General features: G+C 72.8%; 106 protein-coding genes (1 of these 106 cut by a window edge). 52 read left to right on the forward strand and 54 right to left on the reverse strand.

Annotated elements, in window-relative coordinates; translation table 11 throughout:
- Positions 1–69: 69 nt before the first annotated feature.
- The 4 genes from ACWGPE_RS06045 to purS all read right to left on the reverse strand — a co-directional run bounded on the left by ACWGPE_RS06045 (position 70) and on the right by purS (position 3,037).
- On the reverse strand, positions 70–585 hold the full coding sequence (locus ACWGPE_RS06045) for a tetratricopeptide repeat protein (RefSeq protein ID WP_275505211.1): 516 nt from the start codon (positions 583–585) through the stop codon (positions 70–72).
- A 171-nt stretch (positions 586–756) separates the two neighbouring features.
- The gene (locus tag ACWGPE_RS06050; RefSeq protein ID WP_452048342.1) at positions 757–1,680 is read right to left on the reverse strand and encodes an endonuclease domain-containing protein; all 924 of its coding nucleotides are present in this window, start codon (positions 1,678–1,680) and stop codon (positions 757–759) included.
- A gap of 311 nt (positions 1,681–1,991) precedes the next feature.
- The gene (gene purQ, locus ACWGPE_RS06055) at positions 1,992–2,690 is read right to left on the reverse strand and encodes a phosphoribosylformylglycinamidine synthase subunit PurQ (protein WP_452048343.1); all 699 of its coding nucleotides are present in this window, start codon (positions 2,688–2,690) and stop codon (positions 1,992–1,994) included.
- A gap of 14 nt (positions 2,691–2,704) precedes the next feature.
- Positions 2,705–3,037 (reverse strand): phosphoribosylformylglycinamidine synthase subunit PurS, encoded by a 333-nt coding sequence (purS, locus tag ACWGPE_RS06060; RefSeq protein ID WP_231429687.1) that lies wholly within the window; start codon positions 3,035–3,037, stop codon positions 2,705–2,707.
- Positions 3,038–3,181: 144 nt separating this feature from the next.
- Between purS and ACWGPE_RS06065 the strand changes: the two genes are divergently transcribed.
- Positions 3,182–3,595, forward strand: a complete 414-nt coding sequence (locus ACWGPE_RS06065) for a DUF1304 family protein (protein WP_231429688.1) — start codon at positions 3,182–3,184, stop codon at positions 3,593–3,595.
- 88 nt (positions 3,596–3,683) lie between these two features.
- On the opposite strand, the gene ACWGPE_RS06070 is transcribed toward ACWGPE_RS06065, so the two are convergent.
- Positions 3,684–4,067: a hypothetical protein gene (locus tag ACWGPE_RS06070; RefSeq protein ID WP_452048344.1), complete on the reverse strand. Its 384-nt coding sequence runs from the start codon at positions 4,065–4,067 to the stop codon at positions 3,684–3,686.
- Between the two features lie 200 nt (positions 4,068–4,267).
- Here ACWGPE_RS06070 and ACWGPE_RS06075 point away from each other — a divergent pair, with 200 nt between their 5' ends.
- From ACWGPE_RS06075 to ACWGPE_RS06085, 3 genes are all read left to right on the forward strand, one after another.
- The gene (locus ACWGPE_RS06075; protein WP_275505213.1) at positions 4,268–4,876 is read left to right on the forward strand and encodes a PadR family transcriptional regulator; all 609 of its coding nucleotides are present in this window, start codon (positions 4,268–4,270) and stop codon (positions 4,874–4,876) included.
- 38 nt (positions 4,877–4,914) lie between these two features.
- Positions 4,915–6,456, forward strand: a complete 1,542-nt coding sequence (locus ACWGPE_RS06080) for a DHA2 family efflux MFS transporter permease subunit (RefSeq protein WP_275505214.1) — start codon at positions 4,915–4,917, stop codon at positions 6,454–6,456.
- Between the two features lie 206 nt (positions 6,457–6,662).
- Entirely contained in the window at positions 6,663–7,178 is a 516-nt protein-coding gene (locus ACWGPE_RS06085; RefSeq protein ID WP_452048345.1) for a hypothetical protein, read from the forward strand.
- On the opposite strand, the gene ACWGPE_RS06090 is transcribed toward ACWGPE_RS06085, so the two are convergent.
- Genes ACWGPE_RS06090 through kynA form a run of 3 tightly spaced genes read right to left on the reverse strand, consistent with a single transcriptional unit; the run spans position 7,153 to position 10,324 of the window.
- Positions 7,153–8,376, reverse strand: coding sequence for a kynureninase (locus ACWGPE_RS06090; protein WP_275505565.1), 1,224 nt, complete (start codon positions 8,374–8,376; stop codon positions 7,153–7,155). The genes ACWGPE_RS06085 and ACWGPE_RS06090 overlap by 26 nt on opposite strands.
- 32 nt (positions 8,377–8,408) lie before the next feature.
- The gene (locus ACWGPE_RS06095; protein WP_452048346.1) at positions 8,409–9,419 is read right to left on the reverse strand and encodes an amidohydrolase family protein; all 1,011 of its coding nucleotides are present in this window, start codon (positions 9,417–9,419) and stop codon (positions 8,409–8,411) included.
- An 11-nt stretch (positions 9,420–9,430) separates the two neighbouring features.
- Complete coding sequence (gene kynA / locus ACWGPE_RS06100) at positions 9,431–10,324, reverse strand: tryptophan 2,3-dioxygenase (protein WP_452048347.1); 894 nt, start codon at positions 10,322–10,324, stop codon at positions 9,431–9,433.
- A 251-nt stretch (positions 10,325–10,575) separates the two neighbouring features.
- Here kynA and ACWGPE_RS06105 point away from each other — a divergent pair, with 251 nt between their 5' ends.
- Positions 10,576–11,232 carry a TetR/AcrR family transcriptional regulator gene (locus ACWGPE_RS06105; RefSeq protein WP_231429694.1) on the forward strand — a complete coding sequence of 219 codons (657 nt, stop codon included), beginning with the start codon at positions 10,576–10,578 and terminating at the stop codon, positions 11,230–11,232.
- A gap of 109 nt (positions 11,233–11,341) precedes the next feature.
- Here ACWGPE_RS06105 and ACWGPE_RS06110 read toward each other — a convergent pair whose 3' ends face one another.
- Together ACWGPE_RS06110 and ACWGPE_RS06115 are read right to left on the reverse strand one after the other, a co-directional pair.
- Positions 11,342–12,037 carry an MOSC domain-containing protein gene (locus ACWGPE_RS06110; protein ID WP_452048348.1) on the reverse strand — a complete coding sequence of 232 codons (696 nt, stop codon included), beginning with the start codon at positions 12,035–12,037 and terminating at the stop codon, positions 11,342–11,344.
- A gap of 26 nt (positions 12,038–12,063) precedes the next feature.
- Positions 12,064–12,906, reverse strand: coding sequence for a VOC family protein (locus tag ACWGPE_RS06115; RefSeq protein ID WP_376930756.1), 843 nt, complete (start codon positions 12,904–12,906; stop codon positions 12,064–12,066).
- A gap of 155 nt (positions 12,907–13,061) precedes the next feature.
- Between ACWGPE_RS06115 and ACWGPE_RS06120 the strand changes: the two genes are divergently transcribed.
- The 6 genes from ACWGPE_RS06120 to ACWGPE_RS06145 all read left to right on the forward strand — a co-directional run bounded on the left by ACWGPE_RS06120 (position 13,062) and on the right by ACWGPE_RS06145 (position 16,478).
- On the forward strand, positions 13,062–13,265 hold the full coding sequence (locus ACWGPE_RS06120) for a ribbon-helix-helix protein, CopG family (RefSeq protein WP_231429696.1): 204 nt from the start codon (positions 13,062–13,064) through the stop codon (positions 13,263–13,265).
- Complete coding sequence (locus tag ACWGPE_RS06125) at positions 13,262–13,633, forward strand: type II toxin-antitoxin system death-on-curing family toxin (protein ID WP_231429697.1); 372 nt, start codon at positions 13,262–13,264, stop codon at positions 13,631–13,633. Before ACWGPE_RS06120 ends, ACWGPE_RS06125 begins: the two co-directional genes overlap by 4 nt.
- A gap of 68 nt (positions 13,634–13,701) precedes the next feature.
- The gene (locus ACWGPE_RS06130; protein ID WP_452048349.1) at positions 13,702–14,307 is read left to right on the forward strand and encodes a helix-turn-helix domain-containing protein; all 606 of its coding nucleotides are present in this window, start codon (positions 13,702–13,704) and stop codon (positions 14,305–14,307) included.
- A 32-nt stretch (positions 14,308–14,339) separates the two neighbouring features.
- On the forward strand, positions 14,340–15,194 hold the full coding sequence (locus tag ACWGPE_RS06135) for an EamA family transporter (protein WP_452048383.1): 855 nt from the start codon (positions 14,340–14,342) through the stop codon (positions 15,192–15,194).
- Positions 15,191–15,532, forward strand: a complete 342-nt coding sequence (locus ACWGPE_RS06140; protein ID WP_231429699.1) for an antibiotic biosynthesis monooxygenase family protein — start codon at positions 15,191–15,193, stop codon at positions 15,530–15,532. The genes ACWGPE_RS06135 and ACWGPE_RS06140 overlap by 4 nt, the downstream gene beginning before the upstream one ends.
- 4 nt (positions 15,533–15,536) lie before the next feature.
- Entirely contained in the window at positions 15,537–16,478 is a 942-nt protein-coding gene (locus ACWGPE_RS06145) for a dihydrodipicolinate synthase family protein (RefSeq protein ID WP_452048350.1), read from the forward strand.
- A gap of 122 nt (positions 16,479–16,600) precedes the next feature.
- Here ACWGPE_RS06145 and ACWGPE_RS06150 read toward each other — a convergent pair whose 3' ends face one another.
- The 4 genes from ACWGPE_RS06150 to purD all read right to left on the reverse strand — a co-directional run bounded on the left by ACWGPE_RS06150 (position 16,601) and on the right by purD (position 19,858).
- Positions 16,601–17,017 (reverse strand): VOC family protein, encoded by a 417-nt coding sequence (locus ACWGPE_RS06150; protein ID WP_231429701.1) that lies wholly within the window; start codon positions 17,015–17,017, stop codon positions 16,601–16,603.
- A gap of 10 nt (positions 17,018–17,027) precedes the next feature.
- On the reverse strand, positions 17,028–17,447 hold the full coding sequence (locus ACWGPE_RS06155; RefSeq protein ID WP_231429702.1) for a helix-turn-helix transcriptional regulator: 420 nt from the start codon (positions 17,445–17,447) through the stop codon (positions 17,028–17,030).
- Positions 17,448–17,531: 84 nt separating this feature from the next.
- Positions 17,532–18,482, reverse strand: a complete 951-nt coding sequence (locus ACWGPE_RS06160; RefSeq protein WP_231429703.1) for a phosphoribosylaminoimidazolesuccinocarboxamide synthase — start codon at positions 18,480–18,482, stop codon at positions 17,532–17,534.
- Positions 18,483–18,514: 32 nt separating this feature from the next.
- Complete coding sequence (purD, locus tag ACWGPE_RS06165; RefSeq protein WP_275505219.1) at positions 18,515–19,858, reverse strand: phosphoribosylamine--glycine ligase; 1,344 nt, start codon at positions 19,856–19,858, stop codon at positions 18,515–18,517.
- Between the two features lie 82 nt (positions 19,859–19,940).
- Between purD and lspA the strand changes: the two genes are divergently transcribed.
- The 3 genes from lspA to ACWGPE_RS06180 are packed head-to-tail and all read left to right on the forward strand — an operon-like array spanning position 19,941 to position 21,345.
- Positions 19,941–20,507, forward strand: a complete 567-nt coding sequence (gene lspA, locus ACWGPE_RS06170) for a signal peptidase II (protein WP_231429705.1) — start codon at positions 19,941–19,943, stop codon at positions 20,505–20,507.
- A 41-nt stretch (positions 20,508–20,548) separates the two neighbouring features.
- The gene (locus tag ACWGPE_RS06175; protein WP_231429706.1) at positions 20,549–20,941 is read left to right on the forward strand and encodes a sterol carrier family protein; all 393 of its coding nucleotides are present in this window, start codon (positions 20,549–20,551) and stop codon (positions 20,939–20,941) included.
- A 44-nt stretch (positions 20,942–20,985) separates the two neighbouring features.
- On the forward strand, positions 20,986–21,345 hold the full coding sequence (locus tag ACWGPE_RS06180; protein ID WP_231429707.1) for a potassium transporter Trk: 360 nt from the start codon (positions 20,986–20,988) through the stop codon (positions 21,343–21,345).
- Positions 21,346–21,539: 194 nt separating this feature from the next.
- On the opposite strand, the gene purF is transcribed toward ACWGPE_RS06180, so the two are convergent.
- Both purF and ACWGPE_RS06190 read right to left on the reverse strand, forming a co-directional pair.
- Entirely contained in the window at positions 21,540–22,997 is a 1,458-nt protein-coding gene (gene purF / locus ACWGPE_RS06185) for an amidophosphoribosyltransferase (protein WP_231429708.1), read from the reverse strand.
- A gap of 100 nt (positions 22,998–23,097) precedes the next feature.
- On the reverse strand, positions 23,098–23,607 hold the full coding sequence (locus ACWGPE_RS06190; RefSeq protein ID WP_452048351.1) for a carboxymuconolactone decarboxylase family protein: 510 nt from the start codon (positions 23,605–23,607) through the stop codon (positions 23,098–23,100).
- A 47-nt stretch (positions 23,608–23,654) separates the two neighbouring features.
- Here ACWGPE_RS06190 and pdxR point away from each other — a divergent pair, with 47 nt between their 5' ends.
- Positions 23,655–25,073, forward strand: a complete 1,419-nt coding sequence (gene pdxR / locus ACWGPE_RS06195) for a MocR-like pyridoxine biosynthesis transcription factor PdxR (RefSeq protein ID WP_452048352.1) — start codon at positions 23,655–23,657, stop codon at positions 25,071–25,073.
- A 55-nt stretch (positions 25,074–25,128) separates the two neighbouring features.
- On the opposite strand, the gene ACWGPE_RS06200 is transcribed toward pdxR, so the two are convergent.
- On the reverse strand, positions 25,129–25,563 hold the full coding sequence (locus ACWGPE_RS06200) for a PaaI family thioesterase (RefSeq protein WP_231429711.1): 435 nt from the start codon (positions 25,561–25,563) through the stop codon (positions 25,129–25,131).
- Positions 25,564–25,586: 23 nt separating this feature from the next.
- Positions 25,587–26,198, reverse strand: a complete 612-nt coding sequence (locus ACWGPE_RS06205; protein WP_231429712.1) for a zinc-binding alcohol dehydrogenase — start codon at positions 26,196–26,198, stop codon at positions 25,587–25,589.
- A 64-nt stretch (positions 26,199–26,262) separates the two neighbouring features.
- Here ACWGPE_RS06205 and purM point away from each other — a divergent pair, with 64 nt between their 5' ends.
- Both purM and ACWGPE_RS06215 read left to right on the forward strand, forming a co-directional pair.
- The gene (purM, locus tag ACWGPE_RS06210; protein WP_376930647.1) at positions 26,263–27,378 is read left to right on the forward strand and encodes a phosphoribosylformylglycinamidine cyclo-ligase; all 1,116 of its coding nucleotides are present in this window, start codon (positions 26,263–26,265) and stop codon (positions 27,376–27,378) included.
- Between the two features lie 20 nt (positions 27,379–27,398).
- Entirely contained in the window at positions 27,399–28,157 is a 759-nt protein-coding gene (locus ACWGPE_RS06215) for an LLM class flavin-dependent oxidoreductase (protein WP_452048353.1), read from the forward strand.
- 31 nt (positions 28,158–28,188) lie between these two features.
- Here the strand turns inward: ACWGPE_RS06215 and ACWGPE_RS06220 are convergent, their stop codons facing one another.
- Together ACWGPE_RS06220 and ACWGPE_RS06225 are read right to left on the reverse strand one after the other, a co-directional pair.
- Positions 28,189–29,127 carry a capsular polysaccharide synthesis protein gene (locus ACWGPE_RS06220; protein WP_376930645.1) on the reverse strand — a complete coding sequence of 313 codons (939 nt, stop codon included), beginning with the start codon at positions 29,125–29,127 and terminating at the stop codon, positions 28,189–28,191.
- Between the two features lie 126 nt (positions 29,128–29,253).
- Complete coding sequence (locus ACWGPE_RS06225; RefSeq protein WP_231429716.1) at positions 29,254–29,481, reverse strand: DUF3073 domain-containing protein; 228 nt, start codon at positions 29,479–29,481, stop codon at positions 29,254–29,256.
- 180 nt (positions 29,482–29,661) lie between these two features.
- Here ACWGPE_RS06225 and ACWGPE_RS06230 point away from each other — a divergent pair, with 180 nt between their 5' ends.
- Positions 29,662–30,837: an FAD-dependent oxidoreductase gene (locus ACWGPE_RS06230; RefSeq protein ID WP_231429717.1), complete on the forward strand. Its 1,176-nt coding sequence runs from the start codon at positions 29,662–29,664 to the stop codon at positions 30,835–30,837.
- Positions 30,838–30,858: 21 nt separating this feature from the next.
- Here the strand turns inward: ACWGPE_RS06230 and ACWGPE_RS06235 are convergent, their stop codons facing one another.
- Positions 30,859–31,266, reverse strand: coding sequence for a DUF1801 domain-containing protein (locus ACWGPE_RS06235; protein WP_376930644.1), 408 nt, complete (start codon positions 31,264–31,266; stop codon positions 30,859–30,861).
- 9 nt (positions 31,267–31,275) lie between these two features.
- Entirely contained in the window at positions 31,276–33,411 is a 2,136-nt protein-coding gene (locus ACWGPE_RS06240) for an APC family permease (protein WP_231429719.1), read from the reverse strand.
- Positions 33,412–33,502: 91 nt separating this feature from the next.
- On the opposite strand from ACWGPE_RS06240, the gene ACWGPE_RS06245 reads away from it, so the two are divergent.
- The 4 genes from ACWGPE_RS06245 (at position 33,503) to ACWGPE_RS06260 (ending at position 36,691) form a co-directional block, all read left to right on the forward strand.
- Positions 33,503–34,117, forward strand: a complete 615-nt coding sequence (locus ACWGPE_RS06245) for a hypothetical protein (protein ID WP_231429720.1) — start codon at positions 33,503–33,505, stop codon at positions 34,115–34,117.
- 108 nt (positions 34,118–34,225) lie between these two features.
- A complete protein-coding gene (locus ACWGPE_RS06250; protein WP_452048354.1) occupies positions 34,226–34,897 on the forward strand; it encodes a copper resistance CopC family protein in 672 nt (223 codons plus the stop codon).
- A gap of 19 nt (positions 34,898–34,916) precedes the next feature.
- Entirely contained in the window at positions 34,917–35,450 is a 534-nt protein-coding gene (locus tag ACWGPE_RS06255; RefSeq protein WP_452048355.1) for a copper chaperone PCu(A)C, read from the forward strand.
- Positions 35,450–36,691 carry a Dyp-type peroxidase gene (locus tag ACWGPE_RS06260; protein ID WP_452048356.1) on the forward strand — a complete coding sequence of 414 codons (1,242 nt, stop codon included), beginning with the start codon at positions 35,450–35,452 and terminating at the stop codon, positions 36,689–36,691. Before ACWGPE_RS06255 ends, ACWGPE_RS06260 begins: the two co-directional genes overlap by 1 nt.
- 49 nt (positions 36,692–36,740) lie before the next feature.
- On the opposite strand, the gene crcB is transcribed toward ACWGPE_RS06260, so the two are convergent.
- Genes crcB through ACWGPE_RS06285 form a run of 5 tightly spaced genes read right to left on the reverse strand, consistent with a single transcriptional unit; the run spans position 36,741 to position 39,653 of the window.
- Complete coding sequence (gene crcB / locus ACWGPE_RS06265) at positions 36,741–37,121, reverse strand: fluoride efflux transporter CrcB (RefSeq protein WP_231429724.1); 381 nt, start codon at positions 37,119–37,121, stop codon at positions 36,741–36,743.
- Positions 37,118–37,537, reverse strand: a complete 420-nt coding sequence (locus ACWGPE_RS06270) for a FluC/FEX family fluoride channel (RefSeq protein WP_231429725.1) — start codon at positions 37,535–37,537, stop codon at positions 37,118–37,120. Before ACWGPE_RS06270 ends, crcB begins: the two co-directional genes overlap by 4 nt.
- Positions 37,538–37,546: 9 nt before the next feature.
- Positions 37,547–38,059 carry a GNAT family N-acetyltransferase gene (locus tag ACWGPE_RS06275; RefSeq protein WP_452048357.1) on the reverse strand — a complete coding sequence of 171 codons (513 nt, stop codon included), beginning with the start codon at positions 38,057–38,059 and terminating at the stop codon, positions 37,547–37,549.
- Positions 38,060–38,109: 50 nt separating this feature from the next.
- The gene (locus tag ACWGPE_RS06280; RefSeq protein ID WP_376930640.1) at positions 38,110–38,745 is read right to left on the reverse strand and encodes a PadR family transcriptional regulator; all 636 of its coding nucleotides are present in this window, start codon (positions 38,743–38,745) and stop codon (positions 38,110–38,112) included.
- Positions 38,742–39,653 (reverse strand): DUF4097 family beta strand repeat-containing protein, encoded by a 912-nt coding sequence (locus ACWGPE_RS06285; RefSeq protein WP_452048358.1) that lies wholly within the window; start codon positions 39,651–39,653, stop codon positions 38,742–38,744. The genes ACWGPE_RS06280 and ACWGPE_RS06285 overlap by 4 nt, the downstream gene beginning before the upstream one ends.
- A 219-nt stretch (positions 39,654–39,872) precedes the next feature.
- On the opposite strand from ACWGPE_RS06285, the gene ACWGPE_RS06290 reads away from it, so the two are divergent.
- Positions 39,873–40,631 (forward strand): MerR family transcriptional regulator, encoded by a 759-nt coding sequence (locus ACWGPE_RS06290; protein ID WP_275505228.1) that lies wholly within the window; start codon positions 39,873–39,875, stop codon positions 40,629–40,631.
- Between the two features lie 130 nt (positions 40,632–40,761).
- Here ACWGPE_RS06290 and yczE read toward each other — a convergent pair whose 3' ends face one another.
- The gene (gene yczE, locus ACWGPE_RS06295) at positions 40,762–41,409 is read right to left on the reverse strand and encodes a membrane protein YczE (RefSeq protein WP_231429730.1); all 648 of its coding nucleotides are present in this window, start codon (positions 41,407–41,409) and stop codon (positions 40,762–40,764) included.
- 62 nt (positions 41,410–41,471) lie between these two features.
- Between yczE and yczR the strand changes: the two genes are divergently transcribed.
- Positions 41,472–42,935, forward strand: a complete 1,464-nt coding sequence (gene yczR, locus ACWGPE_RS06300) for a MocR-like transcription factor YczR (protein ID WP_452048359.1) — start codon at positions 41,472–41,474, stop codon at positions 42,933–42,935.
- A 121-nt stretch (positions 42,936–43,056) separates the two neighbouring features.
- Entirely contained in the window at positions 43,057–45,426 is a 2,370-nt protein-coding gene (locus tag ACWGPE_RS06305; RefSeq protein ID WP_452048360.1) for an esterase-like activity of phytase family protein, read from the forward strand.
- A 266-nt stretch (positions 45,427–45,692) separates the two neighbouring features.
- Here the strand turns inward: ACWGPE_RS06305 and ACWGPE_RS06310 are convergent, their stop codons facing one another.
- Together ACWGPE_RS06310 and ACWGPE_RS06315 are read right to left on the reverse strand one after the other, a co-directional pair.
- A complete protein-coding gene (locus ACWGPE_RS06310) occupies positions 45,693–47,231 on the reverse strand; it encodes a chaplin family protein (protein WP_452048361.1) in 1,539 nt (512 codons plus the stop codon).
- A 101-nt stretch (positions 47,232–47,332) separates the two neighbouring features.
- Positions 47,333–48,466, reverse strand: a complete 1,134-nt coding sequence (locus ACWGPE_RS06315; protein ID WP_452048362.1) for a hypothetical protein — start codon at positions 48,464–48,466, stop codon at positions 47,333–47,335.
- A 143-nt stretch (positions 48,467–48,609) separates the two neighbouring features.
- Here ACWGPE_RS06315 and ACWGPE_RS06320 point away from each other — a divergent pair, with 143 nt between their 5' ends.
- Complete coding sequence (locus tag ACWGPE_RS06320; RefSeq protein WP_452048363.1) at positions 48,610–52,032, forward strand: efflux RND transporter permease subunit; 3,423 nt, start codon at positions 48,610–48,612, stop codon at positions 52,030–52,032.
- A 49-nt stretch (positions 52,033–52,081) separates the two neighbouring features.
- Here the strand turns inward: ACWGPE_RS06320 and ACWGPE_RS06325 are convergent, their stop codons facing one another.
- Together ACWGPE_RS06325 and ACWGPE_RS06330 are read right to left on the reverse strand one after the other, a co-directional pair.
- Complete coding sequence (locus tag ACWGPE_RS06325) at positions 52,082–53,443, reverse strand: RNA polymerase sigma factor (protein WP_231429736.1); 1,362 nt, start codon at positions 53,441–53,443, stop codon at positions 52,082–52,084.
- 7 nt (positions 53,444–53,450) lie between these two features.
- Positions 53,451–53,885 carry a YciI family protein gene (locus ACWGPE_RS06330; protein ID WP_231429737.1) on the reverse strand — a complete coding sequence of 145 codons (435 nt, stop codon included), beginning with the start codon at positions 53,883–53,885 and terminating at the stop codon, positions 53,451–53,453.
- Between the two features lie 201 nt (positions 53,886–54,086).
- Here ACWGPE_RS06330 and ACWGPE_RS06335 point away from each other — a divergent pair, with 201 nt between their 5' ends.
- Complete coding sequence (locus tag ACWGPE_RS06335; protein WP_231429738.1) at positions 54,087–54,455, forward strand: heavy-metal-associated domain-containing protein; 369 nt, start codon at positions 54,087–54,089, stop codon at positions 54,453–54,455.
- Positions 54,456–54,468: 13 nt separating this feature from the next.
- Here ACWGPE_RS06335 and ACWGPE_RS06340 read toward each other — a convergent pair whose 3' ends face one another.
- A complete protein-coding gene (locus ACWGPE_RS06340) occupies positions 54,469–56,796 on the reverse strand; it encodes an FdhF/YdeP family oxidoreductase (protein ID WP_376930631.1) in 2,328 nt (775 codons plus the stop codon).
- On the reverse strand, positions 56,793–57,758 hold the full coding sequence (fdhD, locus tag ACWGPE_RS06345) for a formate dehydrogenase accessory sulfurtransferase FdhD (RefSeq protein ID WP_452048364.1): 966 nt from the start codon (positions 57,756–57,758) through the stop codon (positions 56,793–56,795). Before fdhD ends, ACWGPE_RS06340 begins: the two co-directional genes overlap by 4 nt.
- Positions 57,759–57,896: 138 nt before the next feature.
- Between fdhD and mobA the strand changes: the two genes are divergently transcribed.
- Genes mobA through ACWGPE_RS06360 form a run of 3 tightly spaced genes read left to right on the forward strand, consistent with a single transcriptional unit; the run spans position 57,897 to position 60,027 of the window.
- A complete protein-coding gene (gene mobA, locus ACWGPE_RS06350) occupies positions 57,897–58,580 on the forward strand; it encodes a molybdenum cofactor guanylyltransferase (RefSeq protein WP_452048365.1) in 684 nt (227 codons plus the stop codon).
- Positions 58,577–58,846, forward strand: a complete 270-nt coding sequence (locus ACWGPE_RS06355; RefSeq protein ID WP_231429742.1) for a DUF6457 domain-containing protein — start codon at positions 58,577–58,579, stop codon at positions 58,844–58,846. Before mobA ends, ACWGPE_RS06355 begins: the two co-directional genes overlap by 4 nt.
- Positions 58,843–60,027, forward strand: a complete 1,185-nt coding sequence (locus ACWGPE_RS06360; protein WP_452048366.1) for a molybdopterin molybdotransferase MoeA — start codon at positions 58,843–58,845, stop codon at positions 60,025–60,027. The genes ACWGPE_RS06355 and ACWGPE_RS06360 overlap by 4 nt, the downstream gene beginning before the upstream one ends.
- A 223-nt stretch (positions 60,028–60,250) precedes the next feature.
- On the opposite strand, the gene ACWGPE_RS06365 is transcribed toward ACWGPE_RS06360, so the two are convergent.
- Entirely contained in the window at positions 60,251–62,617 is a 2,367-nt protein-coding gene (locus ACWGPE_RS06365) for a copper-translocating P-type ATPase (protein ID WP_452048367.1), read from the reverse strand.
- Between the two features lie 154 nt (positions 62,618–62,771).
- Here ACWGPE_RS06365 and ACWGPE_RS06370 point away from each other — a divergent pair, with 154 nt between their 5' ends.
- The 7 genes from ACWGPE_RS06370 (at position 62,772) to ACWGPE_RS06400 (ending at position 67,172) form a co-directional block, all read left to right on the forward strand.
- Positions 62,772–63,395, forward strand: coding sequence for an NAD-dependent epimerase/dehydratase family protein (locus ACWGPE_RS06370; protein ID WP_452048368.1), 624 nt, complete (start codon positions 62,772–62,774; stop codon positions 63,393–63,395).
- A complete protein-coding gene (locus ACWGPE_RS06375; protein ID WP_452048384.1) occupies positions 63,302–63,784 on the forward strand; it encodes a hypothetical protein in 483 nt (160 codons plus the stop codon). The genes ACWGPE_RS06370 and ACWGPE_RS06375 overlap by 94 nt, the downstream gene beginning before the upstream one ends.
- A 227-nt stretch (positions 63,785–64,011) precedes the next feature.
- Positions 64,012–64,944, forward strand: coding sequence for an arginase family protein (locus ACWGPE_RS06380; protein ID WP_231429746.1), 933 nt, complete (start codon positions 64,012–64,014; stop codon positions 64,942–64,944).
- 110 nt (positions 64,945–65,054) lie between these two features.
- Complete coding sequence (locus ACWGPE_RS06385; protein WP_452048369.1) at positions 65,055–65,645, forward strand: sulfite oxidase-like oxidoreductase; 591 nt, start codon at positions 65,055–65,057, stop codon at positions 65,643–65,645.
- On the forward strand, positions 65,642–66,409 hold the full coding sequence (locus ACWGPE_RS06390) for a ferredoxin reductase (RefSeq protein ID WP_376930626.1): 768 nt from the start codon (positions 65,642–65,644) through the stop codon (positions 66,407–66,409). The genes ACWGPE_RS06385 and ACWGPE_RS06390 overlap by 4 nt, the downstream gene beginning before the upstream one ends.
- Positions 66,409–66,681, forward strand: coding sequence for a DUF6510 family protein (locus ACWGPE_RS06395; protein WP_231429749.1), 273 nt, complete (start codon positions 66,409–66,411; stop codon positions 66,679–66,681). The genes ACWGPE_RS06390 and ACWGPE_RS06395 overlap by 1 nt, the downstream gene beginning before the upstream one ends.
- Positions 66,678–67,172, forward strand: coding sequence for a SixA phosphatase family protein (locus tag ACWGPE_RS06400; RefSeq protein ID WP_231429750.1), 495 nt, complete (start codon positions 66,678–66,680; stop codon positions 67,170–67,172). The genes ACWGPE_RS06395 and ACWGPE_RS06400 overlap by 4 nt, the downstream gene beginning before the upstream one ends.
- An 80-nt stretch (positions 67,173–67,252) precedes the next feature.
- On the opposite strand, the gene hutI is transcribed toward ACWGPE_RS06400, so the two are convergent.
- The 4 genes from hutI to ACWGPE_RS06420 form a co-directional block, all read right to left on the reverse strand.
- Positions 67,253–68,476 (reverse strand): imidazolonepropionase, encoded by a 1,224-nt coding sequence (gene hutI / locus ACWGPE_RS06405; RefSeq protein WP_231429751.1) that lies wholly within the window; start codon positions 68,474–68,476, stop codon positions 67,253–67,255.
- Between the two features lie 130 nt (positions 68,477–68,606).
- Positions 68,607–70,334: a urocanate hydratase gene (locus tag ACWGPE_RS06410; protein ID WP_452048370.1), complete on the reverse strand. Its 1,728-nt coding sequence runs from the start codon at positions 70,332–70,334 to the stop codon at positions 68,607–68,609.
- 70 nt (positions 70,335–70,404) lie between these two features.
- Complete coding sequence (locus tag ACWGPE_RS06415; RefSeq protein WP_231429753.1) at positions 70,405–71,628, reverse strand: sensor histidine kinase; 1,224 nt, start codon at positions 71,626–71,628, stop codon at positions 70,405–70,407.
- A complete protein-coding gene (locus ACWGPE_RS06420; RefSeq protein ID WP_231429754.1) occupies positions 71,625–72,281 on the reverse strand; it encodes a response regulator transcription factor in 657 nt (218 codons plus the stop codon). Before ACWGPE_RS06420 ends, ACWGPE_RS06415 begins: the two co-directional genes overlap by 4 nt.
- 128 nt (positions 72,282–72,409) lie before the next feature.
- On the opposite strand from ACWGPE_RS06420, the gene ACWGPE_RS06425 reads away from it, so the two are divergent.
- Genes ACWGPE_RS06425 through ACWGPE_RS06445 form a run of 5 tightly spaced genes read left to right on the forward strand, consistent with a single transcriptional unit; the run spans position 72,410 to position 76,537 of the window.
- Complete coding sequence (locus tag ACWGPE_RS06425) at positions 72,410–72,946, forward strand: hypothetical protein (protein WP_231429755.1); 537 nt, start codon at positions 72,410–72,412, stop codon at positions 72,944–72,946.
- 24 nt (positions 72,947–72,970) lie between these two features.
- A complete protein-coding gene (locus ACWGPE_RS06430) occupies positions 72,971–73,561 on the forward strand; it encodes a hypothetical protein (RefSeq protein ID WP_231429756.1) in 591 nt (196 codons plus the stop codon).
- Positions 73,558–74,619 (forward strand): peptidoglycan-binding protein, encoded by a 1,062-nt coding sequence (locus tag ACWGPE_RS06435; RefSeq protein ID WP_275505244.1) that lies wholly within the window; start codon positions 73,558–73,560, stop codon positions 74,617–74,619. The genes ACWGPE_RS06430 and ACWGPE_RS06435 overlap by 4 nt, the downstream gene beginning before the upstream one ends.
- On the forward strand, positions 74,616–75,275 hold the full coding sequence (locus ACWGPE_RS06440) for an ABC transporter ATP-binding protein (RefSeq protein WP_231429758.1): 660 nt from the start codon (positions 74,616–74,618) through the stop codon (positions 75,273–75,275). The genes ACWGPE_RS06435 and ACWGPE_RS06440 overlap by 4 nt, the downstream gene beginning before the upstream one ends.
- On the forward strand, positions 75,272–76,537 hold the full coding sequence (locus ACWGPE_RS06445; protein WP_231429759.1) for an ABC transporter permease: 1,266 nt from the start codon (positions 75,272–75,274) through the stop codon (positions 76,535–76,537). The genes ACWGPE_RS06440 and ACWGPE_RS06445 overlap by 4 nt, the downstream gene beginning before the upstream one ends.
- A gap of 188 nt (positions 76,538–76,725) precedes the next feature.
- On the opposite strand, the gene ACWGPE_RS06450 is transcribed toward ACWGPE_RS06445, so the two are convergent.
- A complete protein-coding gene (locus ACWGPE_RS06450) occupies positions 76,726–78,267 on the reverse strand; it encodes a M23 family metallopeptidase (protein ID WP_452048371.1) in 1,542 nt (513 codons plus the stop codon).
- A gap of 432 nt (positions 78,268–78,699) precedes the next feature.
- Complete coding sequence (gene hutH, locus ACWGPE_RS06455; RefSeq protein WP_452048372.1) at positions 78,700–80,262, reverse strand: histidine ammonia-lyase; 1,563 nt, start codon at positions 80,260–80,262, stop codon at positions 78,700–78,702.
- A gap of 84 nt (positions 80,263–80,346) precedes the next feature.
- Here hutH and ACWGPE_RS06460 point away from each other — a divergent pair, with 84 nt between their 5' ends.
- The gene (locus ACWGPE_RS06460; RefSeq protein ID WP_231429762.1) at positions 80,347–81,123 is read left to right on the forward strand and encodes an IclR family transcriptional regulator; all 777 of its coding nucleotides are present in this window, start codon (positions 80,347–80,349) and stop codon (positions 81,121–81,123) included.
- Positions 81,124–81,230: 107 nt separating this feature from the next.
- Here the strand turns inward: ACWGPE_RS06460 and ACWGPE_RS06465 are convergent, their stop codons facing one another.
- Positions 81,231–83,171, reverse strand: coding sequence for a LuxR C-terminal-related transcriptional regulator (locus tag ACWGPE_RS06465; RefSeq protein WP_452048373.1), 1,941 nt, complete (start codon positions 83,169–83,171; stop codon positions 81,231–81,233).
- A gap of 74 nt (positions 83,172–83,245) precedes the next feature.
- On the opposite strand from ACWGPE_RS06465, the gene ACWGPE_RS06470 reads away from it, so the two are divergent.
- Complete coding sequence (locus ACWGPE_RS06470; RefSeq protein WP_452048374.1) at positions 83,246–87,076, forward strand: putative Ig domain-containing protein; 3,831 nt, start codon at positions 83,246–83,248, stop codon at positions 87,074–87,076.
- A 19-nt stretch (positions 87,077–87,095) separates the two neighbouring features.
- Entirely contained in the window at positions 87,096–87,530 is a 435-nt protein-coding gene (locus ACWGPE_RS06475) for a cupin domain-containing protein (protein ID WP_231429765.1), read from the forward strand.
- 72 nt (positions 87,531–87,602) lie between these two features.
- Here ACWGPE_RS06475 and ACWGPE_RS06480 read toward each other — a convergent pair whose 3' ends face one another.
- Positions 87,603–88,208, reverse strand: a complete 606-nt coding sequence (locus ACWGPE_RS06480) for an antibiotic biosynthesis monooxygenase (RefSeq protein WP_231429766.1) — start codon at positions 88,206–88,208, stop codon at positions 87,603–87,605.
- Between the two features lie 153 nt (positions 88,209–88,361).
- Here ACWGPE_RS06480 and ACWGPE_RS06485 point away from each other — a divergent pair, with 153 nt between their 5' ends.
- Positions 88,362–89,660, forward strand: coding sequence for a hypothetical protein (locus ACWGPE_RS06485; protein ID WP_275505253.1), 1,299 nt, complete (start codon positions 88,362–88,364; stop codon positions 89,658–89,660).
- On the opposite strand, the gene ACWGPE_RS06490 is transcribed toward ACWGPE_RS06485, so the two are convergent.
- On the reverse strand, positions 89,633–90,208 hold the full coding sequence (locus ACWGPE_RS06490; RefSeq protein WP_231429768.1) for a helix-turn-helix domain-containing protein: 576 nt from the start codon (positions 90,206–90,208) through the stop codon (positions 89,633–89,635). The genes ACWGPE_RS06485 and ACWGPE_RS06490 overlap by 28 nt on opposite strands.
- A 94-nt stretch (positions 90,209–90,302) precedes the next feature.
- Here ACWGPE_RS06490 and ACWGPE_RS06495 point away from each other — a divergent pair, with 94 nt between their 5' ends.
- Both ACWGPE_RS06495 and ACWGPE_RS06500 read left to right on the forward strand, forming a co-directional pair.
- Positions 90,303–91,019, forward strand: a complete 717-nt coding sequence (locus tag ACWGPE_RS06495; protein ID WP_231429769.1) for an ABC transporter ATP-binding protein — start codon at positions 90,303–90,305, stop codon at positions 91,017–91,019.
- A complete protein-coding gene (locus tag ACWGPE_RS06500; protein ID WP_231429770.1) occupies positions 91,016–91,813 on the forward strand; it encodes an ABC transporter permease in 798 nt (265 codons plus the stop codon). Before ACWGPE_RS06495 ends, ACWGPE_RS06500 begins: the two co-directional genes overlap by 4 nt.
- Positions 91,814–91,849: 36 nt before the next feature.
- On the opposite strand, the gene ACWGPE_RS06505 is transcribed toward ACWGPE_RS06500, so the two are convergent.
- Positions 91,850–92,761, reverse strand: coding sequence for a LysR family transcriptional regulator (locus tag ACWGPE_RS06505; RefSeq protein ID WP_275505254.1), 912 nt, complete (start codon positions 92,759–92,761; stop codon positions 91,850–91,852).
- Positions 92,762–92,868: 107 nt separating this feature from the next.
- On the opposite strand from ACWGPE_RS06505, the gene ACWGPE_RS06510 reads away from it, so the two are divergent.
- On the forward strand, positions 92,869–93,903 hold the full coding sequence (locus tag ACWGPE_RS06510) for a YeiH family protein (RefSeq protein WP_275505255.1): 1,035 nt from the start codon (positions 92,869–92,871) through the stop codon (positions 93,901–93,903).
- 105 nt (positions 93,904–94,008) lie between these two features.
- Here the strand turns inward: ACWGPE_RS06510 and ACWGPE_RS06515 are convergent, their stop codons facing one another.
- The 8 genes from ACWGPE_RS06515 to ACWGPE_RS06550 all read right to left on the reverse strand — a co-directional run bounded on the left by ACWGPE_RS06515 (position 94,009) and on the right by ACWGPE_RS06550 (position 104,367).
- A complete protein-coding gene (locus ACWGPE_RS06515; protein WP_452048375.1) occupies positions 94,009–95,361 on the reverse strand; it encodes an acyltransferase family protein in 1,353 nt (450 codons plus the stop codon).
- Positions 95,362–95,443: 82 nt separating this feature from the next.
- Complete coding sequence (locus ACWGPE_RS06520) at positions 95,444–96,118, reverse strand: response regulator (RefSeq protein WP_452048376.1); 675 nt, start codon at positions 96,116–96,118, stop codon at positions 95,444–95,446.
- Positions 96,115–97,377, reverse strand: coding sequence for a sensor histidine kinase (locus tag ACWGPE_RS06525; protein ID WP_452048377.1), 1,263 nt, complete (start codon positions 97,375–97,377; stop codon positions 96,115–96,117). Before ACWGPE_RS06525 ends, ACWGPE_RS06520 begins: the two co-directional genes overlap by 4 nt.
- A 148-nt stretch (positions 97,378–97,525) precedes the next feature.
- The gene (locus ACWGPE_RS06530; protein WP_231429776.1) at positions 97,526–98,506 is read right to left on the reverse strand and encodes a YihY/virulence factor BrkB family protein; all 981 of its coding nucleotides are present in this window, start codon (positions 98,504–98,506) and stop codon (positions 97,526–97,528) included.
- A 72-nt stretch (positions 98,507–98,578) separates the two neighbouring features.
- Positions 98,579–99,622, reverse strand: coding sequence for an alpha/beta hydrolase (locus ACWGPE_RS06535; protein ID WP_275505257.1), 1,044 nt, complete (start codon positions 99,620–99,622; stop codon positions 98,579–98,581).
- A gap of 66 nt (positions 99,623–99,688) precedes the next feature.
- Positions 99,689–100,822, reverse strand: a complete 1,134-nt coding sequence (locus tag ACWGPE_RS06540; RefSeq protein WP_275505258.1) for a hypothetical protein — start codon at positions 100,820–100,822, stop codon at positions 99,689–99,691.
- Positions 100,823–100,917: 95 nt separating this feature from the next.
- Positions 100,918–101,427 (reverse strand): GNAT family N-acetyltransferase, encoded by a 510-nt coding sequence (locus ACWGPE_RS06545; protein WP_275505259.1) that lies wholly within the window; start codon positions 101,425–101,427, stop codon positions 100,918–100,920.
- 120 nt (positions 101,428–101,547) lie between these two features.
- Complete coding sequence (locus ACWGPE_RS06550) at positions 101,548–104,367, reverse strand: M14 family zinc carboxypeptidase (protein WP_452048378.1); 2,820 nt, start codon at positions 104,365–104,367, stop codon at positions 101,548–101,550.
- A gap of 360 nt (positions 104,368–104,727) precedes the next feature.
- Here ACWGPE_RS06550 and ACWGPE_RS06555 point away from each other — a divergent pair, with 360 nt between their 5' ends.
- The 3 genes from ACWGPE_RS06555 (at position 104,728) to ACWGPE_RS06565 (ending at position 109,179) form a co-directional block, all read left to right on the forward strand.
- Positions 104,728–107,067: a DEAD/DEAH box helicase gene (locus ACWGPE_RS06555; protein WP_452048379.1), complete on the forward strand. Its 2,340-nt coding sequence runs from the start codon at positions 104,728–104,730 to the stop codon at positions 107,065–107,067.
- 95 nt (positions 107,068–107,162) lie between these two features.
- Complete coding sequence (locus ACWGPE_RS06560; RefSeq protein WP_452048380.1) at positions 107,163–107,948, forward strand: hypothetical protein; 786 nt, start codon at positions 107,163–107,165, stop codon at positions 107,946–107,948.
- 106 nt (positions 107,949–108,054) lie between these two features.
- On the forward strand, positions 108,055–109,179 hold the full coding sequence (locus ACWGPE_RS06565; RefSeq protein WP_452048381.1) for a hypothetical protein: 1,125 nt from the start codon (positions 108,055–108,057) through the stop codon (positions 109,177–109,179).
- 13 nt (positions 109,180–109,192) lie between these two features.
- Here the strand turns inward: ACWGPE_RS06565 and ACWGPE_RS06570 are convergent, their stop codons facing one another.
- Positions 109,193–110,149, reverse strand: the final stretch of a protein-coding gene (locus ACWGPE_RS06570; RefSeq protein WP_452048382.1) for a DEAD/DEAH box helicase. 1,176 nt of this gene lie beyond the right edge of the window; the window shows 957 of its 2,133 coding nt (coding positions 1,177–2,133); its start codon lies off the right edge, out of view — the gene reads right to left on this strand; the stop codon is at positions 109,193–109,195.

Below are 110,149 nucleotides of genomic sequence, written 5' to 3' on the forward strand. Positions count from 1 at the left end.
GCCCGAACCCGGGGCCGGCCGCCGCCGCCGTCGTCAGCCGTCCCGGCGTCGGGCGGCCCGTCGGCCCGCTCAGTGCTGCTCGTCGCGCTCGGCGAGGTAGGCCGCGTTGCCGCGGAGGGAGGCCTCGTAGCGCAGGAGCTCATCGGTGCGCACGCGGTCGGCGACGAGCTCGAGCATGATCGCGAAGGCGGCGTCGTGCCGGCCGGCCGCGTGCAGGCTCGTCGCGTGCCACACCTTCAGCGAGTCGGACTCGGGGAACGCGTCGCGTGCCCGCTCGAGCACTGCGAGTGACTCGTCGAGCCGGCCGAGGTTTCGCAGCGTGCTGCCGTACTGCAGCAGGCAGCGGCGCAGCGCGTCGCCGTCGAGCCCGGCGGCCATCGCCTGCTCGTAGTAGCCGGCCGCGGTCTGCTCTTCGCCGGCCGTGTCGTAGGCGCCGCCCACCTCGTAGAGCACCTCGGGTTCATCGGGATGCTCGACGAGGACGGCGAGGAACGCGTCGATCGTGGGCTGCATGTGGGCCCGGTCGCGCGCCGCGAAGATCTCGGCGAGGCGGGCGTGGAGTTCGGGCGGCGTCGGCTGCGGCATCCGCCCAGTGTGCCGCACCCTTCGCTCGCGCGCGCTCAGGCGACTCGAGCGCGGGTGGGTGCGCCCGGCCCGCTTTGGGGAGGCGAGTCGCCGGAAGATGCTGCTTGCAGCGCGTTCGGGCGCACTTCCTGGCGACTCGCGTGTCTGGGCGTGGCGTCGGATCGGTCGAGTTCAGCGCGAGCGTGCGGCGAGTGCACGCGCGACCCGCGCGACCGTATCGGCCGGGTCGCGGAACAGCCCGTGCGATCGGACGCGCACCACGAGCCATCCCGCCTCGTGCAGTCGGTCGAACCGAGCGATGTCGTGCTCGTACTGCTGGGTGCTGGTGCGATGCTGGTCGCCGTCGTACTCGATGGCGATACGCAGTTCGGGGTACGCGAGGTCCACACGGGCGATGAAGCGACCGTCGACGGCCGTGACGACATGGTTCACGACCGGTTCGGGCAGTCCGGAACGTGCGAGCAGGAGTCGCACCAGTGTCTCGGGCCGCGACTCGGCGCCGACTCTCACGAGCGGTGCGGCTTCGGTCGCGAGGCGGCTCCCGCGCCCGCGGAACTCTCGCGCGGCTTCGACCAGTTCGTCGAGCGACAGGAACGGGCGCAGATCGAGTGGATCGAGGACGGCCGGGTCGAGCACGAGGTGATCGCCGGCGGCGACGAGGTCGTCGAGTGCGAGGACCCCGGCGAGCTGCAGCCAGGTCGAGGCCGCGTCGGTCACGGGAAGGCCACCGCGGACGACGATCGTCGCGCGGTCGGGCCCGAGCTCGTGGCCGATCACGCCGCGCGTACGCGGGGGTCGCCGCGGAGCGAACGTGGAGACGTGCAGCGGCGCGGTCGGGTCGAACCGCGTCGGCAGCGGGACGCCCCAGAGCCGGGCGGCCGTGTCGTGGCTGAAGAACTGCCCTGGCCTCAGCCGGGGCAGGTAGGTGCGGCAGCGAGCCACCGTATCGGATGCCTCGGCGACCGTCCGGACTCCGTGGAAGGGCCGCAGAAGGTCGGGCCCGCGAAGGCGTCCGGTGCCGAGCCCCGAGCGAACGCCTTCCGCCGTCGTGAACGCGCGACGACCCAGCTCGTCGGGGAGCGGCACGCGAGGCATTCCGACACTCTGACGCACCTGGACCACGGACGTCGCCCGTCATCCACAGGGCGAGTCACCGCCTCCGGTCTCAGGGGTCGAGTCGCCGAGAAGTGCCCTTCGCGACTCGCTCAGCCGCATCTTCCGGCGACTCGTCGCACCGGGCGAGCGGGAACCCGGAGCGGCGCGCGCTCGTGCGCCCTGAGGCCGGACGACTCGCCGAAAAGTGCGGTTCGATGCACGCTGAGCAGCACCTTTTGGCGACTCGGCGAGGAGGGAGACGAGGCACGCCGCGCGGAGGCGAGGCGAGGCGAGGCGAGGCGGCGCGGGGCCTACGCCTCGACGAGCGCCCGCTTGACGACGCTCGTGAAGAAGCCGAGCCCGTCGACGCCCGAGCGCATCGCCGCAGCGGTGTCGGGGCCGAAGCCCGGCTCGACGGCGTGCTCGGGGTGCGGCATCAGGCCGACGACGTTGCCGCGCGCGTTCGTGATGCCCGCGATGTCGCGCAGCGACCCGTTCGGGTTCACGTCGACGTAGCGGAAGGCCACGCGGCCCTCGCCCTCGAGCCGGTCGAGCGTCTCGTCGGACGCGATGAAGCCGCCCTCGCCGTTCTTCAGCGGGATGGTGATCTGCTGGCCGGCGTCGAACTCGGCGGTCCACGCGGTCGACGCGTTCTCGACGGTGAGCACCTGGTCGCGGCAGATGAACGAGCCGTGGTCGTTGCGGATGAGCCCGCCCTCGAGCAGGCCCGCCTCGGTCAGCATCTGGAAGCCGTTGCAGATGCCGAGCACGGGCATGCCCGCGTTCGCCGCGGCGACGACCTCGGTCATGATCGGCGAGAGCGAGGCGATCGCGCCGCAGCGCAGGTAGTCGCCGTAGCTGAATCCGCCGGGCAGGATGAGCGCGTCGACGCCCTCGAGGTCGTGCGAGCCGTGCCAGAGCGCGACGGGCTCGCCGCCCGCGAGTCGCACCGCGCGCTGCGCGTCGCGGTCGTCGAGCGAGCCGGGGAAGGTGATGACGCCGATACGCATGCGAACCCCGCCGCTCAGTGGGTCTCGCCCGCGGGGGCGCCGAAGCCGTCGCCCGCGACCGCACCGGCCTCGGCCGCCTCTTCGGCGAGCTCGGCGTTGGTGACCTCGTAGTGGATGCCCACGACGTCCTCGATGACCTGGTTGGAGAGGATCTCCTCCGCGATCTGCTGCACGTTCGCGCGCAGCGCGTCGTCGACCGGACCGTCGACGGTGAGTTCGAAGCGCTTGCCGATGCGCACGCCGCTGAACCCGGTGTGACCGGTGCGGGCGAGGGCGCCGGCGACGGCCTTCCCCTGAGGATCGAGCAGTTCGGCCTTGGGCATCACGTCGACGACGATGGTGGGCACCGCGGTTCTCCGTCCGGTGTCGAGGGTGTGGATGCCTCGATTCTAACCTGCGGTCGACCGCCTCCCGTGGTCGGGCTGTCCGCACCCCTCAGGGCGGGGCAGGCCCCGATGCGGCGGCTGCGGCGGGCGACGAGAATCCATCGCATGAATCCCGTCGCGCAGGTGCTCGCCGCCCTCGAGGCGCTGACGCTCGTCACCGTCGGCGTGCTCGAGTCGTTCTTCTTTCGCAGCCCAGAGCTGTACCCGATCTTCCTCATCGACCCCGACGAGTACGACGCCGTGGCGCTGTGGACCCGCAACGTGGGCGTCTACAACATGCTCATGGGCGCGGCGATCGTCGCGGCGCTCGTGCTCGTGCACCGGGCGAACGAGGTGGCGGGCCGCGCGATCATCCTGACGATCTGCGCGATGCACGTCGTGCTCGGCGTCTCGCTCGTGATCTCGGCCCCCGAGCTGTGGCTCTCGGCCGTGTTCGAGTTCGGGCTCGCGCTCGCGGTCGTCCTCGCGATCGTGATCGGCGACCGACGCCGAGCGCCCGCGCCCGCCGCCGCGATGTGACGGCGGGGCGCGCCTCGCGCTCCCCGACCGAGTCGATCGGGGATGCCTCGGCCGGAGGCAGCCGGACGAGGCATCCGTCGTTCGGTGCTCAGCGCCGCGTGAGCGCCTTGACGACCAGGCAGACGCCGACGACCACGGCCGCTCCGAGCGCGATGACCGCTGCGGGGTGCTCGCGGTACCGTGCCTTGACGTACGCGACGCCGTCGTCGAGCACCTCCCGCGCCTCGCCGGCGACGACGCTCGCCTGGGTGCCGATCGTCTCGACGGCTTCGGTCGCGCTGCGGCGCACGTCGCTCATCACGTCGCCGACGGCGTCGGCGACGTTCTCGACGCGGTCGCCCAGGTCGTCGAGTCGGTCGCCCGCTTCGTCGACCAGGTCTTCGGTCACCTCGCCTGCGCGGTCGGCGGCGCGTTCGGCCGCGTGACGGGCGGCGGCGACGGTCTCGTCGAGGTCTCTCTCGGTGCCGGACATGGGGGGCTCCCTTCACGAGATGATCGGCAATCGTACGCTCGCGAACCCCGAGCGGCCCGATTCGGGCGAGGGGGTTGCCGTGGTGGCCGCACCTTGGTAACGCGGAGGCGGGAGGGCCGCCGGTCGGTTGCGCATCGATTGTTCCGGACGTATTATTCCGTACGGAATAGTTGTGAGCGGATGCCTCGGAGGGGACCGGAATGACCACGCTCTCGCCGCTCGGCGTCACGGTGCTGGCGCTGCTCGCCGAACGCGACATGCACGCCTACGAGATGTACCAGCTCATGCTCGAACGATCCGAGGACAAGGTCGTCAAGGTCTCGCCCGGATCGCTCTACCGGGCCGTCGAGCGCTTCGCCGCCGACGGCCTGATCGCCGAGGTTGCGGTCGAGCGCCAGGGCAACCGCCCCGAGCGCACGGTCTACGCGATCACCGACGAGGGGCGCGAGCGGCTGCGTGCCACGATCGCCGAGATGCTCGGCCGCCACGTCAACGAGTACCCCGAGTTCCCCGTCGCGATCGGCGAGGCGCACCACCTGCCCGCGGCCGAGGTCGCCGAGCTGCTCGGCGTCAGGCTCGCGTCGATCCGCGAGCTGCTCGGGTTCATCGACGCCTCGCTCGCGAGGATCGAAGCCCGCGGGCTGCCGACCGCGTACATCCTCAACGTGCACTACACCCGAACGCTCCTCGTCGCCGAGGCGACGTGGCTCGAACAGACCATCGGCGATCTCGAGTCGGGCGAGCTCGCCTGGCCCGAGGCCGCCGGATCGAGTGGCGCGAAGCGCGTCTCGAGATCATCCGCCCATTGACCGGGGGCGACCGCCCCACCGACCGGAAGGTTCCACGCATGGAACGCACCCTCAAGCCCTGGCCAGCGCTGTGGGCGCTCGTCATCGGGTTCTTCATGATCCTCGTCGACTCGACGATCGTGTCGATCGCGAACCCGGCGATCCTCGAGGACCTCGACACCGACCTCACTGCCGTCATCTGGGTGACGAGCGCCTACCTGCTCGCGTACGCGGTGCCGCTGCTCATCACCGGGCGACTTGGCGACCGCTTCGGGCCGAAGCGCGTCTACATGATCGGCCTCGTCGTGTTCACGTTCGCCTCGCTGTGGTGCGGACTGTCGGGCGACATCACGACGCTCATCGTCGCCCGCGCGGTGCAGGGCCTCGGCGCGGCACTCATGACCCCGCAGACGATGGCCGTGATCACCCGCATCTTCCCGCCCGACCAGCGCGGCAAGGCCATGGGCCTCTGGGGTGCCGTCGCGGGCGTCGCGACGCTCGTCGGGCCGATCCTCGGCGGCGTGCTCGTCGACTCCCTCGGCTGGGAGTGGATCTTCTTCGTCAACGTGCCCGTCGGCATCGTCGCGTTCATCGCGGCCTGGCGGCTCGTGCCGAACCTCGAGACGCATTCGCACCGCTTCGACTGGCTCGGCGTCGTGCTGAGCGCCGTCGGCATGTTCCTCGTCGTCTTCGGCATCCAGGAGGGCGAGACGTACGACTGGGGCACGATCACCGGGCCGATCACGGTGTGGGGCGTCATCATCACGGGCGTCGTGGTGCTCGCCGGGTTCGTCGTCTGGCAGGCGTTCAACCGGGCCGAGCCGCTGCTGCCGCTCGGGCTCTTCCGCGACCGCAACTTCTCGCTCTCGAACGTCGCGATCACCTTCGTGGGCCTCGCGATCGTGTCGATGCCGCTGCCCCTCGCGTTCTACTACCAGGTGGCGCGCGGGCTGACCCCGACGCAGGCGGCGCTCATGCTCATCCCGATGGCGGTCGTCACGGGTGCGATGGCGCCGGTCGTCGGCAGGCTCGTCGACCGTGTCGACCCCAAGTGGATCGCCGTCGCCGGCTTCGCGATCACCGCGGCCGCGCTCGCGTGGACGGCGACGCTGCTCGAGCCCGACACCGAGCTCTGGGTGCTGCTCATCCCCTCGGGGCTGCTCGGCCTCGGGCTCTCGGGCGTCTGGGCACCGCTCGCCTCGTCGGCGACGCGCAACCTGCCGCAGTCGCAGGCCGGCGCCGGATCGGGCGTCTACAACATGACCCGTCAGGTCGGCTCGGTGCTCGGCTCGGCCGCGATCGCGGCCCTCATGAACGCGCGACTGACGGCCGAGCTGCCCGGGTTCGACACGAACGCGGCCGAGCAGGCCGGCGGTGGGGCGGGCGGCATGCCGCCGCAGGTCCTCGACGGCTTCACCGCGGCGATGTCGCAGTCGATGCTCCTGCCGATCCTCGGTTTCGCAGCCGGCGCGATCGTCGTGCTCTTCTTCGCGAAGCCGAAGGTCACGGTCGCGTGGGGGGCGAGCGGCAGCGCCCCGGCCGGGGCGACCGCCGGGCCCGTCGACGCGGATGCCTCGCCGGAGGCCGCTCGCACCGAGTGAGCGTTCGCTCATCGTGAAGGAGAGCAGGCACGGCGCGCGCGGTCACGCAGTAGCGTTGTGCCGCGGCGTGGATGCGCGCTCTCGGCGAAGCGGTGGAGGTGGCGGTGGGATCCGGACGGCGTCGTCGTGAAGGGGGCGCCGACCGTGCATCGCGATCGTGGCGCTGGACGCTGCGCCGCGCAGCACTCGCGCAGCATCGCGCACTGGTGGCGCTGCAGATCATCTCCGTTGCCTGCCTGATCGCCTTCGCGGTCTCGCGGACCCGGCTTCCCGACACGTTCACGGTCTTCGCCGCCGGCAAGCGGGGTGCCGGGATGTTCCCCGTGCCGACCGACTTCGCCCTGGCGGTTTCGGCGACCGCGTGCGCGATCACCGTCGCGGTCGCGGCGACGATGCTCACCTGGCTTCTTCGCTCGCGGCAGCAGCTGGTGCCGCGCGAAGCCGTCAGCTGGGCTGCCGTCCTCGAAATCCTCGGCTCGTGCATGACCATCGGGCTCACGGCGTCCGCGCTGAGCGGATGGCCGTTCGCCGCGGCCACGGTGCTCGTGACCGGAGCGGCGCTCTACATGCTGCTCGAGACGGCGCGCAGGCGTGCCGACGACCGGTGGCTGCTCGATGCGGGGCTCGACGAGATCGCCGCCGCTCGGCGGCAGGCCGGCCTCGCTCCGTGCGCGGCCGAGGCAGCCGACCGGCGCGCTACGCCAGCCCCGCCCGCTCGGTGAGCACCTCGCGGAGCACCTCGCGCGTGAGGTCGAGCCCGCGGTGCACCTCCTCGAAGCTCGTCGACAGCGGCGAGAGGCCGATGCGCAGGCCGCCCGGGTCGCGGTAGTCGGGAATGACGTCGCGCTGCCACAGCCGCGCCGTGACCTCGCGCATCGCATCGTGGTGCAGCGTGACGTGGCCGCCGCGCTCCTCGGCGTCGGCGGGGGAGGCGAGCGTCACGCCGAGCGGCGCGAGCCACTCGTCGGCGAGGGCGATCGCGAACTCGGTGAGCGCGATCGACTTCGCGCGCAGCGCAGGCATCCCCGCCTCTTCGATCATCGCGAGGGTCTCCTCCATGGCGAGCATTCCCACGATCGGGGCGGTGCCGCTCGTGAAGCGTCGGATGTCGGGCACGGGCTCGTACGACGGCCCCATCATGAACATGTCGGTGTTGCCCCACCAGCCCTGGATCGGCTGCTCGAGCACGCCCTGCAGGTCGTCGCGCACGTAGGCGAACGCGGGCGAGCCGGGCCCCCCGTTGAGGTACTTGTACGTGCACCCGACGGCGAGGTCGAAGCCCCACGCATCGGCCTTCACGGGCACCGATCCGGCCGAGTGGCAGAGGTCCCAGAGGATGAGCGCACCCGCGTCGTGCGCGATGCGGGTGAGTTCGGGGGCGTCGGCGAGATAGGCCGAGCGGTACGCGACGTGCGACACGACGACGAGCGCCGTCTCAGGCCCGACGGCCTCGGCGAGCTGCTCGGGGGTGACGCCCGACGACGTGTCGACGTCGATCCAGCGCAGTCGCATGCCACGCTCGCGGGCGATGCCGTCGACGATGTAGCGGTCGGTCGGGAAGTTGTCGGTGTCGATCACGATCTCGCGCCGGTGGGGGTCGCGAGCGAGCTGCGCGTCGACGGCGGCGCGCGCGAGCTTGTAGAGCAGCACCGTCGTCGAGTCGCCGATGACGGTCTGGCCGGCCTTCGCTTCGATGACGGCGCGGCCGATGCGGTCGCCGATCTCGGTCGGCAGCTGCAGCCACGCCTCGTCCCATCCGCGGATGAGGCGTCCGCCCCAGTCCTCGCGGAGGAACCGCTCGACCCGCTCGACCGCCGACACGGGCGGACGGCCGAGCGAGTTGCCGTCGAAGTAGACGAGGTCCGTGTCGGCTCCGACGAACCGCTTGCGGTAGTGGGCGAGCCCGTCGGCGCGGTCCATGCGGCGGGCGAAGGCGAGGTTCGGGTCGAGGGTCACAACAACTCCAGGTCGTCGGCGGGCACGACGCGCGCGGTCGCGAGCCGGTCGGGCAGGGGGGTGGGGGAGGTGCCGGGCACGGCCGGATCGGCGCCCGCGACGAACGTCGCGATGCCGCCGAGGCCCCAGTCGCCGCGTTCGGCGCGCGGCCAGGGGTCGGCGAGCGCCTGCACGAGATCGGATGCCTCGAGCCCGGCCCGCTCGAGCAGTGCGAGCTCGACGGCGTTCACCCCCACGGGCAGCTCGCCGTTGCCGAGATCGGTGCCGTAGAGCACTCGGCCTCCGGCCGCATGGAAGCGGGCCAGGTTGTCGATCGCGCAGTCGAGTTCGGGGGAGTCGCCGAAGTCGCGCGCGTGGATGGCGAGCGTCGAGATCCACGCCTGCCGGGCGGCGGCGCGCGCGATGAGCTCGTCGTCGAGCCGCTCGGTCCACGGCGTGTGCACGAGGGCGTCGACGCCCGCCTCGATCGCGAGGCTCGCAGTTCCGGCGCCCTCGGCGTGCACGGCGACCGGCAGGCTCCGCGCGTGCGCGGCGGTCACGACCGCTTCGAGCGTGGCTCGGTCGAACACCGGGCCCGCATCGGCGTTGAGCACGACCTTGACCACGGATGCCCCGAACGCGCGCTGCTCGTCGACGGCGGCCTCGATCGAGTCGGGCAGTGCCGTGTGGTCGCGGCGGTCGCCGTCGCCGCCCTCGACCGCGGCGAGCTCTCGCACGCTGCCCTCGGGCCGCCACGGCCGATCGGAGGGGTACCCGCCGACGGCGGTCAGGAAGGCGCCGGCGAACGCCACGGCCGGCAGCCCGTCGCGCGCGGCGCGCGCTGCGACGACCGAGGGACTCGCGCCGAGGTCCACGACAGCCGCGATACCGAGGGCGACGATCGGGTCGGGGTCGACGAGCTCGACGTGCACGTGGTGGTCGATGAACGGCGGCAGCACGACGCCGACCTCTCCCGCGTGCGCCCCGTTGAGCGAGCGCCGGGCGGCCCGCCCGAGCGGTTCGTGCACGTCGCCCATCATCAGCCCGGGATCTCGGTTCGCACCGCGTAGAGCTCGGGGAAGAACGTGAGCTCGAGCGCGCGCTTGAGGAACGGGGCGCCGCTCGAACCGCCCGTGCCGGTCTTCGAGCCGATGATGCGCTCGACGGTCTTGAGGTGACGGAACCGCCAGAGCTGGAAGTTGTCCTCAAGGTCGACGAGCTCCTCGCAGGTCTCGTAGGCCGACCAGTGCTCGTCGGTGTCGCCGTAGATCTGCGCGAACACGGGGACGAGCTCGGGGGTGAAGGTCCAGGCGAGGGTCACGTCGCGCTCGAGCACCTCGGTCGGGATCGCGTAGCCGGCCCGGGCGAGCAGGCGGAGGAACTCGTCGTACAGGCTCGGCGACTCGAGCGCATGGCGTAGCAGGGCGGTGGCCGAGGCATCCGACTCGAAGATCTGCAGCATCTTCGCGTTCTTGTTGCCGAGCACGAACTCGACCGCGCGGTACTGGTACGACTGGAACCCGCTCGCGTTGCCGAGCACGCCGCGGAACTGCGCGTACTCGGTCGGGGTGAGCGTCGCGAGCACCGACCACTGCTCGGTGAGGGTCTTCTGGATGTGCTTGACGCGGGCGATGCACTTGAGCGCCCGGCCGAGCTCGTCGGCGCGCAGCAGGTCGCGCGCGGTCTCGAGCTCGTGCAGCACGAGCTTCAGCCACAGCTCTGTGGTCTGGTGCTGGATGATGAACAGCAGCTCGTCGTGGTGCTCGGGACGCGAGATCGGGCGCTGCGCGCTGAGCAGCGTCGGCAGGTCGAGGTAGCCGCCGTAGCTCATGCGGTCGCTGAAGTCGGTGACGACCGTCGCCTCGATGGTTCGGGTGTTCGCCGCGACGCCGTCGCTCACGCCTTCGCCCGCGCTGGCTGACTCAGTACTCACCCGTCAAGCCTAAGCGCGACGGTCGGTCGAGTAGTGCTGAGCCGCCACCAGGTCGGTCGAGTAGCGACGAAGGAGCGTATCGAGTCCACCGCTCCGACCCCGAACCGACGCGACGGGCGCTCGCCGTAATCTCCCGGCTCGCCCGCCGCGCGGTCGTCCTCCACTCCCCCGTGAAGGTCGGTCGTCTCGTTCTTCGGGTAAACGGAGACGGCTCTCCGAATCATACGTGAAGAACCGCGTACAGTGAAGCGATGACCTCCTCGGCTTCGTCGCGCCGGGACGCACGGCGCAATCACGAACGTCTGCTCGCCGAAGCACGGCGGCTCTTCGCCGAGCGGGGCATCGACGCGCCGCTCGACGAGCTCGCGACGCGCGCGGGAGTCGGGGCGGGCACCGTCTACCGACACTTCCCCAATCGCGACGCACTCGTCCGCGAGCTCTACGACAACGCCGTCGCGGAGCTGCACGACCTCGCCCCCGAGATCCTCGGTGCCGAGACCGGCTGGCGATCGGTCGAGCTCTATGTCGAGCGCCTCGGCGCCTGGGTCGCGGACTCGCCGTTCCTGCCCGCCGTCATGCGACGGGTCGCCGAGCTCGACCCGTCGCATCGCCCGGGCATCGAGTTCGAGCCGCTCGTCAACGGCATGATCGAGCGCGCCCAGGCCGAGGGCGCCCTGCGCGCCGACGTCACGGCCGTCGACCTCAGCATCCTCGTCGACATGCTCGGCTCGCTCGGCCAGTACGGCGGCGAGTACCTGCCGTTCTGGCGGCGTCAGCTCACGATCATCCTCGACGGGCTGCGGGCGCGACCGGGCACGACCCCGATGCCCGTGCCGGGCCAGGCGTTCGACGCCTTCCACGACATGTCCCACGCGAAGGGCCCGAAGCCGCGTCCGTCGGTCGAGTAGCGCCCGGCCGGCCCACCGTCGGTCGAGGAGCGCCCGAAGGAGGGCGCGTATCGAGACCACGCCCCGAGCGGCCTGAACCCGACCCCGAGCGACCTCGGCCTCGTCGGCCTCAGCCCGCGAGCCCGACCCCGTCACCCACGCGGATCACCGCGGGCGCCACCACGTCGGCGTACACCGCGAGCGACATCTCGCGCTCCTTCGTGAGCGGCTTCAGCAGTCGCCCCTCCGCCGTCGTGCCGTCCTGCGCGACATCCACGGTTCGGCACCGCTCGATGCGTTCGACGACCCGCAGCCGGGCGTCGCCGACGGTGATCTCCCGCCCGAGCCAGCCCTCCTCGACGAACGGCTCGTCGGTCTCCACGACGAGGTTGACGCGCAGCCGTCGCGGGTCGGAGTCGATGCCGAAGCGCTCGGCGCACCACGCGAGCGAGGCGGTGCCGACGATCGAGATCTGCCCGCCGTCCTGCATGGGGATGTCGCGCTCGGGCAGCGCTCGGACGCTCGCGCCCATGCGCTCGGACAGGTCGGCGTCGAGCTCCTCCTCGCCGACGAGCCACAGGCCGTGGTCGCCCCGCTGCACCTGCACCGAGCCGTCCGCCGTCGTCGAAGCCGCGTACTCGAAGACCGCGTCGCGCCGGCGGAAGCGTCGCGTGTTCTTGCCCGACGCGAACTTGCCGTCGACGTCGACGACGGCGAAACCGCGATCGCCGACGAGTCCGCGCGCGTCGAGCACCACCTGGGTGAGGGCCTCGCCGCCCATCGCCTTGACGGGGTATCGGCGGATCGATCGGAGCGGGTAGGTCATCGGGTCAGCCTATCCGCGGGACCCGATCATCCCGCCGCGCGCACCTCGACGAGGTTGGCCCACGGGTCGTCGAACGCGAGCGTCCGGCCGTCGTCGCGCGTGCCGACCCGGTAGTGGGCCATGCGCTCGCCGAGTTCGCCGAGGTCGTCGGAGGTGGGCACGACGATCTCGACCTTGCCGAGGCCGAGGGCGAGCCCGCGGCGGCCGGCGCCGCGACTGTTCCACGTGTTCATCGCCATGTGGTGGTGGTACCCGCCGGCCGACACGAAGAGCGCCTGGTCGCCCATCTCGGCGGTCGTCTCGAAGCCCAGCCGGTCGACGTAGAACTCGCGTGCGCTCGCGACGTCGCCGACCGAGAGGTGCACGTGGCCGACGACGGCGTCGCCCAGCCGGTCGCCCGAGGCGACGGCGGCCGTGCCGGTCTCGCCGAGGTGGTCGCGCAGGTAGCCGTTCGGGTCGAGGTAGATGGTCGCCATCTCGACGGTGCCGTGCACCCAGCTCCAGGTCGAGCGGTCGCGGTCGAAGTACAGCTCGACGCCGTTGCCCTCGGGGTCTGTGAAGTAGAAGGCCTCGCTCACGAGGTGGTCGGCGCTGCCGGTGAAGGTGCCGGGGTAGCGGGTCGCGACCGAGGCGATCGCCGTCGCGAGCGCTTCACGCGCGTCGAAGAGGATCGCGGTGTGGAAGAGCCCGGCGTCGCGCGGCGACGCGTGCTTCAGCTCGGGCGCGTGCTGCAGGATCACGATCGGCGTCGCGCCGCGGCCGAGCACGGCGACGGGGCCGTCGTGGCTGAGCAGCTCGAGGGTGACGCCGTCGCGGTAGTAGCGGATCATGCCGTCGAGGTCGGCGACGCGCAGCGTCACCGCACCCATGCCGGTGTCGGCCGCGAGGAGTCCGGCGCCTTCGGGCGCCCCTTTGGTTGTAAGCACAACTAATACTAACGGATGTCGCGGCGAATCCATTCCGGATCGGCAGAATCGCGGCATCCCCCGACTGGTATCATCGTGGTATCACCGGAGGTGATCTCATGGCCCTCACGCTGCGCCTCTCCGAAGAGGACGACCGACTGCTCACCGAGCTCGCCGCACGCGAGCACCGCTCGAAGAACGACGTCGTGCTCGCCGCGATCCGCGATCGCGCCGAGCGCGCGGCGAAGGCCGAGCGCACCCGCGCCGCATTCGCCCGCATCGAGGCACGCGACGCCGACGCGCTCGACCTGCTGTCGCAGTGACCGAGTACGTCGAGCCGGCCGACGTCGAGGAGTGGCTCGCATCGCGCGGCTTCCACGTGCGCGATCGCGGGCTGCTGCTGTCGGCGCTCGCCGCGCCGATGCCGGTCTTCGGCGAAGAGGTGCATCCCGGCCTGCATGAGAAGGCCGCGGTGCTGCTCATCGGGCTGAGTCGCAACCATCCGCTGTTCGACGGCAACAAGCGTCTCTCGTGGCTCGTGACTGCCGTCTTCTACGAACTCAACGGGTTCGACCTCGTCGAGCCGGAGCCCCGGGCGATCGACCGTTTCGTGCGCGCGGTGGCGGCCGGCGCGGTCGGGCGCGACGAGGCGATCGCCTGGCTCGAGGCGCGCGCGGCGCCGTTCGACTGAACTGCACCGGCGTTCGGGTCGTCGGTCGCGGGGGCGCCACGCTGCCATCAGTGCACTATCATGCACTCATGGATGCCGAGACGGAGACGCTCGCGCTCGCGATCGGGCGCAGGGTGCGCGACGAGCGACAGGCGCGCGATTGGACCCTCGACCGACTCGCAGCCGAGGCCGGCGTCAGCCGGCGCATGATCGTCAACGTCGAGCAGGGTGCCGTGAACCCGAGCGTCGGCACGCTGCTGCGACTCAGCGACGCCCTGGGCATCGGACTGCCCGCCCTCGTCGAGCCGCGGGCCGCGGCCTCCGACCTCGTCAAGGTGACCCGCCACGGCGCGGGCGCCGCGCTCTGGAGCGGTGAACGCGGCGGCCGCGGCGTGCTCGTCGCGGGCACCGAGACCCCCGACGTCGTCGAGCTCTGGGACTGGACGCTCGAACCCGGCGAACGGCACGCGAGCGAAGCGCACTCGACCGGCACGCGCGAACTCCTGCAGGTGCTCGACGGCGAACTCGTCATCGAGGTGGGCGACGCGACCCACGCGCTCGCCGTCGGCGACGCGCTGACCTTCCCCGGCGACGTCGACCACGCCTACGCCAACCCCGCCGACCGGCCCGCGCGATTCTCGCTCGCGGTGTTCGAACCCGGCGTCGGCACGACCCATCGCGAGGCGGGATCGTGAGCCGCGCGAGCGAGCGGGTGCCGCCGTGGACGATGGCGGTCGCCGCGATGCTCATGATCCAGGCGACGAACGCGCTCTCGGTGCCGCTCATCGAGCAGCTCGGCGCAGCCGGCACCGCGTGGCTGCGGCTCGCGTTCGGCGCGCTCTTCTTCATCGTCATCGCGCGGCCGCCGCTGCGCCGCGTCCGCCGCGTCGACGTGCTGCCCCTCGTCGGCCTCGGCGTCGCGACCGGCGTCATGATGGTCGCGTTCCTGTCGGCGGTCGACCGCATTCCGCTCGGCACGGCCGTGGCCATCGAGTTCCTCGGGCCGCTCACCGTCGCGGCGATCCGCAGCCACAGCCGCCGCATGCTCGTCTGGCCCGTGCTCGCGCTCGCCGGCGTCGTCCTGCTCACCGAGCCCTGGCACGGGCAGGTCGACCTCGTCGGGGTCGGCTTCGCCGCCCTCGCAGGCACCGGCTGGGGCGTCTACATCCTGCTCACGCAGAAGGTCGGCGACCGCTTCTCGGGCGTGAGCGGCCTCTCGATCACGATCCCGATCGCCGCGGTGGTGACGGCCTTCGTCGGCGTACCGCAGGTGGCCGGCCACTTCGAGTGGTGGGTGCTGCTCGTCGCCGCCGGCCTCGCGCTGCTGTCGCCCGTCATCCCGTTCGGGCTCGAGATGCTGGCCCTGCGCCGCATGACGCACACCGCGTTCGGCACGCTCATGGCGCTCGAGCCCGCCTTCGGCGTCGTGCTCGGACTCGTCGTGCTGCACCAGATCCCGTCGTTGGCGCAGGTCGCGGGCATCGTGCTCGTCGTGCTCGCCGGGGCGGGAGCGCAGCGCGGAGGCATCCGCAACCGACCGACCGACGACCCCGATCCCGCACCCCTGGAGGAACGAGTATGAGCACGACACCCGCCTGCAGTTCGACGTTCATCTTCGAGATCGGCGAACTGGATGACGCGTTCCATCGCCTCAACGACGAGATCGCCGAGCGGGCCCGGCGCATTCCGGGCTTCCTCGGCGAGGAGGAGTGGCACAACGAGGCGACCGGGCTGCACGCCGAGGTGTACTACTGGTCGAGCATGGAGGCGCTGCGCGAGCTCGTCGGCATGGACGCCCACCGCATCGCCAAGGGGCGCAACGGCGAATGGCTCGGCGAGTACCGCGTCGTGATCTCCGAGGTGCAGACGGTCTACGGCAACCCGGCGCTCGGCCTCGCGCACGTGCCGGCGGAGGCGTAGTCGCATGGCCGGCGCAGGCATCTTCACCGGACTCAGCGCGTTTCCGCTCACGCCGTTCTCCGACGACGACGCCGTCGACGAGCGCGCGTTCGCCGGGCTCGTCGGGCGGCTCGCTTCCGCGGGTGTCGACACGATCACCGCGCTCGGCTCGACCGGGTCGTACGCCTACCTGTCGACCGACGAACGGGCCCGCGTCGCGCGGCTCGCGGTCGAGCACGCAGGCGAGACGCCGGTCGTCGTCGGCGTGGGCGCGTTGCGCACCCGCGACGTGCTCGCGAACGTGCGCAATGCCGAGGCGGCGGGGGCCAGGGGAGTGCTGCTCGCCCCGATGACGTACCAGCCGCTCACGCACGACGACGTCGTCGAGCTGTTCCGTGAGGTCGTGTCGAGCACCGAGCTGCCGGTCATCGTCTACGACAACCCCGCCACGACGCACTTCGCCTTCACGAGCGAGCTCTACGCGCGGCTCGCCGAGCTGCCGGGCGTCGCATCGATCAAGATCCCGGGCATGCCGCTCGATGAGGCGGCGATGCGCGAGCGGGTCGCCGCGATCCGCGCGGTCGTGCCCGAGCACGTGACGATCGGCATCTCGGGCGATGCGTTCGCGGCGACCGGGCTGAACGCCGGTTGCGACGTCTGGTACTCGGTCATCGGCGGCACGCTGCCCGAGCTGGCGCTTCGCATCACGCGCGCGGCGCAGGCCGGGCGGGTCTCCGACGCGTACGCGGAATCGGCCCGGCTCGATCCGCTGTGGAAGCTGTTCGCCGAGCTCGGCGGAAGCCTGCGCGTCGTCGCCGCGATCGCCGAACAGCTCGGGCTCGCGCCCGCCCGGTGCCTGCCGCGGCCGATCCTCGGCCTCGACGAGGGGCAGCGGGCGCGGGTCGCCGAGGTCGTCGCGGAGCTGGGGCTCGCCGCCCCGGTCGCCGGCGACCTCACAGAACTGTAGGAACTTCTGAGACCACGTCCGCGCGTCGAGTCGCGACACGCCGTCGGCGGGTCAGAAGTTCCCACCGTCGAGTCAGCGGCCCGCGCTGGGGGCTCGAGTCGGCCGCTGCGCGGCGGCGCTCGTCATCCAGCGCTCGGCTGGCTGAAGCGCAGCATGTTGCCCGCAGGGTCGCGGAAGGCGCAGTCGCGCACGCCGTAGAACTGGTCCATCGGCTCCTGCAGCACCTCGGCGCCCGCGGCGCGGATCGACTCGAACGTCGCGTCGACGTCGGGCGTCGTGAAGTTCACGCCGCGCAGCAGGCCCTTGGCGAGCAGTTGCGCCGCGGCATCCTTGTCGGACTGGGTCGCGTTCGGGTCGGCGATCGGCGGTTCGAGCACGATGTTGACGTCGGGCTGCGACGGCGAGCCGACCGTGACCCATCGCATGCCCTCGTAGGCGATGTCGTTGCGCACCTCGAGGCCGAGCACGTCGCGGTAGAAGGGGATCGCGGTGTCGTGGTCGTCGACCGCGATGAAGCACTGGGAGAGTGAGATGTCCATGACCTCGACGCTACCGAGGCGAGGTCTTGCCCGCTTCTCCATTCCTGACGGGGCGGGTCTGGATCTTCACGATGCACGCCGGAATCGGCGCCGCGACGTCGTGCGACCGGGCCCGGTAGGCGCTCGGGCTCTCGCCGACGAGCTCGGTGAACCGCGAGCTGAACGAACCGAGCGAGGTACAGCCGACCGCGAAGCACACCTCGGTCACGCTGAGGTCGCCGCGGCGCAGCAGCGCCTTGGCCCGCTCGATGCGCCGCGTCATGAGGTAGCTGTACGGGGTCTCGCCGTACGCCTCGCGGAAGCTGCGCGAGAAGTGCCCCGCCGACATGAGGGCGACCCTCGCGAGGGCCTCCACGTCGAGCGGCTGCTCGTAGTCGCGGTCCATCGTGTCGCGGGCGCGGCGCAGGCGGCGCAGGTCGTCGAGGTTCATCGGGTGGGGGTCACCTCCTCGTGTCCATCGCGCGGGTCTCGATTCGCTTCGTTCCTCGACCACCGGGTTCCGAGCGCCCGCTCGTCAACCCTCGATCGGCAGCCGCAGCCGGTCGAGCAGCTCGCGATATCGCGCGGCGGTCTGTGCGACGACCTCGTCGGGCAGCACCGGCGGGCGGCCCTGCTGGTCCCAGTTCGCGGCGAGCCAGTCGCGCACGATCTGCTTGTCGAAGCTCGCCATGCGCTCGGCCGGGGTCGTGCCGGCGGCGTAGGCCGCGGCATCCCAGTACCGGCTCGAATCGCTCGTGAGCACCTCGTCGGCGAGCGTCACGATGCCCGTCGCGCGGTCGGCGCCGAACTCGAACTTCGTGTCGGCGAGGATGAGCCCGCGCTCTTCGGCGATGGTCGAGGCGCGTGCGAACACCTCGAGCGAGAGCTCGCGCAGCTGCGCGGCGACGACCTCGCCGACGAGCTCGATCGTGCGCTCGTACGAGATGTTCTCGTCGTGCGCGCCGAGCGGCGCCTTCCATGCGGGCGTGTAGATCGGCTCGGGCAGGCGGTCGCCGTCGGCGAGGCCCTCGGGCAGCTCGATGCCGCCGATCGCACCGGTCGCGACGTACTCCTTGTAGCCGCTGCCCGTGAGGTACCCGCGCACGACGCACTCGATCGGGAACATGTCGAGCGTGCGGCACAGCGTCGCCCGGTCGGCGACCTCGGCCGGCACCTCGGGGAGCTCGAGCACCTCGAGCCGGTCGTCGAGCGGGTGCGCGAGGTGGTTCGGCACCTGTGGAAGCTCGTCGAACCACCAGTGCGTGAGCGCCGTGAGCATGGCGCCCTTGCCCGGGATCGCCGGCTCGAGCAGGTGGTCGAACGCGCTCACGCGGTCGCTCGCGACGACGAGCACGACGGGCGAGGTCGCGAGCGGGTCGCCCGTCCAGCTGTCGTCGTCGGTCATCAGCTTCGTCGGCACGTACAGGTCGCGCACCTTGCCCGAGTAGACGTGGGTCCAGCCGGGCAGTTCACCGGTGTCGGTCATGCTGATCTCCTCGCTTCGGGCCGCTTCGCCGCTCACTCCGCGACGCGCGCCGCGATGTCGGTGCGGTACTGGCCGCCGTCGAGCCGCACCTGGCCGAGGGCCTCGTAGGCGCGTCGGCGGGCGTCGGCGAAGCCGTCGCCGAGGGCGACCACGTTGAGCACGCGGCCGCCGGTCGCGATGAGCGGCGCGTCGTCGCCCGGCTGCGCGTCGTCGGGCAGGGCGCCCACCGCGGTCGCGGCGTGGGCGAGGTGCACGCCGGGCACGGATGCCGCGGCGTCGAGCCCCTCGATGACCCGGCCCGTCTCGGGCGACTCGGGGTAGCCCTCGCTCGCGAGCACGACCGTGACGGCGGCCCGGTCGCTGAACACCGGCCGGTCGAGCCCGCCCAGCCCACCCGTGGCGGCCGCGAGCAGCAGGCCCGACAGCGGGGTCTCGAGGCGGGGCAGCACGACCTGGGTCTCGGGGTCGCCGAAGCGGGCGTTGAACTCGATCACGCGGATCCCGCGGGAGGTGAGGATGAGTCCCGCGTAGAGCAGGCCGATGAACGGCGTCTCCTCCGACGCGAGCCGGCGCACCGTCGGCAGCGCGATGGTCTCGATGACCTCGTCGACGAATGCCTGCTCGCTGCCGAACCGACCGCCTCGACCGTCGACCGCGTCGGCGAGCCAGGGCAGCGGGGAGTAGGCGCCCATGCCGCCCGTGTTCGGGCCCTGGTCGCCGTCGCGCAGGCGCTTGTAGTCCTGGGCGGGTGAGAGCGGCAGCACGTGCTCGCCGTCGGAGAGGAGGAAGAGCGAGACCTCCTGGCCGTCGAGGAACTCCTCGACGAGCACGGGGCCCTGCTGCAGGTAGTGGGCGGCGTGCGCGAGCGCGGCGTCGCGGTCTTCGGTGACGAGCACGCCCTTGCCGGCGGCGAGGCCGTCGGCCTTCACGACGTGCGGCGCACCGAACTCGTCGAGCGTCGCGGCGACCTCGTCGATGGTGGTGGCGAGCGTCGCGCGGCCGGTCGGGACGCCAGCGGCCTCCATGATGCGCTTCGCGAAGGTCTTCGAGCCCTCGAGTGCTGCCGCCTGCCTGCCCGGCCCGAACACCGGGATGCCGCGGGCGCGGAGCGCGTCGGCGACGCCGGCGACGAGGGGCGCCTCGGGGCCGACGACGACGAGGTCGATGCCGTTGTCGGCGGCGTACCCGGTGACGAGATCGGCGTCGGTCGCGTCGATGCCGACGGTCGTCACGCTGCCGCGGGCCGACGAGGTCGGCGATGCCGCGATGCCGGCGTTGCCGGGAGCGGCGATGATCTCGTGGCCGGCCTCCTCATCGAGGAGCGCGAGGATGATGGCGTGCTCGCGCGCGCCCGAGCCGAGGACGAGGATTCTCACCGGATCAGGCTACCGCTTCGGGCCGTCGCCCTCCGCTTCGACGGCGGCGGCCGCGAACGCGCGCCGGTGCGAGAATGTCCGGATGAGCTCAGACCCGGCCGCTCCCGGCGACGCACCGACCGACGCCGGCCCCGCGGCCGCGCGCGAGCCCGCAGCATCCGGCCGGCGCCTGTTCTGGTGGGTGATCGCCATCGCCGTCGTCGTCGTGGTCGTCGATCAGGCCAGCAAGTGGTGGGCCGTCGCCGAACTCGGCGACGGCACCGCCGTTCCCGTGATCGGCGATCTCATCCGCTTCGTGCTCGTGTACAACCCGGGCGCCGCGTTCTCGATCGGCACCGAGCACACGTGGATCTTCGCGATCCTCGCGGGCGTCGGCGCCGTCGCCGTCGCGTGGTACGCGTGGCGGGTGCGCTCGGTCGGCTGGACGATCGCGCTCGGGCTGCTGCTCGGCGGCGCCGTGACGCACCTCGGCGATCGACTGTTCCGGGAGCCCGGATTCGGCCGGGGTCACGTCGTCGACTTCATCGGGTACGGCGACTGGTTCATCGGCAACGTCGCCGACATCGCGATCTTCGCCGGCGCGGTGATGATCCTCGTCCTCACGCTCATGGGCGTCTCGCCCAAGGGCGGGCGCACGCGCGACGCCTGACGCGCGCAGGCACGTCGCCCGTCGGTGGCAGAATCGCCCACATGGCACGAGCGAGGATCGGCGACGAGATCGGGCGGGCGGCGGTCGCGACGATCGTCGCGATCGCGGCACGGCACGAGGGGGATGTCGCGGCCGCGACGTCCTCGGTCGACCGTGCGACGCTCGCCCTCGCGGTGCGGTACTCGCTGCAGCTGCTCGCCGAGCAGGCGCCGGGCGGCACGCTCGAGGTGCGGGTGCCGCCGTTCGCGGCCGTGCAGTGCGTCGAGGGGCCGAAGCACACCCGCGGCACGCCGCCCAACGTGATCGAGACCGACGCCGCGACCTGGCTCGCCCTCGCGACGGGCGCGCGGTCGTGGGCCGACGCCCGAACGTCGGGCACGGTGCACGCCTCCGGGCAGCGCGCCGACCTCGAGGGGCTGCTGCCGGTCGTCTGAGCGCGAGCGGCGTTCCCCGGCCGCCGGTGCGCGACAATGGAAGGGTGAGCGACACCCACGAACGGCCCGAACCACAGTACGAGACCGAGGCGACCCGCGACGAGGTCGTGGTCCGGCGGTCTCCGCGCTACGGGGTGTGGATGCTCGCAGGCGCGGTCGTCGGTGCGATCGTCGCGTTCGTGCTCTCGTTCGCCTTCGCGCCGACGGAGGCGCAGATCGCCGAGCGCGTGCAAGAGGACTTCACGTACGACCAGGGCCAGGTGTTCGGCTTCCTGCTGCTCGGCGGCGTCGCCGTCGGCGTCGCCCTCGGCGCCCTCGTCGCCCTCGTCGTCGATCGCGCCATGTCGCGCCGCGTCACGCACGCCGTCGCCGAGCACGACGAGACGCACCGCGTCGACGGCTGAGACGCCTCCCGACACCCGTCGATCGGGTTCCCCGTCGGCTCGGGTCCCTGCGGCATGGCATCGACGTCGCCGCGCGGCATCCAGTCGTCGTTCGGCCGACCCGCCGGCGCACGCGCGTGGCGACTCCGACACCGAGTCGGCTCGCGATTCAGTGTCGGAGGAGTCGGAGCGGAGGCGTCGGCTCGTCGCGCCGCTCAGCTGAGCTGCGTGCGCTCCACCCAGCCGAGGTACTCCTCGGTGACCGTGCCGGTGACGTACTCGCCCGTGAAGCACGAGAGGTCGAGCCGGTCGATCGAGGTGCCCTCGGTGATCGCCGCCTGCAGGTCGGCGACCTCCTGGTAGATCATGTGGTCGGCGCCGAGCTCGGCCGCGATCTCGGGGATCTTGCGCCCGTGGGCGATGAGCTCCTGCCGGCTCGGCATGTTGATGCCGTACACGTGCGGGTAGCGCACGGGCGGGGCGGCCGAGGCGAACGTCACCTTGTTGGCGCCGGCGTCGCGGGCCATCTGCACGATCTGCTGCGACGTGGTGCCCCGCACGATCGAGTCGTCGACGATGAGGATGTTCTTGCCGCGGAACTCGGTACCCATGGCGTTGAGCTTCTGGCGCACCGATCGCTTGCGCTCGGACTGGCCGGGCATGATGAAGGTGCGGCCGACGTAGCGGTTCTTGTAGAAGCCCTCGCGGTACTCGATGCCGAGCTTCTGGGCGACCTGCATCGCCGACGGGCGCGACGAGTCGGGGATGGGCATGACGACGTCGACGTCGCCGAGCGGCATGTGCGTCGCGACGGTGTCGGCGAGGCGGTCGCCCATGCGCAGGCGCGACTCGTAGACCGAGATGCCGTTCATGACCGAGTCGGGTCGGGCGAGGTAGACGTACTCGAACGAGCACGGCACGAGCACCGGGTTCTTCGCGCACTGGCGCGAGATCATCTCGCCGTCGAGGGTGATGAAGATCGCCTCGCCGGGCTCGACGTCGCGCACGATCTCGTAGTCGCCGTTCTCGAGCACGAGCGACTCGCTCGCCACGATCCACTCGTCGCGGCCGGACTCGGTGACGCGCTTGCCGAGGATGAGCGGGCGGATGCCGAACGGGTCGCGGAACGCGAGCAGGCCGTAACCGGCGATCATCGAGATCACCGCGTACGACCCCTCGACGCGCTCGTGCACCTGCGAGACCGCCTCGAACACCTGGTCGGGGTCGAGCTCGAGGCCCTTGATCTGGCCCTGCAGCTCGGTCGCGAGCACGTTGAGCAGCATCTCGGTGTCGCTCGTCGAGTTCACGTGGCGGCGGTCGATCGAGAACAGGTCGCTCGAGAGCTCGCGCGTGTTCGTGAGGTTGCCGTTGTGCACGAGGATGATGCCGTACGGCGCGTTCACGTAGAACGGCTGCGCCTCCTCTTCGCGCTCGGCGGCGCCCTTCGTCGTGTACCGCACGTGCCCGAGCCCCATGTTGCCGATGAGCGAGCGCATGTCGCGGGTGCGGAACGCCTCGCGCACCTGCCCGCGCGCCTTCGCCATGTGGAAGACGGGGCCGTCGGCGGTCGCGATGCCCGTCGAATCCTGGCCGCGGTGCTGCAGGAGCAGCAGGCTGTCGTAGATCTGCTGGTTGACGGGCTCGGTGGAGACGATGCCGACGATGCCGCACATGCGAGCGATGGCTCCTCGTGGGGGTGTGGTGAACGACCGGAACCGGCCTCGTCGATTCTCCCACACCGCGCGGGTGAGCCCGCCGAGTGCGGGGGGTTGCTCAGATGCGCAGCTTGGGGCGCCATCCGCGCGTCGAGACGGCGAGTTCGTTCCACGCGTTCACCGAGACGACGAGGGCGAGCAGCGCCGCGAGCTCGTCGTCGGTGAACGCGGTGGATGCCTCGTGCCAGACGTCGTCGGGCACGTGGGTCTCCGAGAGCCGGGTGACGGCGTCGACGAGGTCGAACGCCGCGCGCTCGCGCGCCGTGAAGAAGTTCGACTCGCGCCAGACGGCGACCGCGTAGAGGCGCTGCACGTGCTCGCCGGCCGTGGCCGCGTCGCGCGAGTGCAGGTCGACGCAGTACGAGCAGCCGTTGAGCTGCGAGGCGCGGAGGCGCACGAGTTCGCGCAGCCCCTTCTCGATGCCGGCGCGGTCGGCCTCGGCCTCGGCGGCGTCGTCGAGCGCGCTCACCGCCCGGACGAACGCGGGCGCGACCCCGTCGAGGTCGAGTCGCCGGGTCGGGGCGACGGGAGCGGTGGGCGGGGCGGTGTCGATGGTCGTCGTGGTCATGGGAGTCACGCTACGGATCGACCGCCGCGCTGGTAACGTCCAATGCCATGGCACAGGATTGGGCCAATTCCGGATTGGATCTGCATCTCGAGGTCGACCCGCGGCGCAAGGCCGCGTCGCTCGAGGAGGCGTTGCGCGCTGCCATGGTCGACGGCCGACTCGCGCCGGGCATCCGGCTGCCGCCCAGCCGTGCCCTCGCGGCCGACCTCGGCCTCGCGCGCAACAGCGTGGCCGAGGTCTACGCCCGGCTCGTCGGCGAGGGGCGGCTCGAGGCGCGGGTCGGCTCGGGCACCTGGGTGCGCGGGGTGCCCGAGCCCGCACCGGGAGCGCGCGTCGACCGATCCACCCGGTTCGACCTCGACCTTCGCGGCGGGCTGCCGGACGCCTCGGGCTTCGGCCGGTCGGCGTGGGGTCGCGCCGTTGCGCGGGCGCTGGCCGACGCGCCCGCAGCCGCATTCGCCTACGGCGCGCCAGAAGGCGCGGCCGGGCTGCGCACGGCGCTCGCCGGGTACCTGGCGCGCACCCGCGGCGTCGTCGCCGGCGCCGACGGCCTCGTCGTCACCCACGGCTTCGGCGAACTGCTCTCGCTCGTGGCCCGGGCGATCGCCGCCCGCGGCGGACGGCGCATCGCGGTCGAGGCGTACGGGCACTCCTCGCACCGGGACGTGCTCGCCGCGGCGGGCCTCGAGCCCGTGCCGGTCCCGCTCGACGCCGACGGCATGGTCGTCGACCGGCTGGCCGCCACGGGCGTCGACGCCGTGCTCGTCACGCCCGCGCACCAGTTCCCCACCGGGGTTCCGCTCTCCGCGTCACGACGCACGACGCTCGCCGACTGGGCGCGCGACGCCGGCGCGATCGTGATCGAGGACGACTACGACGGCGAGTTCCGCTTCGACGGGCGGGCGATCGGCGCGTTCCAGGCGCTCGCCCCCGCGCAGACCGTCTACGGCGGAACCGCGAGCAAGGCGCTCGCGCCCGCGCTCGGCATCGGCTGGGGCGTCGTGCCGCCGACGCTGTGCGACGCGGTGCTCGAGCAACGACGGCTGAGCGGCGCTGCGACCGATGCGCTGTCGCAGCTCGCGCTCGCCGCGCTCATCTCGGCGGGCGACTACGACCGGGCCGTGCGCGGTGCGCGCCTGCGCTACCGGGCCCGCCGCGAGCGGCTCGAGCGGCTCATCGCCGACGGACTGCCCGGTGCCCGGGTGACGGGGCTCGAGGCCGGCCTGCACTGCCTGCTCGAACTGCCGGGCGGTACCGCCGAGGCGGAGGTGGAGCGCGCGGCCTCGGCGATCGGCCTGCGCTACGGCGGGCTCGCCTCGTACGCCGCGGATGCCGCGACCGTCGCGTCGCGTCCGCCGACGATGGTGGTCGGGTACGGCGCCCCGCCCGAGCACCGGTTCGAGCGGGCGATCGCCGCGGTCATCGCGTCGGTCGAGCGGGCGCGACCGATGGCACCGACCGGCTGATCCGGGCGGTGCGCCGGCGCCGAGGCATCCGCGCGTGCTCGACCGATGACCGGGCTCAGTACTCCGAGGGCTTCGGAAGCACCGCCATCGTGCACCGCGAGATGCACACGAGCTTGCCGTCCTCCTGCGTGATGCGGATGTCCCACACCTGCGTCGTGCGGCCGCGGGTGATCGGGCGCGCCTCGCCGTAGACCCATCCCTCGGCGATCGGGCGCAGGTGGTTCGCGTTGATCTCCATGCCGACGCAGTAGAACTGCGCCGGGTCGACCGTGAAGGTCGCGCCCCAGCTCGCGAGCGTCTCGGCGAGGGCGACGGAGGCGCCGCCGTGCAGCACGCCCCCGGGCTGGCGCGTGCGGCCGTCGACGGGCATGCGGCCCTTCAAGGACTCGTCGGTGACCTCGGTCATCTCGATGCCGAGTGCGTGGATCGCGGTGCCGTCGCGGCGGGAGTTCGCCCACTCGAGGGAGGGCTCGCCGAACCAGATGCTCATGCGAGAGAGTCTGTCACGCCCGCCTACGCGAGTTCGGCGATGATCGGGTGGATCGCGTCGTCGAAGGCCGAGGCGTCCGACCGCAGCGAATCGGTGACGCCGACGGTCATCGCGCCGATCCACCAGACGCCGGTGCCCGACAGCGGCAGCACCTCGACGTTGAGCTCGAACGAGTGGGCGCGGCGCCCGACCTCGCGCTCGTGCTCGGCGATGGTGCCGGCGTACGCGCGGTACGAGTCGCCGCGGCGGGCCGCGGAGGCGTTGCGATACGCGTCGTGCGCCCACTCCGTCCATGCGCGGGCGGCCTCGGCGTGCGGGACGATCTCTCGCGCGAGGATCTCGGCGCCCTTCACCGGCAGGGCGACGTCGGTGTCGAACGCCTCGACGAGTTCGAGCGGCACGGGCGACGGATGCGCCTCGGGCTCGACGGTCATCGCCCACCACGCGCGCCACTGGCGCTCGAGCAGGTCGTGCTCGTCGATCTCGAGCCGTTCGCCGACGGGGCCGACGTCGCGCAGTCGCGGCAGTTCGACGGGGGAGGAGATCGCGAGCACCTCGCGCAGATAGAGCGCGAGCAGAACCGGGCGACTCGCATTCTCACGGATCACCCACGACGGTGCCGCCCCTGGCTGCATACCCCGAATTCTACGCTCGCGCACCCCAGTCGGCGGCAGCGACGCGGCCCGGTACCCTTGACGGGTGAGCGCGAACTCGTCCTACGCCGCTGCCGGAGTCGACACCGCAGCCGGCGACCTCGCCGTCGAACTCATGAAGGAGGCGGTCGCCAAGACCCACGGGCCCAACGTGCTCGGCGGGGTGGGCGGCTTCGCCGGCCTCTACGACCTCTCCTTCGCGAAGGACTTCGAGCGGCCGCTCCTCGCGACCTCGACCGACGGCGTCGGCACGAAGATCGCGATCGCGCAGGCGCTCGACAAGCACGACACGATCGGCCAGGACCTTGTGGGCATGGTCGTCGACGACATCGTCGTGGTCGGTGCGAAGCCGCTCTTCATGACCGACTACATCGCGTGCGGCAAGGTCGTGCCCGAGCGCATCGCCTCGATCGTGACGGGCATCGCCCGTGCCTGCGCCGAGACCGGCACCGCCCTCGTCGGCGGCGAGACCGCCGAGCACCCGGGCCTCATGGGCGCCGACGACTACGACGTCGCGGGCGCGGCGGTCGGCGTCGTCGAGGCCGACAAGGCGCTCGGCGCCGAGAAGGTGCAGTCGGGCGACGCGGTCATCGCGATCGCGTCGAGCGGCCTGCACTCCAACGGCTTCTCGCTCGTGCGCCACATCCTCGCCGGCCAGGGCATCGCCTACGGGCACGCCTCGGCCGAGCTCGGCATGACGTGGGGCGAGGCGCTCCTCGAGCCGACCCGCCTCTACTCGGGCCAGCTCGTCGAGCTGCTCGCAGGCCCGCACGGCGACGCCGTGCACTCGCTCTCGCACGTCACGGGCGGCGGCATCGCCGCGAACCTCGCGCGCGTGCTGCCCCGCGGCTCGTTCGCCGAGGTCGACCGCTCGACCTGGTCGCCGGCGCCCGTGTTCCGCGTGCTCAACGAGCTGGCCGGCACGAGCCTCGAATCGACCGAGGGCACCTGGAACCTCGGCATCGGCTTCTTCGCCGTCGTCGAGCCCGGCGCCGCGGCATCCGTGATCGCCGAACTCGACCGCCTCGGCCTGCCGGCCTGGCAGGTCGGCACCGTGGGCCTCGGCGAGCCGCCGCAGGTCGCGGGCGCCGACCGCTGGGAGCAGGGCGCGAAGGGCGTCGACGGCGGCGCGGTGCGCCTCGTCGGCAGCTACGCGAGCTGAGCGACGGCGACCGCGGCGACATGCGCACGCCCGTCTCGATCGGCATCACGAGCCTCACCCCGCTCGAGACGGTGCGCGCGCTCGCGCCGCGCGTCGAGCGGCTCGGCTTCCACGCGCTGTGGATCAACGACCTGCCGGGCGGCGACTCGCTCGACGGTCTCCGGGCGGCGGCGTCGGTCACCGAGCGCATCGGCCTCGCGACCGGCGTGATCCCGCTCGACCGCCGGCCGGCCGGCACGCTCGTGCTCGGCGGCATCCCCGCAGACCGGCTCGTGCTCGGCGTCGGGTCCGGGCGCGCCGAGCGACCCCTCGCGCTCGTCGAGCAGGGGATCGCGGCGCTGCGCGACGCGACCGAGGCGGCGATCGTCGTCGGGGCGCTCGGCCCGCGCATGCGGCGGCTGGCCGCCGAGCGCGGAGACGGGGCGCTCTTCAACTGGCTCACCCCCGACGCCGCGGCCACGACGACCGCCGAGCTGCACGACGCCGGCGGAGCCCGCTCGGTGCGCGGCATCCTCTACACGCGCACGACGGTCGACGATGCCGCACGCCCCGCGCTCGAGCGCGAGGCCGCCGCGTACGAGGGCTTCCCGGCCTATGCGGCGAACTTCGCCCGGCTCGGCTTCCGCGCGATCGACGCGACGATCGGCGACCCCGACGCGCTCGCCGCGTACGAGGGCGCGCCCGACGAGCTCGTGCTGCGCGCGATCACGCCGTCGAACTCGCTCGACGAGCTCGAGCGCTTCGTCGAGACGGCCGCCGCGTGGGTGCGCTCGGCGTGAGCCGCGCCGAGCGATCGCCCGTGCGGGCGGCTCAGTCGGCGAGGCCGTGCTCGAGCAGCCGCTCGAGCACGGAGCCGGGCGGCACCGCGTCGTACTTGTAGCTCAGTTTCTGCAGCGGAGACACGTCGAGGATCTGGCGCACGACTCCGGGTCGCCAGGGCTGCATCATCTCGAGCTGCAGCAGGTGCGCCGCCGTCGACGAGAGCGTGGGCACGGCGTCCCACTGCCCACGAGCCTCGGGCACGAGTACCTGCAGCACCTCGAAGACGCGGTGGTAGAGGAAGTAGTCGGGCAGGTCGTCGTTCGCCGCCCACCACGCGTCGAGGGCGAGGCGCTGCAGTGCGATGATCGGGGTCGCCGGATGCGAGGCGATGAACCAGTTGCCGATCTGCCGCCGCGTCCACCGCGGGAACACCGTGCCGGCGCGCAGGCACCGCCGCAGCTCGTCGTCGAGCGGACGATCGACCCAGGCCGTCGCGTCGACCCAGACCCCGCCGTGCTCGGCGAGCACGGCGGTGCGCACGTAGTCCGAGAAATGGGCGGGCCGGTCGTGCTCGAGGAGTGCGGCGACGCGGTCGGGAATCTCGACGAGGTCACGAGCGGAGTCGCCGTCGAGCACGCGCAGTGAGGGATGCACCCGCCGCAGCTGGGCGATGCACGCCCGCACGAGCGGCGGGGCGGTCTCGACCGGTGCGTTCCAGTAGGTGTACACCCGGTCGGTCGGCACGGCGATCCCCCCGTACGCGCGGGCGGAGCGACGCGCACGCCAGCGCGCCCACCTCGGCGGCGTCGCCGGCAGGCCGGCGGCACGGCGGAGGTCGGCGAGCTGCGGCGCGAGCAGGCGCACGACCCGTGCGTACGCCGCGTAGGCGGCGGCGAGGTCGAGTGTGTCCTCGAACCGCTTCGAACGCTCGAGCTGCGCGCGCAGGCCCGCGACCACGCGATCGGTGCTGCGGTGGGCGGCGGCCATGCGTCGAGGGTATCGGTGCGCAAGCGCCGTCGTCGGTTCCTGCTGCAGGCGCACCGACGAACGGGAGCGCGCGCTCAGCAGGAGCGGCGGAGGTTCGCGGGGAGCGTGTCTTCGACGGAGCGACGATCAGGCGCGCTGTTCGCGCTGCTCGTCGTCGGCGTAGGTGTCGTCGTCAGCGTACGTGTCGTCGTCATCGTCGGCATACTCTGCCCACTTCGACGCCTCATCGCTGTACTCGTCATGCTGCGAGCCGGTGAGCTCGCGCTCAAGCGCGTTGTAGTCGGTGTTGGGGCTGAAGTACTTCAGCTCCCGAGCGACCTTGGTGTGCTTGGCTTTCTGACGGCCGCGCCCCATGCGTGACCCCCTTACGACATCTGGCCGGGTGGGATGGTCTTCACCCGGCGCTCCCTTGAGAAATTCGTCCAGCCGCCAGTTTAGCACCGCAGAAGACGCCGATCGCCGGTCTCCACAGCCTGCCGATCGCGCTCGGGCGACGTGCTGCGAGCACACAGCAAGACATGCTGAGATTGTCAGGTGACGACGAGCCCCGAACGCGTGAAGGTGGTCGTGATCGGTGCCGGCCAGGCCGGGCTCTCGGTCGCGTACTATCTGCGTCGATTCGAGCTCGTCGCCGGGCAGGACTTCGTGATGCTCGACCGCGCGCCCGGCCCCGGCGGCGCATGGCAGCACCGCTGGTCGTCGCTCAGGCTCGGCACCGCGCATCGCGTGAACGACCTGCCGGGCATGGCCGAACTCGGCCTCAGCTTCGACACGGCCGACCGGGCACTGCCCGCGAAGGACGTGGTCGCCGACTACTACGGCCGGTTCGAGCAGCACTTCGACCTGCAGGTGCGACGCCCGATGAACGTGCGCTCGGTGTCGAACGAGGGCGCCGACCTGCTCGTGCGCTACGAGGACCTCAGCCCCCAGCCCGTCGAGGAGCTCACGACGCGCGGCCTCTTCGGCCGACGCCGCAAGACGTTCTCGGCGCCCGCCACGCCCACCATGCCGCAGCACGCCCTCGCGACGCAGTTCCTCGTGAACGCGACCGGCACGTGGGGCTCGCCGTTCGTGCCGTTCTACCCGGGCATGGGCGAGTTCGAGGGACGCCACGTGCACACCTCCGACTTCACCGACGCCGAGGACTTCCGCGACCAGCACGTCGTCGTCGTCGGCGGCGGCACGAGCGCGATCGGCTTCATGCTCGAGCTCGAGGATGTCGCGGCCGGGCTCACCTGGGTCTCCCGGCGCCCGATCGACTGGATCGACCGGCAGGAGCTCGACCTCGAGGGCGCATCGGCCGCCGTCGCCATGCAGGACGAGGCTGCCCGCTCCGGGCGGGCGCTGCCCTCGATCGTGAGCGGAACGGGCGTGCCGAAGAGCCGCCGCATCGCCGCGGGGATCGAGCGCGGACTCCTCGTCGCGCGCCCGATGTTCGACCGCATCGAGGGCGACCGCGTCGTCTGGGACGGCGAGCAGCAGGGGTCGGCGCGCGCCGACGCGATCATCTGGGCCACGGGGTTCCGGCCCGAGCTGCGGCACCTCGCGCCGCTCAAGCTGCGCGAGAAGGCCGGCGGAGTGACGGTCGGGCAGGGTGCGGCGTGGAGCGACCCGCGCGTGTTCCTCGCCGGCTACGGACCGCAGGCCTCGACGATCGGTGCCAGCCGGGCCGGGCGCATGATCGCCCGCCAGATCATGGCGATGCTGTAGCGAGGAGCGAGCCCTCGCTGCTCAACCGGCGGAGCGGACGGCGAAGTCGTACGATTCGCGCACCAGGTCGGTCAGCACGTCGAGATCGACGACCGCGAGATCCTTGAGGTAGAGGCATCCCACCCCGGTGGTGTGCGGCCCGAGGCGCTCGAGCAGTTCGGAGTCCTCCGCGAACCCCGGCAGCAGGTACACCGTCGACGCAGCCTTGCGCGGTGAGAACGCGGCCGCGGGCGTGACGCCCTCGCGACCGCTGTCGTACCGGTAGCGGTACTCGCCGAAGCCCACGATCGACGGGCCCCACATGTACGCCTCTTCGCCGGTCACGCGCTGCATGAGGGCGAGCAGGGTGTCGGCGTCGCGCCGGCGCACGCGATGCGTCACCGAGTCGAGGAACACCTCCACCGGGACATCCGTGCGACCGGTCGCCATGCCGTGAGCCTACCGCCCGCGCTTGCCCGTCGTCTCGGCGATCGGCCGGCGCGGCACCGCCCGCACCGGCTCGCCGCGGCGGTCCTGGCCGGGCAGGGGGCGCGAACGGCGGCCGTAGATGAGGTCGGACGAGTCCAGCAGCCACGGCACGAGGGCGATCGTGACGCCGTGCACGAGCATGAGCTTCTGCCGGATGCGCCGGGCCTTGTGGTTGTGGAGGATGTTCTCCCACCAGTGGCCGACGATGTACTGCGGCATGTACACGGTCACTACCTCGGAGCCGTGCTCCTCGCGATGCTGCTTGATGTGCTGGATCAGCGGGTGGCTGAGATCGCGGTAGGGCGACGACAGGATGCGCAGCTTGACGTGGATGTTCATCTTCACCCAGTCCTTCTTCAGCTGCTTCGTCTGCGCGTCGTCGAGCGAGACGTGCACCGCCTCGATCGAGTCGTGCCGGGCGGCGATGGCGTAGTCGAGCGCCTTGAGGGTCGGCTTCTGCATGCGGCCGACGAGCACGATCGCGTGGTCGCCCGAGGCGCCGAACGTCGTGGTCGGGTCGACCTCGACCTCCTTCTCGACGTCGCGGTAGTACCGGTGCACGCCCATCATGAGGATGAACAGGATCGGCATCATGAGGAACACCATCCACGCGCCGTGCGTGAACTTCGTGATCGTGACGACGACGAGGACGACCGCGGTGAGCGTGGCGCCGAACGTGTTGATGCACAGCGAGCGGATGATCGCGCCGCGGGTCATCGGGCGGTGGTCGTCGTCGGCGGGGCCGGGGCGACCCGGCTTGGCCGCCTTCTGCTTCGCTGCGCCGGCCGCGCTCGCGCCGGTCCGTGCGCGGCCCGCGCGCAGGAGGCCGATCCAGTGCCGCACCATGCCGCTCTGGCCGAGCGTGAACGACACGAACACGCCGATGATGTAGAGCTGGATGAGCAGTGTCAGGTTGGCCTGGAACGCGACGAGGATGACCATCGCGGCGAGGCCGAGGATGATGACGCCGTTCGAGTAGATGAGGCGGTCGCCGCGCGTCGAGAGCGACTTCGGCGCGTAGCCGTCGCGGGCGAGCACGGAGCCGAGCAGCGGGAATCCGTTGAACGCGGTGTTCGCCGCGAGCAGCAGCACGAGGGCGGCGGCGGCCTGCACGACGAAGAAGAGGATCGAGTCGTTGCCGAACACCGCGGCGGCGATCTGCGCGATGAGGCTCGGCTGCGGCGCGGTCAGGCAGTCGTTCCAGCCGATGAGGTCGCACGGGTCCTCGGCGTAGTGCACGCCGGAGACGAGCGCGAGGGCCGTGAGGCCGACGAACATCACGATCGCGAGCCCGACCATGAGCGAGAGCGTCTTCTGCGCGTTGCGCACCTTGGGTGCGCGGAACGCGGGCACGCCGTTGGCGACGGCCTCGACGCCGGTCAGCGCGGAACAGCCGCTCGCGAACGAGCGGAGCAGCAGCAGGATGATCGCGGCCTGCGTGAGGTCCTCGCCCTCGACCGAGTACTGCGACGACTCGGCCACGGGCGGGTTGCCCATCGCGATCTGCACGAGCCCGGTGCCGACGAGCAGCAGCACGCTCGCCGCGAAGAAGTAGGTGGGCACCGCGAAGGCCTTGCCCGACTCGCTCACGCCGCGGAGGTTCATCGCGGCGAGGATGATGACGAACACGACCGCGAGCTCGACCCGCCACGGGTTGAGCGCCGGGAAGGCGGAGATGATGTTGTCGACGCCAGATGCGACCGACACGACGACGGTCATGACGTAGTCGACGAGCAGGGCCGAGGCGACCACGAGCCCGGCCTTCTCGCCGAGGTTCTTGTGCGCGACCTCGTAGTCGCCGCCGCCCGAGGGGTACGCGCGGATCAGCTGGCGGTAGCTCAGTGCGACCGTGGCCATGAGCAGCACGACCACCGCGGCGACCCACGGCGCGAAGGCCAGGAACGCGAGGCCGCCGACCGTGAGCACCATGAGGAGCTCCTGCGGCGCGTACGCGACCGACGACAGGGCGTCGCTCGCGAACACCGGCAGGGCGATGCGCTTGGGGAGGAGCTGCCCCTCGAGCTTCTCGGTGGGCAGGGGGTCGCCGATGATCCAGTGCTTCGGCGACTTCAGTTCGGCAGGCGGCTCGCCCGCGTCGTTCGTCACGGCGGATGACACTACACCTGCGCGCGTGCATGTCAAGTCGGCTTGCTAGACTCGAGGCGCATTTCTTCCATCGAGCCCGGGGAGCCCCGACGTGAATCGTGCGACGCAGCTCGCGCGCGGTGCTGCGACCGCCTCGGTGGCCCTCTTCCTCGCGGCCTTCTCGCACGGGGTCGCCGGCGGTGAGGCGCCCGGTTCGGTCGGGCTCGCGCTCGCGGCGATCGTCGCGCTCGGCGCCTCGGTCGCCTTCGTCGGCCGGCGAACGACGCCCGTGCGCACGGCGCTCGCCGTGATCGCGAGCCAGGCGGCCTTCCACCTCCTCTTCGGCGTCGGCTCGGGCCCCGCATCGGGCGAATTCGTCACCACGGGCGGCGGCCACCACGCCACGATGGCCTTCGTCGAGTCGGCCGGCGCCGCCTCGACCGCGGCGCACGACGGGCACGGCGCCGCCATGCTCATCGGGCACGCGCTCGCCGCGGTCGCCACCATCGTCTACCTGCTCGTGCTCGAGCGCACGGCCTGGTCGGCGCTCGCGACGGCGACCCGCCGCTTCGCGCTCGTGTTCGCCGGTCGTGCCGGCGAGCCGGTCGCGATCATCGCCCCGCCGACGCCGCGCCTCGCGACCCTCGTTCCGCCCGCACTGCGCTCGCGCCTGCGCTTCGCGGCACTCCGCTATCGCGGCCCGCCGCTCCTCCCCGCCTTCGCGTGAACCCTCCGCCCTCGGGGCGGAACCATCGAAGACTCCGGATGCCTCGCGCCGACGATCGGCGCACGCATCGATGCATGCCGTCCGGAGCATGAGGAGAAGGACTCCCGAATGCACACCACTTCCATCGCGCTCCGTCGCACCACGAACCCCCTGCGCACCGTCGTCGTCGCGGCGACCGCGCTCACCTTCGCGGGCGCGCTCGCGCTCTCGGGCGGCACCGCCGCCCTCGCCCACGACGAGCTCGTCGGCTCGACCCCCGAGAACGGACAGGTGCTCGAGACGCCGCCCGCCGAGGTCTCGCTGCAGTTCTCGGACGACATCATCGAGGTCGGCACCGCCGTCGAGGTCGTCGACCACCACGGCGAGGAGGTCGAGGTCGGCGAGCCCGTGATCGACGGGCCGAACGTCACCGCGACGCTGCCGGCCGACCTCGAGGGCGAGTACCAGGTGCGCTGGCGCGCAGTGTCGAGCGACGGCCACCCGATCGAGGGCACGATCGACTTCGGCGTGGGCGCCGACGCGACGGGCACCTGGACCGAGGAGGCGCCGCACGACGCCCCCGCGGCCGACGAGGACGACCACGGCGACCACGGCGACGAGGGCGACCATGCCGACGACGCCGCGGCGAACGGTCCCGACGGATGGGCCGTCGCGGGCTTCATCGTCGGCGGGCTCGGCATCATCGCGCTCATCGTCGCGATCATCGTGAGCGCGCGCCGCAAGAGCGCAGGCCCGGGTGCCGGCGACGGCCCGGCCTCCGGCACCGGCACCGACGCCTGACCGGGCGGGAGCGATCGAGATGCGTTCCACCGCGATCACCCCTGCCCTGGGAGCGGCGTTGGCCGCGCTGCTCCTCCTGTCCGGCTGCAGCACGGTCACCGGCGGCTCCGCCGATCCCGACGCCCGGGTCGCGGCGGCCGCTCCCGGCGCGTCGTCGGTGGTCGTCGAGGAGGCCTGGATCAAGGCCGCCGACGACGGCATGACCGCACTCTTCGGCGACGTCGTCAACGGCGGCGACGGCGACCTGGTGCTCGTCGGCGCCGTGACCGACGCCGCCGAGTCGGCCGAACTGCACGAGACGGTCGGATCCGACGGCGCCATGCTGATGCGCGAGAAGGACGGCGGCTTCCCGATCCCCGCCGGCGAGACCCTGACGCTCGAGCCGGGCGCCGACCACGTGATGCTCATGGGCCTCGGCGGACCGCTGCTCGCGGGCGACGAGGTCACGGTGACCCTCGAGTTCGATGACGGTTCGGCGCTCGAGGTCACGGCGCCCGTCAAGGACTACGCGGGCGCGAACGAGCAGTACGACGACGGACACGGGTCGGACTGATGGCCGGCGAACCCGGCGGTTCCGGGTTCTCGCGGCGGCACCTCCTCTTCGGGGGCGCCGCCGCGGCCGGAGCCGGCGCCGCTGCGGTGCTCGGCGCCCAGGCGTTGGCCGGCGCGCTCGCCCCCACGGAGGACGGCACGGCGGCGTCGGCGCGAGGGGTGGGTGCGACGGCGGTCGGCGACGCCCTCGTCCCCTTCCACGGTGCGCACCAGGCCGGCGTCGAGACCCCGCCGCAAACGCATGCCCGCTTCATCGCGCTCGATCTCCGCTCCGACGTCGACGCTGCGGCCCTGCGGCGGATGCTGCGCGTGCTCAGCGACGACGCAGCACGGGTCACGCAGGGCCGAGCGCCGCTGGCCGACTCCGAACCGGAACTCGCGCTCGCACCGGCGCGGCTGACGGTGACGTTCGGGTTCGGCCCAGGGCTCGTGGCCCGCGCCGGCGGCATCGCACCCGACTGGCTCCGCCCCCTGCCGCCCTTCGGCGTCGACCGTCTGCGCCCGGAGTGGAGCGACGGCGACCTGCTGATCCACCTCGGTGCCGACGATCCGGTCACCGTGGCCCACGCCGCCCGGATGCTGCTGAAGGATGCGCGCTCGTTCGCGAACGTGCGCTGGTCGCAGCAGGGCTTCCGCAGGGCGGCCGGGGCCGAGGCCTCCGGATCGACGATGCGCAACCTGTTCGGACAGCTCGACGGCACCGTCAACCCGGTGCCCGGGAGCGCCGACTTCGACGAGCTCGTCTGGTCGAATGGCGGTCCCGACTGGATGGCGGGCGGCACGTCCCTCGTGCTGCGGCGCATCGCGATGGACCTGGACGGCTGGGATCGGGTCGACCGCCCGGGCCGGGAGGCCGCGGTCGGTCGACGCCTCCGCGACGGGGCGCCGCTCACCGGTGCACGCGAGCACGACGAGCCCGATTTCGCAGCGTTGACCCCGGTCGGCTTCCCCGTCATCGCGGACTACTCGCACCTGCGGCGCTCGCGCAGCGACGTCCCGGGGGAGCGGATCTTCCGTCGTGGGTACAACTACGACGAGGCACCCGCCGGCGGCGCCGTCTCGGACGCGGGGCTGCTGTTCGCCTCGTACCAGGCCGACGTCGATCGCCAGTTCGTGCCGATCCAGCGCCGCCTCGACGAGCTCGACCTGCTCAACGAGTGGACGACGCCCGTGGGCTCGGCGGTGTTCGCGATCCCGCCGGGCTGCGGCCCCGACGGGTACGTGGGGGACTCGCTCGTCTGACGACGAGCACGGTGGATGTCGCGGCGCGGGTCGCGGCATCCGCCGCCCGTCACCGGAACGCGAGGTACATGCCGGCCGCGGCCGCGAGGCCGACGGCGAGGGTGACGACGACGTTGAGCACGGCCGCCCGCCACCGGCCGCCCGAGACCAGTTCGATCGTCTCGACGCTCCAGGTGCTGAACGTCGTGAGGCCGCCGCAGAATCCCGTCACGAGGATGAGCCGCAGGTCGCCGTCGAGCGCGGCGCGCTCCGCGAGGCCGATGAGCGCGCCGGCGACGCCCGAGCCGACGACGTTGACGATCAGGATGCCGCCGGGGAGGTGCCCGGGCCGCACCGGCAGCGCGCGCGAGAGCGCGTAGCGCGCGACGGCCCCGACCGCGCCCGCCACGAGCACGGCCGTGACGACGATCGGGCTGAGCGAGCCGGTCACAGCGTCGCCCCGTCGTCGCTGACCTCGTGCGGCATCGGACGGTGCGCGAGGTGCGAGCCGAGCTCGAGCCCGAGTGCGGCGAGGCCGATCCCGCCGACGACCGAGGCCAGGAGGTAGCCCGCGCCGACCCAGAACGCGCCGTCGCTCGTCAGCACGACGACGGCCGCCATCACGGCCGACAGCGTGGTGAACGAGCCGAGCACCCCCGATCCGAGGCCCGCCTTGAGCCACATGGGCGTCGCCGGCCTCGTCCAGAGGCCCCCGACGAGCCAGCCGAGCGCGAACGTGCCGGCGAGGTTGATGACGAGCGTCTCGAGGGGGAATGCACCCGCGGGCGGTGCGAACGCGAGGTCGAAGGCGAGGCGGAGGCCGGTTCCGATGAGGCCGCCGACGGCGACCGCGAGATACGCGCGCACCCCTGAAGGCTACGCCGCGCCGGGCGGGAGGAGCGTCGCGACCCAGTCGTTGGTGCGGAGCACGCCGCCGCCCGTCTCGAAGTCCGCTTCACCGAGCAGGGTGAACCCCGCCTTGCGGCACACGGCGTTCGACGCGGGGTTGTCGACGCTCGGGTAGGCGTGCACGGGCAGCGTCTCGCCGGCGGCGCGGGCGAACTCGAGCATGGCGATGACGGCGGCCGGGGCGATGCCGCGCCCGCGGTACCGGGCCTCGACCGACCAGCCGCTCTCGAGCGCCGGCTCGCCGTGCCACTCGTGCTGCCAGTAGCCGACCATGCCGACGCCCTCGGGGTGCCCGGGGATCGTGATGCGGAACTGCTGCCCCGTGCCGTCGCGCGCGAGCGCGAGGTAGCGGGCGTGCCGCGAGACGACCTGCTCGTCGGTCTCGACGCCGCCGACCCAGTCCATCAGCTCGGGGGTGTTCGCCCGACGGAGCAGCCCGAGGTCGCCCTCGGACCACGGATGCACCTCGACGTCGTCCATGCGACCATCGAACCACCGGCCGCCGACAGCGACGACGGCCGGCACCGGGCTCAGCGGTCGAGTGCCGCGAGCACGTCGGCGCGCACCTGCGCGAGCCGCGCCTTCAGCAGGGTGACCGCCTCATGGGGCACGTGGTCGGCCTGCGTGCGGGTGCGAAGGTCGGTGCGCACCTGACGACGGAACTCGTTGAGCACGAGCTCGGCCTCCTGCAGCGCGCGCCGCGACTCCACCTGGGCGTCGACCGTCGCCGACCGGGCGCTCTCGGCGGTCGCCTTCGCCGCGTCCTTCGCCGAGCGCTTCGCGTCGCGGGCGGCGCTCGCGAGCTCGGCGCGCAGCGAGCGCATCGCGTCGTTGACCTCGGCGCGCACGCCGTCGGCGAGGCGACGGATCGAGTCGGTCACCTCGTCCTCGATCGCGTCGAGTTCGGGGCGGCGGGCCTCGAGCTCGGTGCGCCCGGCGTCGGTGATCTCGTAGACCGACTTGCGGCCGTCGCTCGTCTTCGTGACGAGCCCCTCCTCCTCGAGCTTCGACAGGCGCGGGTAGATCGTGCCCGCGCTCGGCGAGTAGGTGCCGCCGAATCGATCGGAGAGGGCCTGGATCAGCTCGTAGCCGTGCCGCGGCCGCTCGTCGAGGAGCGCCAGCAGGTAGAGCCGCAGGCTGCCATGGGCGAACACGGGCGGGGTCACGCGGCGCCCCCGACCTCGGTGCGGGACGACTCGTCGTCGGCGCCCGCACCGGAACCGGAGCCGGTCGCTGCGTCGCCGGCCGCGCCGGAGGCATCCCCGGGGACGGGCTCGCGTCGCATGACCGAGATCGACCCCGAGACGCTGTTCGCGCCGAAGTCGAGCCAGCGACCGGCGAGCTCGCCGGTCACCCGCTCGAAGCCCTTGCCGAGCACGCCCTTCATCGTCACGTCGTCGATGAGCACGGTGCCGCCGACGGTGTTGACGCGATACCGGGCCCCGGCCCCGGCGTCGAAGCGCACGGTGAGGTCGCCCGAGACGGTGTTCGTGTCGATGCGGCTCGGGGTGCCGTGCGCGTCGACGATCATGTTGCCCGCGACGGTGTCGGCATTGAAGACCGTGATCGCGCCGGTGGCGATGATGTCGCCCGACACGGAGTGCGCCGTGACCCGGCCGGTGTGGTTGCCGACCGAGAGCTCGCCCGACACGGTCGAGAGCTCGAGGTCGCCGTCGTGGTCGTCGACCACGAGCTCGCCCGAGACGGTGCTGAGCTTGGCGTCGCCGTCGAAGCCGGAGACGAGCGCGTCGCCCGACACGACGCCGAGCTTCACCAGCGCCGTGCGCGGCGCGAGGATCGACACGTCGGCCTTGGCGTTGTTCGCCCAGCCCTTGAAGGCATCGATGAAGTTGTCCCAGCGCAGCTGCGGGTGGTCGATCTCGAGGGCGTCGCCGTCGATCGTCACGAGCAGGTCCTTGCCGGTCACGCTCGAGACCTCGATGCGGGCGCCTGGCTCGTCGTGGGCGATGAGGTCGACCTTGCCGCCGATGAGGCTGACCTTGAGCTTGCGGACGAGTTCGAGGTCGATGACCCGCGATTCGCCCGGGGTGATGACCCACTTCTCGATCGTCATGTCGTGCTCCTTCTGTGCGGGCGGAGTGCCGCGAGGCATCCGGCCCTGAAATCCGGGGTTTCGCGATATATCGCGTCTTGATGTGCAACACGATATATCGCGTTTCTGAGAATCTCAACCTGTTTCGTTTGACCTTGACGCTACGTCAAGTTCTACGGTGGAACCCGTACCGGCAACGGTGCAGCACGACACGAACCGAACGCGAGAGGAGGCGGCGCCGTGGACTGGTCGATCCAGGAGATCGCGAAGCTCGCCGGCACGACGAGCCGCACCCTGCGGCACTACGACGACATCGGCCTGCTCGAACCGAGCCGCGTGGCCGGCAACGGCTACCGCCATTACGACGAGCGCGCACTCGTGCGCCTGCAGCGCATCCTGCTGCTGCGCGAGCTCGGGCTCGGACTGCCGGCCATCGGCGAGGTGCTCGAGGGCGACGCCGACGAGGCGCATGCGCTCGGCGCGCACCTCGACTGGCTCCGGCAGGAGCAGGGCCGGCTGGCGCGTCAGATCGCGTCGGTCGAGAAGACCATCGAGGCATTGGAAGGAGGTGAACGACTCATGGCAGACGAGATGTTCGACGGCTTCGACCACACCCGGTACAAGGAGGAGGTCGAAGAGCGCTGGGGCAAGGAGGCGTACGCGAGCGGTGACCGCTGGTGGCGCGGCCTCGGCGAGGCCGGCCGGCGCGAGTGGAAGGCTCGCGCCGAGGCGCTCGGTCGCGACTGGATCGCGGCGGCGGAGTCGGGCGTGCAGCCCGGCGGCCCCGAGGGGCAGGCGCTCGCGAAGCGCCACGTCGAGTGGCTGACCGGCATTCCCGGCACGCCCGCGGCGGCGCCCGGCGGCGACGTCAAGGCGTACGTGATCGGCCTCGGCGAGATGTACGTGGCCGACCCGCGCTTCGGCGTGAACTACGGCGGTCCGCACGGCGCCGAGTTCGTGCGCGACGCGCTGCGGGCGTACGCCGAGCGCGAGCTCTAGGGGCTGGGCGGTCGAGGAGGCGCGCGGCGCCGCATCGACACCACCCGCGTGGTCTCGATGCGCTTCGCCCCTCGACCGACGATGGTCGCTGCGGCCTCCGAGGTGTCCCGGCCTCGGAGGCCGCAGCCGTCTAGTCCGCCGCGGCGGCCACGGGGGTCGCGGCGGTCCCGGTGCCGACGGCATCGGTTCGGGGCGTCCGCGCCTTCTCGGGCACCCGGAAGAGCGGCAGCGTGACGCCGCAGAGCGGCCCGATGAGCAGCGCGAACGCCACGGTTCCGAAGCCGACGTCGCCGCCGAGCAGCCAGCCGACGAGCAGCACGGTCACCTCGACGAGGGTGCGGCCGACCCAGATCGGCCAGCCCGTGCGGGCGTGGATGCCGGTCATGAGGCCGTCGCGCGGTCCCGGGCCGAAGCGGCTGCCGATGTAGAGGCCGCTCGCGACGGCGAGCAGCAGCAGGCCGCCCGCGAAGAGCAGGATGCGCTGCCACAGCTCGGGCGGCGTCTGGATGAACCACAGGCCGAGCTCGATGCTCGGGCCGATGAGCAGGATGTTGAGCACGGTCCCGGCGCCGGGGCGCTGGCGCAGCGGGATCCAGAGCAGCAGCACGAGCGCGCCGATGATGTTCGTGAGCCAGCCGATGCCGATGCCCGTGAGGTGCGAGAGCCCCTGGGCGAACACCGTCCACGGGTCGACCCCGAGCGCCGCGCGGATCATCATCGCGTCGGCGATGCCGTAGAGCACGAGTCCGATGAGCAGTTGGGGAATCCGGCGGGCCATAACATCCATCCAATTCGATGATTGGCCTTGACATCTATAGCCAATTCGTCTGAAGTGGCATTATGTCGGATGCCTCGCTGAGTGCCCGTGCCCTGCAGAACCTCCTCGGAGACTGGCGGGGCGGCCTTCCCGGCGCCGCGTACCTCGCGCTCGCCGACCGGGTTCGGCTGCTCGTGCTCGACGGGAGGGTCAGCGTCGACACCCGGCTGCCGGCCGAGCGAGAGCTCGCCGAACGGCTCGGCGTCAGCCGCACGACCGTCACCGCCGCCTACCGGCACCTGCGCGAGCAGGGCTACCTGCGGAGCCTGCGCGGGTCGGGGAGCGTCGCCCGCATCCCTGGAGCGCCCGCGGTGCTGCCGGTCCCACCGGCCGCCACGCACCTCGACCTGTCGAAGGCGGCACCGCCCGCACTGCCGTGGCTCGCCGAGGTGGCCCGCGACGCGGCCGACGAATTGCCTGCGCATCTCGGCGACTCGGGGTTCGACCCGATCGGCCTGCCCGCTCTCCGCCAGGCGATCGCCGACCGCTACGGCGTGCGCGGACTGCCGACCCGGTCGGAGCAGATCATGGTGACGATCGGGGCGCAGCACGCCATCGGGCTGCTCGCGCGGGTGCTCGTCGGCCGGGGCGATCGCGCCGTGATCGAGGCGCCGACCTACCCGCACGCGTACGAGGCGCTGCAGCTCGCGGGCGCACGGCTCGTGCCCGTACCGGTCGCGCCCCACGACCCGCGGTTCGACGGCGGCGTCCCGCCGCACGGCGACGAGGTCGAGGCGCTCGAGCGCGCGCTCGCCCGTACCAACCCGTCGACGGCGTACCTCATGCCCGACTTCCAGAACCCCACCGGCCGCAGCCTCGACGCCGATGCGCGACGCCGGCTGCTCGACGTCGCCGCACGCCAGGGCACGGTCGTCATCGCCGACGAGACCACCGCCGAGCTCGACATCGACCGCGACCGCGCGCCGCTGCCGCTCGCGGCCTACGGGCCGCCCGGCACCGCGGTGCTCATCGGCTCCCTCGGCAAGACGGTGTGGGGCGGGGTGCGCATCGGCTGGATCCGTGCGGAGCCGCCGCTCATCCGCCGACTGCTCGCGGCCCGACTGCCGGGCGACCTCGGCACGCCGATCCTCGAGCAGCTCATCGCGACCCGGCTCATCGGGCGGATGGACGAGATCCTCGAGCTGCGCCGGTCCGAGCTCCGTGCGGGTCGCGATCGGGTCGAGACGCTCATCGCCGAGCTGTTCCCCGACTGGCGCGTGCCGCACGTCGACGGGGGCATCGCCGTCTGGATCGGCCTCGGTGCACCGATCAGCTCGCAGCTCGCGCTCGCGGCCCGGGCGCAGGGGCTGCTCATCGCCGCGGGTCCGCGATTCGGCATCGACGGGGCGTTCGAACGGTTCCTGCGTCTGCCGATCTGCCAGCCAGTGGCCGAGACCGAGGCCGCCGTGCACGCACTGCGCCGTGCCTGGGAGTCGATGCCCGGAGTCGCCGCGGCCGACGCCGGGCTGCTGCCCGCCGTCGTCTAGCTCGGGGCGCGCACCGGCCGTTCACCTACCGGTCACGATCGCGTCACCGGCGCGGAACCCCGGCGACAGCCGTCGGCGGGACTCTGGGCCCGACTCGCCCGTCGACCCCAGGAGCCCCCTCATGCCCGCACGCCCGCTGTCCCTCGCCGCATTCGCGGTGGCATCCGTCGTCGCCGGGTGCGCGCTCGCCGCCCCAGCCGTCGCCGCGCCCCGCTCGAACGACACCGCGACCGCCGCGACCGCCGCCGACCGCGAGGAGACCGCGGGCCCCGGCTTCTCGCGGACCGCGACCTACCCCGTCTTCCAGAACGCGCCCGCGGGCGTCGATCCGGCCGAGGCCGCCGTCGCCGAGATCTCGGCCGTCTCGGACGACGGCCGCACGGTCGTCTACACCGACGCCCTCGGCAAGCGCATCGGCTTCGTCGACCTCGGCGACCCCGAGCACCCGGTCGGCACCGGAACCGTCGAGCTCGCCGAGCTCGGCCACGCCGACGACCAGCCCACCTCGGTCGCGATCGTCGGCGACCGCGTGCTCGTGGTGATCGACGAGACGGGCGGCGACTTCCCGAACCCGCGCGGCCGTCTCGACGTGCTCGACCTCACGACCCGCGAGCGGCTCGCCTCGATCGACCTCGGCGGCCAGCCCGACTCCATCGCCGTCTCTCCCGACCGCAGGACCGCCGCGATCGCGATCGAGAACCAGCGCGACGAGGAGCTCGAGGTCGACGGCGTCGAGGGCGGCCTGCCGCAGGCGCCCGGCGGCTTCGTGCAGACCGTGAAGCTCACCCCGGCGAAGCCGTCGAGCTGGAAGGCCCGGCCGGTCGCGTTCGACGACCGCTGGGCGAAGGCGGCCTTCGCCGCGGCCGGCGTGTACGCCCCTGGCGACCCCGAGCCCGAGTACGTCGCGTTCTCGCCGACGGGACAGCTCGCCGTCACCCTCCAGGAGAACAACGCCGTCGCGCTCGTCGACGTGCAGAGCCGCCGGGTCACGGGCGCCTTCTCGGCCGGCACCGTGACCGGATCGGGCTTCGACGTCAAGAAGGACAAGAAGGTCGACGCGACCGGGTCGATCACCGACGTGCCGCGCGAGCCCGATGCGATCGCCTGGGTCGACGACCGGCACGTCGCGACCGCCAACGAGGGCGACCTGCGCGGCGGCACCCGCGGCTGGTCGGTGTTCGACGTGCGCACGGGCGACGTGGTCTGGGACGCGGGCGACTCGTTCGAGCAGCTCGCGATCTCGCGCGGGCTCTACAACGACGACCGGGCCGGCAAGAAGGGCCCGGAGCCCGAGGGCCTCGCGGTCGCGACGATCCGAGGCATCCGCTACGGGTTCGTCGCGAGCGAGCGCTCGAACTTCGTCGCCGTCTACGACCTCACCGAGCCCGCATCGCCGCGCTTCGTGCAGACGCTCTTCTCGACGAACGGCCCAGAGGGCATCCTTCCGGTGCCCTCGCGCGACCTCCTCGTCGTCTCGAGCGAGACCGACGCCGCCTCGGTCTCGGTGCGTGCGAGCGTCAACGTGTACCGGTTCGGCGACGAGGCGGCGCGGCCGTCCGTCGTGAGCGGCGACGACGCGAACGGCCGGGCGATCGGCTGGCTCGCGCTGGGCGCGCTGTCGGCCAAGCCCGGTGACGCGTCGGCGATCTACGCCGCGAGCGACAACGCGCTCAGCCCGTCGACGATCTTCACGGTGGATGTCGCGGCCGAGCCCGCACGCGTCACCGACCGGCTCGTCGTCACGAAGGGCGGCGCCCCGCAGGCGCTCGACGTCGAGGGCGTGTACGCCCGCCCCCAGGGCGGGTTCTGGCTCGCGAACGAGGGCGCGACGGGAGCCGCGAACTCGCTCGTGCGCACCGACGGCGCAGGCGCCGTCGTCGAGACCGTCGCGCTGCCCGCCGATATCGCGGCGCACGTCGGCAAGTGGGGCTTCGAGGGCGTCACCGCCACGACCGATGCCGCGGGCGCCGAGGTCGTCTTCGTCGCCCTGCAACGTCCGTTGTGGGCCGACCCGGCGGCGGCGGCGGGCCCGATCGACGGCGAGGGCGTGACCCGCATCGGGCGCTACGACACCGCATCGAAGACGTGGACCTGGTTCGGCTACCGGCTCGAGCAGACCTCGGTCGCCGGGGACTGGCTCGGCCTCTCGGAGATCGTGGCGGTCGACGCCGACACGCTCGCCGTCATCGAGCGCGACAAGCTCAACGGTCCGGCGGCGGCGGTCAAGCGCGTCTCCACCGTCGAGGTCGGCGGCGTCGCCGGGGTGGCCGGCGTCGGAGCGCCCGGCGAACTGCCGGTGCTCGAGAAGTCGCTCGCGGTCGACGTGCTGCCGGCGCTCGGGGCCGGCAACGGCTGGACGCAGGAGAAGCTCGAGGGGCTCACGATCGGGGCCGACGGCGACGTCTACGCCGTGACCGACAACGACGGGCTCAAGGATGCCACGGGCGAGACGGTCTTCCTCCGCCTCGGCGCAGCCGGCGACCTGTTCTGAGCCCGTCTTCGGGCAGGTGACGGCGGCCCGGGCCTCGCGGCTCGGGCCGCCGTCGTTCGTGTTGCTTCCCCCTGATTTCCCCTTCGCATCCATGAGGGTGCGGGGCGACGTGCGACTGCGAAACGCACGCCGCCCCGACCCGGCCACGCCATGGACGAGCGCGGCCGGCCGTGCCGCACGGGTCTGAGGCACGGAGTCGTTCGACCGGCACGACCCGCTGAGCCGGTCGGGGCCCGGCGCCGGCAGGGCGGCGCCGGGATGACCCGCTATCGGCGCAGCGTGGACCGCCGCACCGTGAACCGACGCAGTCCGACGAGCACGAGGCCGGCCGTCAGCGCGAGCGCTGCGAGGCCGAGCGCCGAGACGTCGGCGCCCGTCGAGGCGAGCGCGCCGTCGCCGGCCGCGATCACCATGTCACCGTCGGAGGCGACCGAAGAGCCGTCAGAACCGTCGTCGGAGCCGCCGTTCGAACCGTCACCGGGGTCGGTGGGGTTCGTCGGGTCCGTGGGGTCCGTGGGGTCCGTGGGGTCCGTGGGGTCCGTGGGGTCGGTCGGGTCGGTCGGGTCGGTCGGGTCGGTCGGGTCGGTCGGGTCCGTCGGGTCGACGATGGTCGTCGAGCCGTCCGTCTCGCTGTCGCCGATCACCGAGATCGCGTTGCCGCCGATCGTGATGGGCAGGGACAGGTCAGGCAGCAGCTGTGTTCCCCCGAGCAGCCCGCCGTCACCGTCCGTCGTCGCCGAACCGCCCCCGGTTCCCGGCAGAACGACCGTCTCTGCATTCGTCGACGTGGAGTCGCCGATGCCCGAGATCGCATTGCCGCCGATCGTGATCGGCAGATCGAGCGCCGGCAGCACCTGCGTGCCGCCGAGGATCGAGTCCTCGCCGGACGTCGTCGCCTCGCCCGAGCCGCCCCCGGTGAGCACCGCGGTGGTCGCATCCGACGAGGTCGAGTCGCCGATCACCGAGATCGCGTTGCCGCCGACGGTGATCGGTGCATCGAGCGAGGGCAGCAGCTGCGTGCCGCCGAGCAGGCTGTCCTCACCCGACGTCACCGCCTCGCCCGTGCCGGAGCCCGACCCGCCCGTGCCCACTTCGGTCACGGCGTCGCTCGACGACGAGTCGCCGATGCCCGAGATCGCGTTGCCGCCGACCGTGATCGGCAGATCCAGGTCGCCGAGGATCTGGGTGCCGCCGAGCAGGCTGTCCTCGCCCGACGTCACCGCCTCGCCGGCGCCCTCGTCCGAGCCGCCGGCCTCGGTCGCCACCGCGGTCGTCGCGTCGCTCGACGACGAGTCGCCGACGACCGAGATCGCGTTGCCGCTCACGGTGACCGGCACGTCGACGTCGACGAGCCCCTGGGTGCCGCCCAGCAGCGAGTCGTCGCCACTGGTCTCGGCGCTGCCCGCTTCGCTCGCACCGTCGTCGGTCGCGACCTCGGTGGTCGCATCCGACGACGACGAGTCGCCGATCACCGAGATCGCGTTGCCGCCCACGGTCACCGGGATGTCCACGTCGATGAGCGCCTGGCTGCCCGACCCGATGCCGTCGTCGCCGGAGGTGACGGCGACCGGTTCGGCGTCAGCGGTCGAGACCTCCGTCGCGGCATCCGACGACGACGAGTCGCCGATGAGCGAGATCGCGTTGCCGCCGATCGTCACGGGAAGGTCGATCGAGATCCCCGCCTGGGTTCCCGATGCGATGCCGTCGTCGCCACCCGTGTCCGCGTGGGCGACGCCGGCCCCGAGGAGCGTGAGCCCCCCGGCGAAGAGGGTCGCGTACAGCGCCCTCAATGCCATTCTCTTCATGATCCAGTCCTCCTGACTGATGGGTGATTTCGCTCCCGGGCAGGGAGCGATGACCGTGTCCGCGGGGGCACGCAGGCGCGTGCGAGCGGACCGGTCCCCGGTCAGTCAGGGGTGGAATCGGTGTCGTACACCGGCGACGACGGCAGCTCGTCGTCGACGGAGTGGAGCACGATCGACGTGAGTGCGTCGAGTTCGAGAGCGGCGTAGGCCGTGTCGGCGGCGCTCGACGCGCCGCCCGAGCCCGCGCCGGAAGCGCCCGAGCCGGAACCGGCTCCGCCGGAGCCGCCGGCAGGCGGTGTCGCCACGGGTGAATGGTCGCCGGGCGGGGCTCCGCCGCCACCCGGCAGTGCGGCGCCGGAACCGAGGCCGCCCACCGTCTCGGCGACCCGTCCGGACCCCTCGGGTCCGAGTGCGATGCCCGACGAGGGCACCGCAGCCGATGCGCCGGGAACCACGGGCGCCAGCGGCGCGTTCGGCGCCTGAACGCCCGGTGTGCCGGGCTGCTCGCCGGGAACACCCGGGTCGACCCCCGGGATGCCCGGGCCGGCCGAACCGCCGTCGCCCGGAAGCACGGGGATCGAGGGGATCTCGGGGATGACGCCGGTGCCGTCGGTCGGCAGCTCGCCGGGCGTGCCGACGACCGTGCCGAGGGTGTCGTCGACCGCGCCGACGACGGGGTCGAGGACGCCTCCGACGGTGTCGTCGCCGAGCAGGCCGCCGACGATCGGGAGCGATCCGACGAGTCCGTCGACAGCACCGGTGACAGGGGTCGTGATCGAGCCGACGGTGTCGCCGCCGGCGATGTCGGAGACCGTGCCCGCGACCTCGTTGACGACCGTTCCGACGGTGCCGTTTCCGGTGCTGACCACGTCATTCGTGGTGTCGGTGACGGTGTCGACGACGTTCGGAACGACCGCTTCGACGACGTCGCCGACAGGTGCCGGGGCGACGTCGACGACGGGCTCGACGAGCTGGTTCACCGGCTCGGTGACCGCGTCGACGACCCCGCCGAGCGTGTCGCCGACCGCACCGGTCGCATCGGTCACGCCGCCCACGAGCGAGGTCACGCCGCCGAGCAGTCCGCCCGGCTTCGACTCCTCGGCCGATGCGCTCGATGCGCTCGAGAAGAGCGAGAACGCGAGCCAGATCGCCGAGCACACGAGGGCCAGGAGGCCATATCGAAAAAGCGCAGCGCGGAGCCACGGCACCTGCCGCTCGGCAACCGCTGTGGCCATGGCCCACCACCTCACGTCGAGCGCCACCTTACCGAGGGTGCTCGCCGCGCGACGACCCCCGTTCGGGGGTCAATCGGATCTTCTTCACCTCGAATTCGACACTCGGTGACATCCGTCGTCGACCCTGCTGCGAGAATCGAGCAATGCACCTGCTCGCTGCGCTCAGCATGAAGAACCGCGCCCTCATCGCGCTCGTCACGATCGTGGTCGCGATCTTCGGCGGCATCTCGCTCACGAGCCTCAAGCAGGAGCTCGCGCCCTCGATCGAGTTCCCGCAGTTGTCGATCGTCTCCAGCTATCCGGGCGCTTCACCCGATGTCGTCAACAACGACGTGTCGACGCCCATCGAGACCGCGATCCAGGGCATCACGGGCCTCGAGTCGACCTCGACGACGAGCTCGACCGGACTCAGCCGGGTCACGGCGAGCTTCACGTACGGCACCGACCTCGCGTTCGCCGAGCAGAAGCTGCTGTCGGCGGTCAACCGCATCCAGAACCAGTTGCCCGACGACGTCGACCCGCAGGTCATCGCGCTCTCGCTCGACGACTTCCCCGTGCTGCAGATCGCGGTCACCGGCGCCGACGACGTCAGCGCCCTCTCCGACGAGATCGAGCGCACGACGCTCGGCGAGATCACCGACGTCGACGGCGTCCGCGACGCGACCCTCGTGGGCGAGATCGGCCAGCGCGTGACGATCACGCCCGACCCCGAGAAGCTCGCCGCCCACGGCCTGACGCAGCAGGCGATCCGCGACGCGCTCGCCCAGAACGGCCTGCTCGTGCCGGCCGGCACGATCACCGAGGGCGACTCGACCTTCGCGGTGCAGACGGGCACCCGCATCGGCAGCGTCGACGAGATCGCGGCGCTGCCGGTGCTCGGCGCGACCGAGGTGCAGGTGCCGGACGACTCGGAGTTCGGGCCCGACGACGTCACGACGCCGCCGACCGACGGTGGAGACGGTCTCGCCGACGGCACCGACGTCGTGCGCGTGCCCGTCGCGGCGACCATCGCGGATGTCTCGACCGTCGCCCTGACCGACAACCCCGTGACGAGCATCTCGCGCGTGAACGGCGAGCCGGCCCTCACCATCTCGGTCACGAAGCTCCCGGCCGCGAACACGGTCGAGGTGTCGAACGCGGTGACGGCGCTGCTGCCCGACCTCGAGGCGTCGCTCGACACGACCAACCCGGGGGCGACGTTCACCGTCGTCTTCGACCAGGCGCCCTACATCGAGCAGTCGATCGAGTCGCTCGCGACCGAGGGACTGCTCGGCCTCGCCTTCGCGGTCCTCGTCATCCTGATCTTCCTGATGTCGGTGCGGGCGACCCTCGTCACCGCGATCTCGATCCCCACGTCGGTGCTCATCACCTTCATCGGCCTGCAGGTCGCCGACTACACGCTCAACATCCTCACGCTCGGCGCGCTCACGATCGCGATCGGGCGCGTGGTCGACGACTCGATCGTCGTCATCGAGAACATCAAGCGGCACCTCGTCGAGGGCGTCGACAAGGCGTCGACCATCGTGCGCGCCGTGCGCGAGGTCGCCGGCGCGATCACCGCGTCGACGATCACGACCGTCGCCGTCTTCCTGCCGATCGCGCTCGTCGAGGGCGTGACGGGCGAGCTGTTCCGGCCGTTCTCGCTCACGGTCACGATCGCCCTGCTCGCGTCGCTGCTCGTCTCGCTCACCATCGTGCCCGTGCTCGCGTACTGGTTCCTGAAGCCCGCGAAGCTGCGCAAGGTCGAGGGCCCCGAAGACACCGCCGACGAGGCGGAGCTCGAGGCCGAGGAGGCCGCCGCCGCATTCGTCGACGACGTGTGGCTCGCACCCGAGCTGCGAGACGAGAGCGGCGCGACCGGGCTGCCCGTCTCGCGCCCGTCGGGCGTCGCGACGGCCGAGCGGGCCGCCGCCGAGGCATCCCCCTCGGTCGCCCACCCGGTGGTCGACGAGCTCGAGCACCCGTCGCGGCTGCAGCGCGGTTACCTGCCGATCATCGCCTGGACGCTCAAGCACGGCGTCGTCACGATCATCATCGCGGTGCTCGTGCTCGCGGGCACGGTCGCGATGACGCCGCTCATGAAGACCAACTTCCTCGGGTCGAGCGGGCAGAACACGTTCCGCGTGTCGCAGGAGCTGCCCGTCGGCACGAGCCTCGATGCGCTCGACGCGGCGTCGAAGCCGGTCGAGCAGGTGCTGCGCGACACCGATGGCGTCGAGACCGTGCAGACCTCGATCGGCACCGGTTCCAACCCGCTCGCCGCGGCGTTCGGCGGCGGCGGCGCGAACGTGACCTACTCGGTCACGACCGACGACGACGCCGACCAGGACGCCCTGCAGGCCGAGGTGCGCGACGAGCTCGACGGGCTCGACGCCGACGAGGTGGGCGAGGTCTCGCTCGCCGCATCGAGCGGCTTCGGCGCCTCGAACGACATCGAGGTCGACATCACCGCCTCGAACGCGGAGGACCTGCAGGACGCGACCGACGCGGTCGTCGACGAGCTCGACGGCGTCGACTCGGTGTCGCAGGTCACGTCGAACCTCTCCGAGTCGCGCCCGTACGTGGCGGTCGAGGTGAACCGGGCGGATGCCGCGGCGGCCGGCTACTCCGAGGTCGCGCTCGGCGGGCTCGTGTCGGCGGCGATGCAGCCGCAGAGCGCCGGATCGGTCGTGATCGACGAGAAGACGCTGACGATCTACCTCGCGAGCGAGAACCCGCCGGTCACCGTCGAGGAGCTCTCGGCGCTCGAGGTGCCGACCCCGGCCGGCGTCGTGCGCCTCGACACCCTCGCGACGGTCGAGCAGGTCGAGGGCCCCGCCTCGGTCACGACCGTGCAGGGGCTGCGCAGCTCGACCGTGTCGGCCACTCCCGCCGGCGACGACCTCGGCACGGCGTCGGGTCAGGTGCAGGCGGCCGTGAACACGGTCGACCTGCCCGAGGGAACGACGGCGTCGATCGGCGGCGTCACCGCCGACCAGCAGGAGTCGTTCTCGCAGCTCGGCCTCGCGCTGCTCGCGGCGATCCTCATCGTCTACATCGTCATGGTCGCGACGTTCCGCTCGCTGCTGCAGCCGCTGCTGCTGCTCGTCTCGGTGCCGTTCGCGGCCACGGGCGCGATCGCACTGCAGGTCGTCACGGGCATCCCGCTCGGCGTCGCCTCGCTCGTCGGCGTGCTCATGCTCGTCGGCATCGTCGTCACGAACGCGATCGTGCTGGTCGACCTCGTGAACCAGTACCGCGACCGCGGCATGAACGTGCGCGACGCGCTCATGCACGGTGCGTCGCGTCGTCTGCGCCCGATCCTGATGACGGCGCTCGCGACGATCTTCGCGCTGCTGCCCATGGCGCTCGGCATCACCGGTCACGGCGGGTTCATCTCGCAGCCGCTCGCGATCGTCGTGATCGGCGGCCTCCTGTCGTCGACGCTGCTCACGCTCGTCGTGCTGCCCGTGCTCTACGACCTCGTCGAGGGCGGTCGCGAGCGCCGGCGGGCGAGGAAGGCGGCCAAGGCGGCGGGTGCGGGAGCGACGCCGGCGGCCCCCGAGGTCGCCGCGCCGGTCGAGTAGGCGCGGAGCCCCCGCTGCGGGGATCGATGCACGTCCTGCTCCGTCGGCGCTACTCGACCGCCGGGGGCCCGCCGAGCTCTGCGATCCGCGCGAGCAGCGCCTCGCGCTCCCGTGCGTTGCCCGTGAGCCGGGCGGCCGTCTCGAGCTCGCCGCGCGCCTCGCCGGTGCGCCCGAGGCGAGCGAGCAGCTCGCCGCGCACGGCCGGCAGCGGGGGATACCCGGCGAGCCTCCCGCCGGCGACGAGCTCGTCGACGACCCGGAGCGCCGACGCCGGCCCCGTCGCCATCGCGATCGCCGCGGCGCGGTTGAGCTCCACGACGGGCGACGGGGCGATGCGACCGAGCGCCTCGTAGAGCACGACGACCTGGGCCCAGTCGGTCTCGTCGGCCGAGGGGGCGACCGCATGGCAGCCGGCGATCGCGGCCTGCAGGCCGTACGCGGCGCGCCCGCGCCCGATGCGGTCGGCCCGGTCGAGCGCCGCCCGCCCGCGGGCGATCTGCGCGCGGTCCCAGCGCGAGCGGTCCTGCTTGTCGAGGGGGATCGCACTGCCGTCGCGCGCCGTGCGCGCCGGGAAGCGGGCGGCGGTGAACTCCATGAGCGCGACGAGCGACTGCGCCTCGGGCTCGCGGGGCATGAGGCCCGCCACGATCCGGGCGAGCCGCAGGGCCTCGGCCGAGACGTCCGGCCGCAGCCATTCCTCGCCCGACGCGGGCAGGTAGCCCTCGTTGAAGATCAGGTAGAGCACGTGCAGCACCGAGGCGAGGCGCTCGGGGTACTCGTTCGGCTCGGGCACGGCGAAGGGCACGTTCGCGGCGGCGAGGGTCTTCTTCGCGCGCACGATCCGCTGCTGGATCGTCGCGGTCGGCACGAGGAACGCGCGGGCGATCTCCTCGCTCGAGAGGCCGCCGACGATGCGCAGCGTCAGCGCGATCTGGGCCTCGCGCGACAGCACGGGGTGGCATGAGACGAAGACGAGCCGCAGCACGTCGTCGTCGATCGTGTCGGGGTCCCAGAAGGTGTCGGATGCCTCGCCGCCCTGCTGCTCGAGATCGCGCGCCATCGCGGCGTACCGCTCGTCGAGCCGTTCGCGCCGGCGCCAGCCGTCGATGGCCCGGCGCTTCGCGACCGCCGTCAGCCATGCGCCGGGGTTGCGCGGCACGCCCTCGTCGGGCCACTGCCCGAGGGCCTCGACGAGCGCCTCCTGCGCGAGGTCCTCGGCCTGGCCGACGTCGCCGGTGAAGCGGGCGAGCGTCGCGACGATGCGAGCCGACTCGATGCGCCAGACCGCGGCGATCTCGCGCCGGGCGCGGTCGGCGTCGGCCGGGCCGGAGGTGCCGCCGCCGGAATGCCGGGCCCGGTCGGCGTCGGCGTGCGCCGAACCGGCCGAGCCCGAGGCATCCGTCTCGCTCATGGTGCGGTCACGCCCCCGCCGTGCCCAGGCGACCCTCGGCCTCCTCGCGCCAGCCGGCCTCCTTCTGGATCCACTCGTTGTCCTGCGGGAAGTCCTCGAGCTCGGTGACGCGACGCACCTCGAGCTTCGAGCCGGGGCCGAGCGGGCAGCGCTTGGCCCACTCCGCGGCCTCCTCGGGGCTCTGCGCCTGGATGATCCAGAAGCCGTTGAAGAGCTCCTTCGTCTCGCCGTAGGGGCCGTCGGTCACCACGGGCGGGGTCTGGTCGAAGTCGACGACGAAACCCTCCTTCGCGTCGGTCAGTCCCTCGCCCGCGAGCAGCACGCCGGCCTTGATGAGCGACTCGTTGTAGGCGCCCATCGCGGCGATGACCTCGTTGAAATCGAGCTGCTCGTAGGCCTCGACGGCGGCGTCGTTCGATCGCATGATCAGCATGTACTTCACGGTGTTCTCCTTGTTCGGATCGATGTCGATGCGGGGCCGAAGTGCCCGCCTCACTCATGCGTCGAACGGGGCGGGGGCCGGATCGACATCCGGGCGGAAAAAGTTCGGAACTGTTTCGGCCATGTTCTCAGACGCCGATCGGCTTGGTGATTGATACCCCACCGGGGTATAGTTCTGAATATCGAGGGAAGGATGACCGACATGACCCACAGCCACGCCGCCACCACCGTGCCCGAGGGCGCCACCGAACTCCAGCTGGTCGACCAGGCCGCCGCTGCGGATGCCTCGTGCGCGTGCTGCGCGATCCCCGACGCCGCGGCGACGTCGACCGCGCCCGCCGAACTCGACGGACTCGTGAGCGCCCACTACGCCGTCGCCGGCATGACCTGCGGCAACTGCGTGCGCCACGTCAGCGCCGAGCTCGCCGCCATCGAGGGCGTGGAGGCGGTCGAGGTCGAGCTCGTCGCCGGCGGCGTCTCGACCGTCACGGTGCGCAGCAGCTCGCCGCTCGCCGACGCCGCGGTCGCCGCCGCCGTCGAGGAGGCCGGCTACGAGGTCGTCCCGCGCTGAGCGCGGGAGGGCGTCAGCCTGCGACCGGCTCGAGGCGCACGATGACGGCCTTCGAGACGGGGGTGTTGCTGCCGTCGGCGGCGCTCTCGAGGGGCACGAGCACGTTCGCCTCGGGATAGTAGGCGGCGGCGCAGCCGCGCGCGGTCGGGTACGCGACGAGGCGCTGGGCGGGCAGCACCCGGTCGGCCTGGCCGGGCCACTCGCTCACGACGTCGACGCGCTGCCCGTCGGCGAGTCCGAGCTCGGCGAGATCGTCGGGGTGCACGAACACGACGTCGCGGCCCTTCTTGATGCCGCGGTAGCGGTCGTTCAGGCTGTAGATCGTCGTGTTGAACTGGTCGTGCGAGCGAAGCGTCTGCAGGATGAGCCGGCCGGCCGGCCGTTCGAGGTGCTCGAGCTCGTTGACCGTGATCTGCGCCCTGCCCGTCGGGGTGTCGAACCGGCGCACCCGCGGTGAGATGGGCAGTTCGAAGCCGTTCTTCCTGCGGACGTCGTCGTTGTAGCGCTCGAATCCCGGCACGACGCGCGAGATCCGGTCGCGGATGAGGTCGTAGTCGCGCTCGAACTCGGACCAGGGGATGTCGGGCGCCTCGAGACGCTCCGCTCCAGCGGAGGCACCGGTGCCGCCGAGCGTCGCCTGCGCCATGCGGCACACGACCGCGACCTCCGAGAGCAGGCCCGGCGCCACCGGCGGGATCGCGCCGTGGCTGCCGTGCACCGAGCACACCGTGTCCTCGACCGAGACGAACTGCGGAACGCCGCCCTGCAGGTCGACCTCGGTGCGGCCGAGCACGGGCAGGATGAGCGCCTCCTCGCCCGTGACGACGTGCGAGCGGTTGAGCTTGGTCGACACCTGCACGGTGAGCTTCGCCCGCCGCATGGCCTGCTCCGCGACCTCGGTGTCGGAGATGGCGGCGACGAAGTTGCCGGCCATCGCGACGAACACGTCGATCTCGCCGTCGCGCAGCCCCTGCACGGTCTTCACCGCGTCGCGGCCGTGGTCGCGCGGCACGGGGAATCCGAACTCGGCCTCGAGGGCGGCGAGGAAGCGCTCGGGCATCTGCTCCCAGATGCCCATCGTGCGGTCGCCCTGCACGTTGCTGTGCCCGCGGATCGGGGCCGCGCCGGCGCCCGGCTTGCCCATGTTGCCGCGCAGGAGCAGGAGGTTGACGATCTCCTTGATGGTGTCGACCGACTTCTTCTGCTGGGTGAGGCCCATCGCCCACGTGACGATCACCCGGTCGGCCGCGAGGTACGCGTCGGCGAGCTCGTCGATCTCGGCCGAGCTGATGCCGGTCGCCGCGAGCACCTCGGCCTCGTCGAGGCCGGCCAGGTGCGTGCGGAAGTCGGCGAGCCCATCCGTGCAGGCGGCGAGGAACTCGTGGTCGAGCACGGTGCCGGGCGAGGCGTCCTCGGCGTCGAGCACCCGCTTCGAGACCGCCTGCAGCAGCGCCATGTCGCCGCCGGAGCGGATCTGGATGAACTGGTCGGCGAGCTTCGTGCCGCGTCCGATGACGCCGCGCGGGCGCTGCGGGTTCTTGTAGCGCATGAGCCCGGCCTCGGGCAGCACGTTGACCGCGACGATGCGCCCGCCGCGCCGCTTCTGGTCCTCGAGCGCCGAGAGCATGCGCGGATGGTTCGTGCCCGGGTTCTGCCCCATCACGATGATGAGGTCGGCCTGCTCGAAGTCGTCGTAGACGACGGTCGCCTTGCCGACGCCGATCGACTCGGTGAGCGCGGTGCCGGATGACTCGTGGCACATGTTCGAGCAGTCGGGCAGGTTGTTCGTGCCGTAGGCGCGCACGAACAGCTGGTAGAGGAACGCGGCCTCGTTCGACACCCGGCCGCTCGTGTAGAACGCGGCCCGGTCTGGGCTCTCGAGTGCACCCAGGCGCTCGCCGATGAGCGCGAACGCGGCCTCCCACGAGATCGGCTCGTAGTGGTCGGAGCCGGCCGGCTTGTGGACGGGCTCGACGAGCCGGCCCTGCTGGCCGAGCCAGTACTCGCTCCTGTCGAGCAGCGAGGTCAACGAGTGCTCGGCCCAGAACGAGGTCGGCACGGTGACGGGCGTCGCCTCCCACGTGACGGCCTTCATGCCGTTCTCGCAGAACTCGAGCGTGTGCCGGTGCTCGGGCGGGTCGGCCCAGGCGCAGCTCATGCAGTCGAAGCCGCCGTCCTGGTTGATCGTGAGCGACAGCTTCGCCGTTCGGCCGAGGCCCATGTCGTCGAGCGCGGGAACCATCGCGTGCACGATGGCGGGCACGCCGACCGCGGCGTCCTCCAGGTGCCCGACGTGGAGGTCGGGGTAGGGGTCGGTCGCGCGCTGTTCGTTCACGGTCACCTCGGCTGTGTGGGTGCGGGCACGCGGGCGGGCTCGCCCGGGCGGTCGGGTGCGGTCGCGCGGCCGTGCCTGCCGCCGCGGTCGGGTCGGGCGCTGCGGGATGCCGCGGCCGAGGCATCCGGGTGAGCCGTCGCGGCCGGCTCGACGAGCCGGTCGGGTCGCGAGTACGCCACCAGCGACGGGTCGCGCACGAAGCCGAGGAGGGTCAGGCCGATCTCGTTCGCGAAGTCGACGGCGAGCGACGACGGCGCCGACACGGCCGAGAGCGCCGGGATGCCGGCCATGCCCGCCTTCTGCACGAGCTCGAAGCTCGCGCGCCCCGAGACCTGCAGCACCATGCCGCGCAGGGGCAGCAGGGCTTCGCGGGCGGCCCACCCGACGACCTTGTCGACGGCGTTGTGGCGGCCCACGTCTTCGCGCACCACGAGCAGCTCGCCCGTTCGGCCGTCGAAGAGGGCCGCGGCGTGCAGGCCGCCGGTCTGGTCGAACACGTCCTGGGCGGCGCGCAGCCGGCCGGGCAGCGCGATGACGAGCTCGGGGTCGATGCGCACGGGGTCGTCGTCGACGGCGAAGGCCGAGCGCGTGCGCACCGCGTCGATGCTGGCCTTGCCGCAGACACCGCAAGCGCTCGTCGTGAGCCGGTCGCGGTGCAGCGAGGCGTGCGGTGGGGCGACCCCGGGGGCGAGCGTCACGTCGAGCACGTTGTAGGTGTTGGCGCCGTCGGCGCCCGCGCAGTGGATCGCACCCGCGACGTCGGTGCCGCGCACCACGACGCCCTCGGAGACGAGATAGCCGATCGCCAGGTCGACGTCGTGGCCAGGCGTGCGCATCGTGACCGCGAGCTGCGACCCGCCGACCCGTATCTCGAGGGGCTCCTCGACGGCGAGCAGGTCGTCGCGCCGACTCACCGACCCGCCGACCGTGACGCGTGTGATCCGCTTCCTCGCGGTGATCCTGCCCATCCCTCCTTGGTATCAGCATCGGTGGCCCGCGCAAAGCGCCGGACGTCCACCGATTCAGATGCCCGGCATCACCGATCGAGATGCCCGCTTCGCCGGGATACCGCAGCGCGCCCCCGCCCGACTGCCTAGCATGAACGCATGATCGAGCTCGGTGCCGTGGTGCTCATGGGCGGCCGTGCCTCACGGCTCGGCGGCATCGTCAAGGGCGACCTCGGCATCGACGGACGGACCCTGCTCGAACGCGCCGTCGACGCGGCGGCGCCCGCGGGGGAGATCGTCGTGGTCGGCGAGGCCGGACGATCGCGGTTGCCCGCCGCGGTCCTGGTCGTGCGCGAGGACCCGCCGTTCGGCGGCCCCGCCGCGGCCGTCGCCGCGGGGGTGCGCGCGCTGGGATCGGATGCCTCGGCCGTGCTGCTGCTCGCCGGCGACCTGCCGTTCGCGGTCGACGCGGTGCCGGGGCTGCTCGCGCAGTTCGGCGTGGTCGCGGGCCGCATGCGCGGGGCGGGCGACGCACGTGGCGAGGGCCCCGGAATCGAGGGGGCCGAGCGCGGAGCGCGCGACGCGGCCGACGGGGTGCGGGCAGTCGATGCCGAGGGCCGGGCGCAGCACCTGCTGTGCGTCGTGCGGCGGCACCCGCTCGAACGGGCGATCGCCGAGCTCGAGGCGCGCGGGCCGCTCGAGGGCAGTTCGATGCGGTCCCTCCTCGCGCCGCTGCGATTCGTCGATCTCGGGGTGCCGGGGACTGCCACCATGGATGTGGACACCTGGGCCGACGCGGAATCCGTCGGCGCGACCGGTGCGACCCGAGGGGAGACCCCATGACCGCGAACGACGACGACCTCGACCGCACCCTGCAGGAGTGGGCCGACCGGGTGCGCGCCGAGCTCGACCTGCCCGACGTGCCGCTCGACGTGAACGCCGTGCTCGGCGTCGCCGGTGTCGCGGCGCACGCGGTCGTGCGGCCGGCCGCGCCGATCACCACGTACCTCGCCGGCTACGCCGCCGGCGTCGCCGCCGCGCGCGGCGCGGACCCCGAGGCGGCCGCTCGCGACGCGCTCGACCGGGTGCGACGGCTCGCGTCGTCGTGACGGTGCACCGGGCCGGGCTCGACCTCGTGACCGCGCGGGCGCGAGCCGCTGCCGCGGCGCCCGACCTCGTCGTCGAGGAGGTGCCGCTGGATGCCGCGATCGGCCGGGTGCTCGCGGGCGACCTCGTCACGCCGATCCCGCTGCCGCACTACACCTCGTCGGCGATGGACGGCTGGGCGGTGCGGGGTCCCGGCCCGTGGCGGGTCGTCGAGGCCGACACCGCGGCCGCCGCGCCGTCCTCCGAGACGGAGCTCGCTCCCGGCGGCGCCGTCGTCATCGTGACGGGTGGGCTCGTGCCCGCAGGCGCCGAGGCGGTACTGCGGCGCGAGGCCGGTCGCGTCGTCGACGGGCGACTCGAAGCGGTCGGCGACCTCGGCCGGCGCGATGTCGCGGGCCGACGCCACCTCAGGGAGGCCGGCGCCGAGGCGAGGGCGGGGGAGGTCGTGCTGCCCGACGGAATGCCGCTGACCCCGCCGCGCATCGCACTCGCGGCCGCGACCGGTGTCGACCGCCTGGTCGTACGACGACGGCCGAGGGTCGCACTCGTGCTGACCGGGGACGAGGTCGTCGAGTCGGGGGTGCCGGCGCCCGGGCGCGTACGAGACAGCTTCCGAACGATGCTGCCCGCGATGCTCGACGCCCTCGGCGCCGAGGTCGTGGCGGTGCACCGCGCGGGCGACGACCTCGCCGCGACCGAGACCGCCGTCACCGCCGACGCCGCCGACCTCGTCATGACGACGGGTGGCACCGGCGGGTCGGGCGTCGATGTCGTGCGCGCCGCCGTCGACGGGCTCGGCGCCGAGTGGCTCGTGCCGTCCGTCGCGATCCGCCCCGGCGGGCCGACCTTCCTCGCACGAGCCGGGGGCCGGCTCGTGCTCGGGCTCCCGGGCAACCCCCTCGCGGCCGTGCTCGGACTCGTCGCGGTCGGCGGCCCATTGCTCGCGCGCTGGACCGGAGTGGGGGAGGCGCTCACCGAGGTCGTCGTCTCGGAGGCCCTCGACGGCGCCCCCGGCGCGACGCGTCTCGTCCCGGTCATCGTCCGCGACGGCCGGGCAGCGCCCGCTGCGCACCTCGGCACGGGAATGCTGCGCGGCCTCGCCGACGCCGACGCGATCGCCGTCGTGCCGGCCGAGGGGGTCGCCGCCGAGGCATCCGCCCTCGCCCTTCGCCTGCCGTGGTGACGGCGCGCCCCGTCGGCGGGGCGACCGCCCGGGCGCACGTGGTTCGGGAGGAAGAACCGCCCGGCACGCCGCGGCGAGCGGGCGACACGCGGGGCCAGACGCGGAAGTTCCGACCGAGCCGTTCTCCCGGAGGGACGCCCGGCGCCTGCGAGGGCCGGCCGAACGCGACCGTCCGGCCCGTCGACCGCTGATGCGGACGGGGGCCGGACGGGCGACGGGAGGGTCAGCGCGTGCGCTCGAGGACCGCTCGCGTCGAGGCCTCGGGGCGCAGGTCGAGGCGGCGCAGCAGCTGCGCGTTCGCCGCGACGATGACGGTCGAGAGGCTCATCAGGATCGCGCCGACCGACATCGGCATCACGAACCCGATCGGGGCGAGCACGCCCGCAGCGAGCGGCACCGACACGAGGTTGTAGCCGGCGGCCCACCAGAGGTTCTGGCTCATCTTGCGGTAGCTCGCCCGCGACAGCTCGATCACCGAGAGCACCGAGCGCGGGTCGCTCGACGCGAGGATGACCCCGGCGGAGGCGATCGCGACGTCGGTGCCGGCGCCGATCGCGATGCCGACATCGGCCTGGGCGAGCGCGGGCGCGTCGTTCACGCCGTCGCCGACCATCGCGACCGAGAGGCCCTCGCGCTGCAGCTCCTGCACCTTGGCGGACTTGTCCTCGGGACGGACCCCCGCGTAGACCCGGTCGATGCCGAGCTCGGCGGCGACCGTGCGGGCCACCGGCTCGGCGTCGCCCGTGATCATGACGACCTGCACACCGAGCGCGTGCAGCGCGTCGACCGCCTCGCGCGACTCGGGACGGATCTCGTCGGCGAGGGCGATCGCACCCGCGACGACGCCGTCGATCACGACGTGCAGCACGGTCGCGCCGGCCTCGGCCCAGGGCACGGATGCCTCGAGCACGTCGAGGCCCTCGCGCCGGAGCAGGCCGGGGCCGCCCACCTGCACGACGCGGTCGCCGACCTTCGCGCGCACTCCGATGGCGGCCGATGCCTCGAACTCGGTCGCGCCGTACACGGCCAGGCCGCGGTGGAACGCGTCGGCGACGATCGCCTTCGCGAGCGGGTGCTCGGAGTCCATCTCGGCGGAGGCGGCATCGGCGAGCACGGCGTCGAGGTCGAAGCCGGGGGCCGCCGCGGCATCCGTGACGGCCGGCTCGCCCTTCGTGAGGGTGCCCGTCTTGTCGAAGAGCACCGCGCCGACCGTGCGCATCGTCTCGAGGGCGAGGCGGTCGGTCACGAGCACGCCGCCGCGGGCCGCGCGCTCGGTCGCGATCTGCACGACGAGCGGGATGGCGAGGCCGAGGGCGTGGGGGCACGCGATCACGAGCACCGTGATGGTGCGGACGACGGCGTCGTCGGGGTCGCCGAGCAGCGTCCAGGCGATCGCCGTGATGACGGCGGCGCCCAGCGCGAACCAGAACAGCCAGCCCGCGGCGCGGTCGGCGAGGCGCTGCGCGTGCGAGCTCGAGGCCTGCGCCTGCGCGACGAGGCGCTGGATGCCGGCGAGCGCGGTGTCGTCGCCGACCGCGCCGACCCGCACGCGGATCGCGGTGTCGGTCGCGACGGTGCCTGCGACGACGTGGTCGCCGGGGCCGCGGCTGACCGTGGCCGACTCGCCCGTGATCATCGACTCGTCGATCGCCGCGGTGCCGTCGACCACCTCGCCGTCGGCCGGCACGCGCCCGCCGGGGCGCACGATCACGAGGTCGCCGACGCCCAGCTCGCTCGGGGCGACCGTCTCGGTCTCCGTGCCCGCCGAGCCCGTCGAAGGCTCGACCACCCGCTCGGCCTCATCGGGCAGGAGCGCGGCGAGGGCGTCGAGTGCGCTCGAGGCCTGCATGATCGAGCGCATCTCGATCCAGTGGCCGAGCAGCATGATCACGATGAGGAGCGCGAGCTCCCACCAGAAGTCGAGGTGATGGCTGACGAGCATGAGGCTCGCCGCGAGGCTCGCGAAGTAGGCGACCGTGATCGCGAGGCCGATGAGCAGCATCATGCCGGGCTTGCGGGCCTTGAGCTCCGACCAGGCGCCGGTGAGGAACGGCTTGCCGCCCCAGAAGTACATGACGGTGCCGAGCACCGGGGAGATCCACGGGACGATCGCGTTGTCGGGCAGCGAGTAGCCGAGGATCGAGGCGAACATCGGGCTGAACGCGATCGTGGGGATCGCGATGACGAGCATGATCCAGAACAGGCGGCGGAACTGGCCGACGTGATCGCCGTGGCCGCCGTGGCCGGACATGTCGTGCCCGGCGTGGCCGGCGTGCATGTCGTGGCCCGCGTGGGCGTCGCCGTGACCGGCGTGCGCGGCGTGGGGGGCATCGGTCGCGGTGCTCGTGCCGTGGCCGGCGTGCATGTCGTGGCCGGCGTGCGGGTCGTGCCCTGCGTGGCCCTCGTGCCCGGCGTGGCCTGAGTGGCCTGAGTGCGGGTCGTGCCCGGCGTGGCCCTCGTGCCCGGCGTGCGGGTCGTGGGTCACGGCCGCGGCGCCCTCGGCGTGGCCCGCGTGCTGCGCGTGGTGATGGCCTGCGTGGCCCTCGTGCGCGTCGTGCTCGGTGTGCGTCTCGTTCTGGCCGGCGCCCATCGCGTCCTCCTGTGGTCGTTCCCTCAGATTAATACCCCTAGGGGGTATCTGCAAGAGGGAACCGCAACCCGATTCCCACTATTCCGCATCGGAGTGCATCAGCGCTCGGCGAACACGATGGCGCCGTTCCGGGAAGGTCTGCTGTGATGGCGAGATGCAGATCCTGATCCTCGGTGGAACCCGATGGCTCGGTCGTGAGCTCGCCCGCGATGCGCTCCGGCGCGGACACGAGGTGACCTGCCTCGCGCGCGGCGAGGCGGGCGAGGTCGCACCCGGAGCACGGCTCGTCGTCGGCGACCGGTCGCGGGCCGACGCCTACGACGCGCTCGGCGACGCCGAGTGGGACGCCGTGATCGACGTCACGCGACAGCCGGGATTCGCGCGTCGCGCCGCCGCGGCGCTCGCCCAGCGGGCACGGCACTGGACGTTCATCTCATCGGGCAACGTGTACGCGCACCACGACGAACCGGGTGCCGACGAGACGGCTGAGCTCATGCCGCCCTCGAACCCGACGAGTCGACGCCCGAGACCTACGGCGAGGCGAAGTCGGCGATCGAATCGGCCTACCATGAGGCGCTCGGCGACCGGCTGCTCGTCATCCGGCCCGGCCTCATCGGCGGCCCGGGCGACGCCTCGGGCCGCACCGGTTACTGGGTCGCGCGCTCGGCGCGCGACGACGAGCCGATGCTCGTGCCCGACATCATGGATGCCTCGGCGCAGTTCATCGACGTGCGCGACCTCGTCGGCTGGACGATCGACTCCGTCGAGCGCGGGCTGACCGGTGCGTTCAACGCGGTCGGCGATCGCTCGACGTTCGGTGCGTTCCTCGACGCGTCGCGGTCGGTCGGCGGTCACCGCGGCGAGGTGCTGTCCGCACCCAGCGCGTGGCTCGAGCGGCAGGGCGTCGCCGAGTGGTCGGGCGAGGAGTCGCTGCCGCTCTGGATCATCGCTCCGACGTGGGCGTCGTTCCAGGATCGTTCGAACGCCGCGGCCCGTGCCGAGGGCCTCGAGCTGCGCCCGGTCGAGGAGACGCTCGCCGACCTGCTCGCATGGGAGCGCGAACAGGGACTGGATCGGTCGCGCGGTGCCGGACTCAGCGCCGCACGCGAGCGCGAGCTCGTCGCGGTGCTGCGTGCCGAGCGAGCGGATCGGCTCGTCGAGGAGTGAACCGGCGGGGCGCACTCGAGTACGGGTGCGCCGCGCCGCTCGTCCCGTCTCGAGGCTGGGAGCGACGGGCGCTCGACGACGGGGCTCGAGGGGCGCATCGCCCCGCCGGCGTGTGCGTCTTCCCGACGGGTCGGGCCTCCCGCCCTGCGGCCGGGCCGTCTGGGATGACAGACGGCGTGACCGCGCGAGGGCTGGGCGCGGACGCGGCCGACTCGTAGCGTGGGGGCATGGCCGACGTCGCACTCTCGAACGATCCCCTCTGGCCCCGCGCGGGAGACTGGCCCGCGCCCGAGTCGCTCGCGCCCGAGGCATCCGCTCGCCTCGCCCTGCTCGGCGTGCCGGCGTGGCGCACCTCGCTCTCGCCGACCGACGCGCACACGACCCCCGCCGCCGTTCGCCAGGCGCTGCGCCGATACAGCCCGGCGCTCGTGCCGAGCCGGCAGGAGGGCCGCGACGCCGTCGACCTCGGTGAGCAGGCCGTCGTCGACGCCGGCGACATCGTCGAGCCCGACGGCCCCGAGGGGGAGACGCGCACGCGCGCCCGGGTCGCCGAACTGCTCGAGCGCGCCGAGACCGTCATGGCGCTCGGCGGCGACAACTCGGTGACGGTCGCGACCGCGCTCGGCGCCTACGGCGACCGGCTCGACACCGCCGGCCTCATCACGATCGATGCGCACTACGACCTGCGCGACGGCGTCTCGAACGGGTCGCCCGTGCGCCGCCTCGTCGAGGCGGGCCTCGATCCGCGACGCATCGTGCAGATCGGCATCGCCGACTTCGCGAACTCCGCCGTGTACGCACGCCGCGCCGCCGAGCTCGGCATCACCGTCGTCCACCGCGACGAACTGCACGGCCGCCGGCCCGCCGATGTCATGGCCGAGGCGCTCGAGATCGCCGGCGCCGCGGGCGGCCCGGTGCACCTCGACATCGACGTCGACGCCTGCGACCGCTCGGTCGTGCCCGGATGCCCCGCGTCGATGCCCGGCGGACTCGCCGCGTGGGAGCTGCGCGCCCTCGTGCGCGCCGCGGGCGGCGATGCCCGCGTCGTCAGCGCCGACCTCGCCGAGGTCGACGCGAGCGCCGACGCACCCGACGGCCGCACGGTGCGGCTCACGGCGCTCTGCGTGCTCGAGTTCCTCGCCGGCGTGGCCTCGCGCTGAGCGGGCCGGCGTCGCCCGACATCCGGCCGTAGCGCGTCGCGCCGAGGAGTGACAGGCTGAGCCTGTACTCGACCGCCGCGCGGGCGGCGGTTCCCTCGAAGGGAGTCGCGATGTCGTTCATCACCCGGGGCTTCACCGGCCGCAGCCGAGAGCGCGACGATCGGCTGCCGCCGGGGCAGACGCTCGTGCACGACTTCCCGGTGCTGTCGGCCGGGCCGACCCCCGAGGTCGACACCGCCGACTGGGAGTTCACGATCCGCACCGAACACGGCGGCCGGCGGTGGAGCTGGGACGAGTTCATGCAGCTCGAGATCGAGGATGTCACGACCGACATCCATTGCGTCACGCACTGGTCGAAGCTCGGCACGAGCTGGCGCGGTGTCTCGCTCGACACCCTGTTCGCCGAGGTCGAGACCGAGTACGACTACGTGATGGCGCACAGCTACGGCGGCTACACGACGAACGTGCCCCTCGAGGAGCTGCTCGGCGGCAAGGCCTGGGTGGCCTTCGAGTTCGACGGCGAGCCGTTGGACCCCGAGCACGGCGGCCCGGCCCGGCTGCTCGTGCCGCACCTGTACTTCTGGAAGAGCGCGAAATGGGTGCGCGGGCTCGAGCTCATGCCCACCGACGACCCCGGATTCTGGGAGCAGAACGGCTACCACCTCCACGGCGACCCGTGGAAGGAGGAGCGCTACTGGTGAGCGAGGTGCAGCAGCTCCAGGCGGCGCCCCGCACCGCGTGGCACGTCGCCGAGGTCGCCGAGACGCGGCGCGAGACGCCCACGGCCGCGCGCATCTCGCTCGACGTCGTGGGCTGGCCGGGCAACCTCGCCGGCCAGCACCTCGACGTGCGCCTCACCGCCCCCGACGGGTACACCGCGACCCGCTCGTACTCGATCGCCTCGTCGGGCGACGGCGAGCGGGTGGTGCTCGCGGTGGATCGGCTGCCCGACGGCGAGGTCTCTCCGTTCCTCGTCGACGAACTGCGCGCCGGCGACCGGCTCGAGGTGCACGGCCCGCTCGGTGCGTTCTTCGTCTGGCGGCCCCCGGCCTCCGGCGCGGTCGGGCGACCCGTGCAGCTCATCGCGGGCGGTTCGGGCGTCGTCCCGCTCGTCGCCATCGCCCGCGCGCATGCCGACGCGGGCGATGCCACGCCGTTCCGCCTGCTCTACTCGGTGCGCACGCCCGACGACGTCTTCTTCGCCGCCGAGCTCGAGGCGGCGCGGCGCGGGCCGGCGCCGCTCGAGGTCGAGTTCGTCTACACGCGGAGCGCCCCCGACGGCTCGGGCGGCCCCGTCGGCCGGATCACGCGCGAGCGCCTGGCGGCCGCGGTGATCGGGGCCGATGCCGCGCCGATCGTCTACGTGTGCGGGTCGACCGGGTTCGTCGAGCGCGTCGCCGCGTGGCTGATCGAGCTCGGCCACGACCAGGCGGCCATCCGCACCGAGCGTTACGGAGGAACCTGATGCAGCACTTCGACGGCAATCTGCTCGCGGGCCCGCTCGCCGAGGTGTTCGCGTTCGACCCGACGACGGCGCGGGCGCGCTGCAACGGCTGCGGGGCCGTCGCCGAGCTCGCGACCGCCCTCGTCTACCGCAGCGGCGCGGGCAGCGTCGCCCGCTGCCGAGGCTGCGGCGCCGTGCTGCTCAGCCTCGTCGAGGGCGACGGCCGCCGCTTCGTCAACTTCACCGGCACCGGCGCGATCGAGATCACCACGGCAGGAAGGGACGACGCATGAAGACGCTCTACCTCGTGCGACATGCCAAGTCGGACTGGGGAGACCCGTTGCTCGAGGACCACGACCGTCCGCTCAACGAACGCGGCCTGCGCGACGCCCCGGCGATGGGGCACCGCCTCGCCGAGCGGGGCGTGAACCCCGACCGCATCGTGACGAGCACCGCCGTGCGCGCTCGCAGCACCGCTCGGCTCCTCGCACGGACCCTCGGCATCGGCGACGACCACGTCGTCGAGGACGACCGGCTCTACGGGGCGACGGCGTCCCGCATCCTGAACATCGCCTCGGGGCTCGACGACGCCATCGGCACGGCGATGCTCGTCGGACACAATCCGGGCATGAGCGACGCCGTCGGCGAGCTCACCGGCGAGTGGGTCGAGCTGCCGACGTGCGCGGTCGTCGAGTGCCTGGTCGACGTCGACTCATGGGCCGAGCTCATCGAGGGCACGGGCGACCTGGCAGCGGTCGACACGCCCAAGGGCCAGCTCCGCTGACATCGGGGTGCCCGCGCGATCCGGCGAGCGGTCGACGGCCGGGATGACTCGCGCCGACGCGCCGGGCCCGCCGGCGCGGCTCAGGCGATCGGTGCGCCGGCGGCCCAGACACGGCGCACGATGGGCACGCCGGGGCGGTATGCGAGGTGCAGGTAGCTGGGGGCGTCGAGCTCGACGAGGTCGGCGCGCATGCCTGGGCGGAGCGCGCCGACGTCGGAACGGCGCAACGCCTTCGCACCGGCGGCCGTCGAGGCCCAGAGCGCCTCGGCAGGGGTCATGTTCATGTCACGCACTGCGACCGCGATGCAGAACGGCATCGAGCTCGTGAAGCACGACCCCGGGTTGCAGTCGCTCGCGAGCGCCACCGTCACCCCGGCCTCGATGAGCCTGCGCGCATCGGGGTACGGCTGCCGGGTCGAGAACTCGACGCCCGGCAGGAGCGTCGCGACGGTGTCGGACGAGGCAAGCGCCGCGACATCCTCGTCGCTCAGGAAGGTGCAGTGGTCGACCGAGGCGGCGCCGAGCTCGACCGCGAGGCGGACGCCGCCGCCCTCGCCGAGCTGGTTGCCGTGCACGCGGATGCCGAGCCCGGCGTCGCGTCCGGCCTCGAGCACCCGGCGCGACTGTTCGGGCGAGAACGCGCCCCGCTCGCAGAAGGCGTCGATCCAGCGCGAGTGCGGCGCGCACGCGTCGAGCATCTCGCCGATGACGACGTCGACGTAGGCATCGCCCGCCGCGACGGGGTCGCCGTCGAAGCGCGGGTCCTCGCGGAACTCGAACGGCACGACGTGCGCACCGAGGAAGGTGACCTCTGAGGTGACCTCGCGGGCGAGGCGTACGAGGCGCTCCTCGTCGGCGACGCTGAGCCCGTAGCCCGACTTCACCTCGAACGTCGTCGTGCCCTGCGCGTGCAGCTCGGCGACGAAGCCCGTGAGCCGGGCGCGCAGCTCGTCGTCGGTCGCGGCGCGGGTGGCGGCGACGGTCGACCTGATGCCGCCCGCCTCGTAACGGCGCCCGGCCATGCGGGCGGCGAACTCCTCGGCGCGGTCGCCGCCGAACACGAGGTGCGTGTGGCTGTCGACGAAGCCTGGGATGACGGCGCGCCCGCCCGCGTCGACGAGCTCGACGCCCGACTCGGGCGTGTGGGCGGATGCATCGGCGGCGGCGCCGACCCAGGTCACTTCGCCGTGCTCGACGAGCACTGCGGCGTCGCGCACGATGCCGAGGGGGCCGCCCTCGCGGCCGGGCTGCTCGTCATTGGTGACGAGCTCGCCGATGTTCGTGATGAGCGTGGCCCGAGGCATCCTGGTCGCCTTTCGATCGTCGTGCTGAGTTCGAGTCTCTCAATCGAGCGGGCGATCTCGGCGGCGCGATCGCGGTGCGATGCGCTGGGATCGCCCACTCGACGGAGGAGGGGAGCGGAGGAGGAGCCGCTCAGCCCTCGAGCATCGGCACGTCGACGCCGCGCTCGCGCGCGACCTCGATCGCCCGCTCGTAGCCGGCGTCGACGTGACGGATCACGCCCATGCCGGGGTCGTTCGTGAGCAGCGCCGTGAGCTTCGCCGCGGCGAGCTCGGTGCCGTCGGCGACGGAGACCTGGCCCGCGTGGATCGAGCGGCCGATGCCGACGCCGCCGCCGTGGTGGATCGACACCCAGGTCGCGCCCGACGACGCGGCGGTGAGGGCGTTGAGGAGGGGCCAGTCGGCGATCGCGTCGGAGCCGTCCTTCATGGCCTCGGTCTCGCGGTACGGCGAGGCGACCGAGCCCGAGTCGAGGTGGTCGCGGCCGATCACGATCGGCGCCTTCACCTTGCCCTCGGCGACGAGCCGGTTGAAGAGCAGGCCGGCCTTGTGGCGCTCGCCGTAGCCGAGCCAGCAGATGCGGGCGGGCAGGCCCTCGAACTCCACGCGCTCGGCGGCGGCGTCGAGCCACTTGTGCAGGTGCGCGTTCTCGGGGAACAGCTCCTTGATCGCCTCGTCGGTGACGCGGATGTCCTCGGGGTCGCCCGAGAGCGCGACCCAGCGGAACGGCCCGAGGCCCTCGCAGAACAGGGGACGGATGTACGCCGGCACGAAGCCCGGGAACTCGAACGCGCGGTCGTAGCCGCCCTTGCGCGCCTCGTCGCGGATCGAGTTGCCGTAGTCGAAGACCTCGGCGCCGGCGTCCTGGAACTCGACCATGGCCTGCACGTGGTGCGCCATCGACGTCTGCGCCTTGCGGGTGAAGCCCTCGGGGTCGTCCTGCGCGGCCTGCTTCCAGTCGGCGACCGAGATGCCCTCGGGCAGGTAGGCGAGCGGGTCGTGCGCGCTCGTCTGGTCGGTGACGACGTCGACGGTCAGCTCGCCCGCGCGGTGGCGGCGCAGGATCTCGGGGAAGACCTCGGCGGCGTTGCCGACGTAGCCGACCGACCAGCCGCGGCGCTCCTCCTTGGCCTTCAGCACCTTGGCGATCGCGGTGTCGAGGTCGGTCTCGACCTCGTCGAGGTAGCGCTTGCCGGCGCGTCGGCGCAGGCGCGTCTCGTCGCCGTCGACGATGAGGCAGGCGCCGTCGTTGAGGGTGACGGCGAGGGGCTGGGCACCGCCCATGCCGCCGCAGCCGCCGGTGAGGGTCAGCGTGCCGGCGAGGGGACCCTCGCCGTCGCGAGCCGCCGCACCGCCGAGCGCGCTGCCGCGCCCCTCGCGCTTGAGCTTCTCGCCCACGGCCGCGAAGGTCTCGTAGGTGCCCTGCAGGATGCCCTGCGAGCCGATGTAGATCCACGAGCCGGCGGTCATCTGGCCGTACATCGTGAGGCCCTCGGCCTCGAGGCGGCGGAACTCGGGCCACGTCGCCCAGTCGCCGACGAGGTTCGAGTTCGCGATGAGCACGCGGGGGGCCCACACGTTGGTGCGGAAGACGCCGACGGGCTTGCCCGACTGCACGAGCAGGGTCTCGTCGGCCTCGAGGCGCTCGAGCGTCTTCGTGATGGCGTCGAACGCCTCCCAGTTGCGGGCGGCCTTGCCCGTGCCGCCGTAGACGACGAGGTCCTCGGGGTGTTCGGCGACCTCGGGGTCGAGGTTGTTCATGAGCATGCGCAGCGGCGCCTCGGTCTGCCAGCTCTTCGCGGAGAGCTCGGTGCCGCGAGGCGCGCGGACGGTGCGCGTGGTGGTCGTTGCGTCGGTCATGATTCGATGGTCGCGCACGTGCGGCACTGCGACAACGGATGCCGCGGGGCGGGCGTCTGGGATCCCAGAACTAGCCCGTGGTGGCGTACGACTCGCCGGGAAGGCGCACGGTCACGACGAGCCCGCCGCCCGGCCGGGTCACGAGGGCGAGTTCGCCGTCGTGGGCCTCGACGATCGCCCGCACGATCGAGAGGCCGAGCCCGGCGCCCGAGCCGTTGCCCGTGCGCTCGCCGTCGAGCCGGCGGAAGGGCTCGACCAGGCGGTCGAGCTCGTACGGGGCGATCGGCCGGCCGGTGTTCGTCACCTCGAGCAGGGCCCTGCCCGAGGCATCCGTGCGCGTCGTCACCCGCACCCACCCGTCGGCGGCGAGGTTGTGCCGCACCGCGTTGTCGACGAGGTTGCGCACGAGCTGCTCGAGCAGCACCGGGTCGCCCGCCGTCGGGGCCTCGTCGGCGATGAGCTCGATCGGCGGGGCGGCGGGGTCGCCCGTCGTGCGAGCCCGCACCTCGTCGACCACGTGCTCGGCGACGTCGGCGAGATCGACGAACCGCCGTTCGCCGAGCTCGCGCTCGGAGCGGGCGAGCAGCAGCAGCCCGTCGATGAGCCGTTCGTGCCGCGCGTTCACCTCGAGCAGGGTCTCGCCGAGGAGCTTCAGGTCGGGCGAGGCGTCGGGCCGCTCGGCGGCGACCTCGATGAGGGCCCGATTGAGGGTCAGCGGCGTGCGCAGCTCGTGCGAGGCGTTCGCGATGAACCGCCGCTGCGCGTCGAACGCGGTGTCGAGGCGCGCGAGCATGCCGTCGAACGTCTCGGCGAGCTCGGTGACCTCGTCGCGCGGACCCGTGAGGTTGATGCGCTCGTGCATGCGGCGGTCGGCGTCGGGCGCGTCGGCGATGCGGCGCGCGGTCTCGGTGATCGTCGAGAGCGGGCGCAGCATGCGCCCGGCGACGAGCCAGCCCATCCATGCCGCGATCGCGCCGACCACGACGACCGCGATCGCGCCCTGGGTGATGAGGGCGCCGAGCGCCTCGTCGCGCGCCGCGCCCACGATCTTCACCGTGTACAGGTAGTTCTGCTCGGCGCCGGCGGGCGGCGTCGGCGCGGCCGGGTCGAACGAGGGCGCCTCCTCGCCCGGTGCGGTGCAGCAGTAGGAACTGCTCACGATCGACGCGTCGCCGATGAGCCGTTGCTGCACGAGCGCCCAGGTGAGCACGAGCATCACGAGGCCCGCGACGAGGAACAGCAGGCCGTAGACGACCGTCAGCCGGGCGCGCAGGGTGAGCCGGAACCGTCTCATCGGATGCGATACCCCACGCCGGCCTCGGTCTCGATGATCGAGGCATCGCCGAGCTTGCGGCGCAGCTTCAGGATGGTGATGCGCACGACGCCCGTGAACGGGTCGATGTTCTCGTCCCACGCCTTCTCGAGCAGCTGCTCGGCGGACACGTATGCGCCGTCGGCGCGCAGCAGCTCGACGAGCACCGCGAACTCCTTCTTCGACAGCGGCACGTACCGGCCGTGGCACACGACCTCGCGGTGGTGGGTGTCGACCCGCACGCCGGCGCGCTCGAGCACGGGCGGCGCGGCGGGCCGAGAACGCCGGCCGAGCGCCTCGACGCGCGCGCCGAGCTCGGCGAACGCGAACGGCTTCGGCAGGTAGTCGTCGGCGCCCATCGCGAGGCCCGCCACCCGGTCGTCGACCGTGCCGGCCGCGGTGAGCATGAGCACGCGCGTCGGCATCTCGGCGGCGGCGATGTGGCGGCACACGTCGTCGCCGTGCACGACGGGCAGGTCGCGGTCGAGCACGACGAGGTCGTAGTCGTTGACGTCGACCCGTTCGAGCGCGCTGCCGCCGTCGCCGACCACGTCGACCGCGTGCGCCGCGTTCCGCAGCCACTCGGCGACGGCACCGGCGAGCAGCGGCTCGTCCTCCGCGACCAGGATGCGCATCTGCCCATTGTCGCCGGTCGGCGCGTTACCGGGGCGTTAGCGCGCACGGTCACGACCGGGAAACGGCGGCTGGGGTGTGCTGGGCAGACCCGGGGCCGCGGCGGCCCCGCTCGACGGAAGGACCTCGGATGCCTCGCCCCAGCCGGCTCGCGACCCCGATGCTCGGCGTGCTCGTCGTCACCGCGGCACTCCTGCTCGCCGGGTGCACGGCCGACGCGCCGCCGTCGGTCGCGTCGCTCGACGACCCGGATGCCCCGGGCATCGCCGGCCTCGCGTCGACGACCGAACCGGCGCTCGATCTCGACGGCGACCCCCGCGGCCTCAGCGAGTGCATGGCCGAGCAGGGGGTGCCGATCCCGATGCCGACGCAGGACGGACATTCGTTCACGTACCGGTACCCCGAGGGCGTGCCCATCGAGGAGGTCGACGAGGCGCTCGCCGCCTGCGCCCGCTTCATGCCGGGCGCCGGCGCCCCGCCCGAGCACGACCCCGAGCAGCTCGCACGGCTGCGGGAGCTCGCCGAGTGCATGCGCGAGCACGGGGTCGACGACTACCCAGATCCGCGTCCCGACGGCGTCATCGACATCCCGCCCGGGAGCCCGATCGATCCGACCGCCCCCGACTACCTCGCCGCCCAGGCGGCCTGCGTGCACAGCGACCGCTGACACGCCCACACGAAAGGACTCGACATGTTCCGCACACATCGGCGGGAGGCATCCCTCTCGGTCGTCATCGCCCTCGCGGCCGCGCTGGCACTGGCCGGCTGCACACCCGCGGCGTCGGGGGTCGCCTCGCTCGACGGCGACCCGCAGGCGCAGCAGTCGTCGCCACCGGGCGGCGACGACGGTGACGGCGGCGGCGGGGGCGACGGCGACCAGGTGGCGTTCGCCGAGTGCATGCGCGAGCACGGCATCGACATGCCCGACCCCGACACCGAGGACGGCGGGTTCGCGATCGCGATCCCCGAGGGATCCGATCCCGACGAGGTCGACGCGGCGATGGAGGCCTGCAAGGAGTTCATGCCGAACGGCGGCGAGATGCCGAAGCCGAACGCCGAGCAGCTCGCCCAGATGCGCGAGTTCTCCGAGTGCATGCGCGACGAGGGCATCGAGGGATTCCCCGACCCGAGCGCCGACGGCGGCCTCCGGATCGACTCGGACATGGGTTTCGACCCCGAGAGCGACGAGTTCCGCGAAGCCCAGGAGAAGTGCGGCGAGTCGATGCCGAAGCCCAAGGGCGAAGACGGCGGGCCGGCGACGAGCGAAGGCGGCGAGTCGTGAGCACGCGGGCACGACTCGGCTGGATCGGGCTCGGCCTGCTCGCCGTGGCGGGCGTGGGAGTGACCGCGGCGGCCGCGAGCGGGTTCGGGTTCGCCCCGGCCGCCGCGACGCCCGCGCCGGCCGCCCCCGAGACGGGCGAGGTCACGCGGGGCGACCTCATCGCGACGACGACGGAATCGGGCGAGCTCGCGAACGCGGGCGAGACCGTGCTGCGCGCCGACGGCGGCACCCTCACGTGGCTGCCCGCGGCCGGCGCCGTCGTCGAGCGCGGCGGTCAGCTCTACCGGGTCGACGACGCACCCGTCGTGCTGCTCGTCGGGGCGATGCCCGCCTACCGGGTGCTCGCGCCGGGAACCTCGGGCGCCGACGTGCGCCAGTTCGAGGAGAACCTCGCCGCGCTCGGCTACACGGGCTTCGACGTCGACGACGACTACACGTGGGCCACCGCCGACGCGGTCGAGGACTGGCAGGAGGCGCTCGGCGTCGACGAGACCGGCACGGTCGAGCCGTCGCGCATCCACTACGCGGGCGGATCGGTGCAGGTGACCTCGGTCGCGGCCGCCGTCGGCGACGCGGCCGCAGGCGAGGTGCTCACGACCGCGAGCACCGACCGCGTCGTGCAGGTCGACCTCGACGAGACGGATGCCGCGTACGCAGTCGTCGGCGCGGTCGTCGAGGTCGCGCTGCCCGACGGAACGACGTTCCCCGCCACGGTCACCTCGGTCGAGACCGTCGTGATCCCCGGTGAGGACCCGCCCATGGGCAACGGCGACACGACCGTGCTCCGGGTCACCGCGACCCCCGACGACCCGGCCGCCGTCGGTGCGGCCGGCGGGTCTACCGCCGAGGTGGCCTTCACCGCCGAGACCCGCGAGGGCGTGCTCAGCGTGCCCGTGACGGCGCTGCTCGCGCTCGCCGAGGGCGGCTACGCCGTCGAGGTCGTGCGCGGCGACGGCACCGAGCTCGTCGGCGTCGAGACGGGGCTGTTCGCCGACGGGCGGGTCGAGGTCGCCGGCGCCGGCATCGCCGAGGGCGACACGGTGGTGGTGGCGTCGTGAGCGCGATCGTCGAGCTTCAGGCCGTCGGCAAGTCGTACGACGGCGTCACCGCGCTCCGTGGCGCGAGCCTCTCGATCGACGCGGGCGAGTTCACGGCGATCGTCGGGCCCTCGGGGTCGGGCAAGTCGACCCTGCTGCAACTCATCGGCACGCTCGACCGCCCGACCGAGGGCGTCGTGCGGGTCGACGGCCACGACACCGCGCAACTCACCGACCGGCAGCTGTCGGGCCTGCGGGCGCACCGCATCGGGTTCGTCTTCCAGCAGTTCCACCTGGCGGCCGGCGTGCCCGCGATCGACAACGTCGCCGAGGGCCTGCTCTACCAGGGCGTCGGCACCGCGAAGCGGCGTGAGCTGGCGGGGGAGGCGCTCGAACGCGTCGGCCTCGGGCACCGGCTGCGCCATCGTCCGCACGAGCTGTCGGGCGGTGAGCGCCAGCGCGTGGCGGTCGCCCGTGCGATCGCGGGGCGCCCTGGCATCGTGCTCGCCGACGAGCCGACGGGCAATCTCGACTCGGCCTCCGGCGGCGAGGTGATGGGCCTGCTCGAGGGACTCAACCGCGAGGGCACGACCGTCGTCGTGATCACGCACGACCACGACATCGCGGCCCGGGCGCGGCGACGCATCGCCCTGCGCGACGGGGAGGTGCAGCCGTGAGCCGGCGTGCGCCCGAGGCATCCGGCCGGAAGGTGCCGCCCGCACCTGCGGAACCGCGGTCACCCGCGGAGCTGCCCGCACCCGCGCGCCTGCGCGCGGGCGACGTGCTCCGCGTCGGCGGCGCGGGGCTGCGGGCACGGCCCCTGCGGGTCGTGCTGTCGGCCCTCGGCATCGCGATCGGCATCGCCGCGATGATCGCGGTCGTCGGCATCTCGAGCTCGAGCCGCGCCGAGCTCGAGCGGCAGCTCGACCGGCTCGGCACCAACCTCCTGGCCGTGGCGCCGGGCAACGACCTCTTCGGCGAGGCCGCCACGCTGCCCGACGAGGCGCCCGCGATGATCGAGCGCATCGGACCGGTGACCGACGTCTCGGCGCTCGGAACCGTCGAGGCGAAGGTGTACCGCAACGAGTTCATCGACCCGAACGAGTCGGGCGGCATCGCCACCTACGCCGTCGACCTCGACATGCCCGAGACCGTCGGCGCCGAACTGGCCGACGGCGACTGGCTCAACGCCGCGACCGAGCGCCATCCGGTCGTCGTGCTCGGGTCGGCCGCCGCCGAGCTGCTCGGCATCGACCGGGCCGGCGCCGACGTGCGGGTGCTCATCGGCGGCGAGTGGTTCACGGTCGCGGGAATCCTCGCGCCCGTGCCGCTCGCGACCGAGCTCGACACCGCGGCGCTCATCGGCTGGCCGGTCGCCGAGGCGCTGCTCGACTTCGACGGGCACCCGACGGCCGTCACGGTGCGCACCGACGAGGACGCCGTCGACGCCGTGCGCGACGTGCTCGCCGCGACCGCGAACCCGACGAGTCCCAACGAGGTGCAGGTCTCGCGCCCCTCCGATGCGCTCGTGGCGCGGGCGGCGGCCGACCAGGCGTTCACGGGGCTGCTCGTCGGGCTCGGGGCGGTGGCCCTGCTCGTCGGCGGCGTCGGCGTCGCGAACACGATGGTGATCTCGGTGCTCGAACGCCGTGGTGAGATCGGCCTGCGCCGATCGCTCGGTGCGACGCGCGGGCACATCCGCGCGCAGTTCCTCACCGAGTCGCTGCTGCTCGCGCTCGTCGGCGGGGCGGCCGGGGTGATCGTCGGCGTCGTCGCGACGACCGTGTACTCGCTGCTGCAGGGCTGGCCGACGCTCGTGCCGATCTGGGCCTCGGTCGGCGGGTTGCTCGCGACCGTCGTCGTCGGCGTGGTCGCGGGGCTCTACCCGGCCATCCGGGCGTCCCGGCTCTCGCCGACGGAGGCGCTCGCGACGGCGTGAAGGCCTCGCCGTCGGCGGGGGCCGGCGTGCGGGATGGGAACAGCCCCCGGGCCTGGTCGGCCCGGGGGCTGTTCGGTGGTGCGGGATGCCGCGGGCCCGGTCGTGCGGCTCTCGGACGCGCGGCGCTGTCGCCGGTCGACGCCGTCGGCGAGCCTGCGTGGCCGGCCTCGACGACCGAAGCCCGAGGATCAGCCGAGTTCGATGCCGCGTGCGGCCATGAACGGGATCGCGTCGACCGCGCTGCCGTCGATGCGCACCTCGAAGTGCAGGTGGCAACCGGTCGATGCGCCGGTCGAGCCGACGGCACCGATGAGCTCGCCTGCTTCGACCTTCTGGCCGGGGGTCACGAGGATGCCGCCGTCGATGAGGTGCGCGTACCCGGTCGAGATGCCCGACCCGTGGTCGATGAGCACCCAGTTGCCGTACGTGCCGTTCGCGCGGGCCTCGACGACCGTGCCGCTCGTCGCCGCGTAGACGGGGTTGCGGCAGCCCGTCGCGAGGTCGGTGCCGCGGTGGAAGTCGTTGACGCCCGCCAACGGCTTGTCGGGGCGGGGGCCGAACCCGTCGGTGAGGTTGCCCGTGACCGGCAGCGACCAGCCCTGGTCGCTCAGCTGGCCCGAGTCCGTCGGCAGCGTCTCGATGAACGCGACGCTCGACGACGCGACGCGCGTCTTCAGGCCGGAGAGCGCGGCTCGCGCAGCGGTGACGGCGTCTTGCGCCCGCTCGACCTTGCGCTCGGCCGCCTCGACGTCGATCGCCTCGACGTCGGCCCAGGCCTCGTCGGCGCGTTCCTGCGCGGCATCGGCTTCGGCGTCGCGCTTCGCGGTGATCTCGAGCAGCTGTTCGGTGTCGCCGGCGATCTCGCTGACGCGGGCGACGCCGCCGAGCCCGGCGAGCAGGTCGTGCCCCGAGCCGAACGCGGCCTCCATGGAGTTCAGCGAGGCGTTGCCGCCCTTCGACGCCGCGACGTATACGGCCGCCGCGGCGTCGGCCTTCTCGCGCGCCTGCTCGGCGAGCGACTGCATGTGCTCGGCGATGCCGCGCGCGACCTCGCGCGTGGAGCGGACCGCGGCGAGGTCGGCCTCTGCGTCGCGGAGCGCGGCGACCGCCCGGTCGAGCTTCGCCCGTGCCTGCAGCATCGGACCGACGCTCGAGTCGACCCCGCTCGAGATGCGGGCGAACGGTCCGTCGCCGATGAGCACGACGGGCGCGCGCGGCGACGTCGTCGGGGCGCCGGTCGTGGGAGTCGTCGGCGTCGGCGTGCCGGTCGGCGTCGGCGTGTCGGTCGGAGTGGGCGTCGGCGTCGGAGTGGGAGTGGGAGTCGGCGTCGGCGTCGGAGTGGGAGTCGGCGTCGGAGTGGGAGTCGGCGTCGGAGTGGGCGTCGGGGTGGGCGTGGGAGTCGGCGTCGGGGTGGGCGTCGGCTCGGGGGTCGGCGTCGGCGTGGGAGTGGGCGTGGTGGTCGGGTCGTCCGTCGGCGTTCCCTCGCCGTCGGTCGCCCCGGTGTCGCCCCCGCTCGTGCCGTCGCCGGTCTCGGTCGTGCCGCCATCGGCCGGCGCGGGATCGCTCGCCGGGTCGCCCTCCGCCGCGGTCGTGTCGGTCGTCGCCTCGACCGTGCTCGTCGCGTCGGCGGTACCGGTCGCGTCGGTGCCCGTGGCGTCGGTGCCCGTCGCGTCGGTGGTCGTGCTGGTCGCCTCGACCGGAGCCGCCTCTTCGGCGATCGCCGGGGTCATGCCCCCGACCCCGATCAGCACCGCCACCGCGGCGGCCGCGATCGCAGTACCGCTGGGGCGCGTACGTCGCGCGCGAAGCGGGTCGTGCTGGATCAAGGCGAAGCGGTGGGGCATCAGGGTTCCGTCCGGTCGTCGGTTTCGGGGCCGACGAACCCCAGTCTCGCATCCGTCCGGGTGGGGCACAACCGGTCAGTTCACAGGCTTCGTGCCCTCTTCGGGGGAGACTTCGCACCCTTCTCAGGGCGGAGCGCGGGCGCGGGCGACGTTTTCATCCCCTCCTTGCAGCGGTGACGGCGCGTCGCCGCACCGGTCCTGAACCGACGAGGGCCGCCTGAAGGGCCGGGCATGCGGGCGAACGCAGAACGGGCCGACGCGGCTGCATCCGGAACTGATGCGACCGCGCCGGCCCTCCGGCGTCGGCGGGGACTCCGGTCAGTCGAGGTGACCGGCGACCGACGCCGCCTCGGCCGCGACGCGGCCGCTCGCCACCGCGGCGGCGATGGCTTCGATCTCGGGCGAGAGGAAGCGGTCGGGGCCCGGGCCCGCACCGAGCGACTCGGTGAGCGCGATGACCGCGCCGGTCGGGGCGCCCGGCTCGAGCGGAGCGCGCAGGGCGAGGCCGCGGGCGGCCGTCATGACCTCGATCGCGAGCACGCGGGCGAGGCCGTCGACGGCGCGGCGCAGCTTGCGAGCCGCTGCCCAGCCCATCGACACATGGTCCTCCTGCATGGCCGACGAGGGGATCGAGTCGACCGAGCTCGGCACCGCGAGGCGCTTCATCTCCGAGACGATGCCCGCCGCGGTGTACTGCGCGATCATGAGGCCCGAGTCGACGCCGACCTCGTGCGCGAGGAAGGGCGGCAGCCCCTGGTTGCGCGCCCGGTCGAGGAAGCGGTCGGTGCGGCGCTCCGACATCGACGCGACATCCGCCGCGGCGATCGCGAGGAAGTCGAGCACGTAGGCGACGGGGGCGCCGTGGAAGTTGCCGTTCGACTCGACCCGGCCGTCCTTCGTGAGCACGGGGTTGTCGACGGCGCTCGCGAGCTCGGCCTCGGCGACGCCGACCGCGTGCGCGACGGTGTCGCGTGCGGCGCCGTGCACGATCGGGGCGCAGCGCAGCGAGTAGGCGTCCTGCACGCGGCCGTCTTCGGGACCCTTGTGCGAGTGCACGATCGGCGAGTCGGCGAGGAGCTTGCGGAAGTTCGACGCCGAGATCGCCTGGCCGCGCTGCGGGCGGAGGGCCTGCAGGTCGGCCGCGAACACGGCGTCGGTGCCCATGAGGCCCTCGACGCTCATCGAAGCTGAGATGTCGGCCGTGGTGAGGAGCATCTTGAGGTCGGTGATGGCGAGGGCGAGCATGCCGAGCATGCCGTCGGTGCCGTTGATGAGGGCGAGGCCCTCCTTCTCGCCGAGGTGGAGGGGGGCGATGCCCGCCGCCGAGAGCGCTGCCGAGGCATCCACGAGCTCGCCCGACGCGTCGCGCACGTCGCCCTCGCCCATCGCGACGAGCGCGCAGTGGGCGAGCGGGGCGAGGTCGCCCGAGCAGCCGAGCGAGCCGTACTCCCGCACGACGGGGGTGATGCCCGCGTTGAGGATCGCCGCGTACGTCTCCGCGGTCTCGCGGTGCACGCCCGTGCGGCCGGTCATGAGGGTCGAGAGGCGGAGCAGCATGAGGGCGCGCACGACCTCGCGCTCGACCTCGGCGCCCGAGCCCGCGGCGTGCGAGCGCACGAGGCTCGCCTGCAGCTGGGCGCGGCGGTCGGCGGCGATGAAGGTCGTGGCGAGCGCACCGAAGCCCGTCGAGATGCCGTAGTGCGGGTTCGGGTCGGCGGCGAGGCCGTCGATGATCTCGCGGCTCGCGGCCACCTCGGCGAGGGCGGCCGGGTCGAGCACGACGGGGGCACCGTGGCGGGCGACCGCGACGACGTCGTCGATGCTCAGGCCGGCGATGCCGACGGTGACGGCGGTGGGGGTCGAGGACGCGTTGCTGCTCATGCTCATATTCCACAACGGGGACGACGCGCGCGGGAGGCCCGATCGAGGGTGGCTGTCTGGCATCCCGGACGATACGCTGGGCGCATGGCGACTTCGAAGGTGCCGGCCGCCGACCAGACGCTCGCGATCCTCGCCCATCTGGCGTCGCAACGCGGCCCGGTGCCCGCCGCGACCATCGCCCAGGCGCTCGAACTGCCGCGCTCGACCGTCTACCACCTGCTCGCCGTCATGCAGGAGCGCGGCTTCGTCGTGCACCTGCCCGAGGAGCGGCGCTACGGCCTCGGCATCGCCGCGTTCGAGCTGTCGAGCGGCTTCAGCCGGCAGCAGCCGCTCGCCCGGCTCGGCGGCCCGCTCGTCGCGTCGCTCGTCGACCGCATCGGCGAGAGCGGGCACCTCGCCGTGCTGCACGGGCGCGACGTGCTCTACCTGGTCGAGGAGCGGGCGCCCCGTCGCCCCTCGCTCGTCACCGACGTGGGCGTGCGCCTCCCGGCGCACCTCACCGCGACCGGCCGCGCGATGCTCGCGGCGCTGCCGCCGGCGCAGTTGCGCGCGCTCTACCCCGACCGGGCGGCGTTCGCGTGGCGCGGCGACCCCGAGGCATCCGGCACGTGGCGGTACTCGCTGCTCAAGCAGGTGCTGCACGGCGTGCGCGAGGCGGGGTTCGCCGGCGAGGACGGCGAGGTCACCGAGGGCCTCGCCTCGGTGGGCGTGGCCGTGCTCGACCACGTCGGCTGGCCGGCCGCGGCGATCGCGGTCACCTACCGGGCCGACTCGGATGCCGCGGCGCGAGCCGAGGAGATCACCGGCGCCGTCCGTGCGGCCGCGGGGGAGCTGTCGCGCCGCATCGGCGCGGCCCGCTGAGCCGGCCGTTCGACCGCCGACCTCCGCGAGTCGCCGGAAAGTGTCGGAAACCGCGGCGCGAAGCGCATCTTCTGGCAACTGGGGCTGGCGAGTGACGGGGCGGGCCGTCAGATGAGCCCGGCCCGGCGTCCCCACGCGACGGCCTCGCCACGCCCGCGCACCCCGAGGCGCCGGTAGATGTTCGAGGTGTGGTGCATCGTCGTCTTCGGCGCGACGACGAGCCGCTCGGAGATCTCTTTGTTGCTCATGCCGGCGGCGAGCAGTACGAGGATCTCGAACTGTCGCGGCGTGAGCAGGGTCTGCTCGGGCGGCTGCGGGTTCGCCGTCGCGTCGGCGAAGTCCAGGGACTCCTTCGTGATGCGCGCCCAGCTCCACGCCGCCCCCTCGCCGCAGGCGCGGGCGAACGCTTCGTCGCCGAGTACGGCGCGCACCTGTTCGATCGTGGCGTCGTAGAGCGCGCGATTGGCGCCGATGATCGCCCGCCGCACCAGGTCGGCGTGATCCGCGATCGCCCCGTGCAGCCGGGCGGCGAGCTGCGGTTCACCGCCGACCGCCGCGATCACGACGGTGGTCATCACGCCGATGCCGAGGCCTGCGGGCAGCCCGATCGCCGCTGCGGCGCGCAGGCCCGCGGCCGTGGTCCGCGCCGCCGTCGCCGGGTCGTGCTCGAGGAGGCATTGCGCCGCGACGCCGTAGGCGGGGCCGAGCAGCGATCGACGGCGCGGCAACCGGTCGACGAGGAGCGCGAGATCCTGCGCCGAGGGCCGGATCACCGGCACGTTCGCCGTGCCGGCGGGCAATTGATGGAACATGAGCGCCGACTGTACGGCCGGCAGGAGCAGGTCGTGGCGACGGGCCACGCTGTACGCGCGCGCGGCGAGCCGCCCAGCCTCGTCGAAACGGCCCTCGACGTGCGCGATCATCGCCGCGAGGAGCTCGAAATGGGCGAGCGCGATCGGGCGGCCGTGCCGTGTCGCGAGCGCGATCGCCTGGTCGGCGTGTGCCCGGGCCTGGTCGAGATGACCGATCGTCCTCGCCGAACCGATCGACTGCGACAGGCATTCGAGACTGACGTCGACATCGCCGAGCTCGGCGGCGGCGTCGACGAGCGCCCGCAGGTCGGCGGCGATCGCGTCGGCGTCGGTTCCGGGATCGACCGACTCGAAGCGACGGCGGAGCCGATACGCCTCGAGGAGCAGCAGCAGTCGCGCGGGAGCGCCCGTGGCGCCGAGCGCGTCCCAGTCCATTCCCTCGACGACCAGATCGAGCAGCCCGCCGTCGGCGTTCAGGCCTCCGTACTCGGCACCGTGCATCGACAGGGCGAGCACCAGCTCACCGGCTCCCGTCGCCGGGTCGGCAGCGGTCGTCGCCTCGGCGCCGTCACCGGCGAGTCGCCATGCGGCCGCGCGGAGATCGCGCTCGCGGCGGGCGAGGACCGCGTGCCAGTGCTCGGCAGACGCGTCGTCGGCGAGGCCGATCAGGAGCGCGGCGGACGCATCGCGCGCGCAGGCGCGCAGCGCGGCGAGATGGTCGGCGCCCGGGCCTGCGCCGCGTTCCTCGAGCAGTTCGCGATGCGGTCGGCGCAGGCGGAAGAGCGTCTCGGGGGCAGCCCGGTCGGCATCGACGAGGTCGCGATCGACGAGACCCGGGAGGCCGCCGACGACTCTGGCAGGGACCGCGTCGGAGAGCTCGGCGAGCGTGCACCAGTCCACGAACCCGGCCAAGCGCTCGGCGAGGCGGAGCTCGGTCGCGCTCAGGCCGTCGAGGCTGTGGACGACGTCTGCGCGGACGGTCGCCCGGTCTGGATCGCGCCCGGGCGCGTCGAGCACCTCTGCCACCGGGCGGTCGCGCAGGGCGCCGATGAGGTCGGGCAGCGACAGTGCGGCCGTGCGGTGGGCGGCGAGCTCGATCGCGGGGGGCCAGTACTCGAGCAGCTCGCACAGCGTGGCGATGTCGGCGGCGTCCGCATCGGCATCGAACGCGCGACCGCTCGCGGTCGCAGTCGTGACGAAGAGCGCCGCTGCGGCGTCGCCGGTCAGTCGAGGCATCCTCAGCACCCCTGACCCAAAGATAGGGCAAACGCCCGATTGCCGGACAGGTACCGGAGCAGTTGCGTTGGGGCATGAGCCCCAAGCATCGTCTTCTCGCGATCGTCGCGGCGGTCGCCCTCCTCGCCGGCGTCGGCCTCGCGCCCGCCTCGATCGCGTCGGCGATGCCGCCGCAGGCCAGTGACCTGGTGCCGCCGATCATCGCCAACACCGAGAGCGGCATCCTGCGGGACCTGCCGACGAAGTACTACCAGGCCGTCGAGGACTTCGAGAACCAGGCGATCGCCGACGTGCTGGAGACCCATTCGCTGCCCGACGGCGATGCGAACGCCGTGCGCGCGTGGGGTCGCGACGCCGTGCGCGCGCAGGAGTTCATGAACCTGCTGGGCATCATCGCGAAGCCGGCCGCCGAGCGGACGGCGGGCGAGGCGCTCGTCCACGAATGGTTCCAGGGCGTCTACCAGCAGCAGCTCGTCGCGCAGGCCCAGGCCGCGCTCGACCAGTACCTCGAGTGGTCGGGCCTGACGCTCGAGACGATCTCGCTCGACCCCATGCCGCTCCTGCCCGACGGCGGCGGGTACTGCGACTTCCACCCGCCGAAAGCGCTCGAGGAGGGCACCGGCGAGTTCGGCGGCGTCTATGACCCGAGCCTGCTGCCGCAGTGCCAGGACTCGAGCGGCACCACGGTCGCCTGCCAGCTCGGGCCCACCGGATGCCCCGTGCCGTGGCCGACGGTCGAGCAGTTCGAGCAATGGGGTCGCTACCTCTCGCAGGAGGACCTGTGGGAGGACCCGGTGTTCCCGAACCTCGCGCTGGAGTCGTCGGTCGGCGTCGGTCTCGCCGCGGGGATGGTGGCGACCGGAGCGACGACGGCCGCCGCACGCGCCTACATGGCGGCGACCGAGAGCTCCACCAATTTGTTCGCCAAGGTGTTCCCATACGCCGGGCGAGCGGGTCTCAAGGCGACCACGGAAGGGCTCAAGCAGGTGCCCAAGTTCGCGACGACGGCGGCTCGCACCTCAGCGGGAGTGATCCGCGCCGGCGGGGTGGCGTTCGTCGTCGGCACGATCATCACCGCCCTCATCACGATCGCACTCGAGTCGTACACGATCTACGAGCACCAGCAGATCCCGATCACGCTCAAGAAGTCGCTCGCCGATGCGAAGGCGACCCCGCCCGACCTCGCCGCCGTGGCCTCGAAGGAGTCCGGCGTCGGCGCGCTGATGACGACGTTCCTCTCGACCACGCAGATCGACGTCGACTTCGACTGCCAGCTCGAGAACGACTGGAACCCCTACTCGGCCTTCCCGTGTGCGAACGCCCCGGATCCGGCGCCGCCCGCAGAGGACGATGCCGCCTTCTGGGTCTCGACCGAGGCCGACGGGGTGACCTCGGGCCGCTTCGCCGACATGATCTACACGGTGAACCCCCTCGACTCGCAGGACTCGTTCACGCTCAACGAGCGGTCGAGGGCGTCGGGGGAGGGCTGGTTCGTGGTGACGAAGTACGACGGCAGCCTGCCCGAGAACGTCGACGCGCCGACGACTCCCGGAGCGACGCTGCAGACCCTGCGGCTCTACTACCGCGACTGGGACGGCGCAGGCAAGGTCGCCGAGCGGGTCGTGGTGGACGGCGCCCCCATGTTCGCGATCTCCTCGCTCGACAGCGCGGACGTCGGCGGGTGCACGACCGCACCGGCCGACGGAGGGACGCCCCTCTGCCTGACCGACACGCTCCGGTACGTGCAGCCCGACGGCGCCAAGGTCTCGGCGCGCATCGTCGCCGCCGGTGCGGCCGGGCCGAAGGTGAGCGCGGTCGTGCCCGCCCGGGTGATCGCCGGTGAGCTGTTCGCCCTGTCGGCCACCGCCGAGGCCACGTTCGGCACGCCGCCCTTCACCTACAGATGGGTCGTCGCCGGCAGTCAGCGCCTCGGACCCGCGGTGTCGGTCTCTTCGCAGTACGCGGGCAATGTGGCAGTCTACCTCGAGGTGGCCGACGCGCAGGGCAACACGACCGCACAGACCTATCCCGTGCTCGCGGCGCAGAAGACGACCGTGACCGTGAAGACGTGGCCGGCCGGCGACGTTCCCTACGGCGGCACCCGGCAGGTGTGGGCCGCGATCAGTCCGCTCAAGGCGCAGGGCACGCAGTGCACGTGGAACCAGCAGACCGGTGAGCTCGGGTGCACCAGTCCCGCCGGTGCGGTGCAGTTCTACGTCGACGGGCGTCCCCTCGGCGACCCGGTGCAGGTCACGCAGAACTACCTCGAACCGTGCTTCACCGGCGGCGGGTGCCCGTGGACGTGGGGCGACAACGTCGCCTACGCCCCGGCCATCGCGCTCCCGACGACCGGCATGGCGACGGGAAGCACCCACGAGGTGACCGCCGTCTATTACGGCGACGAGAAATTCGTCGGCGCGACGAGCCAGACGCTCGATCTCGCGATCGTGAAGGCGACGCCGGTCGTGACGCTGACCTCGGGATCGACGTACCCGAGCCCCGACACGCCCGTGACGCTGACCGCGAAGGTGCAGGCGGCCGACGGCTCCCGGGGCGTGCCGACCGGCACGGTGCAGTTCCTCGAGGGGAACTCGCTCGCCCCGCTTGCGCCGCCCGTGACGGTCGACTCGGCCGGCAACGCGACCCTGACCGACGTCGAGCTGAAGTTCGTCAACTCGCTCGCCGTGCGGTACCTCGGCGACCAGAACTTCGCTGAGGCCGTGAGCGGCGTGACGCCGATCCGCTTCCCCGTCGCGACGAGCGCGACCGTCGACCCGGCCTCGAGCACGGTCCTCGCCGGGTCGCAGGTCGACCTGTCGGTCACCCTCCTCGATGAGCTCGGCGATCCGTTCGCCGGTGCCCCCGTCACGGTGTCGCCCGGCGGGCACACCGTGACGACCGACGCACACGGCGTCGCGAGCGTCTCGGTCACGTCCGACGAGATCGGGGAGGTCACGTACACGGTCGACTCCGGGTCCGCCACCGGGCTGGGCTCGGCGACGGTGCTCTACGGCAGCATCCCGATGGTCGATGACGCGGATGCCGCGGCCGAGGTCGGGGTGCCCTTCACTCGCGCGCTGAGCGCCGAGGGCGTGCCCGCCCCGACCATCTCGGTCGGCACCCTGCCCGACGGGCTGTCGTTCGACGCCTCGACGGGCGAGGTGACCGGCACGCCGACCGGGGCGGGAACGACCGAGTCGCCGATGACGGCGACGAACGCGCTCGGCTCCGCGAACGCGACGCTGTCGCTCACCGTGCACCCGGCCGTGGCGATCACCACGACCGCCCTGCCGGGCGGCACCGCGACGCTGCCGTACGAGGCGCTCGCCGAGGCCGGCGGGGGGCTCGCCCCGTTCGCCTGGTCGGCCGATGGACTGCCCGACGGCCTTGTGCTCGACGCCTCGACCGGCGCGATCACCGGATCGACGACGGCGGAGGGCGCGACCGAGGTCGTGCTGCACGTCACCGACGCGCTCGGGGGCACCGACTCGATCGCGCTCGAGCTCGTCCTCGCGCCGAAGCCGCGGCCCGACCTCGAGGTCGGCCTCTCGGTCGGCCGCCTCGTCACGGGGCAGACGGCGCGGTACGCCGTCGCCGTCGAGAATGCGGGCAACGCTGTGGCGAAGGCGCCCGTCGTGGTCAGGACGACCCTCGACCGCGGGCTCCGGTTCGTCGGCCTCGCGAGCAGCGGCTGGAGCTGCACGAGCGCGCGCCAGGTCGTGACCTGCACCCGCCAGGGCGACGTCGCGGCCGGCGCGGTCGCGACGCTCGAGCTCGACGTGCGGGTCATCACGAGACCGGGCTCGGTCACGACGGACGTCACGGCGGTGCCCGTCGCCGACGAGATCGACACCGTCGACAACCTGACCGCCCTCACCTCGGAGGTCGTGAAGCGGCGTGGCTGAACCTCGGTAGCGTGGCGGTATGACGGCATACGAGGTACTGGAGATCGGCGCGCTCGACGAATGGCGCTCGCATTACGGCGGATTCCGCCCCGACAGCTCGCGCGACGGGCGCCGGGTCGTCGACCACGACCTCGAGATGCAGTACATCGGGCTCACGGCGAACGCCCTCGAGCCCGGCGAGGAGGCCGGCTACTGGCACACGCACGCGCGCATCGAGGAGCTCTACGTCTTCCTCTCGGGGCGCGGGCAGATGGGTCTCGACGACGAGGTCGTCGAGGTCGGCCCCGGCACGGTCGTGCGCGTCGGCCAGGACGTCGCCCGCACGTGGCGCTGCGCGCCCGACGGCACCGAGCAGCTGCGCTGGCTGTGCATCCGCGCCGGTGGCTCCGAACTGCCGCACCTGCCCGACGACTCGGCGCGGCTGCCCGAGAAGCCGATGCCCTGGGGCGACTGACCCGGCCGTCGGTCGAGTGGCGGAGCGCATCGGGACCACGGACGTGCCGATGGTCTCGATGCGCGCTTCGGGCTACTCGGTCGACGGGCGCTGCCGGTGCAGCCAGCGGTGCAGCATGCGGGTGACCCACGGCAGCACCCAGTACGTCATGATCGGCGTCAGGATGAGCGTCGACACGAGCGATCGGAGCCAGATCGGCAACCCGTCGAAGCCCGGCAGGGGTGCGACGAGGTACGAGAAGACGAGGTTCACCGGGAAGAAGCCGACCCAGATGGCGACGGCCTGCTTCCAGCGCGGCGGTGCGAACGGCACGGCGGCCTCGAGGTCGATGCCGCCCGAGGCATCCGTCGCGGGAATCGAGCCGGTGGCCGGATCGTCGAACCAGCCCTCGATGCCCGTGCGGCGCTTCGACCGCTCGCTGCGCACGAAGCCCTCGCCCATCGAGAGCCACCACGCGCGTTCGTCCGAGCGCTCCCACGACTCGAGGGTCTCCTCGCTCGCGAAGCGGTAGAGCATGTGCCAGACCTGCGACGACTCGCCGGCGCGCACCCATCCGGAACCGAGGAAGCCCGGGTACTTGTTCGCGAGGTTCACGCCGGTCTGCACCCAGGCGGTCGCCTCCGAGATGCGCGACGGGTCGACCTCGCGCCGGATCGACACGGTGATGGGTTCGGACATGCTGCTGGTTCCTCGCGGGCTTCTGGCCGGGGTGGGATGGGTCGGTCGGCGACGACGGGGTGCGGTCGCGCCGGTAGTCGAGTGTAGTTCGAGGATGTTTCGAGATCGTGTCGTGCGCCGCGCGGGCGGTCCACCCGCCGATAGCGTGGTCGCGTGATCCGACTCCTCTGCTTCGCACTGCTCGGCGCCGTGATCGCCAGCGCCGCCGCATGGGCCCTCTCGGCCGACGAAGCATGGGTCGGCATGTTCGTGCCGTGCGTCGTCGCGCTCAGCGTCCTCGGCCCGATCGTGCTCGTCGTGCGCAGCCTCGCGGGCGCGGGACTCGGGGGCGCGCTCGCCGGCCCCCTGAGCGCCGAAGAGCTGCAGCGCGCCGACTCGGAGGGGCGGCTCGCCCTCGCGCGCGTCCGGTCGATCCGGCGCACGGGCACGATGATCAACGACCAGCCGATCTGCGACCTCGACCTCGTCGTCGTGCCGCGGTTCGGCGCTCCGTTCGAGGTGCGCACCCGCCGGCTGGTCGATCTCGTCGAGATCCCGCGCCTGCAGCCCGAGTGCGTCGTGGTCGTCGTGATGCAGGAGGCCGCGCCGTCGCCGGTCTCGATCGTCTTGGACCCGCCCGACGAGTGGGTGCAGCTCGCGCAACGCGACGAGCGGGTGCGCTCGACGCGGACCGCCGCGCCCTTCACGCCGGCGCCCGCTGCGGCGGGGAAGGCCGCGGGCGGGCTGCGTCGCATCCATCCGGCCTTCTACGTCGTCGCGGTGCTCGTCGGCGCGGCGCTCGCGCTCATCCCGGCGTATCCGACGATCGCTGCGATCGCGTCGGGCGAGACGACGCTCGGCGAGGTCCGCTACGCGAACTCGTGGGAGGGGCGGATGGCCGCCGACGAGCAGGCGCGGGCCGACGCCGAGGCCGCCGAAGCCGAGGCCGCGGCGGCGGCGAGCATGTTCGTCGGCGACAACGCGGCGAGAGCCGTCGACGCGCTCGTCGACGCGATCGGCGCCGGGCAGGTCGTGCAGCTCTCGTTCTGGGGCGAGCACCTCTCGGCGATCGCGCCGAGCGGCCCCGGTGCGGCGACGCTCGACAGCTGGGACGTCGTCGCCGGCGAGGTGACGAACAGCGGTCCGGCGGGCAGCCAGCCCGACCCCGCCGCGCTCGAGCTGCAGCTCTTCGACGCGAGGTCGGTCGACACCTCGCTGATGCCCGATCTCATCGCGCAGGCGAAGGAGCTCAGCGGCCTGTCTGAGCCCGACCCGACGCGCACCGACCAGTGGGTGTACGTCTCGCGCTCGGGGTCATCGGACAGCGGGCCGCCGCCCGTCGTCCTCGACGTGCCGGTCTACGGCGAGTACTACGACGCCTGGATCACGTTCTCCCTCGAGGGCGAGGTCGTCTCGATGCGCGGCGGGGCGCCGGGGTCGGCGAGCTACGAGGCGGAGAACGGCGCGGGCTGATCGGCCGGATCGGGCATGAGCACCGTCGAGAGCATCACCGTGCGCCGGCCGCTCGCCCCGCCCTGCTCGTCATCGACCTGCGGAGCCAGGTAGGGGGCGAGCAGCTCGCCGAGGCCGGCCTGGATGCGCGACAGGTCGTCGGTTCCGACGTGCAGCCGAACCTGTCCGAATCCGAGGAACTCGCGGAAGTCGGCACCGGCTGACGCGCGGTCGAAGTCCTCGCCGAGGTGGGCGAGGAAGGTGAGGAACGACTGCTGCAGCTCGCGTTCGCCCATCTCGCGAAGCTCGTCGTGGTCGACGTGGGCCATGCGATCGCCGAGCGCGAAGGTGCGCTCGACGGCACCGCGGACCCGGCGTTCGTCGACGACGGCGACGATCCCGGCGTCGACGAGCGCGGCGATGTGGCGGTAGAGCGTCGCCTGCGCGACGTCGGGCAGTGCGTCCCGGAGGTCGGAGGTCGTGACCCGTCGGCCCTCGCCGAGCTGCTGGACGATCCGCAGCCGAACCGGGTGCATGACGACGTCGGCGATCGGCGAGGTCTTGCGCATCGCTGACTCCTTCCATTATTCTCAGCGTGCGAACATTCGCACTAGTAGAACATTCTCAAACTCCCAACGAAGTATCCCACCGAAGGATGTCCACATGAACTCCCATGCGATCGAGGTCACGGGGCTGTCGAAGCGGTTCGGCGAGGTCGAGGCGGTCCGAGCCGCGAGCTTCAGGGCCGAGCCGGGCCGGGTCACCGGCTTCCTCGGCCCGAACGGCGCCGGCAAGTCGACGACGCTCGCGATGGTGCTCGGTCTCAGCCGGCCTGACGCGGGAACGGCCCGCATCGGCGGAGCCGCCTATCGCGATCTCGACGACCCGACCGGGACGGTCGGCGCGGTCCTCGATTCGACCGGCGCGCACCCCTCGATGACCGGCCGCGGCCACCTGCGGGCCTACGCCGAGCTCGGCGGGCATGCGCGCCGTCGGGTCGACGACGTCGCCCTCACCACCGGCATCACCGAATACCTCGATCGACGCATCCGCGGCTACTCGACCGGCATGCGCCGGCGGCTCGCGCTCGCGACGGCCCTGCTCGGCGAGCCCTCGGTGCTCGTGCTCGACGAACCGTCGAACGGCCTCGATCCGGCCGGCATCGTGTGGCTGCGCGAGTTCCTCCGCGCCTTCGCCGGCCGCGGCGGCACCGTGCTGCTCTCGAGCCACGTCCTCACCGAGCTGCAGCACAGCATCGACGACCTCGTCCTCATCGACCGGGGACGCGTCGCCTGGTCGGGTCCGCTCGACGAATTCACCGGTGCCGCCTCGAGCCTCGAGTCGGCCTTCCTCGCCCACACCATGGAGGTGCACCCGTGATCGCACTCGTTCGAGGCGAACTCGCCAAACTGCTCGCGACCCGCCTGCCGGTCGCGACCCTGCTCACGGCGCTCGGCTGCGGTCTCGGGTTCACCGCACTGCTCGCGCTCGCCGGGCCGGGCAACTCGACCCCGCCCCTGCCCGGAATCGAGACGCCGGAGGGCGTGAGCCTCGTCGTCGGCATGGGCGGCCTGCTGCTGTTCGTGCCCGCACTGATCGGCACCATCGCCGTCACGGGCGAGTACCGGCACCGTTCGATCGGCACGACGTTCCTGACCGTCCCGCGCCGAGGCCGCGCGCTCGTCGCCAAGCTCGTCGTGTTCGGCGGGCTGGGCTTCGCGTACGGCGCCGTCGCCGCCGTCGGAACCGCGGTCGCGCTCGTCGGGAGCGCCGCGCTCCGCGGCGTCGCGCTCGGCGTGCCCGCCGGTGCGCTCGTCGCGATGCTCGCCCAGCTCGCCCTCGCGGCCGCGGTCTACGCGGTGCTCGGTGTCGCGATCGGGGCGCTGGCGCGGCAGCAGCTCGTCGCCGTCGGCATCGTGCTCGGGTACTTCTACTTCCTCGAGCACGTGCTGCTCCTCATTCCCGGGGTGAACGTCATCCACCCCTTCCTCCCGGGCGGTGCGACGGCCGCGCTGACCGACTTCACCTTCCTGAGCGACGCGATCGGCGCGCAGCTCCCGATCTCGATGCCCGTCGCGATCTCGCCGATCGGCGGTGCGCTCGTGCTGCTCGGATACGCGGCGATCGCCGCCGTCGTCGCGGTGGCGGTGCCGCTCCGTCGCGATGTGAGGTGATCCCGGCACCGGGCCCGCGTCGTCGCGACGCGGGCCCTACCCCTGCAGCTCGCCGAGCAGCGCGGCCGCGGGGGCGGCGAGCGGCTCGCCGCCCCGCCACACGGCTCGCAGCCGCCGTCGGAGGTCGAGCCCCTCGACGGGGACTTCGACGAGTTCGCCGCGGGCGACCCACGGGCGCACCGCGAGCTCGCTCAGCACGGCTGGCCCGGCGCCCGAGGCCGCCGAGATGAGCACGGCGGCATTGCTCGAGACGACCATCGCGGGCCGCGAGAGCTCCGGGACGCCCGCGCCGCCGACGCCGCCCGCGCCGAGCGCCTCGGCGAGGGTCGAGCGTGTGCCCGAGCCCGGCTCGCGGCTGACGAGCGGGGTGGTCGCGAGCTCGTGCGCGGTGACGTGGGTCCGCCGGGTCCACGGATGCGACGGCGCCACGACGACGACGAGCCGGTCGCGCGCGACGGCGCGGCTGTGCAGGCCGCGCGGCACCGAGGGCGACTCGACGAAGCCGAGGTCGATCGCCCGGTCTGCGAGCAGGTCGAAGACCTGCGTCGAGTTCTCGACCCGCACCCGCACGTCGAGCTCGGGGTGCGCGTGCCGGAGGCCGGCGATCCAGGCGGGCAGCAGGTACTCGGCGACGGTGAGGCTCGCCGCCAGGTCGAGCCGGGCCTCGTGGCGCTCGCGAAGCGCGCGGCTCGTGGCGAGCAACTCGCCGGCCCCGTCGACGAGTCGGGCGGCCAGCTCGGCCACCACGACGCCGTCGGCGGTCAGTCGCGAGCCGCGCGGGTGGCGCTCGACGAGCGAGAGCCCGAGGTTTCGCTCGAGGGTCGCGATCGCGCGGCTCGCGTTGGGCTGCGCCATCCCGACCGCGCGTGCCGCCGCACCGAGACTGCCGTGCTCGCCGATCGCCGAGAGCAGTTCGAGCACCGCGAGGTCGGGCCAGCGAGTCGGCATATCGGAATGATATGCCTCGATGCCGGAATCACGGCTACCGCGCCGCCGGTCCGCCTGCGACCGTGGAGGAGATGTACCGCCCCACCCCCGCTCCCCGGTCAGCCCCCATGCCCCGTCGCCGCCTCGCCGGCCGCTTCGGCGCCCGGGTCGCGACGCTCGCGCCCGGCCTCGCGCTCTGCGCCGTCGTCGCCGGCCTCGCGCTCGCCGTCACCCTCGTGGTGCCAACGATCAGCGCCCTGCTCGTCGCCATCGTCGTGGGCGTCGTCGTGCGGAACACGATGCGCCTGCCCAGGCGCCTCGAGCCCGGCATCGCGTTCGCGGCGAAGCCGCTGCTGCGCCTCGGGATCGTGCTGCTCGGCCTGCAGCTCGTCGTCGGAGACATCCTCGCCCTGGGCCCCGGCATGGTCGTCGTCGTCATCGCGATCGTCGTCGGCGGCATCGCCGCGACGCTCCTCATCGGCCGGTGGCTCGGCATCGGCTCGACGCAGCGACTGCTCGTCGCGTGCGGCTTCTCGATCTGCGGTGCGGCGGCGGTCGCCGCGGTCGACGGCGTCGTCGAGGCCGAGGAGGAGGAGGTCGTCACCGCCGTCGCGCTCGTCGTGATCTTCGGCACCCTCATGATCCCGATCGTGCCGTTCGTCGCGGGGCTCATCGGCCTCGACGCCGACGAGGCGGGGATGTGGGCCGGCGGGTCGGTGCACGAGGTCGCGCAGGTGGTCGCGATCGGCGGGGCCCTCGGCGGCACCGCGCTCGGCGTCGCGGTCGTCGTGAAGCTCGCGCGCGTGCTCATGCTCGCCCCGGTCATGGCGGTCATCGGCCTGCAGCGCCGCCGTGCGCTCGCGAAGGCGGGCGAGGATGCCTCGGGCGCACGCGGCGGCAAGCTGCCGCCGCTCGTCCCCCTGTTCGTCGTCGGCTTCGTGGCCATGGTGGCGATCCGGTCCCTCGGCGTCGTGCCGCCCCAGGTGGTCGCGGGCGCCGGCGTCGCGCAGACCGTGCTGCTCGCCGCGGCCATGTTCGCGCTCGGCACGGGCGTGCGGTTCAGCATGTTCCGCCGGGTCGGCGTGAAGCCCTTCGTACTCGCCGGAGCGTCGACCCTCGTCGTCTCGGCCATCGCGCTCGGTGGCGTTCTGCTCGTCGGCTGAGTCTTCGGTCTTCGGTCTTCGGTCCTCGGTCGGCGGCCGCGACCACATGACCACTCGACCACATCGTCGGCAGCGGGACCGCCGCCCGCACGAGAGGCTCGGCGCCTACGGAATCGCCCGTGACACGCGGACCGCCGGGCGGCGCACGGGCCGCGACGGAGCCCGTCTCGCGAACCACAGCAGCACGAGTGAGAGGAACGCCGGCAGCGGGCCGAATCCGGCGACGAGCAGCACCGCGACCCCCGCGACGGCGCTGACCGCCGCGATCGCGGTCGCCCCGTTGCCGGGCGCAGCGCCACGAGTGCTCCGCCCGCCGGCCCGCGGCCGGCTCGTCCGCTCGAAGCGGGAGAACACGAGCACGACGATCGCGACGACCGCCGCGGCGACGACGAGCCAGAGGGGCCGGCTCGCCCACCAGCCGAAGCTCAGCGGCTCGGGCAGCGGCAGCCCGACCGCGGCGTTCGCGATGAGGGCGAGGCCCGCGAGCCCGACGAGCACCGGCATGTGCCAGAGGTACACGGTCATGGCCCGCTCCCCGACGAACGAGATCGGCCGCGCGGCATCCCGCCGTTCGACCCACGCGCGGATGCGCGGGCGTGCGAGCTGGAAGAGGGCGAGCTGCGCGACGCCGAGCACGACGAGGCAGACGGTCGGCGGGTTGAGGTTCACGAGCATGTCGACCGGGTAGGGGCCGGCCACGGTGAGCACCGCGAGCAGCGCGAGCGAGGCGCCCGCGATACCCGCGAGCGTCGGCCGGGCCAGCCGGTCGAGGGCGCCGTCGGCGAGGTGGAATCCGAGCTGCTGCACGAGCAGCCACACGAGCAGCAGGTTGACGAAGCCGATCGCGTCGACACCGGTCGAGAGCCGCACGACGTCGACCGCGACGACGCCGGCGAGCAGGGCGAGGGGCGCCAGCACGGGGGCGCGCTCATGCGCCCGCACCATGGCCGGCACGAGCGCCGACACCGCGAGGTACACGCCGAGGAACCACAGCGGCTGGCCGATGCGGAACCCCGCGGTGCCGACGAGCTCGGCGGGCATGCCCGCGAGCGAGAGCGCGACGAGCGAGCCCGAGACGACCGCCACGAGCGCGACGGCCGGGCGGACCAGCCGTTCGATCCGGGCGACCACGTACTCGGCGGGCGTCGCGCCGCGGGCGCGCATCGACCGCCAATGGGTGAGGCTCGAGAATCCGCCGACGATGAAGAAGAGCGGCATGATCTGCACCACCCAGCTGACCGGGCCGAACCACGCCTGGTGCTCGAGGGCGTTCTCGAGCACCGGTCCGTCGGGGCCGACGCCGACGCCGACCATCATCGCGTGCAGCACGAACACCATGCCGAGCAGCACCACCCGGATCGCGTCGACGCTCGCATCGCGCCGCACCCCGGTGCGCGGCCTCGTGGATGCCTCGGGGCGGGTCGATCTCGCGTGCTGGCGTTCGAGCGTGTCGGTCATGTGCCGCAGGCTACGAACGCGGTCGGCGCCGGGGCATCACCCCGCGGAGCGGTTCGCGGGCCCTACCGGGGTACGGCGGGGCTCAGCCTGCCGAGGGGGTGACCAGGCCGGTGTCGTAGGCGAGCACGACGGCGTGCACGCGGTCGCGCAGGCCGAGCTTCTGCAGGATCTTCGAGACGTGCGTCTTCACGGTCTGCTCGGCGATGAAGAGCGCCGCCGCGATCTCGGTGTTCGACATGCCCCGCCCCACGAGCGTGAGCACCTCGAGCTCGCGCTCGGTCAGCGCGGCGAGCCGGTTGCCGGCGGGCTTCGGCGGCGGGCCCGAGCGGGCGAAGTCCTCGATCAGCCGACGGGTGACGCTCGGTGCGAGCAGTGCATCGCCGCCGGCGACGACGCGCACGGCGGCGACGAGCTCTTCGGGCGTCGCGTCCTTCAGCAGGAATCCGCTCGCGCCCGCCCGCAGCGCGTCGTAGACGTACTCGTCGATGTCGAACGTCGTGAGCATGAGCACCTTCGGAACGTAGTCGGAGCTCCGCGGCGGCGACTGCAGCGCGCGCGTGGTCTCGATGCCGTTCTGCTGCGGCATCCGCACGTCCATGACGACGACGTCGGGTCGCAGCTCGTGCGCGAGCGCCACCGCCTCACGGCCGTCGGCGGCCTGGCCGACGACCTCGATTCCGTGCTGGGCGCCGAGCACCGCGGCGAATCCGGCGCGCACCATCGCCTGGTCGTCGGCGATGAGCACCGAGATCGTCACCACGGGCCTCCGTCCGACCCGAGCGGAAGGGTCGCGAGTACACGGTAGCCGCCGCCCGGGCGCGGTCCGTGCTCGGCACGCCCGCCGAGCAGGGCGGCGCGCTCGTCGATGCCGACGAGGCCGTGCCCGCCGTGAGCGCCCGCGCCCGAGGAATCGGCTTCGGAGCCGGCGTCGGACCCGGGGCCCGCGGTCGGCGACGCGGCGGGCGGCGCCTCGTTCTCGACGCCGACGACGAGTTCGTCGGCGAGCACCTCGATGGAGACATGGGTCGACGCCCCCGGCGCGTGGCGGACGACGTTGCTCAGCGCCTCCTGCACGATGCGGAAGGCGGCCGTCGCGGCGAGCCCGCCTTCGGGCAGTCGGTCGCCGAGCTCGAGGGTCACCGGCACCCCGCCGCGTTCGACCGAGGCGACGAGGGCGGGCAGGTCGTCGAGACCCGGTTGCGGTGCCGTCTCGGCGGTCGAGTCCGAGCTGCGCAGCACGCCGAGCAGCTGCCGCATCTCGGTCATGGCGACGCGAGCCGACTCGGCGATCTCGGCGAACTCGGCGCGGGCCGCGTCGCTCAGCCCGTCGACGCGGTACGGCGCGCTCGTCGCCTGCACGTGGATGATCGAGAGCCCGTGCGCCACGACATCGTGGAGCTCCCGGGCGATGCGGTTGCGCTCCTCGACGAGCACCCGCCGCTCCTGCTCGGCGGCCGACACGGCGCGCTCGCGGAACAGCTCGCCCGCGATCACCCGTCGCTGCGCGATGAGGAGCGCGATCGGCAGCGCGACCGCCGTGAGGCTCGCCGCGGCGATCTCGTTCGCGGTCGCGCCGGCGTCGACGAACGCGAACGGCACCGTCACGACCACGCCGGCGAGCCAGACCACGAACATGCCGAACCAGCTCATGCCGTTCATGCCGAGCACGAGCAGCAGGGCGGTCTGGCCGATGATCGTCGTCACCGGCCACGGCCATGGAGCACCCTCCGACCCGGCCGAGAGCAGGGCGAACATCAGGATGCCCCAGGTCGCGACGACCGCGGCGGTCCTCGGGAACCGCATCGCGAGGGGCAGCGCCCCCGCGAGCGCGAGGCAGGTCGCGAAGGCGCCGAGCAGGTGCACCCCGTAGATGGTCGCGGCGAGCGGCACCGAGACCGCGAACAGCACGAGGGCGAGCGCGGATGTCGCGAGCCACGCCCAAGCGCGGAGGCGCCGATCGGCGTCGGTCGGCGCGGGTGCGCCGCCGGACCGGGTGGTGGACAGCGAGAGGTTCATGGTGCCAGCCAGCCTGTCACGGCCGGTCGGGGTGCACATCCCTCGGCGGAGGGGTCTCAGGGCGATACTCCGGTAGGGGGCGGTGGCTTCCGCTGGGCATGGCCGCGCGTCGACGGGTGCCCGAGCACCGGCCTCGTCGGGCGCCCGCTCAATCGAGCCGCAGGTGCCGCGACGCCCGCATGTCGTTCAGCCGCTCCTCGCGGTTCTTCGCGATGAGGCGGTCGTCGCGCAGCGGCAGCTGCACCTGCTCCTCGGCGACGACGCCGGCTCGCAGCTGCCGGGCGCGCTCGACCTCGGTGTCGAGCACCCCGCCGAAGAGCAGGGCGAGATTCGACAGCCACACCCAGAGCAGGAAGGCGATCGCACCGCCCAGCGCACCGTAGGTGCGCGAGTACGAGCCGACGCCGAAGACGTACATGGCGAACAATGCGCTCACCGCGACCCAGACGAGGAGCGCCCCGACCGCGCCGACGCTGAACCAGCGCAGGTGGCGTCGTCGCACGTTCGGCGCCGCCCAGCAGAGCAGGGCGATCGCGACGATGCCGATCGCGGCGAGCAGCGGCAGCTTGCCGAGGTCCCACCAGAAGGCGACGCCCTCGTCGAACCCCAGCGCCCGTGCCGTCGCGGTCGCGATCGGGCCGGTGATGACGAGGCCGACCACGGCGAGGGCCGCGAGCAGCAGGAGGGCCGCCGAGACGGCGAGCATCGCCGGGCGCATCGCCCAGAACGGGCGGCCTTCTTCGACCCCGTAGATGCGGTTCAGTCCTCGCCCGAGCGAGCCGACGTAGCCCGACGTCGCCCACAGCGCACCGAGCAGGCCCGTCACGAGCGCGAGGCCCGCGTGCGAGGCATCCAGGAGCTGCTCGAGCGGGGTGCGCACGGCGTCGACCGTCTCGGCGCCCCCGAGCTCCTCGACGACGCGGAGTGCGAGCGCGACGACCGCCTCCGCACTGCCGAACACCCCGATCGCGGCGAGTGCGGCGAGCAGGGCCGGCAGCGCTGCGAGCACTGCGTAGAAGGTGAGCGCGGCGGCGATGTCCTGCACCTGGTTGATGCGGTACTCATGCGCGGTGCGCGTGAGGATGACGCGCCAGTCGTCGCGCGAGAGCTGCACGGGGGAGTCGGGCATGCGGCCTCCGATCGGATCCGAGCCTACGGCGCGGTCGGTCGCGGAGGGAGGGGGTTGCGCGCGGCGCTCGGCTCAGCCCAGGTGCGCGTGCAGGAACGCCGCGACCCGCACCCGCAGCGCCTCGTCGAGGATGCCGATCGAGTGCTCGCCGCCCGGCACGACCGCGAGCTCGACGGGCACGCCGGCGGCCTCGAGCACGGCGGCGAACCGCGTCGACTGCCCGAGCGGCACGATCTCGTGCTCGGAGTGCCCGATGAACACGGGCGGGTCGCTCGGGTCGACGTGCATCGCCGGCGAGGCATCCATCGCCTGCGGGCAGTGCGCGTCGGCGGCGCGAGGTTCGCACCCCAGGTAGTCGGCGACGATGCCCCGCAACCAGTCGGATGCCCCGTCGGCGTCGAGCGCGGCCGAGCCGAGTCCGACCGGGCCCGAGAGCTCGGCGACCGCGGCGACGCGGGACCCCGCGTCGAGCGCGCCGTCGCCGGTCGTGCCGAGGAGCGCGGCGAGGTTGCCGCCCGCCGAACCGCCGAACGCGCCGATGCGAGCCGGGTCGATGCCGAACCGCTCGACCTGTTCGGGTGCGCGCAGCCACTCGACGGCGAGGGCGACATCGTCGATCGCCCCGGGGAAGACGGTGTCGGGCACCAGCCGGTAGTTCACCGAGACGGCGACGAAGCCCTCGCTGGCGAGCCACATGCAGACGTTGCGCCAGTCGGTGTTCGCCTTGTCGCCGCGGGTCCAGCTGCCGCCGTGGATCGAGACGACGGCCGGGAGCAGCGACGTCGCCGTCGTGGCGGGCGCCTGCTCGGGTCCTTCGACCGGGGCGGCCGGCCGGCACACGTCGAGCGTCAGCAGCGTGCCGTCCTCGCGGACGCCGTACTCGAGGTCGGCGTCGACCTGCAGCCCCTCGGGCGGCGTGAACGTGCGGATGCCGATGATCTCGTCACCGACGACCTCGCTCGCGGCATCGGGGCCGGGCGGGTCGATCTCGCGCAGCTGCTGGTGGAAGCCGGAGAGCGCGACGATGCCCACGATCGCGGCCGTCACGGCCGCTGCGGCCACCGCGACCCGCTTGCGGCGGACGCCGGAGCCGCCTGTGCGTCGGGTCGAGGTCACACCGGGCTCCGGGATTCAGGGGTGGAGCGATGCTAACCCACGATCGGCCGATCTGGAAACGCTTGCTCAAGACCGTGAGACCACCGCTCCCGTCGTCGCGTCGAACGTCACGGACGCGTCCTCGTACGCGGAGTCGAGGAGGACCATCGCCTGCACCGGCCGGCTGCCCGACTCGTCGGCGACCCCGGCCCGCTGGAACCGCACGATCACCGACTCGGGGTCGGCGATGCCGCTCTCGTGCTGCGCCGCCGCGATGAGCTCCCGGACCTGCGTGAAGTCGACGGCGGTGACGTCGAACAGCTCGGCGGCCGGATCATCGGGCTGGATGAGCTCGGGCCCCTGGTGCTCGGTGCGGTCGTACCGGTACTGGTAGTCGTCGATCGTGAGCGCACCGGGTGTCGACGGCGCGGTCGCGAGGGCGTAGCCGTCGTAGAAGCCGACGCTCGTGAACTGCGGTCCGCCGACCTCGCGCACGAGCGCGTCGACGATCTCGTCGTGCCGGTCGCCCTCGACGACTCCGGCGGCGGCCGGGTCGCCTGCCGCGATCGCCGTGATCGATCGGCCGATCGTGCCGTACGCGGGCACGAGCGTCGCCGCGGCGGCGATGACGAGCACGAGCGCGAAGACGACGGCGTGCAACGGATTCGACGTCGCCTTCGGAACGCCGAGCAGGGTCTCGGGCTCGCTCGGCCAGGCCTGCGCGGTGGCGGCGAGCGGGATGGTGCGATCGGCGCCGGCGCGCAGCCGCTCGGCCTCCCGCAGCCGCTCCCAGTCGTCGGGCGGGTCCATCACGAGCACGACGTTCGCCTTCGACTCGACCGGCCGGCGCACCACGACCACGCAGCCCGGCTGCAGGCGCGGCAGCGCGACGAGGTCGACGATCTCGCGGTGCACGGTCGTATAGGCCGCGCGGTGACGAGGCGCCACGGTGAGCACGAGCTCGCACTGCGGCTGGTCGTTGATCGTCATGCCGGTCCGGCGGATGCGTTCGACCCGGGCGAGGGCGAGCTCGCCCGTCGGGTCGGTCGCGGCGGCGACCGCACGGCGGCTCGTCGTGAAGACCGACGCGGTGCCGGCGAGCAGCCCGATCGTGAGGGCGATGCCCCAGAACATCGAGTAGCGCGGGTCGCCGGTCGCGATCCAGCCGATCAGGCCGCCGGCGGCGGCGCCGAGTCCGATGGCGGAGAGGAGGCGGAGCATGGTGCGGGTCCTTTCGCGGGTTCGGCTCCCACGATGGCCCGGCGCGCCTCGAGCGCGGATGGGTAGCGATTGCTCATTCGCCCGCGGCGCGATGCTCAGGCCGGGGTGAGCTCCTTCGCCATGCACACGCTGAACTCCTCGCCGATGTACTGGCCGAACTGCTCGATCCGCCGGTACCCGTGCTTCTCGTAGAGGGCGAGCGCGGGCAGGTGCCGCGGCCCCGTCTCGAGCACGATCTCGCCGAGGCCGCGGGAGGCCGCGTCGGCCTCGATTCGCGTGAGCAGGGCGCCCGCGATGCCGAGTCCGCGTCCGGCCGGATCGACGAACATGCGCTTCAGCTCGCCGCGCCTGCCCGCGGCATCGCCCGGCGTCTCGTCGACGAGTGCCGCGATGCCGACGGCGGCGCCGAGCGCGTCGCGCGCGACGTACAGCCGCACCTCGGGTCGCTCGAGCTGGGCGACGTCGAGCAGGAAGCACGCCTCAGGCGGGTACAGGCTGCGCGAATACTCGGTGCTGCCCTCGAGCAGGCGCTCCACCTCGGGCTGTCGGGGCGGCTCGATCGAGATCGCGACGGATGCTTCGGTGCTGGGTCGTTCGGCCGGCATGCGACGAGCGTACGGACCGCGCGTTTCGCGCAGGTTTCACGGCGGACGCCCGGCTGCACGGCGTCGGCCCCGCGATACCGGATCGCGGAGCCGACGCCGTCCGAACAGGCGGCTGCGGCCTCAGCCGACGATCGCCTGGGGGGTGACGCCCGCGTCGTGGATGCGCTGCACGAGCTCGCGCAGGAAGGGGTGCTCGTCGGCGCTCAGCCCGTCGGGGTTCGCGATCGTGAACACCGTGCTGCCCCCGGCGGTCGCCCTGGTCGCGTCGTCGGCGTACTCCGCGACGAGCGCGGTGACCTTCTTCGCGTCGTTCGGCGCCACCGTGATCGAGATCGGGCGCCACTCGCCGCCGAGGTCGGCTGCGACCGGTGCCGCCTGCGCGGCCTCACGGGCGGCGGTCGCCCGGTTCGACGACGCCGCGGTCTCGCCCGCCGGCATGAGCAGCGCGTTCGCGACGAGCTGCATGCCCGAGTCGTTGTACGCGCGGAACAGCGGATTGAAGGCGTAGAGCACCGCGTGCCCCGACCCGACCGGCTCGTCGACGACCGCGGCCGAACCGCGGAGCGCGTCGGCGCCGACCGAGTAGCCGTTCGTCCAGAACGTGTCGCCCGTCGGGTAGGTCACCACGTTCGTGCCCGTCGTCGACGGCTCGAGGATCGGGTCGCCGTTGTTGAACGCGAAGTCCTCGTCGGGGCGTCCGAGGCCGATCGCGCTCGAGGCATCCGTGTCGACCCGGAAGTGCGAGCCGACGACCTGGTAGCCCGCCGGCTTCGCCCGCTCGGTCGTGCTCGTGAGCCCCGCCGAACGCGCCACGCGGGTGCCCTCGTTGCGGAAGCCCAGGTAGACGCCGCCGTCCTCGACCCAGGCCTTGAGGTTCGCCTGACCGGTCGCGGTGAGCCCGCCCGTCGCGTTCGAGCCGTCGGGCACGACGAGCACGTCGCGGTCGGTGAACGCCGCCGTGTTGTCGTTGATGTCGGCCGTCGTCACCGGCGCGAGGTCGAGCCCCCAGCGCTCGCCGAGCACGAACCGCGTCTCGCCGTGCGATCCCGCCGTGAGCGAGATGCCGGTGCCGCCGAACAGGCCGACGTCGGGCAGGCCGAGCGGCGAGGCATCCGTCGGCGCCGTCGTGTTCGTGAGGCTGATGCCGAACGATCGCGCCAGACGGTCGAGGTCGACCGAGCGCATCGCCGACGGCGGCACGACGACGAGCCCGTCGGCCGTGCGCTGCAGCTCGGCGCCCTCGCCCAGCAGGGCGAACGTCAGGTCGGCCGCCTTCGAGGAGTCGAGCGGGTAGGCGTACGCCTCGCCCTTCTTCGCCGTGTTCGCGATGCCGCCCGAGGTGTCGGTCACGCGCTTCGCCTTGGGCGTGACCTCGTCGCCGGTCGAGAGGGCGTTCATGCCCGCCAGCAGCGGGTTGCTCCACGACGAGACGTCGTAGAAGTACGGGAACGGCACGTACGGGTCCTCACCCAGCGTCGCCTGGATCCAGTGCTTCTGCGGCTGGGCCATGGGGATCCAGTAGGAGCCGGCCGGCACCGTCACCTCGGAGGCGTCGCGGCCGCCGAACAGGCGCGCGGAGTCGAGGGTCAGGGGCTTCTGGACCTCGTAGACCTCGACGTCCATGCGGCGCAGCCGGTCGACGAGCTCGCGCACGTCGCCGAGCTGCCGGTCGGGCAGCAGGAAATAGCTGCGCACCGTCAGGTCGGGCACCGGGAACTGCACGGTGTTCGTCGGCTGCACGACCTCGTTGGGCTCGAGCGTGCCGGCCTCGCCCTCGGCGAGCGCGGTCTTCCAGATCTGGTACCAGCTCGACAGGATCTCGTGCCGGTTGTCGGCAGCCCAACCGGTCGTCGCCCACTGCGTGAGGAACTGCTGCTGCACCCGGTCCTCGGTCGCCGACGCCGACCCCTTCTCATAGGTCATGCCGGCCGCACCGAACCCGGTCGCGGGCACCGTGTCGCCGTACCCCATGTAGAACATGTCGTACGAGCGGTAGTTGAAGTAGCACTCGGTCGTGACCGTGTCGGTGCAGATGCCGTTGTAGTTCTCCGTGAACGTCTCGGCGTTCTCGGCGCCGATGCGGTTGATCCAGTCGACCGGCTGGTCGGCGATCTCGTGGTGGATCGGGTCGGCGTTCGGCGGGAAGAAGTACTGGCGGCCGCCCATCTCGTGGGCGTCGATGAAGACCTGCGGCGGGAAGGCCCGCAGCAGCTCGAGCTTGGCGTCGGTCTCGACCTGGGTGCGCGCGAACCAGTCGCGGTTGAGGTCGAAGCCGAAGTCGTTCTGGCGGCGGTTCGCGTTGCGACCGTCGGGGTTCTGCGTCGGCATGATGACCGTGATCAGGTTGTCGAGCCGGTTCTCGACGTCGCACGACAGGCCCGACGACAGCTCGTAGAGCGTCTTGAGCGCAGCATCGGCGCCCGACTTCTCGCCGCCGTGCACGTTGCCGGCGATCCACGCGATCGCGGGCAGCTCGTCGGCGTACTCGGCCGCCTTCGCGTCGTTCAGCGCACGCGGATCGCGCAGTTCGCGGATCTGCCTGGCGATCTTGTCGAGCGCCGGCTTCGTGACGTTCGCCGACTTCGACACGATCGCGTAGGGCATCTCCTCGCCCCCGTTGCTCGTCGCGACGGTGCCCGAGACGACCCGGTCGCTGGCGGCGTCGATCGCGGCGACGTACGCCTGGATCTGGTCGACCGTGACCGGCTCGGCCTGGCCGAGGCCGAGCGGCGTGCCGAGCGCGTCCTCCGGCGACGGGACGGAATCGAGCCGGGCGTTCGGGTCGGCCGAGCAGTCGGCCGTCGCGGATGCCGCGGCGAAGGCGGAGGTCTGCGGCGAGGCCGCTGCGGCCGCCGCTGGGACCACCGCGACGGCGGGGATCAGCAGGGCGCTCGCGAACAGCGCGGTCGCGCGTGTCAGACGGAGTTCGGTGTGCTTCATTGGACAGTTCCCTCCAGAACAGGCCACGGGGGGCGGCCCGTGGCCGAGTCTGCCAGCGCCCCCGTTCGGGGGATAGTCCTCCTTTCGGCCCACTGGCGAAGGCGGAACCGGTGGTCGATCCCGGTTTCGCGCGCTGCACGGAGGTTTCCCAGCCGGATTCCGGTATTCTCGACGGGTCGGTTCTTGACACCGCGTTCGCGCGGATGGGTTTGTGAGTCAAAAGGGCCGGTTCCGGGGCGACTGGTCTCGGATAGTCACCGTATGTGAACGGCCCCGGTCGACGATGTTCCGGGTTCTCGGCGTGCTGCGCTCGCAGCTGCGCCGCCATGTACCTCTCGTACAACCCAGGAAGTCATCACCATGCCCAAGAACAAGAAGCCCAAGGGCGGCCGTCCCGCCGCCAACTTCGACCCGTCGTACGCGAAGGGCGGCAAGGGTCGCGGAACGCAGAAGGCCGGATCGCGCAGCCCCGGCCACCGTGGCTACCGTCCCGAGGAGGAGGCGCCCCGCAAGGAGCGCTGGTCGCGCGACGAGCGCGTCGCCTCGGGCCGCTCACCGCACCGTGCCGACCGCGAGGGCCGCGCCGATTCCTCGGCCGGTCGGGGAGCCGAGCGCAGCGGTGCGTCCCGGGACCCGCGCTCGCGCGACGACCGTCGATACGGCGACCGCCCCGCGCGCCCCCACTACCGCGAGGACCGTCCGGCCCGTTCGTACGATCGTGACGATCGCGCTCCGCGTTCGTTCGACCGGAACGACCGGAACGACCGGAATGACCGTCCGGCTCGTTCGTACGATCGTGACGACCGCGCTCCGCGTTCGTTCGACCGGAACGACCGGAACGACCGTCCGGCTCGTTCGTACGATCGTGACGAGCGCGCTCCGCGTTCGTTCGACCGGAACGACCGGAACGACCGTCCCGCCCGTTCGTACGATCGCGACGACCGCGCTCCGCGTTCGTTCGACCGGAACGACCGCAACGACCGTCCGGCCCGCTCCTACGATCGTGACGACCGCGCCCCGCGTTCGTTCGACCGCAACGACCGCAACGACCGTCCGGCCCGCTCCTACGATCGGGACGATCGGGCTCCGCGCCGCTTCGATCGCGACGACCGTGCGCCGCGCTCGCATGACCGCAACGACCGCGCCCCGCGTTCGTACGACCGCAACGACCGCCCGGCCCGCTCGCACGATCGCGACGATCGTGCACCGCGCCGCTTCGACCGCGACGACCGCCCCGCGCGCGTCCATGGCCGCGACGATCGCGGCCAGCGTCGCGAGTTCGACCGGCCCGGCTTCCGCGACTCCGGTCGCCGGCCCTCGAACTTCTTCCCCGCTCGCGACGCGGCGCCGCGCTTCTCGTCGAACGACGACGTCGTGCTCGAGCGCCTCGAGGCCGAGGCCATCCAGGCCGACGCCGTCGAGGGTGTGGACTTCGCCGATCTCGGCCTCGGCGGCAACGTCGTCCGCGCGCTCCGCGAGCTCGGGGCGGAGTCGCCCTTCCCGATCCAGGCCGCGACGATCCCCGTCGTGCTCGAGGGCCGCGACGTGCTCGGCCGGGGCAAGACCGGCTCGGGCAAGACGATCGCGTTCGGCGCCCCCGCGGTCGAGCGGCTCATGCAGCTCTGGACCGAGTCGGGCAAGGCCGGCGGACGCCGCCAGATGGGCCGCAAGCCCCGCGCCCTCATCCTCGCCCCGACCCGCGAGCTCGCGCTGCAGATCGACCGCACCGTGCAGCCGATCGCGCAGAGTGTCGGCCTCTTCACGACCCAGATCTACGGCGGCGTGCCGCAGGGGCGCCAGGTCGGTGCGCTGCAGCGCGGCGTCGACATCGTGATCGGCACCCCCGGTCGCATCGAGGACCTGATCGAGCAGGGCCGCCTCGACCTCTCGGAGGTCGTCATCACGGTGCTCGACGAGGCCGACCACATGTGCGACCTCGGGTTCCTCGAGCCGGTGCAGCGCATCATCCGTCGTACCGCCCCCGGCGGCCAGAAGCTGCTGTTCTCGGCGACCCTCGACAAGGGCGTCGCCGCCCTCGTCGACGAATTCCTCGTCGAGCCGGCCGTGCACGAGGTCGCCGGTGAAGACCAGGCCTCGTCGACGATCGACCACCGCGTGTTCGTCATCGACAACCGCGACAAGCGCGACATCGTCGCCCAGCTCGCGCAGCGCGAGGGCAAGACCCTCGTGTTCAGCCGCACCCGCGCCTTCGCGGAGGACCTGACCGACCACCTCGAGGACTACGGAATCCGCGCGGTCGCCCTCCACGGCGACCTCAACCAGGCCAAGCGCACGCGCAACCTGCACCAGCTCACGAGCGGTCGCGTCGACGTGCTCGTCGCGACGGATGTCGCGGCGCGAGGCATCCACGTCGACGACATCGACCTCGTGATCCAGGCCGACGCGCCCGACGAGTACAAGACCTACCTGCACCGTGCGGGCCGTACCGGCCGCGCCGGCAAGGAGGGTCGCGTCGTCACCCTCATCCCGCGCAACCGTCAGCGTCGCATGAGCGAGTTGCTCGGTCGCGCCGAGATCGACGTCGACTTCGTCGACGTGCGCCTCGGCGACGACCTGCACGGCGAGCTCGAGCGCGGTGCCGCCGCGGTCGAGGTCGAGACGGTCGAGGTCGTCGAGGTCGAGTCGTCCGACGTGACCGCGTCAGTGGCCGACACGACTGACGTCGAGCCCGCCTCCTGAGCCCGCGGGAGTCGCGGCGCTAGCATGAGCGCGACGCGACTCCCCGGCGCGGCCGCCCGGGCTCGGGCGGGAGCGCGCTGGGGAGGCGCAACCGCATGACCGACGAACCGACCTCGACCCCTGCTCCGTCCGAGGGTGGTGCGCCACCGGCCGGCGCGCCCGCCGGTGCCGCGACTGCGGCTCCACCCGCGGCCGCGACGCGTTCGATGCTCATCTGGTTCGGCGTCGTCATCGTCGTGCTGTCGTTCGTCGCGGCGTTCCTCGGCTCATGGCTCGCTCGATCCGGTGACTCGACGGCCGCGGCTCCCAGCCCGACGCCGACGGCGACGGTCGACGAGGCCGCCTACGAAGAGGCGCTCGAGGAGATCCTGCCCGCGGGATCGGCCGTTCGCGCCGGCAGCGGGGCGCCCGAGGCCGGCAAGGGCTACGAGGGCGACGTCTACATCGACATCACCACCTCCGACGTGTACCTCTTCGAGGACGGCGAGTGGACGCTCGTCGGCAACATCCGCGAGTCGGCCGCCGAGAACCTGACGGGCGCCACCGGAAAGACGGGTGCGACCGGCGCGCAGGGCGAACAGGGCGAGCAGGGCGAGCAGGGCGAGCAGGGCGAGCAGGGCGAGCAGGGAGCGCAAGGCGAAGCCGGCACTCCGGGGACCCAGGTCCTGCTCGGCGTCGGCGCTCCGGCGGCCGACACGTGCACGACGAACGGCGACGTCTACATCGACACCTCGACCGTGCAGTTCTACGAATGCGCCGCCGGATCGTGGCGGCTCTTCGGGCCGCCGAGCACGCCGACTCCGACCGAGGCGCCCGTCCCGACCGAGGAGCCCGCTCCGACGGAGACGCCCGCCGCCCCTGAGGACTCCACCGGGGAGTGAGCCGTCGCGGACGGCGGGAAGACGGGGCGGGTGAGGGCAGGATGCCGCGCCCGTCACCGTGCACACCCTGATCCGCCGACCCCACCGGCGCGCTATGTTCGGACCCATGCGCTCATCGGGTCTCGAACTGTTCGCCGGAGTCGTCGCGACCGCCGTCCTCGTCGCCGGCCTCGCCGGATGCACCCCCGAGCCGGCACCCGCGGCTTCTCCCGACCCGACGGCCGCCGCGTCTCCCGAGCCCGTCGCGACGCCGCTCGAGTGCGACGACCTCGTCGCGCCCGAGCTCGTCGCGGCGACCCTCGAGGGCGGCGACGGCACCCCGGTCGAGCCCGTCGCCGCGGCGTACGAGCACGACGTCTTCACCGGCGTCCTGCTCGAGGGCGTCGGCGGCCTGCCCTGTTCGTGGCGGGTCGGCAGCGGGATGCCGGAGTACGGCAACGGCTCCGACTGGGCGTACCTGCGCGTCGACGTGCTCCCCGGGGCGGCCGGCGAGTGGCAACCCGAGTGGGCCGGTGACGCCCCGTCGACCGATACCCGTGACGTGGCCGGGATCACCGCATCGATCGCCGCCGGTGACAGCGGGTGGCGGCTGTCGGCTCCGGTGGGCGACGCGTGGGTGCGGCTGAGCGTCAGCGCCGCCGGACTGACCGGTGCGGGATCGCGCTTCCTCGGCGTGCCCGGTGGCGACATGCTCGACCGCCTCGCCGCCGCCGCAGAGCCGGTCTTCACGAGCATCGCGGGCGCGTCGCCCGAGCAGCTCGCCTGGCCGGCGATGCCGTCGCGCGAGGGCGAGGCCGCCTGCACCGGCGGGCTCGACGAGCAGGGCATCGTCGCGGCCGAGCAGCTTCCCGACGGCAGCGCCGTCGAATACACGACGGTCGACGCGACGACCGCGCCGGTCGAGGGCTTCACGGGCGCCGTCGAGGCGGCGGCCCGTGCCTTCGACTGCGACCTCGTCGTGGATGGCGGAGCCGTGCCGCTCGTCTCGATCACGACCGCCCGCGGATTCGGGCCGCTCTTCGAGCGCCTGCGCGAGCCCGACGGCGACGTGGCGTTCGAGCCGATCGAGCTCGCCGACGTACCCGCGGGGTCGACGGCGGAGGCGGTCGTCCGTGGATACGACGACGGACCGTCGTCGCCCGCCTACGTCGTCGTGGGTGACAGCCTCTACCGGATCCAGGGCGACGGCGCGTCCGCCGTCGCGCAGGCGATCGTGCACCAGACGTACTGACGCAGCGCGCCCGCTACCCTCGCACCGCCAGCGCGAAGGGCAGCACCTCGGTCGCCCCGGCTGCGCGGAGTTCGCGTGCGGCGACCGTCAGGGTCCATCGGCTGTCGACCTGGTCGTCGACGAGCAGCACCGGCCCAGCCGGCACACCGAGCCCGCCGGCGCTGAAGCGCTGCCACACGCCCGCGAGCCGGAACGCGCTGTTGCCGCCCGGCTGGCCGGTCGGACCGCCGTCGACGAGTTCGAGCGCACCGAGGTAGGGCAGCCGCCCCACCTCGGCGAGGCCGCGCGCGAGTGAATCGACCAGCTGCGGCTTCGAGCGCGACGGCATCGCGACCACGGCCACCGGGCGCTCGGCCCAACCCCACTCGGCGAGCACCCGCACGCAGCCGTCGAGCACGCGGGGCGGCACCGGTGCATCGGGGGCGCCGGCCGCGAACAGCTCGCGCAGCGTGCCGCCCCAGCCGAGGTCGGTGAGCCGGGCCAGCGCCCGCCCCTCGGCGGCTCGCGCCTCGGGCGCGATGCGGCCCTTCACCGGTACGCCCAGGCGGTCGGCGCCGGTGGGCCACTGCGCGCGCGGCTCGATCGGAACGCCCACCCGGTCGAGCGCTCCCCGGGCGGCGGCGGATGCCTCGCCGCCGACGCTCGTCGGGTACCAGGCGCCCGCGCAGTTGTCGCACCGGCCGCACGGGGTCGCCGTGTCGTCGTCGAGCGAGCGCTGCAGGAACTCCATGCGGCAGCCGTCGGTCGTCTCGTACTCGAGCATGTGCTGCTGCTCGGCGAGGCGCTCTGCGGCGATGCGGCGGTATCGGTCGGCGTCGTAGACCCATGGCGCACCGGTCGCGACCCAGCCGCCCTGCACCCGGCGCACCGCCCCGTCGACGTCGAGCACCTTGAGCAGGAGCTCGAGCGGGGTCCGCCGGATGTCGACCATGGCCTCGAGCGACGGCGTCGAGGTCGGGGCGTCGGAGGA

The sequence above is a fragment of the Agromyces sp. NPDC055658 genome, from assembly GCF_053618155.1.

What these genes read in the sequence shown, in the direction of transcription:
- ACWGPE_RS06310 (WP_452048361.1), bottom strand. Translation starts at nt 47,231, where the DNA reads ATGAAGAGAATGGCATTGAGGGCGCTGTACGCGACCCTCTTCGCCGGG.
- ACWGPE_RS06470 (WP_452048374.1), top strand. Translation starts at nt 83,246, where the DNA reads ATGAGCCCCAAGCATCGTCTTCTCGCGATCGTCGCGGCGGTCGCCCTC.
- ACWGPE_RS06410 (WP_452048370.1), bottom strand. Translation starts at nt 70,334, where the DNA reads ATGACCGACGCAACGACCACCACGCGCACCGTCCGCGCGCCTCGCGGC.
- ACWGPE_RS06425 (WP_231429755.1), top strand. Translation starts at nt 72,410, where the DNA reads ATGCCTCGCCCCAGCCGGCTCGCGACCCCGATGCTCGGCGTGCTCGTC.
- ACWGPE_RS06130 (WP_452048349.1), top strand. Translation starts at nt 13,702, where the DNA reads ATGGATGCCGAGACGGAGACGCTCGCGCTCGCGATCGGGCGCAGGGTG.
- ACWGPE_RS06515 (WP_452048375.1), bottom strand. Translation starts at nt 95,361, where the DNA reads ATGACCGACACGCTCGAACGCCAGCACGCGAGATCGACCCGCCCCGAG.
- ACWGPE_RS06320 (WP_452048363.1), top strand. Translation starts at nt 48,610, where the DNA reads ATGCACCTGCTCGCTGCGCTCAGCATGAAGAACCGCGCCCTCATCGCG.
- ACWGPE_RS06110 (WP_452048348.1), bottom strand. Translation starts at nt 12,037, where the DNA reads ATGACCTACCCGCTCCGATCGATCCGCCGATACCCCGTCAAGGCGATG.
- ACWGPE_RS06415 (WP_231429753.1), bottom strand. Translation starts at nt 71,628, where the DNA reads ATGAGACGGTTCCGGCTCACCCTGCGCGCCCGGCTGACGGTCGTCTAC.
- ACWGPE_RS06450 (WP_452048371.1), bottom strand. Translation starts at nt 78,267, where the DNA reads ATGACCCCGGCGATCGCCGAAGAGGCGGCTCCGGTCGAGGCGACCAGC.
- ACWGPE_RS06305 (WP_452048360.1), top strand. Translation starts at nt 43,057, where the DNA reads ATGCCCGCACGCCCGCTGTCCCTCGCCGCATTCGCGGTGGCATCCGTC.
- ACWGPE_RS06045 (WP_275505211.1), bottom strand. Translation starts at nt 585, where the DNA reads ATGCCGCAGCCGACGCCGCCCGAACTCCACGCCCGCCTCGCCGAGATC.
- ACWGPE_RS06285 (WP_452048358.1), bottom strand. Translation starts at nt 39,653, where the DNA reads ATGACGATCGAGAAGTGGGTCATCACCCCGGGCGAATCGCGGGTCATC.
- ACWGPE_RS06420 (WP_231429754.1), bottom strand. Translation starts at nt 72,281, where the DNA reads ATGCGCATCCTGGTCGCGGAGGACGAGCCGCTGCTCGCCGGTGCCGTC.
- ACWGPE_RS06365 (WP_452048367.1), bottom strand. Translation starts at nt 62,617, where the DNA reads ATGGGCGCCGGCCAGAACGAGACGCACACCGAGCACGACGCGCACGAG.
- pdxR (WP_452048352.1), top strand. Translation starts at nt 23,655, where the DNA reads ATGGCACAGGATTGGGCCAATTCCGGATTGGATCTGCATCTCGAGGTC.
- ACWGPE_RS06395 (WP_231429749.1), top strand. Translation starts at nt 66,409, where the DNA reads ATGCAGCACTTCGACGGCAATCTGCTCGCGGGCCCGCTCGCCGAGGTG.
- ACWGPE_RS06190 (WP_452048351.1), bottom strand. Translation starts at nt 23,607, where the DNA reads ATGACCACGACGACCATCGACACCGCCCCGCCCACCGCTCCCGTCGCC.
- ACWGPE_RS06475 (WP_231429765.1), top strand. Translation starts at nt 87,096, where the DNA reads ATGACGGCATACGAGGTACTGGAGATCGGCGCGCTCGACGAATGGCGC.
- ACWGPE_RS06315 (WP_452048362.1), bottom strand. Translation starts at nt 48,466, where the DNA reads ATGGCCACAGCGGTTGCCGAGCGGCAGGTGCCGTGGCTCCGCGCTGCG.
- hutH (WP_452048372.1), bottom strand. Translation starts at nt 80,262, where the DNA reads ATGAGCAGCAACGCGTCCTCGACCCCCACCGCCGTCACCGTCGGCATC.
- ACWGPE_RS06385 (WP_452048369.1), top strand. Translation starts at nt 65,055, where the DNA reads ATGTCGTTCATCACCCGGGGCTTCACCGGCCGCAGCCGAGAGCGCGAC.
- ACWGPE_RS06080 (WP_275505214.1), top strand. Translation starts at nt 4,915, where the DNA reads ATGGAACGCACCCTCAAGCCCTGGCCAGCGCTGTGGGCGCTCGTCATC.
- ACWGPE_RS06480 (WP_231429766.1), bottom strand. Translation starts at nt 88,208, where the DNA reads ATGTCCGAACCCATCACCGTGTCGATCCGGCGCGAGGTCGACCCGTCG.
- ACWGPE_RS06155 (WP_231429702.1), bottom strand. Translation starts at nt 17,447, where the DNA reads ATGAACCTCGACGACCTGCGCCGCCTGCGCCGCGCCCGCGACACGATG.
- ACWGPE_RS06200 (WP_231429711.1), bottom strand. Translation starts at nt 25,563, where the DNA reads ATGAGCATCTGGTTCGGCGAGCCCTCCCTCGAGTGGGCGAACTCCCGC.
- ACWGPE_RS06275 (WP_452048357.1), bottom strand. Translation starts at nt 38,059, where the DNA reads ATGGACGACGTCGAGGTGCATCCGTGGTCCGAGGGCGACCTCGGGCTG.
- purQ (WP_452048343.1), bottom strand. Translation starts at nt 2,690, where the DNA reads ATGCGTATCGGCGTCATCACCTTCCCCGGCTCGCTCGACGACCGCGAC.
- ACWGPE_RS06325 (WP_231429736.1), bottom strand. Translation starts at nt 53,443, where the DNA reads ATGAGCGAGACGGATGCCTCGGGCTCGGCCGGTTCGGCGCACGCCGAC.
- fdhD (WP_452048364.1), bottom strand. Translation starts at nt 57,758, where the DNA reads ATGGGCAGGATCACCGCGAGGAAGCGGATCACACGCGTCACGGTCGGC.
- ACWGPE_RS06525 (WP_452048377.1), bottom strand. Translation starts at nt 97,377, where the DNA reads ATGAACCTCTCGCTGTCCACCACCCGGTCCGGCGGCGCACCCGCGCCG.
- ACWGPE_RS06145 (WP_452048350.1), top strand. Translation starts at nt 15,537, where the DNA reads ATGGCCGGCGCAGGCATCTTCACCGGACTCAGCGCGTTTCCGCTCACG.
- ACWGPE_RS06540 (WP_275505258.1), bottom strand. Translation starts at nt 100,822, where the DNA reads ATGCTCCGCCTCCTCTCCGCCATCGGACTCGGCGCCGCCGCCGGCGGC.
- ACWGPE_RS06505 (WP_275505254.1), bottom strand. Translation starts at nt 92,761, where the DNA reads ATGCCGACTCGCTGGCCCGACCTCGCGGTGCTCGAACTGCTCTCGGCG.
- lspA (WP_231429705.1), top strand. Translation starts at nt 19,941, where the DNA reads ATGAGCTCAGACCCGGCCGCTCCCGGCGACGCACCGACCGACGCCGGC.
- ACWGPE_RS06135 (WP_452048383.1), top strand. Translation starts at nt 14,340, where the DNA reads ATGGCGGTCGCCGCGATGCTCATGATCCAGGCGACGAACGCGCTCTCG.
- yczE (WP_231429730.1), bottom strand. Translation starts at nt 41,409, where the DNA reads ATGGCCCGCCGGATTCCCCAACTGCTCATCGGACTCGTGCTCTACGGC.
- ACWGPE_RS06565 (WP_452048381.1), top strand. Translation starts at nt 108,055, where the DNA reads ATGCGCTCATCGGGTCTCGAACTGTTCGCCGGAGTCGTCGCGACCGCC.
- ACWGPE_RS06375 (WP_452048384.1), top strand. Translation starts at nt 63,302, where the DNA reads ATGCTCGTGCCCGACATCATGGATGCCTCGGCGCAGTTCATCGACGTG.
- ACWGPE_RS06120 (WP_231429696.1), top strand. Translation starts at nt 13,062, where the DNA reads ATGGCCCTCACGCTGCGCCTCTCCGAAGAGGACGACCGACTGCTCACC.
- ACWGPE_RS06530 (WP_231429776.1), bottom strand. Translation starts at nt 98,506, where the DNA reads ATGCCCGACTCCCCCGTGCAGCTCTCGCGCGACGACTGGCGCGTCATC.
- ACWGPE_RS06065 (WP_231429688.1), top strand. Translation starts at nt 3,182, where the DNA reads ATGAATCCCGTCGCGCAGGTGCTCGCCGCCCTCGAGGCGCTGACGCTC.
- purF (WP_231429708.1), bottom strand. Translation starts at nt 22,997, where the DNA reads ATGTGCGGCATCGTCGGCATCGTCTCCACCGAGCCCGTCAACCAGCAG.
- ACWGPE_RS06140 (WP_231429699.1), top strand. Translation starts at nt 15,191, where the DNA reads ATGAGCACGACACCCGCCTGCAGTTCGACGTTCATCTTCGAGATCGGC.
- hutI (WP_231429751.1), bottom strand. Translation starts at nt 68,476, where the DNA reads ATGCCTCGGGCCACGCTCATCACGAACATCGGCGAGCTCGTCACCAAT.
- ACWGPE_RS06215 (WP_452048353.1), top strand. Translation starts at nt 27,399, where the DNA reads ATGCGCACGCCCGTCTCGATCGGCATCACGAGCCTCACCCCGCTCGAG.
- ACWGPE_RS06355 (WP_231429742.1), top strand. Translation starts at nt 58,577, where the DNA reads ATGACCGCGAACGACGACGACCTCGACCGCACCCTGCAGGAGTGGGCC.
- ACWGPE_RS06205 (WP_231429712.1), bottom strand. Translation starts at nt 26,198, where the DNA reads ATGCAGCCAGGGGCGGCACCGTCGTGGGTGATCCGTGAGAATGCGAGT.
- ACWGPE_RS06175 (WP_231429706.1), top strand. Translation starts at nt 20,549, where the DNA reads ATGGCACGAGCGAGGATCGGCGACGAGATCGGGCGGGCGGCGGTCGCG.
- ACWGPE_RS06160 (WP_231429703.1), bottom strand. Translation starts at nt 18,482, where the DNA reads ATGACCGACACCGGTGAACTGCCCGGCTGGACCCACGTCTACTCGGGC.
- ACWGPE_RS06225 (WP_231429716.1), bottom strand. Translation starts at nt 29,481, where the DNA reads ATGGGGCGCGGCCGTCAGAAAGCCAAGCACACCAAGGTCGCTCGGGAG.
- ACWGPE_RS06555 (WP_452048379.1), top strand. Translation starts at nt 104,728, where the DNA reads ATGCCCAAGAACAAGAAGCCCAAGGGCGGCCGTCCCGCCGCCAACTTC.
- mobA (WP_452048365.1), top strand. Translation starts at nt 57,897, where the DNA reads ATGATCGAGCTCGGTGCCGTGGTGCTCATGGGCGGCCGTGCCTCACGG.
- ACWGPE_RS06335 (WP_231429738.1), top strand. Translation starts at nt 54,087, where the DNA reads ATGACCCACAGCCACGCCGCCACCACCGTGCCCGAGGGCGCCACCGAA.
- ACWGPE_RS06105 (WP_231429694.1), top strand. Translation starts at nt 10,576, where the DNA reads ATGACCTCCTCGGCTTCGTCGCGCCGGGACGCACGGCGCAATCACGAA.
- ACWGPE_RS06050 (WP_452048342.1), bottom strand. Translation starts at nt 1,680, where the DNA reads ATGCCTCGCGTGCCGCTCCCCGACGAGCTGGGTCGTCGCGCGTTCACG.
- ACWGPE_RS06150 (WP_231429701.1), bottom strand. Translation starts at nt 17,017, where the DNA reads ATGGACATCTCACTCTCCCAGTGCTTCATCGCGGTCGACGACCACGAC.
- ACWGPE_RS06070 (WP_452048344.1), bottom strand. Translation starts at nt 4,067, where the DNA reads ATGTCCGGCACCGAGAGAGACCTCGACGAGACCGTCGCCGCCGCCCGT.
- ACWGPE_RS06075 (WP_275505213.1), top strand. Translation starts at nt 4,268, where the DNA reads ATGACCACGCTCTCGCCGCTCGGCGTCACGGTGCTGGCGCTGCTCGCC.
- ACWGPE_RS06255 (WP_452048355.1), top strand. Translation starts at nt 34,917, where the DNA reads ATGCGTTCCACCGCGATCACCCCTGCCCTGGGAGCGGCGTTGGCCGCG.
- ACWGPE_RS06550 (WP_452048378.1), bottom strand. Translation starts at nt 104,367, where the DNA reads ATGAAGCACACCGAACTCCGTCTGACACGCGCGACCGCGCTGTTCGCG.
- ACWGPE_RS06560 (WP_452048380.1), top strand. Translation starts at nt 107,163, where the DNA reads ATGACCGACGAACCGACCTCGACCCCTGCTCCGTCCGAGGGTGGTGCG.
- ACWGPE_RS06430 (WP_231429756.1), top strand. Translation starts at nt 72,971, where the DNA reads ATGTTCCGCACACATCGGCGGGAGGCATCCCTCTCGGTCGTCATCGCC.
- ACWGPE_RS06510 (WP_275505255.1), top strand. Translation starts at nt 92,869, where the DNA reads ATGCCCCGTCGCCGCCTCGCCGGCCGCTTCGGCGCCCGGGTCGCGACG.
- ACWGPE_RS06235 (WP_376930644.1), bottom strand. Translation starts at nt 31,266, where the DNA reads ATGGCGACCGGTCGCACGGATGTCCCGGTGGAGGTGTTCCTCGACTCG.
- ACWGPE_RS06465 (WP_452048373.1), bottom strand. Translation starts at nt 83,171, where the DNA reads ATGCCTCGACTGACCGGCGACGCCGCAGCGGCGCTCTTCGTCACGACT.
- ACWGPE_RS06380 (WP_231429746.1), top strand. Translation starts at nt 64,012, where the DNA reads ATGGCCGACGTCGCACTCTCGAACGATCCCCTCTGGCCCCGCGCGGGA.
- ACWGPE_RS06490 (WP_231429768.1), bottom strand. Translation starts at nt 90,208, where the DNA reads ATGCGCAAGACCTCGCCGATCGCCGACGTCGTCATGCACCCGGTTCGG.
- ACWGPE_RS06460 (WP_231429762.1), top strand. Translation starts at nt 80,347, where the DNA reads ATGGCGACTTCGAAGGTGCCGGCCGCCGACCAGACGCTCGCGATCCTC.
- ACWGPE_RS06400 (WP_231429750.1), top strand. Translation starts at nt 66,678, where the DNA reads ATGAAGACGCTCTACCTCGTGCGACATGCCAAGTCGGACTGGGGAGAC.
- ACWGPE_RS06260 (WP_452048356.1), top strand. Translation starts at nt 35,450, where the DNA reads ATGGCCGGCGAACCCGGCGGTTCCGGGTTCTCGCGGCGGCACCTCCTC.
- ACWGPE_RS06545 (WP_275505259.1), bottom strand. Translation starts at nt 101,427, where the DNA reads ATGCCGGCCGAACGACCCAGCACCGAAGCATCCGTCGCGATCTCGATC.
- ACWGPE_RS06220 (WP_376930645.1), bottom strand. Translation starts at nt 29,127, where the DNA reads ATGGCCGCCGCCCACCGCAGCACCGATCGCGTGGTCGCGGGCCTGCGC.
- ACWGPE_RS06115 (WP_376930756.1), bottom strand. Translation starts at nt 12,906, where the DNA reads ATGGGTGCGGTGACGCTGCGCGTCGCCGACCTCGACGGCATGATCCGC.
- yczR (WP_452048359.1), top strand. Translation starts at nt 41,472, where the DNA reads ATGTCGGATGCCTCGCTGAGTGCCCGTGCCCTGCAGAACCTCCTCGGA.
- ACWGPE_RS06370 (WP_452048368.1), top strand. Translation starts at nt 62,772, where the DNA reads ATGCAGATCCTGATCCTCGGTGGAACCCGATGGCTCGGTCGTGAGCTC.
- ACWGPE_RS06090 (WP_275505565.1), bottom strand. Translation starts at nt 8,376, where the DNA reads ATGGACCGCGCCGACGGGCTCGCCCACTACCGCAAGCGGTTCGTCGGA.
- ACWGPE_RS06495 (WP_231429769.1), top strand. Translation starts at nt 90,303, where the DNA reads ATGAACTCCCATGCGATCGAGGTCACGGGGCTGTCGAAGCGGTTCGGC.
- ACWGPE_RS06250 (WP_452048354.1), top strand. Translation starts at nt 34,226, where the DNA reads ATGCACACCACTTCCATCGCGCTCCGTCGCACCACGAACCCCCTGCGC.